A 115,343-nucleotide genomic window follows, 5' to 3' on the forward strand; every position below is an offset into this window, starting at 1 on the left:
AACGTATAGAGGATTAAATTAGCATGACGTATAACAAACCGATCAAGCTCGCTCACTCTGTTCGCTGGGACAGTTACTCGCCCGCGCTGTCGCTATTTTCGCGGGCAAGTAACTGCCCCTTATTGGGGTGTTAGCTGCTAATTTTTGGAAATTAATTAAAAAAGGAAGTTTTATGAAATTACTTACCCTAATTCTTTTGAGTATCTCTAGTATTGGAATGGCTAATGCTGATTATAAGGTCAATACTATTCTCAAACATGACTCAGTAGTTATTGGCACCCCAATTCTTGTTGTCGCTTCAAATGATACCGCTTCAATGAGTGTTGAAGGATTATATTCATTGGAGTTAAGCGTTGCTCCTAAAGATGCAGGCTTTGTTGAAGTAAACACAAAGATTACTCTTAACAATCAAATTGCAGCACCGTCTTTTTCTACCAAAATCGGCGAAGAAGTTAGCATTGCTATTGGTGAGCAAGAATTTATATTTGTTGTTGACGATGCACGCAGCTAACAATCGCATTAAAACTCGCTGCGCTCGCGCGGACATCTACCTGTGGGCTCGCGCTGCGCGCGAATTTAGCCCACAGCTAGCTGCCCTTTATGCGGGGCGTTATGTGCCAGGAGCAACATGCTTAAAGAAAGCCTCGTAGTTTATATTCTGTGGTTACTTTCCCTTTGCATGTTAAGTATCGCAGCCTTCCTATTTCAAATTCCGTGGCTTTTGATTTTGGCAGGTATTGCTTGTTTAATTGTACCTGCAGACAGAACTCGACATTATATAGTTAAAAAGCACCCAGAATTACTTCCATCAAAACATGCATGGATAGTTGTTTTTTCGATGCTGGTAGCACCTACTAGTTTTGGCTTGTGGTATGCATTCCAAGTTACGCCATCGCCTGAAGTACATCGCGCAAATATCGTTGTCATTTGGCTACTGTTCTTTTTTATATTTCCCTTATGCATGTATTCCTATTGGTTCTTTAATAAGTCATCATGGCAAAAGCTACATACAAAGATATCGGCAAAGTAATGGCACATAACAAGGCGCTCAAGTCACTCCCATTCGGTCGCTGGGACAAATACGTGTACGGCCTTCTCAGATTATGCCGTACACGTATTTGCCCCTTAGATTAGTGTTATGTGCCTGTGAAGATTTCAAATTAATGCATACTGAAAAGAATATTATTATCGCTGGTCCGACATTTTTCTCTGCTGAAGATGAAGAGGTGTTTTTCAAGTGCCTATACTCTTTGCCGGAATTTGATAGTGTTTCAGGTAAAGGATTAGAGTTAAATATCAAATTTAAAAAAGCGATTCCTCTAGATGCTATGCAGCAGCTTTCCGCAATATGTCGTCGTTGGGAAATTGATATTTCCCTACCGAAGTAAAAAAGACCTGTGTCAAAGCGAGTTACGCATTTTCCAGATATGTCAGCTAAATTCAAAACTATGGGCTTACCTGCGGTTGTATCTGTAAAGGCACATAACAAAGCGCTAAACACGCAGTTCGCTGCGCGAACCGCTGGGACAAAAACGCAATGCAGCTTCGCCATTATTGCATTGCGTTTTTGCCCGTTAGCTTAAAGTTATATGGCAGGTAAAAAATGAATTTAGATGATTTCTTTGAAATTGTAGATACATCTTTGAAAAGGATGGCAGCGCCTATAGCTGTTATTGGTGCAGGTTTTCTTCTAGCGATGGAAGCCATGGAAGGAGATGCTTTTTTAGGTATCAGCGCTAAGCAATTTATCTATAGCTCTATTGCATTGAGCTCTTTATATGTTGGCGCAATTATTTTTGCTGGGTGTAAAAAAATGAATGGGAAATCAGATAATAAGAAACTCTTATTTTTCTTAAAGCTCGTATATAGTTCCATATTCATCTTTGCAACACTCGGCGCAGCTTCTCTTGCAATTGACAAAGCCATATAACAAGACGCTCAAGCCGTGTGCCAAGAACGGGCACACTGGGACACAAACATGGCGCGCCGTCGGCTATTATGCGCCCCATGTTTGTGCCCCTTAGCTCAAAGTTAGGTGACAAAAGCTTTGGGATTCAATCAGTACTATGTAATCAGGGTGCTAGAAATCACCAATCCCGAAAAACAGAAGGTTTGTAGCTCTGGTCTTGGCAACAGTGTTCCCAAAGTAGGGGATATTGGAACAATCGTAGAAATTTATACTACCCCGTGCTTAGGGTATGATATTGAGTGCAGTGATGAAAAAGGCGTTACAAAATGGCTTGTTACCTTTGAACCGTCCGAAATAAAAATGGAGGTCGTTTCTGCAAATGACACCTAACAAACCAATCAAGCTCGCTCCCTGCAGTCGCTGGGACAGTTACTCGCCCGCGCTGCCGCTATTTTCGCGGGCAAGCAACTGCCCCTTATTGGGGCGTTAGCAGTCAAAAGGAATTTTATGCTTTATTTGTTTTTAGGAAATGCAATTGTTGGCTTGTTCATTCTTCTTGGCATACCAATGGAAGATAAGCTTTCTACTGGCCAATACATATTTATCATCGCCTTTTCTATATTCTTAGATTTTCTACCAACCTTGGGCTATTTACTTGGAAGGCGTTTATCTAGAACTACGAAAATTCATTGGGAATCTTTGCTTTTTCTAGGGGTTGTTGTGGGTTTGTTTACGCAAGTTGTATTACCTGAATTAGGCTTTGGCGTATCCGAAGATAGTTCACTTTGGTACGTTTCTGCCCTTTTGTTTTTTGCAGTCGCTTTCATACCTCCAAAGATTGAAAAATGGCGGTTTAAATCGGCATGACTGCTAACAAGTCAATTAAGCACACTCCCTGCGGTCGTTGGGAAAAATACGTGTACGGCCTCCTCAAATTATGCCGTACACGTATTTGCCCCTTATTGGGGCGTTAGAACTTTCAAGGAATGATATGAAATTTGCTATTTTTTTAATTTGTTTAACTCTACTCTTGTTTGGCTGCACAACTTCCCATAAACCGAAATCAGATTTAGTCACTCCCATCGACTTAACCTTTAGTAGAGAAGAGGCTAAAAAGTATTGGAGCCTGGCTAAACCAGTTGCCCCCGTTTATCCTCAGTCAGAGGTCGAAAGAAAGATTACCGGTTGTTCGAGATTCAAGATTACCATTAGCTCTTCTGGCGATACCGTTGATATTCAGCTTATTGAGAGTTTCCCAACTGATTCATTCTCTATGCCTGCTTTAAGAGCTTTAGAAAAATGGAAGTGGGAAGCAACACGTAAAAATGCTTCCAAACAAGCGATTATCCGAATTGTTCAGGTCGATTTTTACATGGAAGATGCCTTAAACTACGAAAAAGCACTAGCATATTGCTCCGATGAACCACAGTTCTAACAAGCCAATCAAGCTCACTCGCTCTGCTCGCTGGGACAATTACTCGCACGCGGACCCGATATTCTCGCGTGCAAGCAATTGCCCCTTATCGGGGTGTTAGGTGTCAGGAGGTTTCATGCCCAATTCGGTCGAGCATTTTTTGTTTATTTATCAAAGACGGCAATCAATGCAAGATAAAGGAACTACAAACCCGCCTGAATCTGTAAAAAAATTTACTGCAAGTTTTGTAGAAGCTTTGAAAAAGCAAAATCCAACCGATATGGTTGAGATTACCAAACACAAAAATAAAGTGACTCGTTTTGTCCTTGTAAAAAATGGGCAAATTTTAGGAGAGTTACAGGGATAGGTGAGGATATTTTGAAATGCCACCTAACAAGCCAAGTAAGCGGGACAATTACACGTGGGCTCCCTCCGCTTCGCTCCGTATTTTAGCCTACAGGTAATTGCCCCTTATGGGGGTGTTAGGCATCATGAAAACGTTACTCTATTACCTCGGCATTTCAGCTCTTTTTACGCATGAAATGGACGCAGTTTTAAATTTTGAGTGGAGGCTTTTGTTTCATATTTTTGAATTGCCAGAAGCAACTGCTAGCGCTTTATTTATTGCCGCTCACTTTCCACTTTTCTTTATGTTTTTCTACCTAGGTCACCACCGCTCATTAAAAGTTAGGGATACTTTTAGAACAATCGTCTGTTGTTTCTTGGTTATTCATAGTGTCTTGCATTTCGGCTTATCAAATCACGAACTATATTTCTTCGACGGAATGTTATCTAACTTGTATATTTTTGGGGCTGCGGCTTTCGGTTTAGCTTTTCTTTTTGTTTCGTGGAGGCAAAGGCGGTAATGATGCCTAACAAACCGATCAACACACTCGCTTCGCTCGCTGGGACGCCTACTTGCTGCGGCTTCGCCATTTTCGCAGCAAGCATTGGGGCGTTATGCTTTTAAACCCCCGCCACCAGATGGAACTGACTCTCTACAGCCTGATTACGCAACTCAATTAGCGCCTGATACTCCTCACTTTGATACCAATCTTGCGCGTGCTGTTCGGAGGGAAATTCAATCACTGCTTTATTGGTAAATGTTTGATCTCCGTGTAATGACTTAACAGCACCTTTGGCAATAAATTTTCCACTGAATTTAGCAACCGTTGGCGCAGCCAACTGACTGTACAGGGCAAGCTTATCGGCATCTAATACGTTTAATTCAACAACAATATAACTACTCATGGTGACTCCTGATTTATCGACTGACTGTGTAAAAGTTGACAAATCTTACGAGCTTTCATATTTTTGCACAATAACCATTTATTTAACTCATTATTTATATATATGAACGCAATAAAACTTGCTCCATTACTTCTGATCTTTGCCGAAGTAGCCAAACAACGATCCTTTACTGGCGCTGCAAAAAAGTTGGGCTTAAGTAAATCCGCCATCAGCCAACAAGTCAAACGGCTAGAAAGCGAAGTCGATATGCAGTTATTGGTTCGAAATACCCGAGGCGTTGTATTAACACAGCTAGGTGAAACCCTATTGTTACGCAGTGAATTATTGAGCGAGCAGTTGGCCAATGCCGTGAGTGACGTAAAAAAGATTAAAAGCCAACCTAGTGGCCAGTTTAAAATGTCCGTGCCGCCATTTTTTGAGCGCAATATCATCGTACCCGCCATACGCCAGCTATGCATAGAATATCCACTGATCGAACCCGAATTGATCATCACCAGCAAATGGCAAGACTTGATAGAACATGAATTAGACGTGGCAATATTTGGTGGCAGACTTAAAGACAGCAATTATAGAGCCCAACACATCTGCAAAGTTAAAGACATCTTTTGCGCAACGGCCAACTACATACAACGTCACGGTACACCACAAACATTTAGAGAATTGCAGCAACATAAATACATTGCCAGCAATTGGCAAAAAGAGGAAATCACCTTGATCAACACACAACAAAAAACCGAGCAACATCTCTTGCTGGAATATTGCGCCCAAACCAATAACCTCCCCACATTATTAGAAATGACACTCGCGGATATGGGGATCGCCTTAATTCCTGAATTTGTTTGCAAACAAGCGATCAGCAGAGGCAATTTGGTACACCTACTTCCCAACTACCACTGCCGTCCTTGGGATTTTTACTTTTTACATCGATATCAAAGTAGCAAACCTGCTTACGTTGAGCGATTTTATCAATTGGTTAAGTATTATTTTGTGATGGCGAATAGCTAAAATATACCGCAATCATCATCGAGGGCAAACAAGGGTTCGTTAAAGACTTTTCATCAGTAGCGTATATCTGGTCCTAATTATTGAACTCTATACATTATTGCGTGGTCGGTGGCTTGAAAAAACATGTTTTGCTATTGGTCAAAAAATCACTGTGCAAGTTAGTTACCGGCAACTTATCATCATACCTTCTAAAACTTAAAAACTTGAGTTGTGGGCGGCGTATCAAGCTACTGTGCTACATAGTAAGTGCAGTAGCATAACAAGGCTGTTAATCGGACGACTTTTCCGTTGCTCGTTTTTGTGCTTGAACAGCACAAAATCAATCAACTACAAAGCCGCCAATTACAGCGGCGTTAATGCGCAAAAAGGAATTTCAAAATTATGAGTTATTTTAAAAAATTGGGGAAAGGCCTAAAAGGCGCCTTAAATGCTATACATGCGGATGAGTATGAAATCAACAACCACAAAATTAAATGTATTCACTGTGGCCATCAGCGGTTTGAGCTTGGCGAAGCTCAACTGAACACTGCTGGGCTAACATTTTTAAACTTAGATTGGGCAAATCGCAGTGCTTACATTTTAATGTGTAAAGAGTGCTCTCACATTATCTGGTTTGGCAAAGAAGCAAAAAAGGTTGTTTAAGGTATATGCATAACATGTCGCTTCTTTCTATTATCATCGCAGCACTTGTGATTACCTCAAACGCTTTTGCACATACAATAGACGGTGTTTGGAAACACGCAACTAAACCAGCGCTGATTGAATTTAATTTAACAGCCGGTACAGCCAGCGTAAAAGAACACCAAATACACAAACAGAATGCAGGGCTCACGGTTATAAAAAATATCCTCCCGTCAACAGAGCATGAGTGGACGGGGCAAATGTTCAATGGTTATAAAAACGAGTATGAGTCCGTTACTATACAGTTAAATGGCAATTCGCTTTCTGTCTTCGATGCTGAAAACAGTGAAGTGCTTAAACTTTACAGAGATTAACCTTAAGAGGTTTTAACTATGTCATATGTTGATGGTTATGTACTTGCGGTTCCCAAAAAGAATAAGGCAGACTATATCCGCCTAGCTGAACTGTCTGCGGCAGTGTTTATCGACCATGGTGCATTATCGGTGGTAGAGAATTGGGCAGATGATGTTCCTGAGGGTAAATTGACCTCTCTTCCCATGGCGGTGAAATGTGAAGAAGACGAGGTTGTCGTTTTCTCATGGATTGTTTGGCCATCGAAAGAGGTTCGCGACGCCGGAAATAAGGCAGCAATGGAAGATTCACGCTTTCAGGGATGGGATCCAAAGGATATGCCGTTTGATGGTAAACGAATGATCTTTGGCGGTTTTTCGACTATTGTTAGTCAATAAGCTACTGTTTATACCATTTAGCTTGCAGCGCATGATTAGGTTATAAACTAGCATGTAGCCCGACTGGCCTTTAGTGAATAATGGAGATCTTAGATGGAAACAATCATAAACCTATTACTCATGGCTGGCCTGATCATACTATTTATCTTTGTGGTTGGAATTCTGGCGCATAAGAAATTGCACAATAACAAAGACTGATTAGCTTACAAGCAATATCAAGAGTGTATTCACATAAAGCCTATGCACAACTTTGAAGACACATTTACAGCACTAAAAAACATACTGCTCTCGCATGCAAATGCGCTGGATATTGTCACTGACAGTAACGAGCACTTCTATCTGAATACCCATCATATTATGCCGAATAAGAAACCCTTGTATTTTGGCTCAGTTAAAGTGAATAAACGAGCTGTGAGCTTTCATTTAATGCCCGTGTATGTGTTCCCGGAGTTACTAGAGAAGATTAGCCCAGAGCTTAAAAAACGCATGCAAGGGAAATCCTGTTTTAATTTCAATGAGGTTGACCCTACCCTCTTTAACGAACTTAAAGGCTTAACTCTGCGGGGATTCAAACGTTATCAGCAGGCAGGTTATATCTAATTAGCATCAATATATTCTTGCAGTTTCCTTTCTGCCTTGTCTCCAAACAATATGGCACAGGCTTCTTGTAATCCCTTGGCAGAGATAATTTCGTCTTTGGTTAACACCATCTCTATTTTTGAGCGTCGCCGCAAAAAGTCATCCAAGCGCGTAATCATCTCCCGTCGAGCCGCGTAATGCAGTTCAGCGCGTATGTATTCGGCGTTTTCAATTAGTTGTTCGGCTTGCGACGGATCACGCTGAATTTCATCTAAAATCTGGATAGCATTAGCATCGTAGCGCCGCCATAGGCGCGTGGTTAATGACTCAGAGCAGTAGGCCGGCGTTAAGGCGTCAAGACCCATGAGTTTAGCGCGGCGTAAAAAAGCTTGTTTGAATGCCTCAGGAGACTCGCCATACCATTTGGCTTTAGGGTCGGGTAACGCAATGCCTAGTTCTGAAACATATTCGCTGACCTCTTCGCCCACATTGATGCAGTCGGTCAGCTTGCCGCCAAAGACGCTAATAAACTGCTGCTGTGTATCCACATCAATGGCATGCTTGCGCGAGAGTTGGACCCAATCCGCTTTACCACCACCGCCTTTTACCGCGAGCGGTCGCACCCCACAGCGCTCGGCGATTACATCAGACATGGTGAGCGGCTCTGGCAGCGCCAGTAGCTTGTTTACATTATCTAAAATAAATTGCCGATCGGCTTCAGACGCAGCGGTCTCAGGCTTTTCAACTTGCGTATCGGTGGTGCCAATACAGGTGCGCTTCCCCATCGGGATCACAAAAAACAAACGACCATCAGAGGCGAAAAACGCCAACACTTTATCCACTTGAGTGAGTTTTCTGACCAGTAAGTGCACGCCTTTTGAGAACACGTGAGAATGCTCGGTGGTAACCCGATTGAGCTGATTAAAGCTATCAACGTACGGTCCACAGGCGTTAATAATGGTTTTAGCCGTTACAGTAAAACGCTTCTGACTTTCCTGACATTCCATTTCGACCTGCCACAACCCATCCACACGCGTGGCTTGAGTCGCTTGCACATAATTGGCCACACATGCATCGTTATCCATGGCCGAGCGAATAAAATTAAACACAAAGCGGGCATCGTTATCAAACAAGAAAGCGTCGGAATACTCTAAGCCGCCCGAGGCGTTGGCCACATTGATGACCGGTTCACGCTGTTTGATCTGTGCAGCACTTAACATCTTGGGCGCTTGGGTAAAAAATCGCCCCATTAACCAGTACAAACAAGCCCCAAGGTAAATAAACCAATGCGGAAAACGAAAGCCTTTTTGGAGTGTTGTAAGAAAGCGGATTTCCTTGACGGTTGAGGGATAACTGCGCATCAAATGATTACGGCTTTTACAGAGTTTATTAACCAAAAGATATTCATGGTTTTCTAAATACTTGATCCCACCCCAAGCCAAGTTTGATGAGTTCGATGAGGTAAAACCTGCAAAGTCGCCCTTATCCACAAGCGCGGCCTTTGCTCCTTTTTTTGCCAGGGCAGCAGCAGACACCGCACCATTGATGCCACCACCAATCACCAGCACATCGAACGTCGTTGCGGCTAGTTTTTTGATGTTAGTATCACGTAGCTGGGTATCACGCATTTGTTCACCTATTAAACCTGTCTCATGCATAGATTAGCACCCTAATCAGCGCACCTTAAACGTTTTTGTTAATTCCTGTTGAGAGAAAAGGTTCGATGGCCTACATTGAACGTAGTCAACCAATTTGAAACCTGACTGCGGTAAAGATACTATAACAATTAAATAATAATATAAATAAGATAATAAATATGTCAAAGACAGCTATTCTTGCTATCGATCAAGGGACGACCTCCAGCCGTGCCATTGTTTTCTCACCCAGTGCAGAGATTATTTGCACGGCACAACAAGAGTTCACCCAGCATTATCCTAACGACGGGTGGGTTGAACATGATCCAGAAGAAATCTGGTCGACGACCCTTGCGGTGTGCCAACAGGCCATCGCGAGCGCGCAGCAAAATGGCTTTACGATTGCGGGAATTGGGATCACGAATCAACGCGAAACCACCGTTGTGTGGGACCGCGCAACCGGCAAAGCGATCTACAACGCCATTGTGTGGCAAGACCGCCGCACCGCAGCGCAATGCAGCGCTTTAGCAGCACAAGGGCATGATGTAGCAACACACAGTGGGCTGCGCTTAGATCCGTACTTTTCAGCGAGTAAAATTGCCTGGATTTTAGATCACGTTGAAGGCGCTCGAGCACGCGCTGAGGCTGGCGAACTCGCATTTGGCACTATCGATACGTTTTTAATTTGGCGCCTGACCAACGGCAAAGTGCATGCCACCGACACCACCAACGCCAGTCGTACCAACTTAATGAATATTAATACCTTGGCGTGGGATGACACATTGCTGGAGCTGTTTAATGTGCCCCGCGCGCTATTACCGGCGATTAAACAAAGTGCTGACGACTTTGGCACGACCGCCCCCAACGTGTTAGCTGAAGAATTCACGATTGGTGGTGTGGCAGGTGATCAACAAGCTGCTTTGATCGGTCAATGTTGCTTTTCCCCGGGAAGTCTTAAAAGCACCTACGGCACGGGGTGTTTTGCCCTTGTTAATACGGGTGACACGCCGCGCTTTTCTCACAATCAATTACTCACAACCGTTGGTTACAGCATCGCTGGCAAAACCGCTTATGCGCTGGAAGGCTCAATCTTTATCGCCGGTGCTGCGGTGCAGTGGTTACGTGATGGGATAAAAGTCATAAGCGACGCAAAACAAACCAAGGCACTCGCGGAGACAGTCGAGCATAGTCATGGAGTAGTATTAGTTCCAGCCTTTGCCGGATTGGGCGCACCGCATTGGGACCCTCATGCGCGCGGTAGCGTGTTCGGTTTAACCCGTGGTACCACCGAAGCCCATTTAGCGCGCGCAGCACTCGAATCAGTGTGTTTCCAAACCCATGACCTGCTCTCAGCGATGCAACAAGACGGCATTGATGTACAAGCGGTTCGGGTTGATGGGGGAATGGTGAATAACGACTGGGTGTGCCAGTATTTAGCCGACATCATTAATGTCTCAGTGGTTCGCCCGCAAGTCATGGAGACCACGGCATTGGGCGCAGCCTATTTAGCTGGCCTGCAGTGCGGAGTTTATGCTGATATTGCGACATTGAGTCAACAGAATCCGGTCGACCGTTGTTTTGACAGTGAAATGGATAATGCGCAACGAACGCGGAGTTTAAAGCGTTGGCAAGCGGCGGTTAATGCTACCCAGCTGTTTGCCCGAGAAACCCAATAACCACGGCAAAATAGCTCAAAATTTTGGTTTAATGTACGATAACCTTATTACAGCCAAGCCGTTTAACTGAGTATGAATTTAAAACTAGCCCGACAATCCAAAGTCCTCATCATTGATGATCAGGTTTTAGCCAAGGGCTACATGAAGTACTCGTTGGAAGAGCTGGGTTTTCAAAATATTGAGTATAACGACAAGGTTAATCAAGCCCTCGCGACCATTCGGCGCGAATATTTTGATTTGATCATATGCTCTTATGACCTCAAAAATGAACAAGACGGTTACTATCTGTACGATCAGCTCAAACAAGATGGTGACATAGCTCCGAGCACCGCATTTGTGTTTATAAGTGCTGATACAACCCCCGATATTGTGCACAGTATTGTTGAATTGCAGCCCGATGACTTTCTCGCCAAGCCCTTTACTGTGCGCGAGTTAGATAAACGCCTGACCCGCGTGCTGAATCGCAAACAAGCACTTAAACCCATATATCATTTAATGGAGCGCCAGCAACCAGAAAAGGCTCTAGCCTTGTTGGAAAACTTTTTAGGCGAACCCAAAAATGCGGAATTTTTCCCTTTGGCGCTTAAGACTAAGGGTGAGCTGTTGGAGCAATGCGGTTTCTTTGAGCAAGCCATCGATTTTTATCAGGCAATTTTGAACGTGCAATCCTTTGCCTGGGCACAGTTGGGTTTGGTGCGTGCATTGATCAAAACCGACCATGACGACGACGCAGAAAAGCGCATACTCGAGCTCGCCTTCAAGCCTGACTGTAAACTTGCGGCCTATGATTTATTAACCGCACTGCAAATTAAACAGCAAGAATTTGACGATGCGCTAGAGAGTGTGGAAGTTGCCACGGAGTTATCGCCGCGGAATATTCGCCGTCATAAGACCGCCATGGAACTATCCCGTATTACCCATGATTACGCCGCCCAGTTCGAAGCAGCCAAACGAATCGTTAAGTTTGCCAAACATTCAATTCACGATAAGCCAGAGAACTACCTTGCAGTCGCCCGCGCTGGAATTGATTTCGCAATGACGGCCGATGAATCACAAACACATAAGTTGATTAAGCAAACCACTGAATACTTAAAGCAGCTTAAGTCGCATTTCCCCAAAGCTGATGTAGATGATCAGGTAAAGGTGATCGACGCTCGTTTGCTATATCTGCAGGATGAAACTGATAATGCCAAAGCCCTACTTGGGCAATTAAGCAATGAAGCGTGGGAAGCCGAGCCGATGGAAGGTCTACTCGATAAAGCCAAAGCCTTTCATGAAGTGGGTTTGGTTGAACACGCGCTGAACATGTTGGATGTTATCGAGCGACGCTGTAAGCATGATCCTGAACAAGGCGAATTGTTTTTACATTACATCGAGCAAGAGAAGCACGAAAAAACCGCTATTCAGTCAAGTCCGAAAGCGCTTAACAATGCCGCAGTCACCCATTACCAAAAAGGTGATTTAGACGAAGCCCTGCACATTTTCCGTCAGGCTTTTACCATCATGCCAAAGAATCCGTCGATTGCGCTGAATCTGCTCCAAGCCACGGCAGTAGAGATCCGCGAAAAAGGTATGGCCGACAACACTCCCACGCTAGTGCGCAACTGCATTAAAGCGATTGAGAATGGCTCACTGACGCCTGAGCAAGAGCAGCGCTACCATAACGTGAAAAGCTTTTTGAAGGATGTCGTGTAGGCTCTAATTTACTAGTCCCTCCAGTGTTTTATCCACTCACTACAACGATGAAAAATTTCAACCATGCCATTGTGCTCATAATAACCCTTGCACACTAATCGGTAACCTAACTGAGGAATTGTTTCGATTTCGACAACGTCTTCACCAAATGTGGTATGCAGCTCCTTACGCAAACGACAAACCAAATGATTTATGACGTCGTCACTTACATATGTATGGCCCCATATGTCTGCTTTCATACGTTGCCGTTCGACGATCTCAGGTGCTGCAGAAAGCAACAGTTGCATTAGCTTTCCACATTGCGGTGAGAGCATAGAACTCCCTCCATGCGCGTCGCTAATGGTTCTAGTTTTAGGATCATATTTCAGGGTTCCGCTGGTCATAACATAAACACCGGCCGACTGAATATATTCACAAAGCTTAGCAGATAAATACCATTTTCTCTGGCCAAATGAACTGCATATGACAGCGTCATGATTAACTTATTGATAACTATTAAGTAAAAATTTCATCTGATTTTCAGGTTATTTTCAGCTCGATTTCATCTACCTCTAAATGCCATTTGCATATACTCAGTAACATCTGACAAGCAGTTGTGTCAGAGGGAACCATGTCCACTTTGATATCCATAGGAAAATATTATGAAAAAGTTACATTTTGCATCAATTGGAGCCGTGGTTTTGTCGCTATCAGCCGTTTGCAACAACACCTTGGCCTCAGACTATCCACTAAGACTAGAAACTGACCTTGTTTCAGTGTGCCGCTTAGCTGCAGAAAACGACCGCGTTGGATTGCACCAAGCTGTACAAAAAATCACACCTGGACACCGTGCCATGGGTCCTACATACAAAATGCTTGGCGAGGGTTTATTGTGCAATGGTAAGCAAGTGACGACCTTTGCTCGACAATTTGGAGCAACTGATACGGTCAAAGCATTTCAACGCTACAATCCAGCCACACCGGTTATTGAAATCCGCGACTTGGAAGTTAGCCAACACATCCCGAGTGACATTTATGTAAGTTTTGCTCTTGGTAAGTAACACTGCTCGAAATGAGAACGCAAGTTTAAGTAAATTTAAACTAGAAACTTGCTTCAACTACTGTATTGCCTAATCACAATACAGTAGTTTTACTGCGCTTAGTAACTGACTTTACTCTGCGGTTGCAGACGCTCAGCGCCGCGAATAATGACTTTATCACCTGCATTAACACCTTCGCTTAGTACAACCCAAGGACCATCAGCAAAACGCACGTTGGCCGTGATTTGCTGCGCGGTGTCGTTGCTGTCAACCACGTAGATAAACCGCTGACTGCCACGGATGACCAAGGCATCACGAGGTACAGCTACGACCGACTCTGGCATCTGCACTGGAATGTCAGCCGTTACCGAATCGCCTATGATCATATGACTGTCACTCACGTTAAGACGGATCTCGGCCATACGTGAAGCGGGATCGCCGATGGGCACGATTTTGCGAATCGGAAAATCATGCCGGTGATCACCATGCTCGACGCTGATCGACAGGCCTTCACTCAGCAGCCCTAGCAACCGAATAGGTACGGGAATCGATAGATCCTTCAGTGACTCATTCACATATCGTACGATAGGATCGCCAATGCGAATATACTCGCCGGTGTGCGCAAATTGCTGGGCAATCACGCCTGCAAATGGCGCTTTCACCCGTGTATCATCAAGCGCTCGTTGGGCGCTCTGAAGCCATGCATCGGCACTGGCAATTTCTTGTTCTATCCGCAACATTGCCGCGCGTTCACGTTGCAACTGGTTCTTTGAAGCGTTGTCTTGGCTAGCCAGCCGTTCAAAGCGTTCAACCTCACTTTGACGAAATTCCAGATCCACTTTAAGTGCGGCTAACTCGGCAGAACGACTGCTCAGCGCCCAACGGGCACGAGCATCATCCAGTTGCGCTAACGTTGCACCTGCAGCAAGTTTGCTGCCAACGTATTCAACATTAACCAGGCGTCCTTCGACTTCAGCCGATATCACCGCATCTTGCAGCGCAACTACGTTGCCTTTGAGCTGCATACTGGGGGCTAAGTCCAAACGCTCAGCCGTAACCACCTCGACTTGCGCCGGTGGCATGTCTTGTGCCACAAGGCCAAAACTGGTACTTGCTAGGCCAAAAGCTAACAACGATAGGTTAAGTTTAGACAGTAGTCGCATTGCGGTTTCTCTGGGTAAAAGTCAGTTGTAACAAACACGGTAAAAGGATGAGGGTAAATATCGTCGAAACGCTCATACCACCGACTATTGCTGCTGCCATGCCACGGTAGATATCACTGCCGTCACCGGGGATCAAAAGCAGCGGTAGCATGCCAAATAAACTGGTTAACGTGCTCATAAATATCGGTCGCAAGCGGATGGTGAGCGCCTGCTCTACCGCGTCCTCAACGCGCAGACCGGCTTTTAAACCGTCGCGTGTCTGAGCCACCAGTAAAATAGCATTATTCACCACCAATCCAAGCAAAATAATGAAGCCAATCATGCCAAGTAAATCAAGTGGCTGCGACTTGAACAAATTGAGCACCTGTATCGCCAACACACCACCAACGCCAGCCAATGGCAGGGCAATGCATACCTGCAATGCTGCCTTCAATGACTTAAACAAGCCAGTCATGATCAACAGTAGCAGCAAAAATGCGAGGACAAAATTCAGACTCAAGGTCGACATTGCACGGGCTAAATCCTCTGCACTGCCCGTATATTGCACCGAAGCATCGGCGGGTAGCTGCGCCAGTAATTGCGGCTCAACCCGTTCCTCCAAGGCATCGATGAGAGCTTCCAATGACATATCTTTCGGTGGATTAACGACCAAACTGTAACCGCGTTTGCGCTCCATTCGCACAATCGCGCTCGGCGCCAGAACAGTGTCGATTTCTACCAATTCGGATAACGGTAAAACACCACCCAACGGCGTCGTTACAGGCAATTCAGCGAGGGCTTCAGGGGTCGCAAAACGCTCGGTCTTTAAATAAATATCCAGTCGTTCCTGACCATCGAAGTATTCACCTAACCACAGACCCTGCCCCAACTGAGCAATCACCGCTGCGAGGTTATCTCGTGTCCAGCCAACTTCTTTAAGGCGGCTATCATTAGGCATAAACCGCAGCTCGGTGGTTTCTGAAAACGGATCGGGCTCTGGGTTCGCGGTGGCACCTGGGATTGCTTGCATAACTAAGCCCATGCCCATCATAGCCGCGCCTTTTGCGGCCGCTAAGTCGGTACTGGTGATCTCAATGCGCACACTGTTGCTGTCGCTAAAACCACCAAATAAACTGCGTCGCATGGAAAAGCCAAACATATCCGGGATGCCGCTTATGATGTCTTGTTGGATGGTTTGCTGGAGCACATCAAGGTCGGTGCCCTCGGCGCCGTTTAACGCCAACCAACCACCTGAACCACCGGGGAACGACCAGAAAAAATAGTCGCGCACATGCGGCATTTTCTCACCACGTAAATGCGGCTCTAAACGCTTGGCGATCAACTGGGCTATTTCCTTATCGGCAGTGGCAACATTGGTCCCGGGTGGAAAAAACAAGAAACTATCGACTGTGTCGCGTTTAACCGGTGGTAAATAGTTACTGGTAGGCCACAGCAAGATCATACATGCCAACGGTATAGCGATTAACCCAATGACCCAAGACCAGCGTTTAGCCGTGGAATTGGTTAATGCCATCAACGTTCGTACCATCCCCTGCCAGTGGTTATGCGCCTTACCCTCGGCCAAGTCGTCACTGCGCAAGAAGTACTTTGCTCCAGTGGGCAACAAGGTAATGGCGACAATCAAAGAAACGGAAATTCCAATAGCGATGGTTAATGCCAAATCGGCAAACATCTGGCCTTCGGCATCTTCCAAAAACATAATCGGAATGAAAATCGCAACGGTGGTAGCCGTAGAGGCTAACAGTGCCCCCCACACTTGCGTTGGGCCTTCTGAAGCCGCAACATCCACGCTCGCGCCTTTTTCACGCAATCGGACAATATTCTCAAGCACTACGATGGCAGCGTCGAGCACCATACCTGTGGCGAAAGCCAGCCCAGCCAAGGAAATGACATTTAACGAACGCCCAGCAAAGTTTAAGACCACAAAGGTGGCTAATAAGGAAACAGGAATTGCTGTAGCAATTAGCAGCGTGGCGCGCCACTGGCGCAAAAACAGCCACAAGACAAAGACCGCAAACAGCATGCCGACGATCAAGTTACTGGTCAGCAAACCCATGGAGCGTTTGATGTATAAGCCAGGGTCGAAGGAAAACTGTGCATACATATTACGCTCGGCGAACACAGTGTTATTGAGTTCCTCCATCTTGCTTTTAACGCCATCTAAGGCCTCAAGCACGTTAGCATCATTGGTTTTCGACACTGCTAGGCGAAATGCCGGGTTTGCGTTTTGATAAATAAAGCCACCCGCGCGACCTGGCCCGACTTCAACCCGTGCAATATCTCCAAGTTTTATCTCAACCCCATCACGCTCTTCAAGGATCAAATTGGCTAATTCATCGATGTCGTAACGCCCTTCAAAACGTACGGTATATTGCTTGCGACCTATATCTACAAAGCCGCTGGACATATCTTGTGAACGCCCTACCAATGCCGGGATTTGCGAAATATCAATGCCCAGATCAGCGGCTCGATAAATATCAAAAACGATTTGTAATTGCTCACCATCGCCCCAGCTGCCATCATCAAACTCGATACGCGAAACCCCATACAAGGCTTGGAGTTCGGGTAAGACAAAGTCACGAATAAAGTTACTATTGGCCTGCTTTTGTTCGCGTGAAATACCTTCTTCGTTCTGAATAAAGTAATCAATCAAGGTGTCATTGGCATCGCCCCATTCCCCCATCATGATCTGTGGCTTTTGTGCATTGGCCGGCAATGGGCGTAAGCGATTGAGCCGACTGATCACATCAATAAGAGCGCGAGTCATATCGGTTTCGAGAGCAAACTCTAACTGCATAAAGCCGAAGTCAGACATACTCCAAGCGACCATGTCGGTCATGCCAGGGGTGCCCACCAGCACCTCTTCAATGGGAACGGTAAGTTCAGACTCGATCTCGGCCGGCGATGCGCCAGGCCAGGAACTGATTACAGTAACTATTGGCTTTTCAATATTCGGCAATAACTGCGCAGGAATTTTGAATAACGAGATTACGCCCAAAGCAATTACCATGAACGTGATTATTACCACCGCAACGGGGTTATGTAGGCTACTGTTAGTGAGTTTCACGTTGACCCTTAAGGAATCAAATTATTCCGTTTCAAAGCCACCCATGTGCGCAGCGTGAGCCACATGAAATGCGCCTTCTTGAAATTGCTTCAAGCCGGTTTCTTTAAAGCTTACTGCGACTGGGTGACGCTTTAATGAAGCCTTTAATTGCTGTCCGCCAAGAGTCTCTACGTCAAGCGAATCAATCAATTGAATTGCAGCTTCCATTTTGAAGCCTAAAGCACCGCCAGAAAACTTACCGGTTAGCGGGCGTTCACGGATCACCACGCGAGTAACTTTATAGTCACCCATTAGCTGTTTAAAACTGGACTGAAAATAACGAATATCAGTGGTGCGATTACGCTTGCTTAACGCTAACTTACGGACCCGACAATCGGGCATAAAAAACACCCCGTCCCGGTATTCAAGTAAACAAATTACGGCTTCAGTGCCTTGGATATCAACGCCACAAATGAGCATAAACAAATCTCTCAGATTAATTCCGACCATTGTCGCTGATTTACTCGATGATTTATACCCGCCGGTAGATATTTCACTCGTCAAAATTAGCCAATAGGTCACAAAGCAGCAAGAGTAAATGTGTAACAAAGATTGATTAATAGCGCTCTAGCATCAGCTTCGACGGTAATCGTTGAATTGTGGACTATGCGATTAGATTAAAACCTGCTTAGAGATTGAGCAGCCGCAGCGTCAAAGCTGCTATCTGTTAAAACAGGTGTTTCAGTAGGTTTGATTGATAAAACCAACCTCAAGAACGGGAGATGCATCGATATCTTCAGCATTCATCATCGATGCTATTCGCTGCATGTTAGCGATCATCATGCTTTGCTCCCACGGCTCTAACTGATCAAATCGTTGAATAAAGTGGGCTTGCAAGGGTCTGGGAGAATCTTGCATGGCTTGCTTGCCCCGCTCAGATAAATGCAACAGCACTTTACGTTTATCCTGTTCGGAGCGCTCCCGCACAACGTATTGATTAGCTTCCAAGCGGTCGAGAATACTAGTGACAGTGGCAGAGCTTAAATTTATCGCGTTAGCAATATCTTTAGCCAGCACCCCGTCTTGGTTATCGATCTCATGCAACACCAATAATTGCGGGCTGGTTAGACCGGTCTCTTTTTTGAGCTTCTTAGAATACAAATCGATTGCGCGTGTAACTTTGCGCAGCGCGATCAGTAATTCGTCGTAACGTTGTTCTCTCATTGCGTTTGTTCTAATCATTCCTTGTAACAAGGTTTAGCCAATATTTTGCCTATTCAAACCGATGCGTCGATGAAGACAAAAACATACAAAACTAGGTTAAAAAGGTAACACAAACCTACCTTTAACTTCTACACTAAGCAATAAATAAAATACAAATAGCACAGAAAACCTTTATTTTTGCAGTTATAAAGCTATCTAGGTTGATTTTCGCTTAATAATAAAGCATCATATTAATTAGCACACTAATTATTATTATTGAAACTATTTAGAGAGGTCTTTAAATGGAGTTTTCGCAATGGATTTCCATTAGCATTTACTTCCTCGCCATGCTTGGCATCGGGGTATTCGCATACCGCACGTCAACCGATGATGTTTCGGGATACCTGCTTGGCGGTCGTAAGGTAAGTCCACATGTAACTGCATTGTCTGCAGGTGCATCAGATATGAGTGGATGGATGCTGATGGGATTACCCGGCGCGATGTTTTTAGTCGGCTTTGAAACAGTCTACATTGCGCTGGGTCTATTGCTAGGAGCATTAGCCAACTACTTTCTGGTAGCGCCGAAGTTGCGCGTGTATACGGAAGTGGCCGGTGACTCGCTAACCTTACCTGAATTTTTTGCCAATCGTTTTGGTGGCGACAAGCAAGCCGTCCGGATCGTGTCTGCAATTATTATTGTAATGTTCTTCACTTTGTACACCAGCGCTGGTCTGGTCGCAGGCGGAAAGCTGTTTGAGTCGGCCTTCGACGTTGATTACCACATAGGTCTGTTTGTAACTCTGGGCGTAGTTGTCGGATACACCCTGCTGGGTGGTTTTCTGGCGGTTAGCATGACGGACTTTGTGCAAGGTTGCATTATGTTCATCGCTTTGGTTTTGGTGCCTGTGGTGGCTTTCCAATCGTTTGACAGTGTTACTGAAATGAACAGCTTTGCTACTCAGTCGATTCCGCCGCTGAGCGAAGGACTCACTCAGTTGTCATTGCTCGGTCTACTTAGCGCCCTCGCTTGGGGCCTGGGTTACTTTGGGCAACCGCACATTATCGTGCGCTTCATGGCAATCCGCTCAATCAAAGATATTGCCACAGCACGTAATATCGGTATGAGCTGGATGCTGGTTACGATTATTGGCGCGCTAGGCACTGGTCTGGTCGGGATCGCATATGCAAACAAGTTCGATTTGACGGTCGCTGATGCAGAAACAATCTTTATCATTTTTTCAGAGATTTTGTTTCACCCATTGATCAGTGGCTTTTTGTTAGCTGCGATTTTAGCGGCGATTATGAGCACGATTTCATCCCAGCTGTTGGTGTCTGCCAGTTCGTTGACTGAGGATTTGTATCGCGTATTTAGTCAAAAAGAAGAGATCAAGCAAGATGATAATCGCGCGGTGATGATCGGTCGGTTTGGTGTCGTCGGAGTAGCGCTTGTTGCTGCCCTGTTGGCTTTTGACCGTTCCAATACGATCCTGGGCATCGTAAGTAACGCTTGGGCTGGCTTTGGTGCTGCTTTTGGCCCACTCGTGCTGTGTTGCTTATACAAAGCAAATTTAACGCACAAAGCCGCGATTGCAGGCATTGTCTCAGGTGCAGCTACGGTACTGTTTTGGATCTATGTGCCGGTCCTGGCAGACGGGGCAACACTGAGTTCGGTGGTGTATGAAATTATACCCGGCTTTATCATCAGCTTTATCACCATTATTGGCGTCGCTGCGCTTGACTCGTCACCGTCGCAGCAAGTTCAAGATGAATTTGAAAAGACGCAACAACTTGTGACCCAACATTCATAAATAGAGGTTCGTGTGGATAACACTAATTGGAAACGCATTGTCATTAAGTGCGGGAGTGCATTAATTGCACCGAAACAAAATGGCTGTAGTAGTCATTATTTACTCAGCATCGCACATTTCATATTGCGCTGTCGTGAGCGCGGGATCGATGTGGTGTTGGTATCTTCAGGCTCAGTCGCGGCGGGTCGTCATTTGTTTGATGATCAAGAGAAGTCGATTTCGACAAAAAAGGCCATGGCTGCAGCCGGTCAAACCGAAATGATGGCAACGTGGGACAAGCTGTTCGATTTTGCCACTGCACAAATCTTACTGACTCATGCGGATCTGCGTGACAGAGAGCGCTATGTCAGTATTCGCAATACCATCGATCGGTTGGTTGAAAATGGCATTTTGCCGATTGTGAACGAAAACGACACCATCACCACTGACAAATTAAAAGTGGGTGATAACGATAATTTATCAGCGATGGTTGCGGCAGCGTTTGATGCTGACGCTCTTATCATTTGCTCAGATGTGGACGGTTTGTATGACAAAAATCCGCATAAATACGATGACGCGAAGCTGTTGTCGTGGGTGAATAAAATTGATGAGAGTACCTACGAAATGGCTGGTGACGCGGTCAGTGCAGTAGGTACTGGTGGCATGAAAACTAAAATTCAGGCCGCAGAAAAAGCCACGTCACATGGGATTGATACGTTTATCGTGAATGGTTTTACCGAAATGTCGTTTAACCAGTTATTAGCTGGCAAAAATCCAGGAACGCATTTTCAGCCACTGGCTAAACCATTGAGTGACCACCAGCATTGGATGACACATACCTCCAATGCCCAAGGTGAACTGGTTGTCGATAAATCCTTTGATGCACCGCCAGAAGAAACCAGTGAGCACCTCACTGGGGCAACACTGAAAGAGGTGAAAGGCCAATTTAACGTGGGTGATACGGTACTCGTGCGTAAAGAAGATGGCACCAAGATTGCCAAAGCACGTTCGAACTACAGTAGCTGCTTACTCAATTTTATCGCTGAACAGGATAACCCTGAGTACGCCGATGAGTTTCAGAAAAACACCGGCCCTATTTTATCTGAGAAAAATATCGCAATTTTGGAGAAGTAATGAGTTTAATTAATACTATCGCAACGGCCGCAGCCACTGCTGCACGTCAATTAGCTGTACTATCAGAGGACAAAAAGAATCAAGTACTTAGCGACATGGCAGCTGCGTTGCGCGAAAATCAAGTGGCTATTTTAACGGCCAATGAGAAAGACTTAACTGAAGCGCGCAAAAACAACTTGGCATTAGCAATGATTGACCGTTTAACCTTGAACCCACAGCGGATTGAGGATATGGCGGAAGGGATTGAAACCATTATTAGCCTTGATGATCCTGTGGGTGAAGTTCGCGACTTAGGTGAACGTCCAAATGGCATCCAAATCAGTAAGATGCGAGTACCGCTTGGCGTGGTTTGTATGATCTACGAAGCACGTCCTAACGTGACCGCTGATGCAGGCGCCTTGTGCTTTAAATCAGGTAACGCCGTTATCTTACGGGGCGGTAAAGAAGCGCTTAACAGCAGCTTGGCCATCGCCGAAATTCTGCAGTCAGTGCTAAACCAGCATGACCTTCCAGAAGCCTTGGTCTCTGTAGTTCCTGATCCTGATCGAGCGCACATGATGGAATTGATGGAGCAACGCGACTTGATCGACGTGATCATTCCGCGCGGTGGTGAGGGCCTGATCAACTTTGTGACAGACAATAGTAAGGTCCCAGTTATTCAGCACTTTAAAGGCGTGTGTCATCTGTATATCGATAAAGATGCTGATGTGGAAAAAGCACTGAATATTTTAGAAAATGGTAAAACTCAGCGCACCGGTGTGTGTAATGCGCTGGAAGGCTTATTAGTCCACAAAGACATTGCGGATAAAGTGATGCCGAAAGTCGCCGAGCTGTTCGCTGATCATGGCGTGCGGGCTAATGGCTGTCAGCAAACTGCCAGCTACATACCGCAGGCCAATGTGATCGGCGAAAGCGAATTTGGCGAAGAATATTTAGATCTCGAAATCGCTATTCGGATTGTGGACACGACCGATATGGCATTGGATCACATTGCACGTTTCGGTAGTAATCACACCGAAGTCATATGCACCGAGAATGAACTTACTGCCAAGCGTTTCCAACGCACCGTAGATGCGTCGGTTGTTATGGTCAATGCATCGTCGCGCTTTTCTGACGGCAGTCAGCTTGGCCTCGGCGCAGAAATTGGTATTGCTACAACAAAACTGCATGCCTATGGTCCCATGGGGCTGGAGTCACTGACCACTGAGAAATACTTGGTAAACGGTGATGGTCAAATTCGCGCCTAGCCTCCGAGTCCGCTATCATGGGGTAAACACTCAATGATAGCGGCCAATGCATTTATTTAACGTCGATCATGCCCAGCTGTTGCTGGTAGATGTACAAGCCAAATTATTTCCGCATATCGACGCGAATGCCCAGATAGCGCTGCGCGCCAAGCAATTACTGACTGGCGCGCAAGCACTCAATATTCCTATTACGATTGTAGAACAGTACCCTCAAGGTCTGGGCCCTACCCTACCTGAACTGCTACAAATATGCCCAACAGCGCCAACATTCATTAAACAAACATTTTCTGCGCTTAAAACACCCGACATTTCGCAGCATCTCGATAAACAAAATCGCCAGCAGTTAATTATTCTCGGTACAGAGTCGCATGTTTGCGTATTACAGACGGCCCTTGATGCAAAACGCTCAGGTTATGACGTCATACTGGCGTGGGATGCATGCGGTTCACGCTACGATGAGGATAAAAGACTGGCTGAAGCACGATTGCGTGATGCTGAATGCCAGCTGGTGAGTGCTGAAATGCTATTGTTTGAATGGTTGGAGAGTCGAGAACATGCACAATTCTCTGCAATCATCGCACAGTTGCGCCAAGCTCAGTAAACAAAATGCCAACTGCAAGAGAAAATAATCACATTGAAGCGATCATGGACGCACTAGACAGCTTGCGCCCTGAATTACGTCTTGGGATAAGTGAGTTTGACTTATTACAGCGGCTGATGGAGGCGCCGTATGCACTATTTAAACCTGACGCGCTGCAAGGCTCGTTAGCCTTATTTCAAAGCCATTTTATTCTATTTCACTGCCTGTATCGGATGCGCCAGGAGTGGCGCGCTTTGCACGTGGGTGAACTGCAGATTCATACCACTAATATACAATTACAACCGTATCAGCCCCCCAAAGCAGCACTTACGCAGAGCGATAAGTTACAAGAGTACTATTTAGATTGGGCGCATTTTGCCAGCACCAGTGGCGCAGATGTGGATGAGCTATTGGAGCAGTTTTGGCTACAATTTGGCACCACGACCAATGCCACTATAGAGCCACAGGCGTTAACCGAGAGTTTGACAGTAATGGGGTTGGAAGAGAGTGCAGCAAGTGACTTGGTAACGGTAAAACAATGCTATAAACGCTTACTGCACCAGCATCACCCGGATAAAGGGGGCGATGCTGCCCACGCCCAACGCATAGTTGCTGCATACCGAACGTTAAGGCGTTATGCGCAACAGAACAACGGGTAAATAGGTATGCAGTCAGTTATTTACTGAGGGCAAATTCGCCTTCTATCATCACCTCCACATCATCGCCTATATTCGGTACAAACTTATCCATACCCCAAAGACTCCGCTTGACGGTAGTGGTTGCAGAGAATCCCATCGTGGGTAAACCGCTAAAAGGTTGCTTTAACATTGCACCGTTGAGTGTAACATCCATGCTTACCGATTTGGTTTGACCGAGAAAGGTTAAATCGCCGGTCATTGTGGCCTGTTTATCATTGAGCATGGTTATACTGGTTGACGAGAACGTAATCGCTGGATATTCCCCCGCATTAAACCAACCACTGTCTTGCGCTAACGTTTTATCAAAATCTTCCTGCTCTGGATCAGGATAAGCGGTTTGTATCGAGGTTGGATCAATCGTCACATTGACTTTACTGGCCGCAATATCGCTAGGATCAAAATCGATGGATGCATCAAAACGGGTAAAGCGCGCGGTATAGTCAGACAAACCAAAGTGTGAGACTTTCCATACGATACTGGCGTGGGTTAAATCGAGCTTGTATTCACCCGCCGGTAATTCAGAAAACGGACTCTTTGCAAACACCCAACTAATGCAGCCGGTGAGTGTCAGTAAAACGACGAGGAATAACTTCTTGCTCATAGGTGTCTCCAGATAATCTGCTCAACCATTGTTACGCCAATGCAGCTACTTCAGATTAGTTGCAGAAAAATTAGTGCTGCACAGCCTTGAGTTGGTAAGTCTCTACCTGCATATCACCAAGCGGATCGCGGTGTAATCCAGAGCTTAGGTATTGCATCCCAAGCTTCTTCATGATCGCAATTGAAGCGGTATTTTCAGCAACTGCTATAGCAGAGAACACCTGTACATCAGTGTTTTTTTGTAATTGTGCCATTACCTGTGCAGCGGCCTCAGTCGCATACCCCCTGCCCCAATAGGGTTGCATAAACCGCCAGCCCAACTCCAGATTTTGCCACTGTGGTTCAGCGCTAAAAAAATGCATGGGGCGGACTAAAATCCAACCGATAAAAGCCTTGCTCGCGCGCTCAAATACCCCCCACATACCCCAGCCTTTGTCTGGGTTAGTATAGGACGCCAAACGCGGCAACATAACCTCTTGCAATTGTTGTCGGGACGTTGCAATTCCACCGTTGATAAAATGCATGACTTGCGGGTCCTGGTCGAGAGCATATAAGCACTCGATGTCGTCAGCCGAGGCAGGATCTAAAAGACGAAACGAAAGCCGAGCACTGGGAGGGATGGTCATTAGCACTGCTCAAGAAACTGATAGATAGAATCAACAACAATTACATTGGCTCCCGCAGCATTAGCCGTTTCGGCATAGAACTGCGCACCTTTTCGATGACTTGGATCTTTAGCGATGACGCCAATCCGGAGCTGTGGCGTAATACCACTTTCAATGATCGCGAGTTTAGCAAACGCCATTGCATTGTCTTCGCTAATTGCAATTGATTCTGCCTGCGAATAATCATAAACCACGCGCAAATATTCGCGGCAAAGGCGCAAAAACTCAGGGTCTTTGTGTACCGACATGACATCATGCGCGTACACGTCTCCGGTCAACGTTACGACGATCAGTGATTCTTTTAGTTTATACTGACTTGCCAATACTCATTACCTTTACGTTTTGTAACTTCACTATTAACACAAGCCACGGCCTTTGAATATGCCTAAAATAACCTTTACACCTGTTGCAGCTGTTGGTGAATATTGCTCACCAATGCATTAGGAATACATAGCTGCCGAGCTAGAGCATCGAGATATTCGGCCGATGCAGGCTGCCCTAAGTCAATGGCACTGGCGCTAGCTGCATAGACTTCGATACCGGTTTGTGCGTCGGGAACCGCTGCCACTAATGCAGGTAATGTCATGGGCTTACGCAGTTCATCAAACAACGTAGCTTTCTCTTCTACACTGAGATCCAGAGTTTCGACTTGTTCAAAAATATGGTTTCGTTCAGCATCGTCAATATGCCCGTCGGCATAAGCAGCTGCAATCATAGCGCGCATTAATAGTAATTGGCCCGATTCATTTTGCTCATCAACAACCTCATTGAACTGCTCCTCGTGAAGACGCGCTGGCGCGTAGTTAAAACTGTTGGCTTGCGGCAATGTTTGCTGTTGTGGCTTTGAGTAGGTATGTGCTGTAGTGCTGGGTTGCCCGGCTGTAGCCTGTTTTGGATTGGACGAATATTGCTGATAGGCTTTCCAAGCGAGACCGCCCACAGCAGCAAGGGCGCCTACCTTCAACGCGGTTTTACCGGCTTTACGCCCTTTTTTGCTGGTGACCATACTGGTTAAACCGCCACCAGCAACCCCGCCTAAAAACCCGCTGATTGCGCCCGACTTGGATAAACCACCGACTAACTTTTGTAGATCGCGCATGTTGTTCTCCTTGATGTTTAACCCAGCTTACGCTCGCTAAGCCACAATGAATACCTGATGTTTATTGATCGTTTATTCGTTTTAAGTGAGCTTTTAGACCACTTTTTTTCAAGTCTTAATCAATTGCTTGAATGACGTATCAACGCTCACTGTGGCACACTAGGGAAATGATAACCTTGCCCGACACGCTATGCGCCGCTCTCGTAACATTACAGATCATGACAAACCGATAAACTGGCAGATATTCAGAAAGTTGTGGCCTTACCTGTTGGAATTTAAACAACGCGTATGGCTAGCCATTGGCTGCTTAGTGGCGGCTAAAATAGCCAGTGTTGGATTACCCTTTGTATTAAAACATACCGTCGATGCGCTGAATGTCAGCACCACTCAAGCCCAGCTGTTAGTTGTGCCAATCGCCCTTATTGTCGCCTATGGCGTGCTGCGCTTGGCCAATGTTTTGCTCGGAGAAATCCGCGATACGCTATTTGGGCGTGTCACCGAGCGCGCGATGCGGCGGCTTGGCTTAACCGTTTTTAAACACCTGCATGCGCTTGATTTAGATTTTCACTTGAGCCGCCAGACCGGTGGGCTATCACGAGATATTGAACGTGGCACCAGTGGGATCAGCTTCTTAATGCGCTTTATGGTATTCAATATCGGGCCGACCTTGCTTGAGATCGGTTTGGTTGTTGGCATTTTAATGTTCAATTACGGCATTGCCTTTGCGGGGATCATTTTGATTTCGGTAGTAACCTATGTGGCTTTTTCCGTCAAAGCCACAGACTGGCGCACCCGTTACGTACGAGCAATGAATCAGGCCGATAACACCACCTCGACCCGCGCGATTGATAGTCTGATCAATTTTGAAACCGTGAAGTATTTTGGCAACGAACGTTATGAGGCCAAGCGCTATGACCATGATCTGGCTGACTGGGAAACGGCTCGTCGCCGGAATCGATTGTCACTGTTTGCACTCAATGGTGGGCAGGCATTGATTATTGCTGCCGCCATGACGTCAATGATGGCGCTAGCAGCTGTGCGCGTGGCTGACGGCGAGATGACTATTGGTGATTTTGTTCTGATCAACGCTTTTACTATGCAGATCTTTATGCCACTGAACTTTTTGGGATTTGTTTACCGTGAGATCCGTGGCTCATTGGCGAATATTGATAACTTGTTTGACTTGCTTGCTCAGCAACCCAAAGTCAATGATTTGCCCGATGCAAGCGTATTGCCGCAAGCCAGTGGACAGATCCGGTTTGAGCAAGTCTCCTTTGGTTATTCAACAGAACGCCAAATCTTGCATAACCTTAGCTTTACCATCTACCCCGGCCAAAAAGTCGCCATTGTGGGCGAGAGTGGCTCAGGTAAATCAACCATTGTTAAACTACTCTTTCGCTTTTACGACCCTACTAATGGTCAAATCACAATTGACGATATACCAATCCAATCGGTGACGCAGACGTCGCTTCGTCAGCAAATTGGAATGGTACCGCAAGACACCGTTTTGTTTAACGATACCCTATTGGAAAACATTCGCTATGGCCGCCCTACTGCGAGTGATGAAGAAGTTAACGAAGCGATCCGTTTAGCGCATTTGGATAGCTTTATCGCCAGTTTGCCTAAAGGCGGTGATACACAAGTTGGTGAGCGCGGTTTGAAGCTCTCTGGCGGCGAAAAGCAGCGCGTAGCGATCGCGCGGACTATCTTGAAACGCCCGCCAATTTTAGTCTTTGATGAAGCCACATCATCACTGGATTCTGAGTCTGAAAAAGCCATTTTACGCGCCTTGCGGGACATTGCGCGCGGGCACACCAGCATCATGATTGCCCATCGACTCTCGACCATTGTGGATGCCGATAACATTCTAGTGTTGGATAAAGGGCGTTTGCTCGAGCAAGGCTCGCACAATGAGTTAATAGCGCGGAACGGCCGCTATGCGGCGTTGTGGCACGCCCAACAAAAGCAGGACGATTAGGACCTATTTGACGAGTGCTGCTTCATATTGTGCTAACAATTGCTGCCCGCGTGGCGTGTTTTGAAAGACCACCCAAAGCGTTTCCTTCGGTAAAACGATGATTGACTCAACCCTGTCACGCAGTGACTCTGGCAAGTTGTGCGCGTAGTCTAAGATTACCTCTATTTTACCGGATTCTAACAACGCAAACGCGCGCCCAACATCGTCGTAACGAAGATGCGAAGTGTAATTGTCTAATAACCCTTCAAACTGATAACCATTGCGCCACGCCACTAGCTTACCATCAATATCAGAGACGCTTGCTAACCTAACTTTTTCGGGTAAGTAAAACGCTCGAAGTTCGTTTTCAATATCAATGGGCGCTTTGGGGTAGAGTTTATCAGGGTATGTGGTGCGGTAGACGCCCACCAGAATATCCGCCCGTTGCGCCAGAAATAATCGGCGTGCGCGCTCAAACTCGCTGATATCCCAACGAATCGTGTGAGTATCTTGAAAAGCAGTTCGCAGAGGGTCGAGATAGGTGCCACTGCCATCGGGTTCGACAAACCCTGGCCAGTGCGCACCGGCCACCGTTACGCTTTTCGTTTGCGCGCTGGTGATAGAGGGTGCTAAAGAAATTACTGAGGCAAAAAACCAAACTACCGCTTGCCAATAAAGTCGCATACTACACATCAAGTCAGGATAACTTAACCTAACCATAGTGGGTAGTTACCATTGCGTCAATCCGACATTATCATCGGATTGACGGTATGTTTTAGCGGTGCGTACGCAGGCGGTCTGCGACTAAGAATGCCATTTCCAAAACCTGATCGGCATTTAAGCGTGGGTCACATTGGGTTTGGTAGGCTTGGGCAAGATCATCATCACTGATCTTATATGCGCCGCCTGTGCACTCAGTCACATGTTGACCAGTCATTTCCAGGTGGATCCCTCCGGCATGCGTACCTTCTAGGGCATGAGCAGCAAAAAATTGCTGGATTTCACGCAGGATAGAGTCAAAATCGCGGGTCTTGTAACCACTGCTCGCTTTAAACGTATTGCCATGCATGGGATCTGAACTCCATACCACATGACGCCCTTCTTGTTTTACCCGGCGCAACAATGGCGGAAGCTTCTCTGCTAAGGTGTCAGCCCCCATACGGGTAATCAAGGTTAAGCGGCCTGGATCATTCAGCGGGTTGAGTGCGTCAATCAGTTCGATCAACTCATCGCCCTGCATACTCGGCCCAATCTTCACACCAATCGGGTTATGAATGCCTTTGAAAAATTCAATGTGTGCGTGATCGAGTTGGCGCGTGCGCTCGCCAATCCATACCATGTGCGCACTACAGTCATAGGGCTTTCCGGTTAAAGTATCGATTCGAGTCAACGCCTGTTCATAATTCAGCAGTAACGCTTCATGCGAAGTAAACAATGACGTTTCGTGTAGCGTGCCAGTATTGGAAGAATTAATGCCAATTACATTCATAAAGTCCAAGGTGTCTTGGATCCGTGTAGCCATATCATGATAGCGCTCTTTGAGTGGATTATTTTCCACAAACGCCATATTCCAACGATTAACCTGATGTAAGTCAGCCAAACCGCCTTGAGCAAATGCACGTAATAAGTTTAATGTCGAGGCGCTGCGATGATAAGCATCCAACAGACGCGACGGATCTGGCTCGCGAGCTTCAGCGGTAAACTCAAAACTGTTAATGATGTCACCACGATAGCTGGGCAAGGTTACCCCGTTTATGGTTTCGGTATCTGCCGAGCGCGGCTTTGCATATTGCCCTGCCATGCGTGCAACCTTGGTCACCGGGCAACGCCCAGCGAAGGTTAAAACTATCGCCATCTGCAGCAGTACTTTAAAGGTATCGCGTATTTTCGGCGCATTAAACTCGTCAAAGGACTCTGCACAATCGCCGCCTTGCAGTAAAAAGCCATTGCCTAAGCACACGTCACTGAGTTGCTTGCGTAACTGCCGGGTTTCCTCCGCAAACACCAAAGGCGGATAGGTGGCTAATTTTTGCTCAACTTCATTTAACTTCGCCTGATCATTATAGGTCGGTTGCTGCAGTATGGGTTTTTCTCGCCAGCTGTCCGGTCGCCAGTTGTTCATGTGCACTCACATCCTGATTAATTGTTATCTGCGCTGAAGAATATCACAGCCTTGCGTGACTATTTAGCGCAGAAGTAAAGAATTCGTATGCATTTTCAGAATAATTAAGATAAAAATGACACTCATAACACTGGGCTAAATTGGCAGTGGTGACCACCTTATCGACCTGTCCTTCAGCCACAATCTCCCCCTTTCTTAGCAACATTGCGTGAGTTGCGTAACGATAGGCCAGGTTAATGTCATGGCAAGTCATGATGATACAGTTACCAGTACGCTGTAATTCAGCTAACAACTCCATAACGTGCAATTGAAAGACAATGTCCAGTCCTTGCAACGGCTCATCTAACAGCAATACACCATCGCCGTGCAGCAGCAATGACCAGTGTTGCAGCAAAATTCGCGCTATTTGCACGCGTTGTAATTCACCGCCGGATAACTGAGATAGAGGGGTATCAAGGAAATTGCTGATCTGTAACGCCGCGTCGACTGCCTCAGGTATAACTACCGTGGTTGCATAGAAGCGGAGCAGTTCGGCCACAGTTAGAGCGAACTGAGAAGTGATTTCCTGCGCCAGATAACTGCGCCGACTAGCAAGTTCAGACACGCCCCAGTGTTGAATGGGACTTCCAACAAATTGCACTGAACCTTGAAATTCAGTGGGCATGCCCGCTAGCGTGGCTAGCAGCGTAGATTTACCCGCTCCGTTACTGCCTAAAATAACGTACAGGCTTCCAGCTCTAATAGTCAATTGCGCGACTGATAAACGCTGACCCACACACAAATCATTGATTTGCAGCAACGGCAGCGTGGTACTGGATTGATCACTGCGCACGTAATTGTCCTTTGAGTAAAGCGTAAACAAACAGCGGACCACCAATGGTCGCAGTTAGCATTGACACTGGTAACGTGGTTACAGCCCACACCTCGGTCGCATAGCCAATGGCCAGCAGGAGTGCACTGCCTAAGAGCGCTGACGCTGGGATGACATAAATATTATCATGCCCCAACAACAGCCGGACACTGTGCGGGATCAGTAAGCCAATAAAGGCGATTGAGCCGGCCAGTGACACTGCCACTCCCACCGCAACAGCGCATGCCAGCAGTAATTGCCGGTTCACCCGCCGCACATCAACGCCCGCAGCCAGCGCGGCATCTTGGCCTAAGAATAAGCGGTTTAATTGACGCCTCTGCATGAAGATAAAGCCCAATGCGAATAAAACCAAAGGAGATGCAATGGCAAGGATCACAACATCAGCTTGATACAAGCTTCCCATTAACCAAAAAGTTAAATTGCGCATCGCTTGGGCATCGGCAAAATAGTACAACCAGGCCACAATTGCGCCACTAACCGTTGAAATAGCGATGCCTGCCAAAATGACCGCCACCGGCGCACCGCGCAAACGCTTAGCCATCTGATATATTAGTGCCGTCGATAACATGGCCCCCATAAAACAAGTGAGCGGCAACATATAATGCGCGTAGGTATTTGCATCGAACAGCCCAGTCAATAACACAATCGCGGCAACCAAACTGGCACCGCTGGATATACCAATAATGCCAGGATCAGCAAGTGGATTCGCCAATAGCACTTGCAGAGTTGCCGCACTGGCAGAAAGTGCTGCACCGACCAAGATAGCAGTTGCGATCATGGGCAAGGTAAAGTGCAGAAGTAGATACAGCTGTGTTGGACCTGCGTCGACCCGACGAAAATGCAATTCAAGGATTGCTGCAATCAATGCCAGCGTGATACTGGCTAAAACGATGATTATCCAATTTTTTCGTGTACGCTGTGGATCCGCGACAGTGGTAATAGCAGACACAGCAGATCCAATCCGTTAACGTAATTGCTGGATCAAGGCGTCGGACGCCTCTTCGATTAGATCCAGTACTAACTCAAAGCCGCGCTGACCACCATAGTAGGGATCTGGAACCTCATCAAACTCACCATCAATTAAGCTTAAAAACAACTTTACTTTGTGTTGATGTTCTTGTGGACAACGCTCCAGCAGATTTTTGAGGTTCTCCTCATCCATGGCAAAAATATGGTCAAAATCAATAAAATCGTTGTCATCCACCCGTCGACAGGCTATCCCTTTAAAGTCATAACCGCGTGCTTTACCCACTTTTTGCGAGCGTTGATCGGGCGCTTTTCCAATGTGATACCCGTGCGTACCGGCAGAATCGATTTTGACGCGCACTTCAGCATTTTTGCATTTTTGTCTGAATACCGCTTCTGCTGTTGGAGAACGACAAATATTGCCTAAACAGACAAATAATACCGATGACTCTGAAGATGACATTTGCAGTTCCTTTTGGGTGCGAGATACGCTATCGATTGCAATTAAGGGGAGTTATTGTAATGAGATGATCCGCTAGCGCAACTGTAAATCGAAGGTTGCCCACAATAACCGTCTGGCAATTACCCACAGGGGTAATTATACGGGTAGCTGAAAAGCCATTCTTGCCCGCCATAAGTGTCCACGAACACGACTTTAAAGGCAGACTAGGCTTAAGGCATAACATGATTTCAGATATACTGCTAAGCAAAATCATGAATTGGAAATTCTATGCACCATGTATTGATGCTAAGTAGTTCTCGTGCCGGCAACGAAGATTATTTAGCCCATGCAAAACCACTCATTGGCTCCCATTTAGCAGCGCGTCAACGTTCGCTTAAAAACGTATGTTTTATTCCTTACGCTGGCGTTAGCATTGATTATGATGCCTATACCGCAAAAGTCGCCCAGGCACTCCCAGAGCTCAGCATTACCGGACTCCATCAGAGTGATGATCCGGTAGCCACTGTGCAACAGGCCGATGCCGTTTTAGTGGGGGGTGGCAATACCTTTCATTTGTTGCATCAATTGTACGCGCACAATTTACTTGAACCACTGCGCCAGCGGGTCGCTGCTGGAATGCCTTACATTGGTTGGAGCGCAGGTTCGAATATATGCGGCCTGAGTATTCGTACTACCAATGATATGCCGATCATTGAGCCGCAAAGTTTTACTGCACTGGGGTTAGTGAACGCGCAAATTAATCCGCACTATACCGACTATCAACCGCCAAATCATAATGGCGAAACCCGGGATGAACGTTTATTTGAGTTTACTCAGCTCAACCAGTCTACCCCGGTTTTGGCGATCCGTGAGGGTACGGCGTTGCAACGCATCGGCAATCGCATGACGTTGTTGGGTGAGTTGGGCGGGTTTGTGTTTAGTGGCCAAACCAAAAGCCCGCTTTCTGCAGGCGACGATCTAAGCTCTTATCTGTAAGCTTTCTATTCACACTAGAAGCAGAGGCGAGACAGAACTGTCTCGCCTAGTTCAACTGTTGTTTCGCGTCTGATAACTCACGTTCGAGGCGCTGCGCTTCATTGGCGCGTGGTCGGGTAAAGCGTGCTAGCAAGTGATACAGCACTGGGGTTAAATACAGGGTGAAAACCACTGCGATCCCCAAGCCACCAAAGACTACCCAACCAATGGCATTGCGTGATTCTGCACCCGCACCGGTGGAAAGAATAAGCGGTAAGCCTCCCAATAACGTTGACATTAACGTCATCATAATGGGACGCAAGCGTACCTCTCCAGCCTGCATGATAGCCTCATAAACTGATTGCCCCTGATCCCGCAGTTGGTCGGCGAATTCAACCAGCAATATCGAATTTTTCGCCAATAGTCCTATTAACATTACCAAACCAATCTGCGAATACACATTCACCGAGGTACCAGTAATAAAGAGCGCAAAGATTGCGGCCGCGATGCCGAAAGGCACCGTCAACATTACCACTACAGCACTGTTAACACTCTCAAACTGAGCCGCTAAGACTAAAAACACAATGACAAAGGCCAAAATATAGGTCAGTGCAACTTGCTGTGATGTTTCTTCAAAGGTTTGTGCTTCACCTAAAAAGACCAAACCGATACCGTCGGGAAGTGAGCGCTGCGCTAACTCGCGCAACGATTCTACTGCACTTTGTAGCGGTACACTTTCGGGTAATTCAACGTCAATCTCGATGGCACGACGCTGCGCATGCCGTTCAAGCTCTGCGGCTACACCCTCTTCACTAATGTACGCCACACTCGACAGTGGCACTAAGTTTCCAGTACTCGACGCCACGTAGAGATTGGTGAGATCTGACGGGGCGCTGGTCGCTCGATTGCTGGATTGTAAGATGATCGGGATAGCCTGATCACCGACATTCAGATCGGCAAGGTCATCGCCATTAATAGCCGCCCGCAAGGTGCGATTGATATCTGCAAAGGGTACGCCGAGTTCCTCTGCCCGACGGCGGTCGATATTCACACGCAATTGCGGCTGCGTCGGTTGATAAGAAATACGCGGGCTCCCCAAATCCGGCAATTCCGCTTCAATTTTGGCGGTAAAATCAAGCGCCGCTTGATAAATTTCGGTGTAATTTGAGCCGGTTAATGCTAATTCGAGCCCACCGCCCTGGCCTCGCAAATTTAAGCTATTTGCGCCGAAAGCGCGGCCTGGCGCACCGGGTATATCCCCTAACTCAGGACGCAATAGTTCAATGATTTCTTGTTGTGATTGGGTGCGATCATCCCAATGCGCGAGCGGAACCGTGATGAATACGATATTCGGGTCCCATTGCCCCACAACGGTGTAAATACTGTCAATTGAGCCGTCTTCAACAAAAGGCAGGAGTTTATCTTCCATAGCGTATGCCTGACGATCCATAAAGTTGATCCCTACCCCGTCTGGACCGCGTGCAAAAATCCTAACGGTGCCACGGTCTTCCGGTGGCAATAGCTCATTTTCTAACTGCAGGTAAGTAAAGTACGCGCCGCCTGCCGCGACACAACTTAACATAATCACTAGCCACGCATAGCGTAACGACCATGCCAATGAGCGTTGATAGGCGCGTAAACAAGCATTCCCCACGGCAGCAATGCCGCGACCAAGCGCCCCCTTAGCCTCTCCTTTGATAGGTAAACGGGCAGTTAACGCCGGAACCAACGATAGCGCTACGAAGGAAGAAATGATTACAGCTCCGGCCAATACGCCCCCGAACTCGCGGAATAAACGGCCCGCTGTAGACGGTAAGAAGGCAATGGGAATAAATACCGCAGCAAGTACCGCAGTGGTCGCTACTACCGCGAAAAATACTTCTCGCGTACCAATTACCGCAGCTGCCCGTGCACCCATACCCATCGCACGGCGACGTTGAATGTTTTCAGACACAACAATGGCGTCATCCACAATCAAGCCAGTAGCTAGTACCAGTGCCAAAAGGGTGAGGATATTGATGGAAAATCCCAGCATCCATACAATGGCTAACGCGCCCGCGAGGGACACGGGTATAGAAAACGCAGGAATGAGAGTCGGTCTGAAGTTTCCGATAAATAGCCATAGGGTTAGGATAACGAGTACTACCGTAAACGACAGCGAGATCATAACCTCTTGTACCGAATCTCGAATAAATTCAGCATCGTCAGATGTCACCACCAAATCCATGTCAGGAAAGCGTTTATCTAACTGCTCAACCATCGCCAGCACCTCATCGGAGATTTCGATGGTATTGGATTTAGCCTGGCGAATGACGCCCACGCCAATAACAGGAGTACCGTTGAGGCGCACAAAGCTGCGCGGATCGGCTGGACCAAAATAGACACTGGCAACATCACCGACGCGAGTCGAGCCTCGGATCACGATATCTTCAACGTCAGCGGCGGTAATCGAGGTCGCATCTGCGCGCACAATAAGTTGCTGGTCGCTGGAGCGTAAACTCCCCGCTGGCACATCAAAAGGTGCCGAACGCAACGCATCCGCCACTTGCGTCATTGACAACCCAAAGCTGGTCAGGCGCAGTGGATCGACTGACACTCGTAAAACGCGCTCACGCGCGCCATTAAGGCGCACATCTGCGACGCCGGGGATACTTAAGAATAATGGCGCTAGATCAGTTTCCACCCGCTCCGTTAGCGTTTCGAGGTTGAGAGTTTCACTGGAAACCGCCAAGCTCACTACCGATTCTGCGTCGTTATCCGCTTTGATAATAGACAACTGCTCGACATCATCGGGCAATTCACGTTGTACCCGTGACACCGATTCTCGGGTTTCATTGGCAGCATCTTCAAGATTAATCCCTGGGCGAAACTCTACGCGAATACGTGAATTCCCCTCTTCACTTTGCGCGCGTATTGATTTAACCCCGCTAACCCGCGCAACGGCGCCTTCGAGTCTACTGGTAACCTCTGCATCAATGGTTTCTGGTGAGCCACCGGGATAATTTGCCGTTACCGTTACGATGGGACGGTCCACGTCAGGTAGTTCGCGTACTTCAAGGCCAAATATTGCAGCAAACCCCGCAAGTACCACCAGCAGGTTTAGCACCACCACCAAAACGGGGCGGCGAATGGCTAGCGACGGTAAATCGTTACGCGTGGTCGGATCCAGTTCGCTCATCCTTTGGTCTCCTGCGCCTGGACGCTAGGCGCATTTTTACCCGCCATCTCAGTGTTCTGCGCACGTACTGATTGACCTTCGCGCAGGCGCTGGACACCCTCAGCCACTAGTGTTTGCCCTTCTTCGAGGTCGCCATCAACCAAAATACGCCCGCGAAGGCGTTGTTTTACCTCAACTGGCACCTTCACCGCTTTGCCATCCACGGCTTTCCAGACATAAGCACCCGCCGCCCCCCACAATAAAGCAGCTTCAGGGATTGCGGCATAACGCTCGCCACGCAGGGTTAAACTGACTCTGAAACTCATGCCAGGGCGATAGCGATCGTTTTGGTTATTCAACAGGGCTCGGACGCGGATAGTGCGGTCATTGTTATTGATACGCGAGTCGACTTGGGCAATATCTGCCGCCAGTTGAACGCCACGATTGCTCCAGGGTTGCAGTTGCACCGACGGATTGTTTGACAGGACTTGCAGAGCAGATTCTGGCGCACTGAAGTTAACAAAAAGTTGGTCGCGCTGGTCGATGGTAGTAACCACGGTTTGTTCACTGATCCGGTCACCCACTTCAATATCAGTCAACCCAACGATTCCGCTGAAAGGTGCTAGGACAGTGCGATCATCGAGGTTTGTTTGGGCATCTTTAACATTCACTTCGGCAAGTGCTAATGCGGTTTGCGCCAAATCACGCTCATTTTGTGTGGCGGCACCTTCTCGGACACTGTTTTTTATCCGCTCAAAAGTGCGTCGCGCATCGCTCAATTCGATCTGTGCCCGCTCTAGTGCCGCGCGTTGACGCCTGTCATCGAGGCGCACCAATACCTGACCGGCCTCAACATAATCCCCCGGCGTGAACGCTACCGCAGTAACAATGTCACCAACGGCTGGAAAAAGCGTAACCGAACGAAAAGCCTCAGCCGTACCTACAGCTTCGACTTTGCTTTCTTCATATTCAAAGGTGATCGGCTCAACCAAGACCAAGGTTGCTCGATTGTTACCTCCCCACTGCCCAACAGCAGGCATACCCATCAACCCGATAAAAAAACCGAGCAAGACTAACCACGTTCTTGTCATGCGCAACTGACTGTACTCTTGTGTTTAAACTCAACTGCTTATTACGCAGTGGCCCACTATCTTGATCAGATAGTTATCGCGCTGGCCATGCTATTTATCGCAGTTCGTCGCGCTCTAGGGTAGGTTTTCGGGGATAAATAAATCCGCGACTTCCGCTACGCATGACTCACCTTCAGTCAGCCGAGGTAAAAAAGGAACTTCACCAAGTAGTGGGGCGTTTAACATCTTTAACAGCGTGGCGATATTTTCAGCCCGGAACGGCATCTCGGCAGTGACGTGATTAGCCACCCAGCCCACCAACTCAAAACCACCTTGTCGAATTGCCGCAGCAGTTAATAGCGCATGATTGAGACAGCCAAGGCGCATCCCTACCACCAGCACGACTTTGGGTTTGAGCTCACTAAGTACCTCAGGCAGGGTCAGGGTTAAACTCAGTGGCAGTGACCAACCGCCCGCCCCTTCGGTCAGAATGACGTCTGGCTGCAACGCCGCTAGCGCATGCCAGCCATTCACAATATCTTGCGGGTTAATCATTGTGCCAACCTGCTCGGCAGCAATGTGCGGCGCTATGGGCGGCGCAAAGGCAATTGGATTGACTTGTGCAAGTGTCACCGGCAAATTGCTGGCGGCAAGCAGTTGTTTAGCGTCAGCATTTTCCAGCCCTGCTAAGCCCTGCTCACAACCCGCTGAAATCGGTTTATAGCCAACAACGCAGCGCCCTAACTTAGCGTAAGCCTGCAATAACGCCGCGCTGACAACAGTTTTTCCTACGTCGGTATCAGTACCGGTGACAAACAAATTAAGCATAATAACGATTCACAATTTAACTAACTGATAGAAATCTACGAGGTAACTTAAACGCAAGCCACAGCTATCACTGTGCGACTGTTGCCACCACCTTTGCAACTGGTGCAAATCACTTTTGCGCAGCGCTCGTTTGCCAGCCTCCGCGGTAGTGCCAGCACCGATGCCATTGATGGAATGCAATAACGCTAACAGGGTCGGATGATGGGTCACAAAACCCTGCTGGGTGACCGACTGCACAGTTAAACTACTTTGCTGCATGGCGCTTAACCACTGCGCGCGCGGAGCAAATTGATTGACGCGGAAAGACTGACCGAGTCGCTGCCAGCCTTGATGTAACTCGGCTAAACTGTCGTGGCGTAAAATGGCAAGGTGGGCTCGCCCGCCTACACGCAGGACACGCGCGATTTCCGCCATACACCTACGCGGTTCAGCAACCCATTGCAACGCCATACTAGACACCACTAGATCAAATTCTGCGGCGGCGAATGGCAGCGCTTCAGCGTCTGCCTGTACAAACACTTGGGGGTGTTTATCGCCACCCAATTCACGCTGCTGTTTTGCTTCGCTTAACATGTTAAAGGCGATATCAGCAGAGGCCCACACGTCTTTGTCTCGCGCAAGTTTTCGGCCTAGATACCCGGTACCACAGCCGAGATCCAGCGCATATTCTGCTACTTGCCTATTGATCACGCAGCGGCTTAATTCATCGGCAATGGTGCGTTGTACCTGAGCCTGCTGCTGATAGACCGAGGCTCTACGGGAAAATGCAGCGGCCAGTCTTTGCTTGTTTACCTGCACACAATCCGGATTGCGGTCGATGGGCTGAAGTAAAGCACTCATTGCGCGTCCCTGACGATACACAGTGCATCGATAAGTGCATCGATATCGCGCATCTGATGCAAACTATTTAAGGTGATACGTAAGCGGTCAGTGCCTTTGGGCACAGTGGGATAACGCATAGCACCGACCCAAATTCCCAGTGCTTTCAATTTTGCCGCCGCCGTCATCGTTTGCTCAGGTGAACCTAAAATAATCGGCTGGATTGCTGATTGTGAGTCACTCAGAGTAAAGCCAGCAGCCTCTAACTTACCGCGAAAATAACTGATGTGTTGCTGCAGCGTCTCACGCTGTGCTCCCGCTTGCATAAGCTCTAGCGCTTTCAGCGAGGCATGGGCTTGCGCCGGTGGCATCGCGGTAGAATAAATGTAATGACGGGAAAAATTAGTGAGGTAGTCGATCAGTGTTTGGCTACCCGCGACAAATGCTCCGCCCGTGCCCAACGCTTTGCCCAAAGTAGCCATAATAATCTGGCAATCTTCGGGCGTAGTTGCCGCAGCTGCGACGCCTTCACCACGCTCTCCCATAACCCCAAAGCCATGTGCATCATCGAGCATCAACCAGGCGTTATGTTGCTTAGCCATCGCCTTAAGCCCGTCAACATCAGCACTGTCACCATCCATGCTGAAAACCCCCTCGGATGCAATTAGCGTATGGGTGCGCGACAGCTCTTGTGCATTGATTTCTAAAAGGTTTTGCAGATGCGCCATGTCGTTATGGCGAAAACGCTTAAATTCACCATTAATACAACGCCCGGCTTCGATTAATGAGGCGTGAGACAATTTATCGGCTAGCAGTACCCCACCGTCTTTGTCTTTAAACAATGCCTGACAGAGTGCCTGATTGGCCGTATATCCTGACGTAAATAGTAATGTAGCCGCGCGTCCAGTCGCGGCCGCAAGAGCTTCACTTAACGCTTGGTGCGCGCGGCTGTAGCCTGTCACTAATGGCGATGCACCACTACCTCCCCCATATAATTCAAGTCCCTCAACCCAGGCTTGCAAAACACGCGGATCTTGACGCAAACCCAGATAGTCGTTGCTGGCAAAATTGATATAGGCAGCACCATCAACGTTGATCAGTGCTTGATGCTCTTGCTCGACGATGTAATGTTGACGCCGCAAGGTTTCACGTTCGCGCCGCTCAACCTCGCTTAGCATAAATTCAAAAGGCATTAGAGTTATTTCGCGCCAACAACCTCAGCGGATTGATTTTGCGCTTTGGGCTGACTCGCATCATAAAACAGATCGGCGGTTTGATTACGTGCGATTTCTTCCTGCAATGCGGCAGAATGCGCCTCATCAGAATACTCGCGCGTTTTCTTGGCATTGATGCCAAGCTTATTAAACAGCATCACGTCTTCATGGGTTTCGGGATTTGAGGTTGTCAGTAGCTTGCAGCCATAGAAAATTGAATTCGCCCCCGCCATAAAACACAATGCCTGCATTTGCTCGTTCATTTGCTCGCGGCCCGCCGACAGACGCACAAATGATTTCGGCATCATAATGCGCGCTACGGCAATGGTACGCACAAATTCAAAGGGCTCTAGATCTTCAACGTTGTCCAGTGGCGTCCCTTTTACTTTTACCAACATATTAATCGGTACACTTTCTGGCTGCTGCGGTAAGTTTGCCAATTGGATCAACAAACCGGCACGGTCATCAGCACTTTCGCCCATCCCCACAATGCCGCCTGAGCATACATTCATACCCGCCTCGCGCACATGCTCCAGGGTATCTAAACGGTCTTGATAAGTCCGCGTGGTAATAATGTCGCCATAATACTCGGGTGAGGTATCTAAGTTGTGATTGTAATAATCCAGTCCGGCTTGCTTTAATGCGATGGCTTGATCACGGGTTAACATGCCTAAGGTCATACAGGTTTCTAAGCCAAGCTTTTTCACCTCGCGGATCATATCCACTACATAGGGAATATCACGGTCCTTTGGATTACGCCAGGCCGCCCCCATGCAAAACCGTGTCGAACCGGTGGCTTTGGCTTCACGCGCGCGCTGGATCACTTTCTCGATTTCCAATAACCGCTCTTTTTCCAGGCCAGTGTCATAGCGCGCACTTTGCGGACAGTATTTACAATCTTCCGGACACGCACCGGTTTTAATTGATAATAAGGTGCTAACTTGCACATGATTAGGGTCAAAGTGTTGGCGATGAATACTTTGCGCATAAAACACTAAGTCGTTAAATGGTAGAGCAAACAGCTGATTGACTTGTGCAGTGGTCCAGTCATGACGTACGTCACCTGAAATTAGCGAATTGATGGCATGCGCGCCCATGGGTAACCCTTTACTATTAAAAAAGACTGGCTTAGTCTAAGCGCGCTTTACAACTTGTCAACTCTGACCAATGGTTGAAATTTACTAGTGATTATATTTTGAACAACATAGACTTTGATCGACAACATATTTGGCACCCTTACACCTCGGCGATTGATCCTTTGCCGTGTTATGAAGTGAGTGAAGCCCATGGAGCAGAGCTGGTATTGGCGGATGGCCGCAAATTAGTGGATGGTATGTCATCCTGGTGGGCCACTATTCATGGCTATAACCATCCGCTGCTTAACCAAGCTGCGCACGCGCAAATTGATAAAATGGCGCATGTCATGTTTGGCGGGATCACCCATCAACCTGCGGTTAACCTGTGTCGCAGTTTGTTAGCGATGGCGCCACAAGGCTTGGATCGAGTGTTTCTCGCTGACTCAGGCTCGGTCTCAGTAGAAGTAGCCATTAAAATGGCAATTCAGTATTGGGCAGCACAGGGGCAAGCGTCTAAGCATCGTATTTTGAGTCCCCGCAACGGATACCATGGTGATACTTTTGCTGCAATGTCGGTGTGTGATCCGGTCAACGGTATGCACAGTTTGTTTCAAAACACGCTAAAACAACAAGTCTTTGCCCCAGCGCCACAAACCCGCTTTGGCGCAACCTGGAATGCTGATGAAATGCTCGCCGTCGAGGAGTTATTTGTGCAGCACCACCAGGAACTGGCAGCGGTGATCCTTGAGCCCATCGTTCAGGGTGCAGGTGGTATGCGCATGTATCACCCACACTATTTGAAACGGATGCGCCAACTCTGTGATGAGTATCAAGTCCTGCTTATTTGTGATGAAATTGCTACCGGCTTTGGTCGCACGGGGCGTTTATTTGCCTGTAATCATGCTGGCATATCACCGGATATCCTGTGTCTGGGTAAAGCACTAACCGGTGGGTATATGACGCTGGCCGCTACGCTGTGCAGCAATGAAGTTGCATTGGGGATCTGTGAAGGCGAGCCTGGCGTGTTTATGCATGGCCCCACTTATATGGGAAATCCATTAGCGTGTGCAGTAGCTAATGCCAGTTTACAATTAATCAATACCAACGCGTGGCAAGCACAAGTAAGCACCATTGAAAAGACCTTACAGGAATTGTTGCCGCGCTGTGCGAGTCTTACTATCGTTGAGGATGTGCGCGTACTTGGTGCCATCGGCGTGGTAGAAACCACTCAACCCTTGCCTGTTGCAGAGCTGCAAAAGCATTTTGTTGCGGCCGGCGTTTGGATCCGGCCGTTTGGCAAGCTAGTATATATTATGCCGCCGTATATCTGTAGCAATGAGCAAATAGAGCAGCTGTGCGATGCTATTTATCGCACATTGCAGCACTACTCATAGTCTGTGTGTTACGCTCGCAGCATGATCAGTTATCGATAATTGGGCTATGCTGATGCGAAGTTTGTGCTTGAGCGTTATTCTAGTGATCCTGTTGGCAAGCTGCGGCGGTGGTAGCGATGGTCAAACAAGTGCGCCACCACCGACGAACACACAACCGCCAGCCCCCCAACTTAGCGCTAGCGAAATTTTGCAACAAGCAGCACAAAACCCTGATGTGGCTGGCATCATGGTGTATTTGCAGCAAGCTGACGCTGCACCCCAGCAGTATGCCGCCGGGGTCAGCAATCGTATGACTGCCAACCCCATGCAAACGGATCAACTATTTAAAGTAGCCAGTATTAGTAAGCTTTTTATTGCGATTGCTGCCACCCGACTGATCGCTGATGAGCGCTTGGGTATGGACGATACACTCGCCACATGGCTACCTGAATATACTGCGCAAATCGAAAACGCCGAGGGTATTACTCTACGCCAATTAATTATGCATCGCAGCGGTGTTCCTGACTTTGATAGTCAAACTGGCTTTAGCTGGCAAAATGCGCATACCAGCCTAACCGACACTCTCGCATATGCACTCAATAAACCCGCGGACTTTGCTCCCGATAGCCGTTATGAATACTCCAATACCAACTATCTGTTGCTTGGGCTAATTCTCGATCGGGTATTAACGTTTTCGCACCATCAATATATTCAAGATGAGCTGCTCACGCCCTTAGGCATGTACAATACCTATGGACTGCAAGCTGACGCTCCACAAGAGCAATTAGTCCATGGGTATTGGCAAGGTGTGGATCGCAAAACCCAAACCTATGCTATTCCTGGCGGCTCAATGGTGTCGAGTGTAGACGACATTGGTCGCTTTATTCGAGCGCTCAACGATGGCAGTCTATTCAGCGCCCAAGAAGCTGCACTCTACCCTTATTTTTATAACCATTCTGGTTGGCTGCCAGGTTACCAAAGTATTGCTACTTACCTGCCTAATAGCGATACTGTATTAGTCATTTTTGTTAACTCAACGGGCGGCAATAGCGAAGCGGTGTTGCAAGACACCTTTGATGAACTACTTAAAACCTTGATGTAAATCACAGCAAAACACGTGGAACCCAGCTAAATTTATTTCCATGAGAGGTACTGGCATTAAGCAGGATCCCATTTGGAATATTTGCATTTAGTTATCGCTGGCCTTACCGGAATTATTCTTTTTGTGTTTGGCCTGGAAAACTTCTCCCGCGAGATTGAGCATATCTCCGGTGAACGGTTTCGTCATGCGTTGAGTAATGCCACCCGCTATCCAGTAGTTGGGGTGTTAATTGGCGCTGTAGTTACCATGTTTATACAGTCCAGCTCCGCCACATCAGTAATCAGTATTGGCTTGGTCAATGCCGGTGTGTTGTCGTTTAAAAACAGTGTTGGGATCATCTTTGGCAGTAACATTGGTACCACGGTGACTGCTCAGCTGGTTGCTTTTAAGCTCACGCATTTTGCGCCGTTTTTCATTGTATTAGGATTTCTGCTGAGTATTCTGCGCAATCGCGCATCGCTGTTTGGCAAAGCCGTGTTTTATTTTGGCTTTGTGTTTTTTAGCCTCAACTTGATCTCAACGACGCTAGAGCCGCTGCAGCACAACCCAACACTAATAGCATTTTTAACCGAGCCACAAAATCCAATTTATGCGATCTTAATCGGTTGCGTGTTTACCGCCTTAGTGCAGTCCAGTTCGGTGACCACCGGATTGGCCATTATCTTTACTCAACAGGGTATGATCGGGTTAGAAAACGCAGTCCCACTGATCTTGGGAGCTAATATTGGGACTACAGCAACCGCGTTAATTGCTGTTTTCAATATGGATATATCGGCTAAAAAGGCCGCGCTCAGTCACTTTCTATTTAATGTGGGTGGCGTCATCTTATTCTTGCCACTGCTATTTATCTACGGGCACAAACTCGCCCAGTTTGATGAAAACCCGGCGTTGGCGTTAGCCAACATTCATTTAGTATTCAATTTAACTGCCAGCATTATCTTCACTCTGTTTATTGGTCCGTTCACACGTTTCGTTGACTATGTATTAGGCGAAGGTGATATGGACTTTGAACGCATTAACTTGCCCAAGGTGACGGCTGAAGACACGTTTGAAACAGTTAAACAAAAGCTCGATACCAGTACCGAGTATTTATTCAATTTTCTGCAAGAGAATTACAACGCGGTAACGTTAAGTATAGAGACCAACTATCGCGGCTTATTTGATGCGGCTGAAAAACGTATTTCGTATGTCGACTTCCTCAAAACTCAATATCAGTATTTTTTTGCCAGTGCGATAACCTTAATTAACCAAAAGACTGAATCTCGTGCTCTACTAAAATTGATCAATCAATTTGATTATCTGTTTCAGATCCATGATTCGATCAAAGACCTTTTTGAAACGAAGCGGTTTATAAATGACAGTTATATTGAATTGAAAAGCGATTTGCTTATTCTCACCCGCGGGCTTTCGATCCAAACGCTGGAATACTTCGCTGAAATAGAGACAGAGATGCATGACAAAGCCATCGGCAGTGACCAACTTGTATTAAAAGAAAAAGCCAAAGCCATGCAGCAAGAGATTAACGACGCTAACCGCGCACTGTTACTATTAATGCTTGATCCAGATAGAAAAGATGCCGGAGCACTAATCAACTTTGTTACCTATTCGCAGCGTTTAAAAGATAAGTTGACGAATTTCGCTCATCTGAATATTAAATTACCGCCAGAAAGCGAAGAATCCCATGTCACGCAGCAGTGAAAAAGAAAAACGGGAACTGGAGCTTGAGGCTGCTGAGGTATTTCTCCGTTGGTACCAACAGCAAACTCAATTGAAGTGTCAACTTATCAAATCTAATTTACCTGCCAAGCCCGATGTCTCATGCCAAATCGGGAATACTAGAGTGGATTTTGAAATCGCCCATCTGTACGGCAGTGAAACCGAAGCCATGCAGATTTTAGGGCGCGAGCTTACACCACAAACACGCGCGGAGCTTCTGGCGTTAACGACGACAGGCAATACGCAACGACGTTTACACAAGGCCCTCGCGCGAATATTGCAACAAAAAGCCGGCAAACATTACCAAAGTCAGAACGTTTGGTTGATCATCCGCAATATGCATCCCCAGTGGCGCCCGCTAGCGACCGTTTACAATTTACGTGAATGTCTATTGCCCTATGAGCATCCGTTTGCACAGATTTGGCTAATTGCCGACCGTGCTGGCGAGGATGGTGCACTGCAGCTGATTTGACGCGATGTAAACCAATTACAGTGCTGGTAAGACGGTGATTTGCAATGTGATAAAACTGATCACCACAATCAAGATTAATACAATAAAGCTAATACCGATACTATCGGTAGCGCGGCGCGAGCGGCGTTGCCCGAGCCAAACGCTTAGTAGGCTCAACAGCAAACACAGCTGCAGCAGCCAATTAAGCCAACTAACCAGTTCCGCTGACCAATCTTCTCGAACGGTGAGCCCTAAGTATTCCTGTACACCTGTGACGAGCTCAGGACGCGCATAATGAAATAGCACCAGAGCGCCCACCAGCCCAAGCCAGCATAGGAGATTCAAGCCGAGGGCAAGCCGATAGATCCGATCCTCAGTGCGCGGGCGTTCGCGGCGGTCACGTCCTGACATTTTTCGATACTCCGCCGTACTGATTTTACCTTGTTCGTCAGGTGACTCATCGTGCATGTTCCTCTCCCTCAAAACATAACGGACGAACGTATTTCAACCATTGCTATTATAATCTAAATAGTAATACGCCTTAGTGACTAAAAAGAACAATTCTTTTCCAGCAACACGGACTGTCTAGCAATGACAACCGCCGGACAAAAAAAAGTATATTTATCCCAGTTATGGGGACTCTCTACACTAGTATACGGCGCTGGGATCGGTATACTACGGGGTTTGATTTTTGCCTTTGTTAAATGGAGAAGTTGTATATGTCGCACGCCCCTGTTGTTGACGTGCTAAAGGGTCAATTTGCAATCGGTGACACAGTTACCGTAAAAGGTTGGGTACGAACCCGCCGTGACTCAAAAGCGGGTTTGTCGTTTATTGCGCTGCATGATGGTAGTTGTTTTGATCCAATCCAAGTGATTGCTCTTAACAATTTGCCCAATTATGCCGATGTTCAGCGCTTAACGACTGGCTGTGCGTTAACCGTGAAAGGCACTGTGAAAGAGTCTGAAGGGCAAGGTCAAGCCATCGAGTTAGATGCGCAAAGTATTGAAATTAATGGCTGGGTAGAGAATCCGGATACTTATCCAATGGCGGCGAAGCGCCACAGCATTGAATTTTTGCGCGAACATGCGCACTTGCGTGCGCGTACCAACGTGATTGGCGCTGTAACGCGAGTACGTAACTGCCTATCACAAGCCGTTCACCGCTTCTTCCATGAACGCGGGTATTTTTGGATCAGTACGCCAATCCTAACGGCCAGTGATACCGAAGGTGCCGGTGAAATGTTTCGCGTTAGCACCTTGGATATGCTCAATATTCCCAAAGATGACAAAGGCAATGTTGATTATTCAGAAGACTTTTTCGGCAAAGAAACCTATCTCACGGTATCTGGCCAGCTAAACGTTGAAACCTACGCCTGTGCAATGTCAAAAGTCTATACGTTTGGCCCGACTTTCCGAGCTGAAAACAGTAACACCAGTCGTCACCTCGCAGAGTTTTGGATGATCGAGCCAGAAGTTGCCTTTGCTGATCTGAGTGATGTTGCGCAGCTAGCTGAAGACCTGCTCAAATACGTGTTTAAGGCCGTATTAGAGGAACGCCCGGATGATATGGCGTTTTTTGCCCAGCGCATCAATAAAGAAGCGATTAGCCGCCTACAAAAGGTCATTGACTCTGAGTTTGTGCGCATGGATTACACCGACGCTATTGAAATTTTACAAGCCAGTGGCAAGAACTTTGAATTCCCAGTGGAATGGGGTGTGGATCTATCGTCAGAGCACGAGCGCTACTTGGCGGAAGAGCATGTGGGTGCGCCAATCATCATGCAAAATTATCCTAAAGACATTAAAGCCTTTTACATGCGCATCAATGATGACAACAAAACCGTCGCGGCGATGGATGTGCTAGCGCCTGGGATTGGCGAAATCATCGGCGGTTCGCAACGTGAAGAACGCTTAGATGTGTTTGATCGCCGCCTCGCTGAAATGGGTCTCGACCAGGAAGATTATGCCTGGTATCGCGATTTGCGTCGTTACGGGACGGTGCCGCATAGTGGTTTTGGGTTGGGCTTTGAGCGCTTAGTCGCCTACGTCACCGGCATGCAAAATGTACGTGACGTGATCCCGTTCCCGCGTACCCCTGGAAACGCCAACTACTAAATGCATTGCTAAACGCTTTTGGGCAGGCCTGCGTTGTTAACCTAGCCCCTAGCATACTGAATTGAGCCTGATGACTGCACCAAACCGGTCATCAGGCTTTTTTATAGCCACTGCAGCACATGATACAAACTATTTTCATCACCTCAAGCACACCTTTTGATAACTGAATGACTGGTTTAGCCGTCGGCTTTGTTCTATGCTGACGAATAAAAGATTCATTGGAATTACAGACGTCAGGTATGACCCACGTTCGCTGTGAACACTGTTTTTTGTCGGTAGATGTTCCGCCACTTACCCATCGTGAGCGTGCGATGTGCCCGCGCTGCGGTAATCAACTATTGGCGCACCGGCGGCACAACGCCGGTCTGGCTTTCGCGTTTGCCGTAGCAGGGTTAATTTTTCTTAGTCTGTCTTTGCCCTTTGAGTTTTTACAATTTCGCGCTAGTGGGCAAACCCACGCGATGGATTTGTTTTCCGGTTTATTGACCCTTAGTGATAACGATTATGCCTCATTAGCCATTATTACCGCATTGGGCACGCTGGTTTTACCTGGCGCTTCACTCGCCGGTATTGCCTATCTGTACTTTCAGTATCAGTATTCACAACCCAGCTTTGTTGCCTATCGCGTGCATGTTTGGGTACAACGATTGCTTCCCTGGAGCATGGCTGAAATCTTTCTGGTCGGAACCTTAGTCAGCCTAATAAAAATCACTTCATTGGCGGAGGTCTATTTTGGCCTTTCGTTTTACGCGTATATTGCCTTTACCATCTGCTCTGCCTGCACCTTGCTGTATTATGAAAAAAACGAAATGCACGGGTGGCTTAGTGACTTCTATGCGGGGCACGAATTCCCGCTGAATGATGAACAGGCCCAGTTTAGTATTCAACGCACCTGGGCATTACTACTCACTGCAACCTTACTTTATATTCCTGCCAATTTACTGCCGATCATGCAGACGAATGTGTTAGGTAATCAACAACCCAGTACCATCATTGGGGGCGTGCGTACGTTATGGGAAGATGGCTCCTATCCTGTTGCGAGCATTATCTTCATCGCCAGCGTATTGGTCCCCATTACTAAATTGGTGGTACTGGCATGGCTTAATTATTCTGTGCAGCGACAACAGGAAAATCTGACGCACTTGCGAGCCCTAAGCTATCGCATGACCGAACTGATCGGGCGTTGGTCGATGATCGACGTCTTTGTTGTGGCTATATTAGTTGCATTGATCCAACTGGGTAATACATTATCCATATATCCTGGTCCAGCAGTATTGGCCTTTTGCGCTGTGGTTTTTATCACAATGCTAGCTGCTATGACCTTTGACAGTCGTTTAATATGGTACCGTTACACTAATGACAGATAACAAAGCTAGCCAAAGTGCCGCGGTAAAACCGGCGGCTAAATTCTCAAAAGTGTGGTTCATCCCACTCATTGCCTTGTTAATTGGCGTTTGGATGGTATTTCATCAATGGGCGAATCAAGGCCCCTTGATCACCATAGCGTTAGATTCTGCCGCTGGTATTGAAGTTAATAAAACTCCCATCAAGGCGCGCGATTTGGACGTGGGTATGGTCAAAAAAATCGACCTAAAACCCGATCTAGATGGGGTAATTATTACCGCACGAATGGACAAATCGGTGGCTGATTTATTGACCACGGATACCGAATTCTGGGTAGTTTCACCGCGCGTTTCTTTTAGTGGTGTTTCGGGGCTGAACACCTTGCTTTCAGGCAGTTATATCGCCATGGAGCCGGCAGAAAATGGTCAGTCGCGCACCGACTTTATTGGCCTCAGTCGCCCGCCTGTAACCCCACCTGGCACTCCCGGTCTGCACGTAACCCTCAACAGTGCAGATGAATTTGCCTTCAAAGAAGGCGACCCCATCATTTATAAGGGGTTTAAGGTTGGTGAGTTTGAAGACACCTTCTTTAACGTGGAAGAACGCGTGGTGTACTATAACGCCTTTATTGAAGCCCCCTATCATAAGCTGATCACCGAAAACACCCGCTTTTGGAATGTCAGTGGTGTGCGATTTAACTTGAGCTCCACCGGCGTTAGTGTTGAAACTGGCAGTTTAGAAACATTATTGACCAACGGTGTCACCTTCGGTATCCCTCCTGGTGTCGCCGCCGGTGAGCAAATCACCAGCCGAGCGTATTTTGACATTTACCCGTCCTACGAGTCAGCAGCCAGTGAACGCTATAAACTCTCAGCCGAATTTTTACTTTTAATCGATGAAACCGTGCGTGGGCTCAGCGTGGGAGCCCCGGTAGAATATCGCGGTATTGAGATTGGCGAGGTTTTGGCAATTAATATGGCCAATGCATTGCCGGGAACAATCCTTGAGGAGGACTATGATATTCCGGTATTGATCAACATCTATCCCGGCAAAGTCCGCCAACCCGACAATCAACAAGGCTTAGAATTTGTGCGTCGACAAATTAACCATTGGGTCCAGCAAGACTTACGGGCAACGCTACGGATGGGAAATGTGTTGACCGGCGCGTTATATGTTGATTTACAACATGTAGAGAATGCAGCACCGGTTGAGACGGTTAAACTGCTTGGCTACGACGTGATCCCGAGCGCGTCAGACGAATTTACTCAGATCACGCAAAAAGTTGATGCACTGCTGAATAAAATGAATGCTTTACCACTAGAAACCCTAACCAGCGACATCCGCCGCGTGATCGATGATATGTCAGCGACCGCAGCCTCGGTGGCGCAAACCAGTGATAACTTCAATACCCGGATTGAGGAATTGGATGTGGCTGCAATTAATCGTTCGATTGACCAGATCAGCCAGCAGTTACAGGCGTTAATGGCCGATTACTCCGATGGTTCACGTTCCTATTCGAATATTAATCAAAGTTTAAGAACCTTACAGCAAACCCTCAAGGATATGCAGCCAGTGTTGCATCAACTCAATGAAAAACCCAACGGATTGGTGTTTGGTGATAATCTGAGCACAGATCCACAGCCGCAGAGGAAGAATAATGAATAAAACTATCATGCTAAGCCTTCTGTGCGCCTTTTTATTGTTGCCAGGATGTTCGTCAGCGCCGATTACCTTAAATTATTACAAGCTGGATACCGCTGATGGCTCGGAAATAAAGGAGCGGCACAATAATGCCCCGGTCATTGCCATCCACTCGGTCAGGTTGGCTGAGCATTTACGCGGGCGTAATTTAGTAATGCAACAAACTGATTTAACCCTCTCGATTGCCACCAAACACCTTTGGGCTGAGCCGCTAGAAGATGATATCGGCACGCTACTGGCACGAGAAATTCGTAGCTCAGGAAAATTCGATGCGTTTTATTCACCCGCACCACAGTTGGGTTTCCATGGTGCACAACAGCAAATCTCTTTGGTGATTGAACATTTTATTCCGCTCGCGAGCGGTGATGTTGTGTTAAGTGGCTACTGGTTTGATCAACATAACAAACAACTCCCGCCACAACGCTTTCATTATCGCCAAGAACTAAGCCAAGATGGCTATCCACACGCTGTAGCCAAAATGCGGCAACTACTGGCCCGATTAGGCAGCGATATCACTCAAACGCTAGCAACATCATCGGCAGAAAAGCTATAGGGTTTTATGTTTGATTTTATCCGCCGCCATTTAGACGATTATGTGCATGCTGGATGCTCCGATGCCTTCGAAGAAGACATTAATCGCCGTGTCGTCATAGTTAACCTATTTGCGTTAGTCGGCAGCAGTATTACGTTTTTGCTATTTGTGCGAGCCGCCTTCGCCAGTGATTGGAGGCTTGCCATTTCGCTAGCAGCCGCGAGCTTTTTGTTTTACGCCACGCGATTACTTCAAGTCGTAAGACCCAATCGCTTTTATCAAATCGTTTCCGCTACCGTCCTGCAGTGCTGTCTTATGGTCCTAACGCTGTATTTAATCATCAGTGGTGGTAACAATAATACCGGTCCATTGTGGGTCTATCTGGTGCCACCGGTTTGTATGTTTTTAGGGGGCTTCCGGCGCGGGCTAATCGCGACTATCGGATTTACCGGCTGTGTTGCTTTTGTGTTGTTTTTTCCTAACGACGCACTACTGGCAACTCAATACACGTATGAATTTAAAACTCGTTTATTGTATTCCTTTATGACCATCATATTTCTCTCTGCCCTGTATGAGTACAGCCGAGAACAAAGCTTTACAATAGTGCGTAGACTGCGTGATGAGTTTGAAGAGCAAGCCCTGCACGATCAGTTAACGAAACTGCCGAATCGACGTAATTTAAATGAACATTTAAAGCACGAATATCAACGTACGATTAGAGATGGACATGCTTTCACCGTTTTGTTGGTGGATGTGGATCACTTTAAACAAATCAACGATAACCTAGGGCATGATGCCGGCGATGAAGTGTTATGCAGTCTGGCCAAACGCTTCCAACAAGTCTTGCGTTCACAGGATCTGATTGCGCGCTGGGGTGGCGAGGAATTTCTGTTTTTGTTGCCCTCAACGCCACTCACTAGTGCCGCAGAAGTCGCAGAAAAAATACGCGCATTTATTGCCAGCCAGCCGGTTTGGCAACGTCAGCGCCCGGTTACAGTAACGGTGAGTATCGGTGCCGCTGAAGTGAACCAACAAACGGGCATTGATGAAGCAATAAATCTTGCAGATAAACGGCTTTACCTAGCCAAACAACAAGGCCGTAATAAGGTAATTTGGCAATAAGGCTACTTGGTTTTATGCGCAATACTTTAGGCTGGCACAGCTAATATAGCATCAACTTTTCCGAGTTTTTAAAAACCCGTGAATGATCAGTGCCCCGAATTTCTTTGGCCGGTAATAGCGGCCTGTTACAAGCCCTAACAATGCATTAATTGTGTAACGATAGCCGAATATTCTCCTATACTTTATGGGGTGACCGTCCAACCTAGCCGTACAGGTTTTGTATGATTCTCACTAATGACAAAAATTTAATAACAGTTCGTTACATTTGATTGATCGTTTTTTTTCATCAGGCAGTTAGTATATGAGCTGGAAATCACTCACTTTAAATGCACTGCTATGAAAAAAACATTAATAAAAGTTGCCGTTCCGATTTTGATATTAGTTATCGGACTTGGCGTTAAATTCAGCATCGAAGCCAGCGCGCCCGAAGAGCCTGAAGAGGCGCAAAAAGATACACGGCCAACAGTGCGTATCCAAATGCTCAATGCCATTGACTATACCGTCACCATAGAAAGTTTTGGTGAAGTCGCGCCACTGGAGTCTACCCGCTTATCAGCACAAGTTTCTGGTGAAGTGGTGGCGTGGAATCCAAATTTTGTTCCCGGTGGTATCGTCAAACGCGGTGAGGTGTTGTTTTCCATTGAACAAGACGCTTATGAGTCGGCACTGTTGCAAGCAGAAGCCGAATTATCCCAAGCCCAAGCGCAGTTAATTGAAGAGCAAGCGCGCGCCGATGTTGCCGCACGCGAAGCACGCGCGCTGTCGTCGCAACAAGTGAGTGATTTATACTTGCGCAAGCCGCAAGTAATGAGTGCTGAGGCCCGGGTTAAATCTGCCGAAGCTCGTCTACGTATCGCCAAACGTGATCTTGAAAATACCCGCGTAACGGCTCCTTACGATGCGTTGATCGTCACCCGTGATGTTGGTGTTGGTCAGTTTGTACAAACGGGTGCTAGTGTAGCTACCTTGCACAATATTGAGATAGCTGAAGTGGTCTTCCCGATTGCGGGGTTTGATAACGACTACTTACCAGCAAGCCTAGCAGGCCAGCCAGCACAGGTGATCACTCGCGGTCGCAACACAATTTCTCGTAGCGGCACCATCGAGCGCGATTTGGGCGTGGTCGATGAAGCCACCCGTATGACTAATTTAGTCGTGCGGGTAAACGATCCTTATGGTCTTAATTCAGACGTTCCAGCACTTAAATTTGGTAACTATGTAGAAGTAAGCTTTGACGGCACAGTATTAGAAAACGTGTTCAAGATTAAACAAGATTTGATCAACAACCGCACTGTTTGGACCTTGGATGAAGACAACAAAATGCGGAAACGCAACGTTGAGGTTATCCGCGAACAAGGTGATTTCTTTCTGGTCAGTAGCGGCCTGAACAGCGGTGAGAGAATTGTTTTAACGCTTCCGGAATATCCGCAAAACGGTATGGAAGTCATCGTGATTGACGAAAAAGATCAAGCCATCAGTGGCAATGCAGAATAAAAGGCACAACATATGAGCGCTCATAACGATACGCAAAGCGGGATTATTGCATTTTTCGCGCGAAACTCAGTCGCTGCCAACCTGCTAATGGTGTTTATCATCATTATGGGAGTGGTCAGCTACTTTACAATCCAACGGCAGATGTTTCCTAACATTGAGATCAATTACATCAATGTTAGCGCCCAATATCGCGGTGCCTCGCCACAAGAAATAGAAGAATCCATTCTGATTAAAATCGAGGAGTCGCTGAAGGATGTAACCGAGATCAAACGCATCGTTTCTCGCGCATTTCGTAACAGTGGGCGTGTGACGTTGGAAATCTATCCTGAAGAAGACCTCACCGATGTATTAGATAAAGTGAAATTGCGGGTTGATAGCATTGCTACCTTTCCGGCAGACATGGAGCCAGTAACCGTTTCACAAGTTGAATTTCGTCAAGATGTACTTGAGATGCCACTGGTCGGTGACCTGCCACTATCTGAATTGAAAGTATTAGCCAAACAAATTGAAACCGAGTTGCTGCAGTTAAGCAATGTGTCGTTGGTGCAAATGGGCGCGCCAGATGACGAAATTGCGGTTGAAATTCAACCGGATATGCTACGCAAATACAATGTGACAATTAATGATATTACCCAGGCGATTCGCCGCTATTCGGCTAACATTTCAGCCGGTCAGTTGCGTACTGACTCTGGCATTATTTCTGTACGGGTTGAAAATCAATTTTATAGCGGTGAAGAATTCCGCCAGATCCCAATAAAAGTCGGTGATAATGGTGCTCGCGTGCTGTTAGGTGATGTAGCGACGGTCACTGATGGTTTCACTGAAGGTGAGCGATACTTTAAGTACTCTGGACAGAACGCCATGTGGATGGCCGTTAAAGCCACTAAAAATCAAAATATGATCCCAGTGGCCGAAAGCGTGAAGCAATATATTGAGCAGCGTAACAAAACTCTACCCGACGGTGTTCAACTGAAAATTCTCGTCGACATGACTTACTACCTCAATGCGCGTTTGGACATGATGCTCAGCAACCTGTTTCAGGGCGCAATCTTGGTGGCCTTGCTACTCACTATTTTCTTACGCTTCCGCCTAGCCTTCTGGGTGATGGTAGGTTTACCAGTGTGTTTCCTCGGCGCAGTTATGATGATGCCGGTATTTGGCGTGAGCATTAATATTCTTTCGCTATTTGCGTTTATCATGGTGCTAGGGATTGTGGTAGACGATGCAATCGTCATAGGAGAAAGCGCCTATACCGAGATAGAAAGTAAAGGTGGTGGCGTCGAAAACGTGGTGCGTGGTGCGAAACGGGTCGCGACACCTGCGACCTTTGGCGTTTTGACCACAATCGCGGTATTTGCGCCTGCGACTATGAGCTCAGGACCTGAAGGGGCATTCTTTTATAACATCTCAGTGGTTGTGATCCTGTGTTTGGTGTTTAGTTTGATAGAGTCCAAACTGATATTGCCCGCACACATTGCGCATACCAAGTTTCCACCGGTGAAACCAGACAGCTGGCGAGCGCGTTTTAACAAACGTTTCTTTGGTTTCGTCAACGGTACCTATAAGAATTTCATCGCGCGTTGCTTGGAATGGCGCTGGGCAGTGTTAATGACTTTTATCGCGTTGTTGGCCGTGAGCATTGGTTTGATCAATGCCAATTACGTGCGTACGGTTCCAAACCCTAAAGTCCCGCATGACTTCCCCAGTGTGCGCATTGAAATGAATGAAACAGTGTCAGACACTGCGACCATCGAAGCACTACAAACCATTGAGAACGTGATTTGGCAAATCGAGGAAGACACCATTGCCGAACATGGTTCAGGCATGATCCGTGATTTGCTGGCGTTTAATCAGGGCCGCACCGAAGCGCGTATTGTGGTGCCGTTAGTGCATGAAGATGAACGCCCGTTCGATACCTTTGAACTGGCACGCCGTTGGCGTGAAGCCATTCCACCGATCCCAGGCATGAAGTCATTTGTGGTACAGGATGACGTTAATGGCGGCGGTGACAATGGCGAATTTGGATACTTGCTGTTCGGGCCGGATCTAAAAACCCTTAATGCTGCGGGGCGTCAATTTATCACTCTGTTACAGCAGCAAGAAGGCTTATTTGATATCAGCTCAACCATCGACCCAATGAGCAAAGAAATCCAAATGACACTTAAGCCAGTGGCCTATGACTTGGGCCTTGACCTTGCCAATATCGCTAATCAAGTGGGCACTAGCTTTTTTGGTGGTGAAGCCCAACGCGTGATCCGCAACGGCGAGGAAGTCCGCGTTATGGTGCGTTACCCACGTTTGACCCGAGAACAGTTTGCATCATTGAAATATGCCGTTATCCGCACTCCGGGTGGCCGCGAAGTAATGCTGGGTGATGTGGTTGAGCTGAGCGAAAGTCCGGGGATCAGTTACATCCGTCGTGAAGCTGGCTATCAAAGCGTTTACGTGTGGGGCTCTATTGATGAACGCTTAGTTGAACCTAATGAAGTGGTAGAAGAAATTAAAGAGAATCTACTCCCTGAGTTGTTTAAACAATTCCCAGGCGTTAAAACTGAGCTGGGTGGCGATATTAAAGAGCAACAAGCGCAACAAAACGAGCAATTGATGTTCTTTATCGCTGGTATGATCATGGTGTATATCCTCTTAGCAGTGCCACTGAAGAGTTATGGACAGCCGTTGATCATCATGTCGGTTATCCCCTTTAGTTTAACCGGGGCTATTTGGGGGCACTTCCTGTTTGGATTGGATCTAAGCATGATGTCCTTCTTTGGACTCATTGCCGCCGCAGGGGTTGTGATCAATGACAGTTTGGTCATGACAGACTTTGTGAATCAACGTCGCGCGCAAGGCTATTCTATTCGAGACGCAGTACTTGAAGCGGGCTGTGCCCGATTTAGAGCCATCACGTTAACATCAATTACTACATTTGCGGGCGTATTGCCCATCATGTTTGAAACTAGCTTGCAGGCCGCATTCGTTATACCAATGGCGGTTGCGCTCGGCTTTGCTGTGATGTTTGCAACGCTGGTAACCTTAATCTTGGTGCCGTGTTTATATCTGATTTTATTGGATTTCGCACGACCCGTTGCGGCAGTGAAAGCGCGCTTGAAAAAGAACAAGGGCTCACAAGATATGCCATTAGCACCGGCATCAAGCAGTTCTAGCGACTAGTCCAAACATTGTTTAAGCCTAGGGTGAAGCTGCACAGGCTTCACCCTTTTTTATTGCTTGTGGCCTGCTCTGTTTCCAGCTTTGTTTAACATCAATCCATGCTGGTATCCAAGCTTTAATAAATATCACAGCTAAAGCGTTGATCAACAATGCAGTTTAGGCTGTAATCAAGATGCGCATTCAAAAATAGGTCGGGAAGATGAAACAACGCTGGATGGACTTTGTCATCAATCACCCATGGTGGGTCGTTATTTTCAACCTTATTGCCATCGCTGCGCTGTCAATGGGCGCACAAAACCTCTACTTCAGAGGTGACTACAAAGTTTTCTTTCATGATGACAATCCGCAGCGCGTTGCCTTTGAAGACATGCAAAACATTTTTAGTAAAAATGAAAACGTGTCACTGTTAGTTACCGCGCCAGGCAATTCGGTGTTTACGCCCGAAACATTGGGTTTAATTCATCGACTCACCGAAGCCGCGTGGCAAACCCCTTTTTCCACCCGTGTCGATTCGATTAGCAATCACCAGCACACCTATGCCGAATATGATGACCTCATGGTAGAAGACTTAGTTACTGATCCTGAGCAACTAGGTGAGGCAACCATCCAAGAAATCCAGCGTGTGGCATTACATGAGCCCACGGTGGCTGGACGTCTGGTGGCAACAGATGGATCTGTTGCCAATATTAATATCACGGTGCAACTGCCCGATGGCGACCAGACCCAAGAAGTCACGACCATCGTAAATTTTGTCCGCGAGTTACGCGCAGAGTACGCGCGTGAGTATCCAGAGCATCAGTTTTACCTGACTGGCATGGTGATGTTGAATAATGCTTTTCAGGAATCGGCCAATAGTGATGCCCAGACCCTCATTCCCTTAATGTTTGGGGTTATTATTGTTGTGATGTGGCTACTATTACGCTCATTCGTTGCGACCCTCGCTACGCTGCTCGTGGTAGGGTTTTCGATTGCTGCGACCATGGGTTTTGCTGGCTGGAGCGGCTATTTCTTGAGTATCTCAACGGTGAACGTGCCTACCATGGTAATGACACTAGCGGTAGCCGATAGCATCCATGTTATTGCATCGATGTTTTATGCCCTGCAACAGGGTAGGAGTAAAGCAGATGCCATTCGCTATAGCCTGGATATTAATTTAATGCCCGTGGTAATAACCAGCGTAACGACTGCCGTTGGCTTCTTAACCTTAAATTTTTCCGCAGTGCCGATTTTAAATGATCTCGGCAATTTAAACGCATTTGGGATGCTCCTGGCGTGTTGGCTATCGCTCACGTTTTTGCCAGCAATGCTAATGTTAGTCAAAATTAGGCCACCAGCCGTCGCGCAACACACTACCTCGTGGACAGACGGCCTCGCTAACTGGGTCATTTCCCACTATAAGCGGATTTTACCCTACAGTGCCTTTGTGTTTATCGCAGCCATTGCTTTGGCCTTTACTAATGTGCTTAACGATATCGCCATTGAATACTTCGATACAGACAATGAGTTTCGGCAAGCGTCCGACTTTCAAACCGAAAAGATGGGCGGCATGTCGACGGCTGACTTTGCCATTTATACCGATGAAACCACCAATATTAATCGTCCGGAAAACCTTATTGCTATTGACGCATTCACCCATTGGTTACGTGCACAACCCGAGGTTGTGCACGTGGTTTCAATGACTGATACGCTCAAGCGGCTAAATAAAAACATGCACAATGACGATCAGGAGAAATACCGTTTACCCGATAATAAAGAACTGGCTGCACAGTACCTGTTATTATTTGAAATGTCCCTACCCTATGGGCTTGATCTGAATAATCAAATCGATATTGATAAATCAGCGACACGCGTGATGGCGACACTCAAAAACCTCGGTAGTAACGAATTTATCGCCTTTGAACAGCGTGCATTAGAGTGGTTTACTCAACTTGCCCCTGAACTACGAATTACCGCGGCCAGCCCGCCACTGATGTTTGCCCATGTGGGTGAGGCCAACATGCGCAGCATGATTAACGGTACTCTAATTGCTCTCGTACTGATATCAGGATTACTGATCGTAGCATTGCGTTCTTTGCGCATGGGCATTATTAGTCTCTTGCCCAATATGCTGCCCGCCGGCATTGGTTTTGGTATTTGGGCGCTTATATCAGGGCAGATTAATATGGCACTGGCGGTAGTGCTAAGTATGACCTTGGGCATAATCGTCGACGATACCGTGCATTTTTTGAGCAAGTATAATTATGCTCGCCAACGTGGTGATAGCGCCGAGGACAGTGTACGATACGCGTTTAACAGTGTCGGTCGCGCTTTATTAATTACTACGGTAGTTTTGGCGCTTGGTTTTGCAACCTTGACCTTATCGACCTTTGCGCTGAATGAAGACATGGGTTTATTAACCAGTATCATCATTGTCGTGGCGCTTGTGGTCGATTTGATATTCTTACCCGCTGCGTTACTTTTATTCGACGGCCGTCGCACAATACAAGCAGAACACTCAATTAAGGGATCGCGTGGATAAAAAAGAGTTTGTCCAGATACGAAAATTTATCGTACGACTGGGTAAAATGTTACATAAGTATGGTACCCCAGCGTTTCGTCTGGAAGCACACTTGATGGAAGTTTCCGCCTATTTGGGTGTACACGCTGGTTTCGTATCAACGCCCACCTCACTAAGTGTCAGTATATGGAGCGACAAGCATGAAGAAGAGTATAACCACGTCGCCCGGGTGCAACCGGGTGATCTTGATTTAGGCTCATTGTCACGTACTGATGAACTGGTCAATAAGTTGTTGAGCGGCGAAATGACATTAAAGGAAGCCGATGAGCGCTTAAGCGAAATCGACGTACTCCCTGAATTTTATCACCCTATCGTTTCGTGTATCGCTTTTGGCCTTTCCACAGGTGCCTTTGCCGTAGTCATGGGCTCATCCTTGGATGACTCCCTCGCGGCTGGTGCGATCGGTCTGATCATGTATTTATACACGCTGTGGGCGACGCGCAGTAAACGCGTAAACCTTATGCTTGAGCCAGCGGTTGCCATGATTGCTGGACTGTGTGCCTGTGCGATCAGTAGTTTTATCGATCCGGCGATAAACATTCGCTTGGTAGTGCTATCGTCGATTATCATTTTTGTTCCCGGGCTCGCCTTAACTATCGGCTTAGCCGAGCTATCTGCGCGGCATGTTGTATCAGGGACCGCGCGGGTTATGGACGCACTGATGCAGCTGTTTAAACTGTATTTTGGTGCCTTTCTGGGAATTGCACTAGGGTTTTGGCTCTTCAACGAAGTGGAAATGACGCCAACCCAACCCATGCCCAAATGGGCTGTATTCGTTGCCGTACTGATTTTATGTTCGGCCTTGGTGGTGATATTTAAACTTCGTCTTAAGCATGCGCCATGGGCTATTACCTGTGGCTTTATTGGGTACTTTGGTACGTTCTGGGCATCGAAGTATTTGGAGTTTGGCTTAGGAACTTTCGTCGGTGCATTCGCAGTTGGTGTTTTTGCCAACTTATTTACCCGGATCGCCAATGCCCCAGCTAGTATCGTTTTGATGCAAGGTTTGATTGTGTTGGTACCCGGTTCGAAAACCTACATTGGTCTAAATTCATTTGTGTCAGGCCAAGACTTTGTGCAAACCGAGCACATAGGCCAAGAAACCTTTGTTATTTTTATGTCATTGGTGGCAGGACTAATTTTCGCCAATGTTTTAATGCCAACGAAAAAAGCGTTGTAAGCTGCTGTTATTCAATCAGATGTAATATAGCCAGGGAGCACAATCAACTCACCATTAGGCACATTGATTGTCTAATTAGCCGCGCAAACATTACAATGTTCGCGCGGTGAAACGTCAAAATGTGTCCACTCACTAAACCGCGCATCAAAGTGCAGTAGCCGATTAACCAGTGGTGTTGCATAGTTCGTGAGGATTTTGATCGCTTCTAGCGCTTGCATGGAGCCAATAACCCCTACGATAGGCGACATTACGCCAGCTTCAGCGCAAGATAGTGGCGCGGCTTTTAATTCCGCACTGATACACTGATAACACGCGCTGCGCACAGCTGGCAGCACACAAAACACCTGCCCCTCCATTCGAATAGCCGCGCCTGATACCAGCGGTTTACCTGCTTTATGAGCGACTCGATTAAGCTGCTGCCGGGTTTCGAGGTTGTCACTACAATCTAAAATCAGATCATACTGATGCGCAAGTGCTTGCAACTGTGCCTCTGATTGGCGCTGGTCTAGACAGGTGATATAAAGTTCACTATTCAGCTTGCGTAGTCCGGTTGCGGCAGATTGAACCTTCGTGCAACCAATGGACTTTTCAGTATGCAATACTTGGCGCTGTAAATTACTGTTCTCGACCTGATCATCATCGATAAGCAACATTTCACCAAGCCCCGCGGCGGCCAAATATTGCGCTGCTGCACAGCCCAGTCCTCCTAAACCAATAACCATCACCCGACTCCTCAGCAATGCCTCTTGCCCGTCGAAATCAAAGTCAGGCAACATGATTTGACGGCTATAGCGCATGGCTTGAGCGGAAGTTATTTCAGGCATGATTGGGCAAGCGGTCTAAAGCAATAGGAGTAGTTCGAGTGTAACCGTTTATCAGTGCAGAGAAAATGAAAACTAAAAAACCCGCTAGTGTGGGTTATTTTGTCGAACCCTAACTCGGATTCTCAACCGTCTTAATCCAACAAGTACAAAAAATACCCGCTTTCGCGGGTTATTTTGTACTTGGCGGAGAGAGGGATTACTTCGGGCTTCCTGCCCTTCGCCCTACGGGCCGTGCTGCGCACGTTCAAAATCGCTCCCGGCGATTTTGTCGAACCCTAACTCGGATTCTCAACCGACTTAATCCAACAAGTACAAAAAAACCCGCTTTCGCGGGTTATTTTGTACTTGGCGGAGAGAGAGGGATTCGAACCCTCGATACGCTATTAACGTATACACACTTTCCAGGCGTGCGCCTTCAGCCACTCAGCCATCTCTCCGAATTAGGGAATTCGTTTTAAAGCGCGCGTATAGTAGGGAAAACTGCTTGGCTTATCAAGCATTACCTTTGACTTTTAGCTTCAACGCTGCAGCAAAATCCAGCATCCGATTAAGCGGCTTCATGGCGTCGATACGCAGACTTTCATCAACATGAATCTCGTGCTCAGCGTGATTACCGGTTAAAGCACTATAAATTGCTTCCAGGCCATTCATGGCCATCCAAGGACAGTGCGCACAGCTCTTACACGTAGCGCCGTTACCACTGGTGGGTGCCTCAATAAAAGTTTTATGGGGTGCTAATTGCTGCATTTTGTAAAAGATACCGCGGTCTGTCGCCACGATGAATTTGTTGTGCGGTAGCGATTGAGCCGCATTGATCAACTGCGTGGTGGAACCAACAGCATCGGCTATCTCAACCACACTGGCAGGTGATTCTGGATGCACTAAAATTGCGGCATCCGGATGGACATGACGCATATCACGTAGCGCTTGCGCAGAAAATTCATCATGCACAATGCATTCACCATCCCACATCAACATTTCGGCGCCGGTTTGCTTTTGAATGTAGCTGCCCAAGTGGCGGTCGGGTGCCCATATGATTTTCTCACCGTTGGCATCTAAATGCTCAACGATTTCTAGCGCAATGCTCGAAGTAACCACCCAATCCGCGCGCGCTTTCACCGCTGCTGACGTATTCGCATAAACCACTACAGTGTGGTCAGGATGGGCATCACAAAACTCTGCAAACTTATCCGCGGGACAACCCAGATCCAATGAGCATGTAGCTTCTAAGGTTGGCATTAAAACAGTTTTTTCTGGGCTTAGTATTTTTGCAGTCTCACCCATAAACTTCACCCCAGCAACGATCAGCGTTTGCTGCTCAGCATCGCGTCCAAAGCGTGCCATCTCTAACGAGTCTGAAATACACCCGTTGGTTTCTTCTGCCAGCGCTTGGATTTCTGGATCAGTATAATAGTGCGCAACGAGAACGGCATTTTGCTGCTGGAGCAATCGCTTTATCTCAGCTTTGAGAAATGCTTCCCGCTCAAGCGTCAATGGCTTAGGTTTAGCCGGAAAAGGATACGAGGTTTCATCTATACGAAGCGTTACAGCCATAATATCGTTCTATGTGTGAGTCCAGAATCAAAACTGGGGGATTATACAAGAGTGTCATAATAATTTCACATGTGAGTTGTATTACTAACGGTTACGGTGACCGGATCAGATGGGCATATCATTAATAGTGGGCGTGCTGGATTACAACTAGCTTCCTGATTGTTGCCCTGCGGGCTATGCCTGCGAACATTCAAAATCGCTCCCGGCGATGTTGTCGAACCGCTACGCTGATTCAAACCCTGATTTAAAGTTCGGGTGTCTGCTTGGTGTCTGATGAAAGTCAGGATTATCGTTAATGGTGGGTCGTGCTGGATTCGAACCAGCGACCAATTGATTAAAAGTCAACTGCTCTACCAACTGAGCTAACGACCCTTAACGATATTGTCTTGCTGTGGGGCCTTGAATGGTGGGTCGTGCTGGATTCGAACCAGCGACCAATTGATTAAAAGTCAACTGCTCTACCAACTGAGCTAACGACCCATTCAAGTGTCTGCCAAGCTGAGATGTTCTCGGTACTCGGCAACGGCGGCATATAATACTTATTTCCTTGCGTGGTGCAAGATAAAATTCAGGAAAAATGCAACAAATCGCCCCTTTCCTGAATTACTGTTCAATAAGCATACAAAAGGTGTTGGCGAATTAATCGCCTAACCACCTAATTGAGTTAGCCGGCTATCTGCAAGTTTACGTGCCGAAGAATCAGGGTACTCAGCAACCACTTGATTAAACTTTTGCCGGGCCAACGCAGCATTACCTAAACGCTCAGCGATAATACCCATTTTTAACAATGAGTCTGCTCGCTTGCTGCTATCGGTGAAGCGGTCTACAACCACAGCGAACTGCTGTTGTGCGTCAGCCCATTGCTGTTGGTTAAACAATAACTGACCCAGCCAATAATGCGCATTCGCTGCATATTGACTATCTGGATAAACTTGAATGAATGCCTGAAATGCTGGAATTGCGCGCTCGTAATCTCGATCTTTAAGGATCAGGTTCACGGCAGCCTCATAGGCATCTGTCTCGTTCTCCGCACTCATTGCAGGCGAGCTTACCGAGCTACCTGTATTGGTATTTGCAACCGCAGTTGAAGCCGCATTATTACCAACAGGAGTAGTGGATTTTAATGCTTCTACTCGCTTATCAATTTCAAGATACAATTCACGCTGACGCTCGAGGATCTTTTCCAGCTGGTGCGTATGTAACTCAACTGCACCGCGTAATTCATCGACTTCTTGTTGCATTATATCCAGCTGCGATTGCAAACGCTGCTGACTTTCTGTGCGTGAGTCAACGATCCGCTCTAGTGCGACTAAGCGGGCTTCAATATCGCTAGAATTAACGTCAACAACCGGTGCCTGCGCAGCCACAGCTGCACTGGCAACGGTTATTAAACTAGCAAAAATAAGTCGTTTGCTGGTCATTATTGATATACAACAACACCACGACGATTTTGTGCGAATGCATATTCAGTTGCACCCATAACGGCAGGCTTTTCTTCACCGTATGAAACAACACTGATTTGCGAGCTGCTTACACCCGCATTTAACAAATAAGTTTCCACAGCTTTCGCACGACGCTCTCCCAACGCGATATTGTATTCTGGAGTACCGCGGTTATCTGTGTGGCCTTCAACAACCACTGATTGGCCGCGATTAGCAATTAAGAATTCAGCATGTTTTTTCAACACGGGTAAGAATTCAGCTTTAACAGTTGCACGGTCAAAATCAAAATAAACGGTGCTGTCGTTGCGTAATGCTTCAAGTTGTTGCTCAGCCATTTCTTCTGCTTTTGCAGCACGCTGAGCCGCTTCCAAGCGAACACGCTCTTCTTCAGCTGCACGCGCTTGCGCTTCGGCAGCAGCTTGCTCTTGGGCGACGCGGTTACGCTCTGCAGCTAGCTGTTCTTCACTAGGGCCTGATTGACAACCCATAAGCGTGACCACAGGCAATGCGAGGACTAGTGTTCTCATAAACTTGTTCATTTGCATTTTCTTTTCCTTATTGTGTGTAAACGTTAAAACAGAAAGGGTGACCAGCTCGGCGATTTAACCTGACCATCGGCAGCAGGTAAGCGCGCTTTAAAGCGTCCATCAAGAGAGACCAGTGACAACACTTGCTTACCTTGATGTAACGTACTGTATATGATCATACTTCCATTAGGCGCGATACTCGCGGACTCATCTAAGTACGTACGAGTCAACACTTGGATCGCACCATCGCTAATCCGTTGACGAGCAATATGGTAGTCTCCGTTCGTCCGGTTTACTAACACAATATCCTCGCCATTGGGTGTCATTGAGGCGCCTAAGTTCATTTCACCTTCGTAGGTTAAACGATGGACTTTCCCCGATGACAAATTTACGCGATAAATCTGAGGTTTACCACCCCGCTCTGAACTAAATATCAAGCTTTTTCCATCTGGCGCCCAAGATGGCTCGGTATCAACGCTGCGATGTCGCGTAATTCGACGCAAATTACGGGTTGCAATATCCATGACATAAATTTCTGGATTACCATCTTTAGATAAAACCATCGCCATTTGCTTACCATCAGGAGAGAAGGTAGGTGCGCCATTAATGCCCGGAAAGTCGGTCAATCGAGTGCGGCTGGTGGTATAAATATCCTGAATATAAATTTGCGGACGACGATTTTCAAAACTGACATAGGCCAATTTGTCGCCTTCTGGCGACCATGCCGGTGACATTAGCGGCTCTGGTGATGATAATAAGCGTGTTTCATTAGCCCCATCATAATCCGAAATGACTAACTGATAGGGTAACTCAGTGGTTTCACGGTCGCGCACGATGACATAAGCCAAACGGGTTAGAAAGGCACCACGCTCACCGGTGAGTTTCTCATAGACCGCATCACTGATCTGATGGGCATGGCGGCGAAAACCATTGCCATCGATGATGGATGTTCCGCGCGCGACGATATGATCGTTGCTATATTGCAACGCTCCATCTACCAGCATTTGTGCATTACCACCGGTTATCTGACCGCGCAGCACGTCAATCAATTCATACGAAACCCGATATCGATCCACTGACTCTATTTCGATACGCCCTACCAGAATAGTGTCCACCCCAGTGGCTGCCCACGAGGCATAATTTACCTCATCATCGGTGGCCGGAAACTGTGGCATAGTGCTCATGGAAATAGGATTAAACTTTCCGCTGCGGCGTAAGTTATTGGTGATCACTTGGTCGAGGTTTTCCGGTAACAAACCCTCGCCTTGCCATTTAAACGGCACCACCGCGATAGGCCGAGCAGCATCCACGCCCTCGGTAATAATCAGTTCTAACTTAGCGAAGGCTGCTGTGGCGACTAACCACAAACCTAAACCCAATCCCAACGTCTGTTTCTTCACAATTTCACCCGTAAGTTAAAATCTTTAAGTTGTTGATAAACTTCAATATCTTCTGACATAGGCAGTTTATCTGGTCGCAACGCAGCTTGTCTTGACGCTCGACATAACGCCGCATCGCCTTCCAGAATACTGACCTGAGTTACTAAGCCGCTACTGGCCATGCGAATGTTTAACAAACACGATTTTCCGCGGAAACTATCGTCCTTGTATACGTATTGCTGAATAGCGCTAGTAATCAACGCCTGGTAACGCTCTACTTCCGATAACACTTGTTGAGAGCGTCGCTGTGTTTGTGCTGCTTGCTCTTGTGCTAATTGCTCTTGCATGAGACGTTCCAACGCTTGCTGCTCTTTGCGTTGCTGCTCCTGTCTGGCCTTTTCTTCAGCCTCACGTTTTTTACGCGCTTCTTCTTGCCGTTTGCGCTCTGCAGCCTCTTGCGCTTTGCGCTCTAGTTCACGCTGCTCAGCACGGGCTTTTTCTTCACGTTGCTTGCGCGCTTTCTCTTCAGCTGCGCGGCGTTTCGCTTGCTCTTGCGCTTGACGCTTGCGCTCAGCTTCACGCTGCTTTTGTTGTTCTGCGGCGGCAGCTGCAGCCGCGGCTTGCTGTCGGTCATAAATTTCCTGCGCATCAATAAAAGTCGCTTGGATCACCGGTGCTGGTTGTGACATTGGGACGATTGACTCGTGACCAAATGCCACACTCAACAGCAGCACTAGGGCAATGCCAAGGTGCAAGCCGAGGGATTTAAGCAATGACTGGCGGTCTTCACTGAGTTTCATGCGTACAGCGCTACTATTAACCTTCAACCGGGTCGGTCATAAGCCCGACGGATGGCACGCCTGCGCGCTGCAATAGTACCATGAGCTGAATTACGTCGTTGTAGGGCACAGCGCCGTCAGCTTTCACCACGACCGGCGTTTGCGGTTGCTTTTGTAGCTGTGCTGCCACCAATGTCGCTAAATCGGCAGCGGTCATCGCCGCCTCTTCATCTTCACCAATATTTAAATAATAAGCCCCTTCTGCATCGATCGAAGCGATGATGGGTGGATTATCTTCCTGCTCTATTACATCTGCGTTGGCGTCAGGTAAATCGACCTTAACCCCTTGCGAGACGAGTGGCGCCGTTACCATAAAAATGATCAACAACACGAGCATAACGTCAATGTATGGCACCACGTTGATTTCAGAAACCGGGCGACGACGCTTGCGTACATACATAATGGTGGCCCCGTTTAGTTAGTTGAGCTAGACGCCAGTGCTTGACGGTGCAGAATGGCGGAGAATTCCTCCATAAAGATACCGTAATTATTTTCTAACTTTTCTACCTGATTACTGAAGCGGTTATAGGCGATTACCGCAGGGATTGCAGCAAACAAACCAATCGCCGTTGCAATCAACGCTTCGGCGATACCTGGAGCAACCATGGTCAACGTAGCTTGTTGCACTTGCCCGAGCGCAATAAACGCATTCATGATCCCCCAAACGGTACCGAACAAACCAATATAGGGGCTAATCGAACCGGCGGTAGCCAAGAACGGCAGGCGACTTTCCAAGCTATCAATCTCGCGAGACATTGCTACGCGCATGGCACGATAGGTCCCATCGACAATGGATTGGGTAGCTACATTTGCGCTCTTACGCAAACGCACAAACTCTTTGAAACCGGCGCAAAAAATACTGCCCATACCATCAACCGATTGGCGAGCCGATAACTCTTGATAAAGTTTATTGAGATCCGCGCCCGACCAAAATTTATCTTCGAAATTGACCATCTCTGCGTTGGCACGTTTAAGTGCCGCATTGCGCTGAAAAATAAAAGCCCATGAGACAATTGAAATGGTCATTAGTAGCAACATGACCAGTTGTACAACCAGACTTGCTTGCAAAAACAAGCCGATAAACGTCATATCAGTCGACACGCGTTAATTCCCCTAAGATAGCACTTGGGATCCGAATCGGTTTCATTGCCGAAAGATCCACACAAGCGACTTTTATTGTTGCTTCAGCCAATCGTTGTTGCGTTGGCCCTATTATTATTTGCTTGAAAACCAAGCTAGCGCCTTTGCAGTTTACTAGTTCAGTACAAATACTCAATAGCTGGTTAAACCGAGCGGGCGCATGATTATGCATTTCAACGTGTTTGACGACAAATCCAACGGATTGTTCCAACAAATCATCTTGTTCAAAACCTAGTTCTCGTAGCCACTCCGTTCTGGCGCGCTCAAAAAACTTCAAATAATTTGCATAATAAACTATACCACCCGCGTCAGTATCTTCGTAATACACTCTAAGTGGCCATTCATGCACCGTCGGAGAATTCTTATTCATAATTAGATTTTCGCATATGAGGAGTTGATGAATTCGAAAAAACTAATGGCCAGACCACCTTCAAAGGCCAATAAAAGCAATACTTAACCATTATTTAAAAAAACAAACAAAATATTAACACATTAGTTTTTCTAATTCTAAATCGCATTATTTCTCAATTGTGCAATTCCACACTGACTATATAATGCGCGCATCTGTCACCAAGACATCCGATTTTTTTGTTGACATGAGTTCCCTGGATTTTATTTCCTTCCTTAAACACTTGTTGTTTATTTGCCCGCTCATTGAGCGGGCTTTTTTTTTAACTACTCGTCGCTACGGTTGAAACCAAAGTGCTGATAAGCACGCTGAGAGGCAATGCGTCCACGCGGGGTACGCTGCAAAAATCCTTGCTGGATCAAAAAAGGCTCTAACACATCTTCAATGGTATCTTTCTCTTCACCGATGGCCGCTGCAAGGTTATCGAGACCAACCGGTCCACCGTCAAACTTATCTATAATCGCCATGAGCAGCTTACGATCCATGTAATCAAATCCTTGTTGATCAACATCGAGCATGTCTAAAGCAGCCGCGGCTACTGCAGTGGTTATTTCACCGCTGGATTTCACTTCAGCATAATCCCGTACACGGCGTAGTAAGCGGTTTGCAATCCGCGGGGTACCGCGTGATCGCGCAGCAATTTCACGCGCACCTTCAGCCACTAATGGCATGTTGAGGTATTCGGCGCTGCGCTGAATAATGGCTGTTAGATCGGGAATGTTGTAGTACTCTAAGCGTTGTACAATGCCAAAACGGTCACGCAAAGGAGAAGTTAAACTTCCTGCGCGGGTCGTCGCTCCGACTAAAGTAAAGGGTGGTAATTCAAGTTTTATTGAGCGTGCTGCTGGCCCTTCACCAATCATAATATCTAATTGATAATCTTCCATGGCCGGGTACAACACCTCTTCGACCACCGGACTCAAACGATGAATTTCGTCAATAAACAGAACATCGTTTTCTTCTAAGTTAGTCAACAACGCAGCCAAATCACCGGCTTTTTCCAACACTGGTCCCGAGGTGGTTTTAATACTCACGCCCATTTCATTAGCAACTATGTTGGCCAAGGTTGTTTTACCTAAACCGGGCGGACCAAAAATTAACAAATGATCGAGCGCGTCATTGCGCTTGCGTGCAGCTTCAATAAAAATTTCCATTTGCTCGCGCACATGCGGTTGACCCGCATAGTCGGCAAGCAACTTTGGCCGAATGGCGCGGTCAATAACTTCGTCATCAGCGCTGCTATTGGCGTTGATTATCCTGTCTGCTTCTATCATGCGCTCTCCTTACACCATACTACGCAACGATTCACGGATCAGTGATTCACTGCTCATGTCGTCTTGGTAAACGGCGTTAATTGCCTTGCTCGCTTGGACCGGTTTATAACCGAGCGCTATCAATGCACTGATGGCCTCTTCTTTAACATCAGAAACCGGCAATATCGTACTCTTACCAGTATCTTGAACATTGATTGACGGCGGTATTGCAGCACTCCCACCAAGTTCCAATTTAGCTAATTTATCACGCAACTCAACCACCAGGCGTTCAGCCGTCTTTCTACCAACGCCGGGCAATTTAACCAGCGTCGAGACGTCTTCAAATTGCACACATTGCATAAACTGCTGCGCACTCATGCCAGATAAAATGGTTAATGCTAATTTAGGACCAACGCCATTGGCTTTAATCAATTCACGAAACACGGTACGTTCGCTAACATCAATAAAACCATACAGTAATTGTGCATCTTCGCGGACCACAAAATGGGTATAGATGGTTGCCGCTTCACCGACACTAGGAAGTTCATAAAAACACGTCATAGGTAATTGGACTTCGTACCCGACGCCATTGACATCCAACAGTATGTCTGGTGGTTGTTTAACTAACAATATTCCGTGTAATCGACCTATCATGTATCGCTCACCTAATTAATTAACGTAGCCGGCCACGCACGGTTTTAGTCGCATGTCCTGACAATCTTACTAAGCTTTGTGTGGTATGAGCATGACACATTGCAACCGCTAAGGCATCGGCCGCATCACTTTGTGGCGTTGCATTGAGCTTTAGCATGTGCGTTACCATATGCTGAACCTGTGCTTTATCGGCACTTCCGCGCCCGACCACCGCTTGCTTAATCTGGCGCGCTGAGTATTCAGCAAATGGTAATTTTTGTTGTGTCGCGGCTACAATGGCAGCGCCTCTTGCTTGCCCAAGTTTAAGTGCTGAATCAGGGTTTTTCGCCATGAAAACTTGCTCAATCGCAAATTGCGTCGGCGAAAACTCAGCAATAATCGCACTGACTCCACAGAAAATTTGGTCGAGTCGATTATCCAGCTCACCACTGACGCGAATGCAACCACTACCAATGTATTGCAACTGGTTATTTTGATAGCGCAGCACGCCATAACCAGTAACCCGCGACCCGGGATCGATACCGAGTATGATCACATCGGCTCCGGCACAAATTGAGCAATGGCGAGACGATTAGTTTCTGACCACACACGCTTGATAGCTGCTTCTTTAGACAACCACTCGTAGGCCGAATGCTCGCTTAATAGGATCGGTGTTGAGCTATCGACAAGTACTGCAAACACATATTCAGTATTAGTCGTCACCCCTGGCGGATAGCGATATAACCAACGTTCTCGGATCTTAAACTGATTGACGGTATGGCAGTCTTGGATGCGCATATCTGCAGGGTCAAGCACGATACCTACTTCTTCGCCAAGTTCGCGATAAGCGGTTTGCAAAGGCACTTCGTTTTCTTCCACCGTACCGGTTACCGATTGCCAAAAACTAGCATCGTCATTGCGTTGCAGAAGCAATACCCGGCTTTGGTGGTCATAAATAACCACCAATGCCGATTCTGGTCGCTTCAGCTCAGCCAAGTGCAGATTAATCCTGCGACTCTTTAGTTTGTACCGTGGTAATTCCCAACTCCTTTAACTGCGCTGGATTTGCTGCCCCAGGCGCATCTGTCAAAGGACAAGCAGCCGTGGTGGTTTTGGGAAATGCCATAACATCACGAATAGACGATGCACCGGTCATTAACATCACCATACGGTCAAGACCAAAGGCTAAACCTGCGTGTGGTGGTGTACCGTACTTCAGAGCCTCTAATAAGAAGCCGAACTTAGTTTGCGCCTCTTGCTCATCAATACCCAACAATTCAAATACGGCAGATTGCATTTTGGCATCAAAGATCCGCACTGAGCCACCACCTAATTCAACGCCGTTCAGCACCATGTCGTAAGCGTTAGATAATGCGGTTGCTGGATTTGCCTTCAACTCCTCTGGTGTCATGTCACGCGGCGCTGTAAACGGATGGTGTAAGGCATGGAATTGACCATCCACTGCTTCGAACATCGGGAAGTCAACCACCCAGAGCGGTCTCCAGTCGCCTTTAAGTAAGGCTAAATCTTCACCCAATTTCAAGCGTAGTGCGCCAAGTGCTTCAGTCACTACCGTTGCGTTGTCAGCACCAAATAACAGGATGTCACCATCCTGAGCATGCGTGCGCTCGATCAAGGCATTGGCAACCTCAAGACCTAAGAATTTAAAGACTGGCGATTGGATCCCTGACTCGCCTGCGGCGAGGTCATTGATCTTCATCCATGCCAGACCCTTCGCACCGTAAATGCCGACAAACTTTGCGTAGTCATCTAATTGTTTGCGTGATAATTGCGCCCCACCGGGTACACGGATCACACTAACACGGCCAGCAGCATCATTCGCGGGGCCACTGAACACTTTGAATTCAACATCTTTAACCAAGTCTGCCACATCGACTAATTCTAGCGGATTACGCAGGTCTGGCTTATCGCTTCCAAAACGCTGCATCGCTTCGGCATAACTCATGCGAGGAAAATCGCCGAGGTCCACGTCCAATAAAGATTTGAATAACTGGCGGATCATGTCTTCGGTAATGGCCATAACGCCGTCGGCATCGAGAAACGTCGTTTCAATATCGATCTGGGTAAATTCAGGTTGACGATCAGCGCGTAAATCTTCATCACGGAAACATTTTACAATTTGATAATAGCGATCCATTCCCGACATCATGAGCAATTGCTTAAACAATTGCGGTGACTGCGGTAGCGCAAAAAACTCACCTTTGTGAGTGCGGCTGGGAACTAAGTAATCACGTGCACCTTCTGGTGTTGCTTTGGTTAAAATAGGCGTTTCAATATCTAAAAAACCGTTATCTTCTAGGTAACGACGGACAAAACCCGTCACCTTGGAACGAAACAACAAGCGCTGAGTCATCAGAGGGCGACGTAGATCTAAGTAGCGATAGCGCAGGCGCTGCTCTTCGCTGTTTTCTTGATTACTATCCAGTGGCAATGGCGCAGATGCATTGAAGACCTTGATAGACTTACCAAGGATTTCGATTTCACCAGTGCGCATCGTTTTATTAACTTGCCCCTCTGGTCGAGCTCGCACGCGACCTGTGACTTCAACACAAAACTCATTACGCACAGTGTTGGCAGTGGCAAAAACATCGGCCACATCCGGATCAAAGACAACTTGGACAATACCTTCTCGGTCGCGCAGGTCCAAGAAGATGACACCGCCTAAATCGCGACGTTTGTTTACCCAACCACACAATGTGACGGTTTGATCCATATAGTCTGCAGTGATATTACCGCAATAATCAGTGCGCATTTACATTCCTCAAAAAACAAAAATCGGCGGCTTTAAAAGTTAGGATTAATTGGGCCACCTGAGAATTAACATCGATGAAAATTTTGACGCGACAGTATAAACCAATGCCTTGGGGTAATCACGCCTTGTTTGTGGCTAACTGAATTTCTAATCTGTCTCGTCCATTGGACTTGGCTTGGTAAACCAATTTGTCAGCCTGCGTGATCATGGCTTCGACCGATTGGAAATTGTCCAGCGAACTCACGGCGCCCATGGAAAAGGTCAAGGTATCAACGCTTAATCTGGCTTGCCTGGCCAGTGTTTGGAATGCCTCACGTAGACGCGTAAAGATACCGTCAACATGCAGCAAGTCGCTGTGCGGAAAAATCAATAACCATTCCTCCCCTCCCATACGCCCATAAAGGTCTGCGTCGCGCAAAACCGATTGCACTGCTGCAGCGAACACTTTTAATACTTCATCGCCAGTATCATGGCCAAATTTGTCGTTGATTGCTTTAAAATGGTCCAAATCAATCATCGCCAAGACCATCGAGTAGTGCCCAGCATTAGCTTGATTAAAGGCAAGTTTTGCGGCACTCAAACAGGCGCGCCGATTGGGTGCTTGAGTCAGCTCATCGGTCAGGGCAAGATCGCGCATTAATCCACTTTTACGCCATTGCCAAAACAATAACAATACAATGGTTATTACGACCAAGGTAGACAAGGCGATGGCGATGGTTAAAAAGGTTTGCTGACGTTTACGTTCTTTTAACTGGATCTGATTGAGCACATTTTGTTGCGCCAGAAAGCGATTTTCACTTTCTTGTGCCTCACTGGTGAACTCCGCCATCATCCGCTCAATCGCTTCACCACGCCCTTTTAACTCAAGATCAACATATTGGTGGTGAAAATGTCGAAAGTATTCTAATGCCTTTACATAATCTCCTTGCTTGGAGTAATACAGCGCAAGCATTTCAGATATTTCCGCATTGGATTTTGCCAACTGCACCTGCTGTTGTAGGTCGCTTATTAGGGCTAAGGTTGTTTCTACCTCGACCATTTGCTCTAACATCAACTGTGCTTTTGCTTTACTGATCAATGCATCCAATTGTTTTTCTGCGTCATTGGCATTGGCAAACATAGCTGCGGCACTATCAGCCAACGCAATTGCTGCGGCATACCGCTGTTGCTCCAAATTAATTCGGGCGATGAGTTCATTAGCATAAGCAACTCCAACGGAATCATTAAGTTCTTGCGCAATGTCACGTGATCGTTGCACATAAAACAACGATTTTTCATAGTTTTCCAAATCAAAATAGGACCTAGCAATATTAAAATCCACAATCGACCAATTCAGTGTTTTGGCACCTTGGCGCATCCGCTGCGCAATGCTTAGTTGGATTTCAATGGCGCGTTGTTCGTTACCTAATTTAGAATTTACTACCGCCAAAATACCCAGCACCCGATCTTCATCAACCCGCAAGCCTTGTTTAACAAAAATATCCTGCGCCCTACGCAAATATTGAATAGCTGAAAAATACTCGCGAGCGAAATAGTCAGCCGTGCCTATCGATAGATATACCAACCCTTCTTGTCGGGGAGGTAGGCCTTGTGTCAACAGCTGGCCCAACTGTCTCTTTATTGCGACAGCCTTATCTTTATCGCCGGTAATAACCGTTGCTCTAAGAGCTGCACGATACAACCTCGACAATGCGGTTAACGACCCAATATTAACCGTGCGAGGTAGATGCAAATCAACCAAGCGTTCAACTTCAGGGGTATCATTGAGCGCAGAATGGATCAGCACCTCTGCAGAAATCGCTTCAATTTCTAGACTTTCAAGCCCAGACTCTTGCGCAAATTTAATGATGACTCGAATGTCCTCGAGCAGTTGTAACGGCTCATTTTGATCCGATTCCTGCAAAGCCTCGAGGTGGCGTATGATGGTAGCAGTGGGGACGCCGCGTAAATGTCCAGCGGTTAAGGGAGAAGGTAATACTAATGTCGCGTATTGGCTAGGTGCACTCTGTTGCTGCGCTGTTGCTGGCAAACAACAGAGAATTAAACACGTAACCAACGAAATAGCACGAAGCAGTGTTATCTGACTCTCGAACGCAGAAAATCGCAGCAATAGGGTGCTCCGGTAGTAGGCGTATGAACACAATAGCACAGGAATGCAAGAAGGCGAAAACAATGAACCAGCCGTCTAATGACGATAAGCTGCGGCTTCCAGTGCGTGTTTCTTCATTAGCTTGTGCATGTCGGTACGGTTTCTCCCGGCCATCTCAGCGGCACGAGTCACATTACCATCAGTAATTTTCAATAACTTCGCTAAATAGCGTTGCTCAAACGCATCGCGAGCTTCGGTTAAAGTTGGCCAACTTTGTGATGATGAGGATAATGCCTGTTCGACCAAATGCGCAGCAATTACGGGAGTTTGAGTTAACGCTACACATTGCTCAACTACGTTGACTAGTTGGCGCACATTACCGGGCCAGTTTGAGGTTGCTAACAGCTGCATTGCATCGTCAGAAAAGCGACTGACGTTGACCTTGTGACGACTGGCGCTTTTTTGCAACAGGCTGCGTGCAAGCAGTGGAATATCTTCCGCCCGCTGTTTTAACGTTGGTAGTTTTAAGTTAACCACATTCAAACGGTAATACAGATCTTCACGAAAGCCACCTTCGCGCATTTCCTTTTCTAAATCTTTATGTGTAGCAGAGATGATCCGAACATCAATGTCGATGACCTTACTACTGCCAACGGGACGAATTTGCTGCTCCTGTAAGGCGCGCAGTAACTTCACTTGCAGCGTTGTAGGCATATCGCCGATTTCATCTAAAAATAAAGTCCCACCATCGGCTTCTTTGAATAACCCCGGATTGGCCTGAATGGCGCCAGTAAAGGCACCTTTGGTGTGACCAAATAATTCCGACTCGAGCAGGTTCTCTGGCAATGCGCCGCAGTTGATTGCTACAAATGCACGATCTTTGCGGTGGCTGGCTTTATGAATTGCCTTGGCAAGTAACTCCTTGCCCGTTCCGCTGGCGCCAGTTATCAGTACACTAACATCACGCTGAGCAATTCGATGGGCTTGATCCAGCACTTGCAACATATCTGCTGAACGGGTAACGATTTCGTCACTCCAGTTGCTTTGCTGAGCAGCCGTTTTTTGGCTAAGCGCTCTGTCGAGCAGTTTACGTAACTCACGATGGTCTACAGGTTTGGTTAGAAATCCAAATACACCCCGCTCCGTGGCTGCTACCGCATCTTGAATAGTGCCGTGGGCGGTCATAATTATCACGGGTAAATCTTTGCGACTGGCAACAATTTCTTCAAATAAAGCCAAACCGTCCTGACCTGGCATCCGCAAATCGCTCAATACTACATCAATCGCCGCCACATTGATTTGCTGCAACGCTTCTTTGGCACTTGCTGCACTGATCACGTCAAAGCCCTCACCCTGCAGACGAATAGTCATCAAGCGTAATAAACTGTGATCATCATCGACCAACAAAATCGTTGGTGTAACTTGCGAAGAGGTATTTTGCATAGGCTAGCGCTCCGAAGATTTTTCTAGAATAGCGGCTTCAATGTTTAACAATTGATCCAACTTTTCTGCTTGCTCCTGCAATAACTGCGCCTGTTCTTTGATCTGTTGATTTTGCCGCGTATTTACCTGGCTTAAAACCGTGATTGCAGACTCATACTCCAATAGCTTTTGGCTAGGAATATAAGCTAATTCATGCAATAACCCCTGAAAATAAGGTGCAAGTTCAGGACTCAATGCAGTGAATATCGATTGTGCTCGTAAACGCGTCTGGTACGGCGTATCGAGGGGTTGAGAAAGTATAAATAATTGCAATTGTCCCACCGGAGATTTGTCGGTTTGGGCAACTAACTGTTTGCGTTCAGGCCAAGGGATCTTTGCATTACTAGACCAATAATCAAGCCAAAACAATGGGTTACATTGTTCCTCTGAAATGCTCTGCTGGGGAATGTCTCGCGCTTCAACAACAAATATACAGTCGTTCTTGGCTTCTAATTGTGAGGTCGTGGACGGGAATAAAGGTGTCGTTAATGTGCGACAGCCTACCATTATCAATGCCACCGTGAAGACAACTAGAACTCGAATCATCACTTATTTTTCACTCCCACTGAGCATAGGAATAGCGACCCGGAAACATACATCGGCATAATCTACATTAACAATGCTCACATAGCCATGCATTAAGCGCGCGCAGTCAGCCACTATGGATAACCCTAAGCCGGCACCAATGACCTTATCATTACGCGTTCCCGGGCCGCGAATGAAAGGCTCAAACAAAGAGACTCGTTGGTCGACAGGGATAGTTTGCCCGCTATTGGCCACATCAAGCACAGCGTAATTTTCAGCACTATAAACATGTAGCTTTATAGTTGTTTGTGGCGTTCCATGAGCAATCGCATTGGACAATAAGTTATCCAAAATCCGCCGGTAAAGAGCTTCATCTACATCAATGGTTGCCACTTCTAATTGCACGTCAACCTGGTGCCCATTTTGTTGCAAAGCGAGCGCATTATCCGTTAAACACCCGGTAACTATCGTGTCGATATTAACTCGCTTGATCACTGGCTGTGCTTGCTGCAATAACAAGTTATAGTTAAGTAACCCTTCAACCAAAGAATTTAGCCTATCGGTACTCGACAATAACAAATCGATAACCTCGCGTTGTGAGGAATTAAGCTTTCCCACCACCTCTTCACTCAGTAGCGAACACCCTTCTTTAATGCTGGCTAATGGAGTTTTCAGCTCATGTGATGCGTGCCGTAATAATGCTGTTCGCAGATGCTCCAATTGTTCGAGGCGCTCAGCTAGCCAGTGCAAATCGTGTTCAATGGCAATCAATTCGCGCGGACTGTTTTGACTAATCGGCGGAAGCTCAGGGGCTTGCTGTGCAATAGCTTTAATCACTGCCTTCAGTTTTTTAAATGGATGCACGATAAGTTGACTGCCGACTATGACCAGCGATAATGAAAGAGCCGCTAATAGCGCTGTAGACCAGGCCTGCTTTTGCTTTATAGCTTTTAGGGTATCTTGCTGCTGAGCGATTCTGCGGTTGATTGCACTGCGCACCGCTTGCTCTAACGCCGCTATATCAAGATTAAACTGGGTAAGTTGCCGCTCAAGCTTAGGCGTCGGTTCATCACCAAGATTTTGCGATAGCGCTTTGATATGCGCATACATGCTTTGACAATCAATCCCCACTACGGCATTACAAATCGTATCAAGATCGCGATTAAATGTGTCATAGCGGTTGTTGAGTAATGTTATCAACGTATCGTTTTGAACCACCTGGTATTGACGAGTGAGCCGCTCAATGTCGACTGCGTCATTTTCTAGATTACGCATCGCACTGACCATTTCTACAACAAAACGGTTATCCTCTGCGGTCATTAGTGCTACATCAGCCAAATCTTTCTGACTTTGCCAAAGTAAAGCCACCAGCGGGATCAAGGCAACGACGAAACTGATCAGTGTTAGCTGGCGTAACGAGCCCAGTTGCATGGCAATACCTTTAAAGTAAATCGAGTTTAGGATCGCACAGTCATTGTCATGCAGCAATAAAAAAGCGCCCAGTGTTTTACCTGAGCGCCAGCATTGTAGTTAGTGTTAGTCGATCTTAACCGCTGCAGTTAAGTCTGCGGCAGATAATTCATCTTTACTGATCTTACCGTCTTCATCAGTATCAATGATGCCGAAATTTTTCAGCAAATTCGCATCCCCCACAGCCTCTTTTAGACTGATAAAACCATCTTGATCAGCGTCTAATAATGCCATTAGTTCTGGACTTTCTTGCGCATTCACATTAGCGGTTGCTAGCGCTTGCAAGGCCATTGCTGAAAATATAATTGTCGAAAATTTTTGTATCTTGTTCATTGGATTTTCCTCATGTTGTTATGTGGCATGAATACTTCCGTCGCGCAGGTATCAAACGCGGGCTCATGCCGTGCCAATGAAGCTATTGCAGAACTGATGCCAAAATATTAACTCATTGTTTTTTATAGGTTTAGTAGAAAGTCTTAGAAAAAAAATCGTGATTTCGTCGCCATCAGAAGACAGCCGATAAGATATTGGTATTACGCCAGAGTGACAGGCGCAGAAACTATTCAGTTTGAATATAATTGTTGCTAAGGAATATTGCTAGATCTATGTTTTTTAAGAGTTTATTTTTTCTAATTACAAAATAAAGAGCAATCCAAGCTGTTGCTAATTTGCTCCAGAGACAAAACCTAAGGAGTTATGTGCGGCGACGAATACTCACTCGTTAGTCATGTCATATGGAATTTTTAATTGTGGTGACTGTTGAATATCTGGCATCGGGAATTTCACGGGCAATTCGGCAAGTTCCTCCAACGAGATAGGCTTGCTAAAGTAGAATCCTTGCAAATGATCACACCCTTGGCTAACCAAATAATCAATTTGACTGGTCTCCTCAATACCTTCGGCACAAATAGTTAGATTCAGTCGTTTAGCTAAATCAATGATCGTACCGGTAACCATGCGACTGCGCTCTGAAGTTTTCAATTCACGAACGAACTGGCGATCGATCTTGAGTGTGTCGATACTGATCTGAGTTAAGTAACCCAGAGACGAATAACCGGTGCCAAAATCATCCAGTGAAATCGCACATCCCATGTTGCTGACCCGACGGAAAAATTTATCGCTGGCAGCGAAACTCTCGAGATAAGCTGATTCTGTTACCTCTAGTTCAAAGAATCGTGGATCAACTGAATAGCGCTCAAACAGATTGGTAATGAAGTCAAACAACGAAGGATTCTTTAGGTCAAACGCGGAGAGATTAACAGACACGCGAAAACGCTGCGGAAACATACTCTTGATGCGAGCAAGATCTTTACATGCTCGCTCCAATACCCATGAAGTGATACCCGGTATTTTACCACCCTGCTCCGCAATCGGAATAAATTCAGCCGGTGGGATCATACCTAGCACTGGATGCGCCCAACGTAGTAGAGTTTCAAACCCAACGATACTGCCGTCCCGCCCTACTTTGGGTTGATAATGCACACGCAATTCATCATTGGTGATCGCTGAATTTATACTGTTGGCAATCATTAACTTACGTTTATGATCTTCGATCATAGACGTATCAAATAAAGTGTAGGTGCCCTTACCCGCCGCTTTAGAACGATACATGGCAATGTCAGCATTACCAACCAACTCATTAATGTCAAAGTTCGCATCGGTGGCTTTTGATACACCGATACTGACACCAACATAGAGGTCTAAACCGTTGTAGCAAAAGGGTTCTTGAAAGGCGTCAATTAAACGTGTTGCCATGCGATGAATATTGGCTTGAGTAGTATCTCGCGATGGAATAACCAGAAATTCATCGCCCCCAAGTCGAGCAACCAAATCACCATCGCGCATCAAAGAGCTTACCCGCCCCGCCACATCGACCAATACTTTGTCACCCGTCTCGTGGCCTAACGAATCGTTAATGCTTTTAAAGCCATCAAGATCAAAAAACATCAGTACGAGATCCTGCTCTGAACGCAGCGCGCGGGCTAACTCCAGTTTCAAAGTGTCCATTACAAACTGACGATTTGGCAATCCTGTTAAGCTGTCGTAGTTTGCCAATCGAGTCATGGTTCGTTGTTGCTCAATCAGTTTGGCTGTTTGTTCACGATTGATTTTAAGTTCATTCTCAATCGTAACCACTAAACCATTGATATTACGCGCCAGCCCCGACACTTCATCTTTACCACCAACCGCAAAGCGCTGACTATAGTCTTTAGTAAATTGTAATCGCTGAGTAAAATCTGATAGCGCGATCAGCGGGCGCATACGCTTGCGCAGGGCCCAAGAATACACCACTGACAAGACCAAAAAGATAATAAATAGAAACGGTAGACTAGCCATAACTAATTGCTGCTGGCTGCGCTCTAACGTAGTTTTAATATCATTAACAACAACTAGATAGCCCTTGGGAAAATCCCGTTCACCAATGCGTTTAACACTGTAAAGGTAATCGTTGTATAAATACGTGCCTAAACTCGGCTCTGATATAGAGTTGGTCAGCGATTGCACTAACGTAGTTTGGTTTCTTCCGGCCCGTCCTACATATTGTTGCACAAGGGTTAGATTACGGTCATATAAATTAGCAGTGATAACGTCTGGGTAGGCGTCAAGGCGGAGTAACGCTGACGTAACTGCTACGATATCCAAGTCCGGTCCGATTAAAGGCAATAAATCGTTGCCAATATTGTCAGCGAGCGCGGTTAGGTTCGCGGTTGCTCCATCTAAATAAAGTTTTTGATGTTCCTTGACAACCAACCACATGACCGCACAAGTGAGCAATAAAGTAAAACCAAGAGCGGAAAGCAATAAAGATGTCCGGATGCTGGAAAAAAATCGTTGCAACATAATCCTGCTTAAACCACTTTTAACTTAGCCTGCACAAACAATGAATGCGGTACATGCAATAAATCATTGATACGCCTGATAGCATGTTCTTCATGCATATCGATATGACCATCACTATATGCAATGGACCAGAGTTGCTGGATAAAATTTGCTCGCTGTTCAAGACCATAATGTTGATTCAACACCCGCGTAAACTGGACCAAATCCACAGCCTCTTCGGCATGTTCCTGTCCTTGGGCAAACAGAATATTCAACTCCTCTTCTGTCAGCTTAAATTGCTCACTGAGTAGGGTTTTGACTTGCGTCTCTTCGGCTGGTTCCAAGGTCCGATCGGCTCGCACAACTTCAAACATTAATGCTGCTGAAGCTAACTCTAAAGTATGCTGTTCATCCGCATGCTGACTTAAGCGCTCTTCGAACAGGGCCAAAAAAGATTTGATCATACAACTTGCCTCTGTGTGGTCTATGCAGTTTATACCAGCCACTGGCAAGCGTCCATTAGCGCTTACTGTGGAAATACTAATAGATGCTCTAGTGCTAACCGTATACCAAAATTTTCGCCAATTGCATGGTCGTGATGGCTGGGCGCTAAACAAAGTACCTCAGCGTCTTTGCTTTGTGTAACCGACTGTAACCGCAATCGGTACAAGATATTCGCCCCCCGAAATTTCTTATGCATAACCTTAGCTTTGAAAGGACTTACATCATCATGCACAATATCGTCGGGCCGAACGAGTAAGTTCAATTGGGAGTTAGCCACTAATCGAGCATTCTCCCGTGCGATAAGTGTTGCGGCATCAAATTCTCCAAGTGGTGTTTGGAGCTTGTGATTTTCATCGAGCACGACAGGTACGAACACACTTTCGCCAATAAAACCAGCAACAAAAGCCGAGGCGGGCTCGTGGTAGAGTTCATACGCCGTTCCATACTGATGCAGTTTATTACCGTGGAGCACGGCGATTTTATCAGCCATGGCAAAAGCTTCATGCTGGTCATGGGTTACCATTAATGCAGTTATGCCAAGCTTTTTTAATAAACTTCTTACGTCAAAGGCGAGTTGTTCGCGCAATTGGCTATCTAAACTGGAAAAAGGCTCATCGAGCAATAACAATTTCGGCTGTGGTGCAAGCGCTCGGGCAAGCGCCACTCTTTGCTGCTGTCCACCAGACAGTTGATGCGGATAACTGTCTTGATGCGTTTGCAAATCAACCATTGCTAACATCTCAGAGACTCTATCTGTGGTCTCTTCAACGCTATACCCAGACAAACCAAAGGCAATGTTTTGGCGTACCGTTAGGTGTGGAAATAAGGCAAAGTCTTGAAATACCATGCCGACTGAACGCTTTGCAACTGGTACCATGTGCGTTGCAGTAGAGACCGGTTGATTGTCAATATATATCTGTCCTGCACGCGGCGGTAAAAAGCCAGCTATACTGCGTAATAGCGACGTTTTGCCACAGCCTGACGGCCCCAATAAACAACCAATCTCGCCCTCTTCCAGCTGCAATGTGACATCACGCAGCACATCCATTTGCGTGTTTTTAGAGTATCCAATAGCCAGAGATTCTAGCAATAACATGGTTTTCATCATCCTTTATCTAGCATCCGCGTGAGTACAAAAATAGGCAGTAAACTTACTCCAACAATCGTCAATGCTGGCAACGCAGCATCATATAAGCGTTCGTCGGACGCCATTTCGTAGGCGCGAACCGCTAAGGTATTAAAATTAAATGGCCTGAGTACTAGAGTAGCCGGCAACTCTTTCAATACATCAACAAAAACCAGTAGACTTGCACTCAAAATACTCGCCCGCATTAACGGTAAGTGAATTTTGCTAAACGTGCGCAATCTTCCCTGCCCCAGAGTTAATGCAGCATCATCTATTGAGGGTGCAATGCGCGCCGCACCGGCCTCAGAGTTTTGCAACGCTACACTTAAGAAACGGATCGCGTAACAAAACACCAACGCAAATAATGAGCCTGAAAATACCAATCCAATGAATTGTCCATTAGCCGCATGCCAAATATCGTTTAGCCAATGATCAAGCTGTCCCAGCACAATCAGAGCCCCTATCGCAATAACCATGCCGGGTAAAGCATACCCTAAACTAAGCAATCGCACCTGCCAGACACTTAATTGCGAAGCAACCCAACGCGCCTGATAAGTAAACAGCAATGCCAATAGAACCACCAAAACAGCGCTCAACAAGGCAACACTAAAGGTCGCCACAATTAACTCCCAATACCCTTGCCAGTCAACGCCGCGCCAGCTTTCAAACACCCATAGGAGTAATTGCATCGTTGGTAAAATGAAACCAAGGACAACTGGGGTCAAGATCCAAATAGTCGCAGCACCCGCACGCCAACCTTTTAATTTTGAGCGAGTACTAGGTGCACTGCTTGATTGCCCTGACTGGAAAAATTTAAGCTTACGCCGACTGTATTGCTCAAGCACTAACACAAGTAAAACAAACAGACATAATAATCCTGCAAGCTGGGCCGCAGCAGAGCGATTCCCCATCGCGTACCACGCTCTGAAGATACCTGTAGTGAAGGTATTGATGCCGAAGTAGTGCACGGTGCCATAATCGGCGAGCACTTCCATCATCGCCAATGCTGCACCGGTTAAAAGTGCCGGGCGAGCCAAGGGTAAGCTCACCAGCCAAAAAAAACGCCAACGTGAATAACCATGCGTTTGCGCTATTTCAAACATGCGAGCACTCTGTTCAGCAAATGCAGTGCGTGCCAGAATGTAAACGTAAGGATAAAGAACCAATGACATTAAGAGGATGGCAAAAGGAATTGAACGTACCTCAGGAAACCAGTAGTCGCCGTATTGCCAATTGAACACTTGCCGTATCCAAGTCTGCACCGGCCCGGCGACGTCAAGCATACCGGTGTAGCTGTAGGCGCTAATATAAGCGGGCATCGCAAGTGGCAATAATAATAATACTCGCGAAATGCTGCGCAAAGGAAACTCAAAGGTTGCCATTAGCCAGGCGCAAGAGCCCCCGATCAGCAAGGTTCCCAGCGCCACACCAAAAGCCAATCCGAGACTGTTGCTGACGTAATCAGCAAGAACGGTATTTACCAGGTGCTGCCATACCTGCCAGTCTGGAAAAAATAAGTGACCGAGAATAATCAACAATGGCGCTAACAGCGCCAGTGCTATCAACCCAATAGAAACGGTATATCGATTCAAAGGTCTAGACTACAACGATAATTATTTCCACCCGATACGGTCCATCAAACGTAATGCATCGTCATTGAGCTCGCCAACTTGCTGCAAATCTACCGCTTGCGCGTTAAATTCTCCAAAAGACATTAACAGTTCGCTCCATGGTACGTCTTTAACCACTGGGTATTCGTTATTTTCTTGGGCATACCAACGCTGACTTTCCGCCGATAACATAAATTCAATTAGCGCCTGTGCATGAGCAACATTGGGTGCATGTTTAGCGATGGCAATACCCGAAATATTGATATGAGTAGCGGCTTCACTGTCGGCCCAGTGCACTCGCACTTGACGGGCTTGTTCTCGCTCGTTCTCATCTGCTGAAGTTAACATGCCGGCAAGGTAATAGGTGTTTGCGATGGCGATACTGCATTGACCTGCCGCCACGGCTTTAATTTGATCACGGTCACCGCCCTTTGGCGCACGTGCCATGTTATCAACAATGCCTTTTGCCCACGCTTCTACGGTCTCAGTATCATGTTCAATTAATAAGGCTGCGACCATGGATTGATTGTAGATATTGCTCGACGAGCGCACACAAATTTGCCCGCGGTAGCGTGCATCGGCCAAATCAAAAATACTCTTGATGGCACTGGTGTCTACTTTCTTTGGGTCAAACATCATTGGGCGCGCGCGTTTGGTCAGTGCGATCCAATGCATATCAGCATCACGCAGATTATCAGCAATTAAGCTTTGTGCCAGGCTACTGGCGAGAGGTTGAGTAATTTCCGCTTGTTTGGCGCGAACTAAACGTCCAGCATCGGTGGTGATCAACACATCGGCAGGACTAAATTGCCCTTCCGTTTGCATCCGCGTAATCAACGCGTCAGCGTTGCCGGTAATCAAATTAACTTCCACACCTGTTTTTTCACTGAACTGGTCCAGCAACGGTTTTATAAGCGCCTCTTTACGCGCTGAATAGACATTAAGCTCGGCAGAAAAACTTGGACTTGAAAAAACCAATAAGGCAATTACGGCGGATAAAGAAAATTTGAACGACACAAAGCACTCCTGTTGTTTATTCGTAACTGATAATAATTCTCAATTACATTAAACTCAACTGCTTTTATTTTTTTGTCCAAATTTTACCTTTGGTTGTTCGCTGATTCAGATACCGATTGTGACTTCAGTGGTTTTCCCACCATCTTTGAATTGCACTCCGGCTGAAAGCTCGCGCAGTAATGTATGACCGCGACCGTAGTTAAACTCATCGGTAACCGTATCAACCGCAACAGGATCAAAACCGTTTCCACTGTCGGTAACCGCAACAATTAACTCCCGAGTTTGCGGATCAAAGCGTGCGTGTAAATTAACGAAACCTTCAGTTAACGTTTCAAGGCGTTCAGAGCGTAACGTGTAGTACTCAATGAACCCTTCACTAGTTGATTTCAACGCCGAACTTAACTGCAACACGCCATGTTCTAGCGCATTACTGTACAGCTCAGTCATGATAGTGAATAGATCCGAGCGCACCCACGACAACCCCAATTGACTGCAAATCATATCGATAAAATGTGGTAATGACTCGCCTTGACGCAATAAATCTGGGGTTAAGCAAGTTGATATCTGAAATGGTAGCGGAGATAACTCGTGCGCTTGTTTTAACTGCGATAGATCCTGACATTCAAAGATCGTTAGGCTGACGTCGTCATGAGGAAGGTTTTCTGCTGCGAATTTACGTATTTCGGCTAATAATTGATCGACAGTAATTGTGGAATTGCCAATGAACAGTCGCTCCAAGCCCTCTTCGCCAAACATCTCACCTTCATTGTTGTGTAATTCTATCAGTCCGTCGGTATAGGCAATTATGCGAGAGCCGAGCTCAGCTTCGAAGGTTTCATCGATATCATCAAATTCATCATTCTCGAGAATGCCTAAAGCCATATGCTGCGAGGTAAAACGTTTTAATAACGCACCATCAGGCCCTTGCAGTAACAAATCGGGCATACCACCATTCCAAACATTTAGCCGGCGTCCACTTTCACTAACCTCAACGATAGCCGCAGCAAAAAACATATGAATAGGTAGCAGCTTTTCTAAGGTTTTATTAAGTGTTGTGGCAATTTCTGACACCGACAACCCTTTACTGGCCATCGCCTGAAACGCCCGAGTCACTGGTAAAGCGCCAATTGCCGAGGCCAAACCGTGACCGGTGAAATCCCCCATCAAAAAGTATAGCCCACCGTTGGGACTGGCCTCACACAAGAAAACATCACCGCTAAATTCGTCAGCAGGAAAATTGCGATAATCAAAATACGGCGTTACCGTCGGACTATTCACAATGGCCTTACTGAATATGTGTTCGATGATTTCGCGCTCACGTTCTACGGAGTTGCGAAAGTAGGTCAATTGCTGATTTTGCGCGTCAAGACTTTTACTCAACTCTCGCGTTCTAAGGTGGGCTTTAACTTTTGCGATAAGGACAGTTTTATCGAAGGGTTTGGAGACAAAATCATCTCCACCAACATCTAGACAACGCACAACGGTCTCGCGCTCATCCAATGAGGTGATAAAAATTATCGGTAGATACAAGGCATCATTGGCCGACTTCACACGACTGGCCACTTCCAAACCATCCATATCGGGCATAACAACATCAAGCAGAATTAGGTCAGGATTGACTTTCTCACATAACACCAGAGCTTCATGCCCTGAACGCGCTTCATATACGTCTAAATAGCCCTGCTCTTCCAACATGTGTACTAGCAGAAAGCGATTAATGGACTCATCGTCAACGATTAATACGCGCATCGACAGTCACTACTTAATGTCGAATTTTTTATCAAATCTAGAAATAGTTAAGATTTTAAGCACTTGCGGACGGCTGTGCGAAATTACATAACGTGAAATAGCGGTACCAAGCACTTTTTGCATATTCAGCAACATGCCCAATGCTGAGCTATCCATATACTCAGTATCAGCCAGATCCACCTCTATCGTTTTTACTGATTCGGGTAAATTTGAGTAAGAGTTACGAAAATCCTGCACTTTGCCAAAATCGAACTTATCATCCATCTTGATGATCATGGTTTTTTCGTCGGCAGATAACATTGCTTCTAGAGCCATAAGTTAATTACTCGCTTGCTAGATGAAAAGGTTATTTATTCAAAGTTCAGTGTAGCACTGAACTTTGCGTTTTGTTTTAATTAAACAATGATAAAAAATCAAGTAATGACTCAGGTGTGATAATCAAATGTCAAGCAACCCCCTAGTTTACTCCACCGAAACCGGAAAAATTAAGCCCAAAACCCCTAGCAAAGCCGTTGATAAAGGCGATGGCATTGTGCGCATCCACCGCGAAACCAAAGGCCGCAAAGGCAAAGGTATGTCTATCATTAAAGGGCTTGGTCTTGCCGAACCTGAGCTAAAAGCCTTATGCAAAACGTTAAAACAGCAGTGTGGCTGTGGTGGGTCAGTGAAAAATGGCAGTATTGAGATCCAAGGCGACGTGCGCGAGAAGCTGAAAGATCTATTGCAAAAGCAAGGCTTTACAGTAAAACTAGCCGGTGGTTAATACACCTAGCGTGTTGCTTGTAAAGACTTTCGTCTACACTTTAAGTATTGCCGTTAGTGCAACCCCGTGCGCTATATAACTTGGACACATTATGGACAAACTTTCGATTTCAGATTTAAGCCTTTTGTTGGTTGAGCCGTCAGATACTCAGCGTAAAATAATCACATCACTGCTTCTGAAAGAAAAAGTGAAAGAAATTGATGCTGTGTCAACGGTTGCTGAAGCCGTTGCGGCGTTGAAAAACCACGCAGCCGATTTGGTCGTTAGTGCCATGTACTTTGAAGATGGCACAGGACTGGATTTACTCAAAATCATCAAAGAAACCGAGAGCATTGCGGCAACACCTTTTATGTTGGTATCGAGCGAAAATCGCTTGTCGAAGCTAGAACAATTTAAACAAGCCGGGGTCGCCGCTATCTTGCCCAAGCCCTTCGAGCCCTTGCATCTCTCGCGCGCGCTCAATGCCAGTTTAGATCTCATTAACACCGATGAATTAGAGCTCGATTTATTTGATATTCATGATGTTAGGGTTCTGTTGGTGGATGATAGTAAACTTGCGCGTAATCATATACGCCGCGTTCTTGAAGGCATGGGGTTACGCAAGATCCGCGAGGCTGAAAATGGTGCGTTAGCGCTAACCTATTTGAAAGACGAATCATTTGATTTAGTGGTTACCGACTACAACATGCCAGAAATGGATGGTCGCGAGTTGTCCGAGTTCATCCGCTTTAATCCAGAAACTACCCATATCCCAATCATCATGGTCACCTCCGAATCACAGGATAGCGCTCATATGGCGAACATTCAGCAAACTGGGGTAAACGCGCTGTGTGATAAACCGTTCGAGGCGAATGAAGTACGGGCAATGCTAGTCGCCCTGCTGAGTGAATAATTAAGCATTGACAAGGCTCGGGCATCCACATAAAGTCAAAGCATGCAAAGAATAACTATCACCACTCGCTTTTTTACTTTTATGTCTGTAAGAGATTAGGCAGGGTGGTGCCGTATTTTTAACTAAAACCTCCCACTAGGGAGGTTTTTTTTTGACAATAAAGGATTGTCTATGCCAACTGACGCTCTTGAGCCTTTGCGCTTATCCATCACCGAATTGGATACTAAACTACTTGAACTGCTGGCCGAGCGCCGTCAATTTACTAATCAGGTAGCAGAAACAAAAATCAAGCACCACATTCCGGTGCGCGATCAAAAGCGTGAAGAGCAGTTACTGGTGCGCTTGATCCAGCAAGGTAAAGCTGTCGGACTAGACCCTCACTACGTTACGCAAATTTTTCATGTGATCATTGAAGACTCGGTATTAAACCAGCAGGCAATGTTAGCTGCCCGAGCTAATCCGGGTAGTTCGCTGCCGCTAAACCGCGTAGCTTTTTTGGGCGATAAGGGTTCGTACAGCTATTTGGCCACACAAAAATACTTTAGTCGACGCGCAGGTGAGTTACTCGAAATTGGTTGTCAAAGCTTTGCCGAGATCATTCATAAGGTAGAGAATAATGAAGCTGACTACGCCGTCTTACCCATTGAGAATACGTCTTCAGGCAGTATTAACGAAGTTTATGATCAACTGCAACATACCTCGTTAAGCATCGTTGGCGAACTTACCCACCCGATCCGCCATAGCCTATTGGTGAGCAGCGATACTTCAGTAGCAGCGATCAAAGTCTTGTATGCCCACCCGCAGGTATTTGCCCAGTGTAGTCACTTTTTGGCTGAACTCGGCAGTGTCGAAGTAAAACCCTGTGACAGTACCTCTGCGGCGATGATCAAAGTCAATGAATTGCAAGATCCCAGTGTGGCGGCCATTGGCAGTGAAGCTGGCGGCTCACTGTATGGATTGCACGCAATTAAATCCAACCTAGCCAACCAAAAAGAAAACCATTCACGTTTTATCGTTGTTTCGCGTAAAGCGGTGAGTGTGCCGTTGCAGGTGCCCGCGAAGACCACAGTAGTTATGTCTACGGTACAAAAACCCGGGGCATTGGTGGAGGCCCTACTGGTATTAAAAGACAACGCGATCAACATGACCAAGCTGGAATCGCGTCCAATCCCTGGCAATCCATGGGAAGAAATGTTTTATTTGGATGTGGATGGCAATATCGAAGACGGCCCTATGCAAAACGCACTGGAGCAATTAAGTAAGATTACGCGCTATTTTAAAGTACTCGGTTGTTATCCTAGCGAAGAAATCAGTCCAACACGGGTCGCTGCTGTCAATGCACTGGCGGATTAATCCGCCAGTAGCAGTTCGGTAAATTCAGTTAAACTTTGAAACGATCGACCAGCGCATTAGCCTGAGCTGCAATGCGCGCCAAATCTCCTGCAGCAGCACTAGTTTGTGTTGCACCCTGCTCCACATCAGCGGCCATATCAGAAATCTGGGTAATGCTCTCCGTCACTGAATCAGACGTGGTATCTTGCTCAGTGGTCGCGGATGCTACCGTGTCAGTCATTTCTTGCACTTTATTGATCGTATCAGCAAGCTCATTCATTGCTACCGTCACCAAGTCTACCAAATGAATACCACCATCGGCTGCTGCTGCAGCTCGCTCCATGGCGTTGACCGACTTATCCGACGACATATTCATTTTTTCTACGATTTTAGAGATTTCCACCGTATTTTCCTGTGACCGCGTAGCAAGTGCTCGAACTTCATCGGCTACCACAGAGAAACCACGCCCTGCCTCGCCAGCACGCGCCGCTTCGATTGCAGCATTAAGTGCCAACAAGTTGGTTTGGTCAGCAATACTGGTGATGACATTGAGTACAGTAGTGATTTGATTCACTTCAGCTTTCAATGAAGTAATAACTTCACTGGAGTCGCGGATCAAATCAACCAAGAGTTTAATGTTATCAGCCGCCATATCCGCCCGTTCCATATTTTCGTCCAGACTGGATTTCGCTTTCACGCTGAAATCGCGAGTTGTCACGGTGGAGTCTGCCACTTCTGCTATCGAGGCTGAAAGTTCCTGCATGGCAGATGCAACCATATGGGTTTGGTCACGCTGCTCTTTTGACGTTTTCTCGCTTTGTTCGGTAATGGCACTGAGCTCCTCAGACGCCGAGGCAAGTGAATGAGCATCTTCTTTTACTTGGGAAACTAAATCACGAATTTGCCCAATGAATGTATTAAACGCACGGACCACGCGATCAATTTCAGGAATATTACTTTCGTTGAGGCGAATGGTTAAATCACCCTCACCCGTGGTTAGGCCCTCGCAGGTATCACCGAGCTTGTTAATAGGTGCCGCAAGGGTCCGTGCCATAAAGATGGCCACACCAGCGCCAATCAATAGGATAATAAAGCCCACTATGGAAACCGACGTAGTTAACGAAGCAGACAACTCAGCCGCCGGGCGCAAGGCTTCTTCTTCATCAATTTCTGCTAGCAGAGCATAGGTAGAATCACCAATTGTGATTGGCGCATACGCCGAATACACCGCCACATCGCGATAATCAGTGACGATATCAAAACCAGACTGCCCACGTAAAGCGGCTTGTGCGCTGGCGGTGCGCACCGGTTGAATGCCAACAGTCGTGCCGCTAGATCGCGCATTTTTAGCCACATTGGGGTACTTTTCGCCGACCGCGGCATAATACGCTTCTGGCGATTCCAAAAAAAAGCGACTTTCCGTGAGCAGCAGCCCGGCAGGATTAACAAGATAGGTTTCACCAGACTCACCAAAGCCGCGTTTTTGCCATTCCTGCCCATGAGTAAGGATTTCGTTGATCCGATCCAGGGGAGCTTGGAAAATTAATACGGCAATCGCCTGCCCGTTGTCGTAAATCGGCGACGCAATAAACCCTGCTAATGCGTTATAGGAAGGCAAGTAGGGTTTCAATTCAGTGAAAAATATTTGATCGCCTTCACTTGCCGCCGCGGCCAATTTAAAGGCTTCGCCAATACCCGTATTCGCATAAGGCCCAGAACGCAAACTGGTGGCGTAATCCAACTCTTTATATACGCTATACACGATATTACCTGTCGCAATATCGGCAATAAAGATATCGTAGTAACCAAATTCTTGTAAAAACTGACGGATCGTGGGGTGATATTGCGCGTGCAAACGTGCATATTCAGTACCATTGGACAAGCCAACTAAGCCGTCCTTTTCGCCAATCTCATAGCTCGACCCCGCAATAAAATCGTACTGTAGCGATTGTGCATTGGCGTTCAAACCAGTCACTAAAGCCGTTGGATCTCTTAATGCTTCGTTATTGCGCTCTTCATATAAGCGGGCAAAATCATTGGTGTAATAACTTTGCAATGCTGCGCGCTCACCGCTGCTAAGGGTCGAACGCTGTGATGAATACTGGTTAAACGCAGGGATAAAGGCTTTCGCTGCCTCTATGATGTAAGGTTCGCTGGATTTCACCCTGATCTGTGATTCAATGGTATGGAAATAGCCTTCGACCGCTTCGGCTACTTGGGTGTTCTCGATAGTAAGCTTTTCTCGGGCTGATTTTTCAAGCGCTGCGGTAGACTCTGACACCGCCGTATTTAATGACAGCACAGCGGTTAATAAAATTGCACCAAAAACCACTGACAATACGGTTATCAATAATCTTAACTTAAATGTCATACACGAGCCCTTATTTCTACTGAAAACTACTTCACTTAAAGGATTAACCTATAGTAAATACCAATACCACAAGGTCTGACCAGTTTATTTACTTCTGCCAACGCAGCATCTGGTCATCATCGGCTTTAAGCAGCAGTTTCTTGCTGTCTACCAGGCATTGCTTGGCATACTCACCAAACCAACCGCCTATTTGCATAAACTGCTTGATAAAGGCTGCTTTATCACCATTTTCTAACACCGCAAGGGCCTCAGTAAAACGCTCGGAAAAGCGTTTTAGTAAAGCGATATTGCGCCGATCATTGAAGATAATATCGGCATACAATTCAGGGTCTTGAGCGAAAAGTCGACCCACCATAGCTAATTCTAGACGATAAATAGGAGAACTAAAGTTTGTTAGTAATTGTAGGTTGGGATTTTCATGTTGCAAGTGCGAGCCGTACACGAAAGTATTAAAGTGGCGCATTACTTGGATAAAGGCCATTGATGAATCATGCGCTTCAGCCGTTGCCTCCTGTACCTTTGCGCCCCAAATGATCATCTGCTCGATGAGCCATTGATACTGCTTTGCACCGCGGCCATCACATACCACTACGACTTGCTTCACCATGCCGACCGAATCAGGGCCAAACATGGGATGTAGCCCCACCACAGGGCCGCTGTGTTGAGCCAACATGGCATTTAATGGCGCTTGTTTAATACTGGTAATATCAGCCAAAACACAATGCGGGGGTAATTGAGGAAGCTGTTGTATCACCTTTTCGGTTAGCGTAATCGGTACACAAATCAACACCAAGTCAGCTTTACTGAAGTGTTGTTCGGCATTGTCCCAATCATCTTTTTCAACGACGCTAACCGTATAATGACTGCGTCGAAACAACTCAGTAAAGATGCGCCCAAGAGCACCAGCTCCGCCTACCACAACCACGTGGCTAATGGCTGGATTTGCTTTTAGAAATTCGCCATCTTGCGTAGCGTATGATTCGCGCATGATGCGGCGTAAAAGATCCTCAACCATATTGGCTGAAACACCTTCATCTTCTGCCTGCTGACGGCGTTTTGCAATTAGCTCCGCTTCACGCTCTGGCACATAAATAGGCATCCCCGTTTGGCTTTTGACTTTGCCGACTTGGGCTGTCACCTGAGCACGGCGACGCAACAAATCAACCAGTTGGGTATCCAACTCGTCGATTTGTTCCCGTAATGCCGCTAATGTAGCCGCTGGTGTTTTTTCCATATCAAAGTTGACTGGTGAATTTACTTTGCCGCATCGGGAGCACCGTAATTAAACGCTCCCGTGCCTGTGAAATCACTGCCTCTGTGGTCACCCAATCGATACAGCCATCAGTTATCGACACACCGTGCTGTAATGCATCACGGGCAATGCCATCACTTTTCTGATTGCCTGCGTTGATGTGGCTTTCCAGCATAATACCAATAATTGATTGATTTCCCTCAAGGATTTGATTAACCACATTTTGCGCCACCAAGGGTTGCCGGCGATAATCCTTCGACGAATTAGCGTGACTACAATCAACCACTAAACTGGCTGGCAGGTTAGCTTCTCTAAGTTCGCGTTCACATTCGGCCACACAAACACTGTCGTAGTTAGGCTGCTTGCCACCGCGTAAAATGATATGTCCGTCTGGGTTACCTTGGGTTTTGATGATACTCACCTGCCCTTGTTTATTAATCCCCATAAAGCTATGCCCTGATGCCGCCGATTTAAGCGCATTGATTGCAATCTCTAAACTGCCATCAGTACCATTTTTAAAGCCCACCGGCATTGACAATCCACTGGCCATTTCACGGTGTGTTTGTGACTCACTCGTGCGCGCGCCAATTGCAGCCCAGCTGAACAACTCTGCCAAATATTGCGGACTAATAGGGTCTAAGGCCTCTGTCGCCAATGGCAACTCCAGTTCAGCCAACCAAATCAACAGTTCACGGGCTTTGCGTAAGCCGGCTTCAATATCAAAAGTACCGTCTAAATGCGGATCATTAATCAGCCCTTTCCACCCTGTGGTTGTGCGCGGCTTCTCAAAATATACCCGCATGACTATATATAGACTGTCTTTGCAGGTTTCGTGTAATTCTTTTAACTTTAACGCATACTCCTTCGCGGCCTCGGTGTCGTGGATCGAACAGGGTCCACAGACCACCAGCATGCGATGATCGCGACGATGAATAATGTCGGAAATAACCTGTCTTGACTGCGCAATCGCTTGCAACGCCTTGTCGCTTACGGGCAACTCGTTCGCCAATTCCTCGGGAGTCAGCAAGACTTCTTCAGAGCTAACATGAATATTATTTATGGTGTCCTTGAACATTGAAATCTCAGTAAAAATTAGAAAATAAAAGCATTAATTCCATTGCAGCGAATGTGCGAGGGTGAGGCGTTCTGTCTTTGTATTATTATGTTTACAACCAGCCAGTAAACATTTGCCAGCAATCCTTGACTTTTTATCAATTCGAGCAGCGATTAGCAAGTGAAAATCCGGTAAAAGGCAAAGTTTATTTGTGCCATGGCATTAAAGCTGATTATTACTTTAAACACTGGAATTGTAATGCCTTATATGTAAACACCGTTCGTAGCGATTCGAAAACTTGAGGAAGTGGTTTTACAGTGCAGAGTGTGCGCAGTGCGACTAGCATAGGTTAGTCGCACTGCTTTGGAGGTCGCTTTTTAACCTGCGGCCGGATAGACGTAACTTGCTTGGATGCCAAGTGGAATATCTAAGCCCCAATAGGCTAGCAAGAATATAGTCCATAACAGCAAGATGGAAATGCTAAACGGCAACATCAGAGACAATAATGTACCAATCCCCGTGGACTTAACGTAGCGTTGACAATACACCACCACCAACGGGAAATACGGCATCAATGGTGTAATGATATTTGACGAAGAATCACCTAAACGATAGGCGGCTTGGGTTAAATCCGGTGAAATATTCAATTGCATCAACATGGGAACAAAAATCGGCCCCAGCAGAGCCCATTTCGCAGATGATGAACCAATAAACAGATTAACAAATGCTGTCAGGAAAATGATCCCGACAATCGTTACCATACTCGGCAGCGCCATGGCTTTAAGCACTTGAGCACCCTCAATGGCTAGTAAGGCGCCTAAATTTGACTTCCCAAAGGCATCGATAAATAACGCACAGAAAAAGGCCATAACAATGTAGTAGCTCATGCCCTGCATCGCCTTGGTCATACTGTCGATCATGTCTTTAGTTTTGGTGTACGTGCCCGACATATAGCCATAGACAATACCGGGGAGTAAGAAGAGCAGGAATATCAACGGTACAATTGATTGCATTACCGGCGCAGCAAAACTGGTTAACTCACCATTTGCGTCGCGCATGGGTGAATCCGCAGGATACAAGATCAGTACTAAAGCAATAATGCCCAATACCATAGTCGCGGAGGCAAAACGTAATGCGCGGGTCTGGCGTGGGTCAAGATCGTCAAATTTAGGAATATCTGCCGGATCACCATCCACCTCGACATCTTTCAGTCGTGGTTCAATGACCTTGTCGGTTAAGTACCACGCGATACTCACAATTAATAGCGTCGAAGCACTATTAAAGAACCAGTTGTTGAGCGGATTAATTTGGATAGCCGGATCAATAATCTGCGCTGCACTTTGGGTAAAGCTTTGTAGTAGAGGGTCAATCGCGGACGGAATAAAGTTGGCACAAAATCCACCACTTACACCCGCAAAGGCCGCAGCAATACCGGCTAACGGATGACGCCCCATGGCGTAAAAGATAACCCCTGCCAGTGGAATAACTAAAACGTACCCAGCATCAGTGGCAGTGTGGCTAATGATCGCTACCAGTACTACCATCGGCGTGAGCAAACTCTTTGGCGTCGCATCCAGCATTCGTTTTAAACCGGCACTGATAAAGCCCGAGTGCTCTGCGACCCCGACACCCAGCATTGCAACCAACACAACGCCCAAAGGAGCAAATCCGGTAAAGATCTTGACCATACGACTTAAAAAGTCAGCCATAGCATCACCGGTCAAGAGATTGTTAACCACGACGGCTTGGCCAGTGCGCGGGTCAATGGTATCGAAACTAACACCAGATAGCGCAGCCGAGAGGGCCCATACAATTACTAAACAGATAAAAAAGATAATTGCCGGATCCGGCAGTTTGTTACCAACGACTTCGACTTTGTCGAGAGCGCGGGTTACCCAAGTAGAATTTGTTGTTGTCATAGGTTGCCTTACGTCTATTATTCTAGTTCTAATAAGCCGTTCTATTTAACCACAGCTCTTGGCAACTGGCTATTTTATAAAGATGGTTTTTGCCGGGACATCTTTTACAACAACCGCACCGGCCGCAATGATTGCCTCATCACCGATTCTTACGCCAGGCAAAATAGTGGCGTGTGCACCAATCCACACATTATTGCCAATATGGATCGGCGCCACATACTGCAAACCTGATAATCGGAGTTCTGGCTCCTTTGGATGCGTAGTTGCGGTTATCACACAATGCGGACCAACCATGACATTGCAACCAAAATGAATGTCCGTGCCATCCAAAATCGTAACACCATGATTGATAAACAAATGTTCCCCAGCATAGATATTGCCGCCATAGTCGCAGTGAAATCCCGCCTCAACTATCGCTCCCTTGGCATTCGGTAATAATTTTGTGAGCACGTTTCGACGTTCTGCTTTGGCATCAGGGCTGAGCTGATTGAGTTGAAAACACAATTGCTTAGCACGATGACGGTACACTTTCTGTTCCGGATCATCTGGCGCTAACGTTTGATATTCAGGCACGAAATTACCGCATAAAAATTAACATTCGCTATTATTTGCTTGCGATCTACTCATTGTCTAGGGCAAATGTTTGAAGCGATCATGATAATTGCGTTGCGTTCGTATTAAAACCTAGCCCTAGAGTCCAGATATAATCCCCTTTTGTTGCTAAATGCACAGTTTGTAATTGCTGGCTGCAGACGTATTTTGCAGAATTTGCTTTTGCTAGCTGATGATTGTTAGAGGTGCTGAACAAACGGGCGGGAGAATTAAAGCTAGCTTATCGATGAACACAAAAAAGCCCGCGATATGCGGGCTTTCGAATTAGTTAACGTTAACGCAAAAATTGTTAATTTAGCTAAGTTTTTCTTTGATACGTGCAGATTTACCTGAACGCTCACGAAGATAGTAAAGCTTAGCACGACGCACGTCACCACGACGCTTGACTTCAATTGCTGAAATTGCCGGGCTGTGAGTTTGGAACACACGCTCAACACCTTCACCACTTGAGATTTTACGTACTGTGAAAGACGAGTGCAGGCCACGGTTACGCTTCGCGATAACAACACCTTCATACGCCTGAAGACGCTCTTTATCGCCCTCTTTTACACGCACTTTTACGATAACTGTGTCACCTGGGCCAAATGCCGGGACGTCAGTTTTGAGCTGTGCTTGCTCAATTTTCTTGATGATATCTTGACTAACTTTACTCATCATATCCTCTCGTTCGAGTTAACTGTCATCTTGCTGCTTCCACGCATGTTGAAATTCATCTAACAAACGTTTCTGCTCCTCAGTCAGAGCTCGATGATTAATTAATTCAGGACGTCGCAACCAAGTTCTGCCGAGCGATTGCTGTAAACGCCACTGCCTGATTTTTTCGTGATCGCCGCTCAGCAAGACACTGGGTACGGCTTCATCACCTAACACTTCGGGCCGCGTATAATGCGGGCAATCCAGTAGATTCTGGCTAAACGAATCTTGCTCTGCCGACTGTTGATGCCCTAGAACGCCCGGTTTTAAGCGAGCGACGGTATCCATCAACACCATTGCAGCAAGTTCACCACCACTGAGAACGTAATCCCCAATTGACCATTCTTCGTCAATATGAGCTTCAATTACGCGCTCATCAATACCTTCATAACGCCCACACACCAAAATCAACTTTTCGTTTGCAGCTAACTGCTGCGCACCTTGCTGATCCAGTTTGCGCCCTTGCGGTGACATATAAATCACCTTCGCGTTATCTCCAGCAGCTTGTTTCGCTGCCAGAATTGCGTCTGTTAAAGGCTGAACCATCATCAACATCCCTGGTCCGCCACCATAGGGGCGATCATCGACCGTACGATGCCTGTCGTGGGTATAGTCCCGTGGATTAAAATGCGCTAGTTCAATTCGCCCAGACTTAACCGCCCGCCCGAATACGCCTTCCTGAGTCATGTTATTAAACATGTCAGGAAATAAGCTAACTAACCCAAACCAACTCGTGGTTGGCATTAAAACCCTGGATCCCAATCAACAGTGATTGTTCGCGCCTGCATGTCTACCGTTTTAACCACACTCTCGCGGATAAACGGCAGCATACGTTCTTTTTGACCAAAAGCGTCGTTGCTCCGGGCTTTGACCAACATTACGTCGTTCGCCCCCGTTTCAAACATCTCTTTTACTGTACCTAATCCATAGCCTTGCGTGGTTTCCACCTGCATGCCGATTAGATCACGCCAGTAATAGTCATCAGCTGATAACTCAGGTAACTGATCTACGGTTATCTGAATGTCCAGGTTTTTAATGCTTTCAGCATCATCTCTGGATTCAATTCCCGCAATTTTCGCTACTAGGGTTTTCCCACTGAAACGCCATTGTTCAATCGTGTATTCTTTTTCACTTCCCAAAAACCATGGGGTGTAATCAAAAATACCCGTTGATTCATCGGTATAGCTGTTGATTTTGACCCAACCTTTAACGCCGTACGGCGCGCCGATTTTGCCTACCACCAGTGTGTCAGACGCGTGACTCATCTATACCTCTTAAGCAATTGCTTAATAGCTGCTTACGCAGCCGCTTTCTTTGCATCTTTTACCAAGCGTGCAACGCGGTCAGAAAGACCAGCGCCTTGACCAACCCAGTGCTCAACACGGTCTAGATCTAAGCGTAAACGCTCAGCTTGACCTTGCGCAGTCGGGTTGAAAAAGCCGACGTTTTCAATAAAACGACCGTTACGTGCACGGCGGCTGTCTGCCACCACGACTTGATAAAATGGGCGCTTTTTCGCACCACCACGCTGTAAACGAATAATAACCATAAATGCCTCAACTCGTTGTAGCGTTACCGTTAACTAATTACCTTATTTTCAGAGCAAACATAGCCACCCCAAAATTAAGGTCGCGAGATTATACGGGATTGAGCGTTGATAGCAAGCTTTACGGACGTAAAAATTTAAAGTTTTCAGCGCTTAACACTGCACAAGCGCTAAACCTGAGGAGGAATTATTTTGGCTAACAGAGAGCGCCTGATTGAAGGTCTCTACCCACTGCTCTTTTACCGCCCGCTTGTTGAAGATAAAGTGGACGTCATTTTCGTACAAAATTTCAGCGGCCACGCGCCAAGGCTCACCGGTTTGATCAAGCGCTTTCAAGCACAATGCATGGCGATCATCGATTACTACGTCAACACGCTCACTTTGCAACCATTGCAAGCGTTCATTCAACGCAAAAGCATGAACAAATTGAGCGGGATATTGCTGTTGTAGTTTAGCAACTTTTGGCCCAAAGTAACCATTCATGTTCATTGCCACTTTTGCCCCAGCAGCCATGACTTGTGCAAACGGCATTGATTGCTCACTCGACAGATTATTACGCACAGCAAAGCCTATGATTTCACTTCGGTAGGGTAACGAATAATAATAATCCGCCGCGCGTTGTTCAGTATAACTGGCCCCCAAAGAGAGATCGAAGGTGCCTTTATGAAGTTCCCGGTGAGTGCGCTGCTCATTCATTCTAACCACCGAGAAACCGCACTGAATAGAGGTTAAAACATCATTCAATAAACGATAATCCTCGCCATCGTAACGGTGAGAGGAGAGTTGATAAAAATACGGCGGCCAATTTCCCGCGAAAGAAACAACTAAAGGTTGCTCACATGCGAAGTTGGGATTGGTCGCGGAGGCAAATTTGCTAAAAACCAGTAACAGCAACACTACGATACTGAGTTTCACACTACCTCCATGAACGTTAAATCACCTTAGCGCGGCGGAAACATGCCACCCGGGCCACCAAAGCCACCGCCAGGTGGCATCATACCTTTCATATTACGCATCATCTTTTTCATGCCGCCGCCAGACATTTTTTTCATCATTTTTTGCATCTGCGTAAATTGCTTCAACAAACGATTGACGTCCTGAATCTGGGTTCCTGAACCTGCTGCAATGCGTTTTTTACGCGAGCCTTTGATTATATCAGGGCGCTGCCGTTCAGCCGCGGTCATAGAGTTAATGATAGCTTCCATTTGATTAAATTGCTTATCATTGGCTTTGTCTTTTATTTGCGCAGACATATTGCCCATTCCCGGCAACTTGTCCATTAGGGACATCATGCCACCCATATTCCGCATTTGCTCTAATTGCTCTTTGAAATCTTGTAAATCAAAGCCTTTGCCTTTCTGAACCTTTTTGGCTAACTGCTCGGCCTTCTTCTTATCGACCTTACGTTCCACTTCTTCGATCAAAGAGAGAACATCGCCCATCCCCAAAATGCGGGACGCCAGGCGCTCTGGATGAAACGGTTCAAGCGCATCCAGCTTTTCGCCCATTCCGAGAAACTTTATCGGTTTACCAGTAATATGACGAACAGACAATGCCGCACCACCCCGTGCATCACCATCTGCTTTAGTTAAGATTACCCCAGTTAACGGCAAAGCATCATTGAAAGCTTTGGCTGTGTTTGCCGCATCTTGCCCGGTCATAGCATCAACCACAAACAGCGTTTCAACGGGCTTAATCGCGCTATGTAAGGCTTGGATTTCGGACATCATCTCGCCGTCAACATGCAAGCGACCGGCAGTATCCACCAACACAACATCAAAAAATTTTACTTTGGCGTGTTCAATGGCAGCTTCAGCGATATCAACTGGACGCTGCAGGACCGTTGAAGGGAAGAATCCAACATCCACCTCGCTGGCGAGTGTTTCCAGCTGTTTGATCGCAGCAGGTCGGTAAATATCCGCACTTACTACAAGGACCTTTTTGTTTTCACGCTCTTTAAGATGCTTAGCCAACTTACCGACGCTAGTGGTTTTACCCGCACCTTGAAGACCAGCCATCAAGACTACCGCGGGCGGCTTAGTCGCTAGGTTAAGCTTTTCATTGGCAGCGCCCATAACCGACTCAAGTTCGGACTGAACAACCTTGATAAACATTTGCCCAGGTTGCAGACTTTTAGACACTTCTGTGCCCAAGGCCCGTTCTTTAACCTGATTAACGAAGGCCTTGACCACCGGTAAAGCAACATCGGCTTCTAGCAAAGCCATGCGAACTTCACGCAATGTATCTTTTATATTGTCTTCTGTTAGCCTGCCTTTGCCGCTAACATTTTTCAGCGTCTTGGAAAGACGTTCCGTTAAATTTTCAAACATGACAACCGCTTGTTTCACTCTATTTGCTGGCAGTATACCGAAAATTCCTCGCCCACTAAATAAAAGCGTAGAAATTGCTTGATGCGTTGATTACTATTTAGCTCATAACTGATGAAATATGTGGAACCCATTATTAGCATTACGGTTTACAGTCTCGCGTTCATAGCCATCCTGTCGTATGCAGTGGCTGCGTTGTTGTTAACGCAACAATTTTTTCAAAAGTCGGCTACGTCTCCAACCGTAGGGCGTTGGCTAGCAAGTGGTGCGGCACTGGCGCATGTCATCTTAATTTATCTTTTGATTGCCGCAGGCGATGGACAAAACATGAGTCTCACCAACGTACTTACGTTGGTAGCGTGGATTGTCACCGTTTCTATCCTAGTCAGCAGTTGGTATTTTCGCAGTAATTTACTGCTCCCGGTGGTCTTCGGTTTCGCTTTCTTATCAATTATTTTATCCCTGATCGTCCCCGGCAGTTACGCCGTTAGTATTGGTCTTAAGCCAGGATTGATCGTGCATATTACGCTGTCGCTATTGGCGTATGGAGCATTAATTATGGTGATGTTGTATGCACTCCAAGTGGAATACATCAATACCCGCTTAAAACGTAAAGACAGTGATTTATTACATTCGTCGTTGCCGCCTTTGATGATGCTTGACCAAATTCTGATTAAGCTTTTATATACAGGAACATTATTACTCTTGATAGCCGTTATCAGCGGCGCAGTATTTTTAGATAACATGTTTGACCGCCAACATGTGCACAAAACCACCCTAACCTTGATTGCGTTCTGTCTGTATGTGTTTACAGCCTTTGCCAATCACCGCTGGGGTTGGCGTGGTCGTCCCATTTTCATTCTGGTGGCCATTGGCAGCGGATTATTGACTCTGGCTTACTTTGGCAGCCGCTTCGTGCGTGAAATCCTGTTGTAATTCACTGAGCATACGCCACAATGTACTTGAACCGAAAAACATCAAGCTTTAAATTAATCCCTGTTTTATTACCCAAGGATCCATAGTTGGACGCAATCACAACCAGTACGCTTTTTACTATTCTTACCGTCTTGATCCTCTGTTCGGCGTATTTCTCCAGCTCTGAAACAGGAATGATGTCGATTAATCGATATCGCTTAAAACACCTTATCAACGAAAAGCATAGCGCCGCCTTACGTGTTGAAAAACTGTTGGCCCGTCCAGACCGTCTGATTGGCTTGATCCTGATTGGCAACAATCTAGTGAATATAGCAGCGACCGTGGTTGCTACTGAAATATGTATGCGCTTGTTTGGACCTATTTGGGGCCCAGTTATTGTTACTATCGGCCTGACCCTGGTCATTTTGATATTTGCGGAAGTGACGCCTAAAACGTTGGCCGCACTGTATCCTGAAAAAATTGCCTTCCCTAGTTCAATGTTATTGTTGCCATTGATGACCTTGATGTATCCCTTTGTATGGGCGATCAATGGAGTAACCAACGGTCTCTTAGCACTGCTTAGGATACGTCCAACGGATGGCAGTGATGACTCTCTGAGTCGCGAGGAACTGCGAACCATTGTGTTTGAAGCCGGTAGCATGATCCCAAAACGCCACCAAGATATGTTAGTGGGTATTCTAGACCTTGAGAATGTCACCGCTGAAGACATCATGGTACCTCGCAACGAAATCTTCGCTATCGATGTCAACGATGATTGGAAAGACATTCAACGCCAATTGGTAAATTCGCAACATACTCGGGTGCTGCTGTATCGTGATACCATCGATGATGCCGTTGGCTTTGTGCATGTGCGCGACGCATTGAGACTGTTATCCAAAGACCAGTTTTCAAAAGCGACTTTGATCCGCGCAGTACGTGAAATCTACTACACACCAGAGTCGACCAAGCTGCATACCTTAATGTATAAATTTCAAGCCGAAAAAGAGCGCATTGGATTGGTCGTAGACGAATATGGCGACATACAAGGCTTAGTCACCCTAGAGGATATTTTAGAAGAAATCATTGGTGAATTTACCACCAGCATGATCCCAACGCACAGTAAAGAAGTGACTATCCAGCAAGATGGCAGTGTGTTAGTTGATGGCAGTGCTAACGTGCGCGAGCTGAATAAAGAAATGAACTGGGAGTTGCCTACTGAAGGTCCGAAAACGTTGAGTGGATTGGTGATCGAATACCTAGAAGAAATCCCAGAATACAATGTTAGCTTTCGGTTAGCCGGTTACCCTATGGAAATTGTAGACTTGTCTGAAAATAAGGTGAAAACGTTACGTGTCATGCCAGAGTTGTATCGGCCGAACGTTAATTCTATTGACGTTAGTAGCTAACTAGTTGCTCTTCGCGCTTTGATCTTGTCCTTGTAAAAGCGCACGCGTTGATTAAGCAGATCCAGCTTACTCAGAAGCGTCTTCAGATCATCGTCATCTGCTATATCTGCTTGATTGCGGTGTTGCTCGAGCGCTTTTTTTAACTGCTCAGGCAATGCCAACGAGGCTTTGCTTGTCATTAGAAGAGTTCTTTTCAACGTCAATGTTTGCGATTACTTATTATCGGAAATTGCGTCATTTTCTGAATGATTAATTGTGCAGTTGTTCCAATTCAAGCAGACGACCACGCGCAGTGGCATTATCGATATCAATAACCGCAAATGCGCTGGTGGAGAAAATCGGTGGTGTCTCTAACTGTGCCAGTTCGGCAGTTAAAAAGCTGACCAAGGGCATGTGACTAACCAGCAACAGGGTTTGTTGCTCCGCAGTCGCAGTTTCGGTATAGCCTAGCACGATGTTACGTGCCGTGAACGGTGAACTCATAGGTGTTATGTCAGCGCATTCAACACGCTGTTTTACCGCAATGCGTATCGACAATACATCAAAGGTTTGCTGCGCACGACGGTATGGACTCACCAACGCAACATCAACTTTTTGGTTAGGCAAAAATTTAGCCATCTCAACACTCGCTAATTGCGTTTGATTGCGCCCACGATCGGTCAACTGCCGCGACTTATCATCAATCAGCGCCGCCTCAGCTTCGCCATGTCGAACAATAATGACCCGTGTTTTTGCATCTGTGTGAGCAGACATAAAGCAAATCTTTTACCGCCGTTCTATATGCGCAAGTGTAGGCATAATCATGCGGCTTTAGCAAAACCTTTTATGCGATTTATCCGCTTTATTTTTCACTCTAGATTGTAACTCAATTTAACTACGCTATGCTGTTGAGATGACAGCAGCATGCAGGTACGCAGTGACAACACAAGCAATTGTTTCATCTAGCCGGGTTCTGGCGAATGGTACTGAGGTCATCTGGATCCAAGGTGCTGACGCTGAAAAGTCAGCTATTGCGGTTAGTTTCCGGTGTGGCCATTTTTATGACGATAAGGATTGCCCTGGTCTCGCTCACCTGTTAGAACACATGTTGTTTATGGGCTCACAAAATTTCCCCGACGCAAATACAGTGTTGCAATCAATTGAATTGCTAGGGGGTCAGTTAAACGCCCACACGGGCACCGAATTTATGACTCTGCACAGCCGCTTTTCAGCGTCGGAGATAACACAAGTCGTCCACTTGTTAAGTGCAATGCTAAGCGCCCCTCTATTCCGTATACCCGACATTGAGCAAGAAATCGCGACCATTGATGCAGAGTACCAATATAAACGTAAAGATGATCTGCGCAGGCTATATCAAGTACACAAAGAAACCTGCAATCCTGATCATCCGTTTAGTCAGTTTTCCGTCGGCAACGCCGATATATTCCGGCAGTTTAGCAGCACTGAGTTACAACAACGACTACACCGATTGCACCAACGTCAATTTCGACCATCGCAATGTAAAATAGCCGTGATAAGTGCTGCCTCGCCATTTACTGCCCTTGAGCAGCTCAATATTGGGCCACCCGAAAATGTTGACGTATCGTCTTTAGTATTGAATTTACCTACGCTTTATCGCCCCGCGCAGAAACAAGTGCTAATCGCGGTGCAGTCCTTGTCAGAAGCACATCGTTTGATCATCACCTATACCCTCGGCGAGCTATCTGCAAATGATATTGAAGCGCTGGGCCTAATAAGTCATTTGCTTGGCGATGAAGGCCCGGGGAGTTTGTTGGCGCTGTTAAAGTTTCATGACTGGGTCATTTCACTTAGCGCAGGAGGAGGCATTGAAGGCGCTAACTTTAAGGACTTCAATATTAGTTTGCAGCTCACTAGCCAAGGTGCTGAGCATATTGACGATATCGTGCATAGCGTAGTGCACTACCTAGAACTACTCCGTCAAACCGATACATTGGAGTGGCGTATCCAAGAGAAACGCCAGTTGTCATTATTAATGGCAGCAACCCAGTCGGTCACGGCAGATACTGAACTTTGCAGCCTGCTAGCGGAAGGGTTGTTCCGCTTCTCGTCCGCGACATTAATGCAACTACAATTCAGTAGTGCCGATTATAGTGTGACTCATGTTGTCTCCTTACTCGACCAGTTTAGTCTGAATAATTTGCGGATCAAACTCATCAGTCACACGGTAGCGGGTGATCAAATTGCTCGCTGGTATAAAACCCCCTATCGGGTTACCCCTCTGTTACCACAGCAACTTGAGCAATGGTCAAAAACAGACAATCCAATTATAGACTTATCCAGCCTGCGCCTACCGGATCCTAACCCATTCATCGCAACAACCACTGAACGCCGCAAAAAATCGGGGCTTCCAACGCTGCCAGAAGAAGTATTTAGCGCACAAAATTGTGAGTTGTGGGCTGCGACGGATCCAAATGACGATGGCGCTAAAGCAGACGCGTACATATCCTTAGAAAGCCCGGCGAATGCACAAGGTGTGGAGATGTTGGCTGCCAAACGTTTGTGGCTTGGGTGTCTAAATGATCGCTTACAACAACGCTATTACGCAGCTGAAGTGGCTGGGCTTAGCTATCGCCTGTATGGACATCAAGGCGGCTTAAGTGTCCACACTACGGGGTTTGCTTTCAAACAAAAAAACCTTATCTTGACTCTGTTCGAAGAACTCTATGAGCATCATGATTTCCATGCGAGTTTTGCGCGCATAAAATCGCAGCAGCAGCAAAGTTTGCGCAATAACCTATTGAACAAACCCATTAACCGGTTGTTCACTCGGTTAGGTGTGCTTATGCAGCGCCATAGCCATGCTCCTAACGACGTTCTAAGTGCGATGCAAAATCTATCATTAGAGCAAGTGGAAAGTGCGTGGCAGGCATTATTGAAACAATGTTATTTGCAAGGTTTCATGCATGGCGGTTGGCGGGTGGAAGACATTCACACAGTGGGTGAAACCCTCGCTCGGTACAGTGCGTCCGACGACAACATCTCCATACTTAGCCGCGATGTCGCCAAACTGACTCCGGCTAAGACTTACTATCAAGAACTTGATGACTGTCATGACGATGCCGCAGCACTGCTTTTTTTACAAGCGCCCAGTGATAGCATCCATGACACCGCTTTAACCATGTTGTTAGAACAGCTGCTGGCAACCCCCTTTTTCGACTCTTTACGCACCCAAAAACAACTGGGCTACTTGGTAGGTAGTGGTTTTGTCACCCATAATAGTCACCCAGGCATGGTCTTTTACGTGCAATCACCAACGCACGATGCGAATACATTAGTCAATGAAATCACTCACTTTTTAATTCAGCAAATTAACAATATTGACTACTATCAGCGCTATTTTCCGCAAATCCGCAGTAACCTTATCCGCCAACTATTAAGCCCTGATCTAAGCAGCAGTGCCAGAGCTCAGCGGCTTTGGGTTGCCTTAGGAACAGGTACACCCAACTTTAATCGAAATGCCGCGATTGCCAATTCCATTCAGCAATTATCCTTTGACCAATTAGTGACTCATGCAAAGGCTCTTCAACAACGCGAATTATTTGGTGAAATGGTACTTTATAGCACCGGCAAATGGTCAATCGAGGCTCAGTTTGCTAAACGGAGTAATACCGTAGCAATAAACGACATCGAAGCATTTAAAGCCCAGATCAATTACTGAACAAATTCATCTGTTTATGGATTAAGCAAAGTCTGCGTTTATACAAGAAATTACTTGTAGATTTTGGCCTCTCTTGGCATATTTAACCTTGAGTACGTATTTCCCAGTTTTTTTACAATAATTATAAGGCAGCTTCAGTTGTCAAAGGCGTTTAGTGCAAAAACATAGCACCTCAACATTATGGCTCGTACAAACCATCCTTACTGTCTTCTTCTGGACCGTGAGCACTGCGTCTTTTGCACAAAATTTTAAGCCTGCTTTTGTCGGCACTGATATGCAAAGTGCTTCAGTTGAGAGCATTACCGAAGACGCTCACGGCTTTATTTGGTCTCTCAGCTCAAAAGGGCTGACGCGCTTTGACGGATACAAACTCACGCTGTTTGAACATGTTCCGGACAATCCAAATTCGTTACAAAATGGTGTTATCGAAGCCTTAGTAGCAGACCAATTGGGACGCATTTGGATCGCCGGTAGTCAAGGTCTGGCGCGCTATGATGAGCGAACCGAGCGGTTTGTTCGCTACACCGCGCAAAACTCTGCACTGCTAAGCGCTGATATCAGTGCCCTAGCACTTGGCCTAAATGGCACAATATTAATTGCTGATAGTGACGGGCTTTACCGCTACAACGTTAGCGACGACTCTCTGCAACGGTTAGACGTTAAAAACATCCCTCCTGCGCAAATCAACTTTATTCATGAAGACAGTGAAAAAATTTGGCTAAGCACCAAAGAACAAGGCAGCTACGCATTAGATAAAACGACCATGACGGTGTTTGATTTAAATGACGTTAACCCATGGAATATAAAGTTTTATCAATCCTCTATCTACGCTGTGCAACACTATGATGGTAGTGATTGGGTTGGCACATTTGAGGGGCTATTTGAGATTCTGTCCGATGGTAGTGTTAGAAATGTTCTCTCACAAGACTTAGGTACCATCGAAGTTAGAGATATCCATATTGTTGAAAATGCAATGTGGTTAACTACCAGCAGCGGTATTCTAACTATGGGAGCCGATCGGGTTATTAAGCAGCGCCTCATAAACCCAGTTGATATCAACAGTCGCAGCAACTACTTAATGTCAATGCATGTAGATAACAACGGGGTCAAATGGGTCGGTACGTTTAACGGCGTCTTCCGCGAGTTACCCTATAACCGAGAAGCTCCGACACTAATTTCTAGCGTACATGTTGACACGCGTGAAACTAAAGTTGGCGAAATTTGGTCTGTCAAACAAAGCAGTAATGCTGATATTTGGTTTATCAGCTCGCCGGACAAAGTTATCCGCATGACTGGCACAGATGGTCCTAGCGTAGTGTTCGATAACCTTGCCAAGAGCCCAATTTGGGATTTAGTGTTGGGACGAAACAATCAACTCTGGCTTGCATCGTCGAACGGTGTATTTCAGTTTTCGATTACCGCAGACGGACAATTAGAACAGCTCAATCACTTATACCCTGGCAGTCTCATCGATAAACTTTACGCTAGTGAGCAAGCATTATGGTTTTGGCATGACAATTACGACTTGGTACGCGTCGATTTATTTACCGGTGAATTAAAAACCATCGATGCACCGAGTATGATAACCACAGCGATGCCAGTGGGTGAGGACGCGCTGGGAAGGATTTGGCTCAACTCCAACATGGGAACGGTAATTTACGAAACCAATACTTCATTGTTTGAAGCCCCGTTCCATGCCAATGCCAATCATCCGCTTCATTCCGAAGAGTTGCGCTACTTCTACGCATATGCTGGGCATTATTACGTCGTTTCCGCGACGCAAGGGATATTTAAACTAGCGAAAGCCGATTTGTCTGTGGTTGATCACTTGCCAGGCAATGTTAGTGAGGTCATGTCAGCAATCGGGCTCGATGATGCACTCTGGTATTCAGGTATTAAGGCGATCCACGAGGTCAATTTACCTCAACTTGAGCACGGACTGTCACTTACCTCTCAGCTGTTTGGCAACAATGAACATTATGACGGTTCAATCAGCAAGGGGATTGATGGAGCGATTTATTTTGGTGGCGAAAAAGGGATCACGCGCATTTATCCCTCTTATTTGCTGCAGCCCACTATCAACCTAGGTATTGCTGAAATTCCGCAGTTGCTCAGCCTAAAAGTATTTAATACTGCCATTGAAGCCAACGATAAGACCGATGCAATCTTGCAAAAGCCTATCTACCTGTCTGATCAGATTAAACTAGAGCACAATGAAAAATTCAGTATTGAGTACGGGGTTATTAATCCAATCGATATCGAACAAACGCATTATCGCCATCGTTTAGTTGGCTTTGACGATGGCTGGATCTACAACGAAACAAACCGAGTTGAAGGTTATAGTCGAGTCCCCTTTGGCAACTATCGTTTTGAAGTTCAAGCTAAAGTGTATGACTCTGAATGGTCACAAAGTCGTACCTTAGATATCACTATTGCCCCGCCAATATGGTTGCACCGACACGCCATTGTATTTTATGCATTCTTTATAGTCCTGATTACCATTTATCTGGTACGCCAATATCAGTCGAGAAAAGCTTCTCAGTTAGCCATTCGCGAGAGTGAAGAGCGCTTGAAGTTAACTTTATGGAGCAGTGGCGATGAGTTGTGGGATTGGGACATCTATGGTGGTCAAGTCCACCGCTCCAATACATGGGGTACACTCGATTTCCCACAAGACGATATGCGTACATCCAGCGCCTATGAAGCTAACATCCATAGCAACGATATTGAGCGAGTTAAGGACGCATTACAGCAACATCTCGACGGTAAAACTGACTTTTTTGAAGTAGCCTATCGCGCAAAAACCTTTAAGGGCGAGTGGATTTGGTTACTTGATCGCGGCAAGGTGGTCAAGCGAGACCAGCACAACAACGCCCTGCGCATGACGGGTACGTTGAAAAACATTCAACATCTCAAGCAAGCAGAAGAACAGCTTTATTTGTTTAAACGCTCCATTGAAAATATCTCTGAAGGTGTATTTATCACTAACACTGAGTTTCGTTTCGTGTCGGTAAATAATGCCTACTGCAAATATACCGGCGAAACGCGGGAAAAAGCACTCGCGAGTTATTTGTTTTTCCATCAGTATCCTGATGCATTCACCGATGAGATCAAAAAGGCCCTGCGCCAAAAAGGCAACTGGTCGGGTGAAGTTGAATCCATTCGTGCTAATGGCGAACGTTTTGAAATGGAACTGAATATTGACGCGGTCGTGGGTGATGACGACAAAACCAGTCATTATGTTGGCGTATTCTCGGACATTACCTCACGGAAAAATACGGAAAAAGAACTACTTAAACTAGCCAACGTTGACCCACTTACAGACCTACCCAACCGCTCTTTCTTCCAGGCCAGCCACCATAACCTGGTACGCAAGAACGTACCTCACACGCTGATTTGCTTGGATATGGATAATTTTAAGAAAATCAATGATTCGCTTGGTCATCAAACTGGCGATATCCTGATTAAGCAAATCGCCCGTCGGGTGCAACGGATCACCGGGTCATCGGCAACCTGTTACCGCTTGGGCGGCGATGAATTTAGCCTACTCATAGAAAACAAAGAAGATGTGCATACTGTTACACACTTTGCGCAAAGCATTCTTGACTCGTTGTCGCGCCCTTTTGTGATCAACAAGCAAGAGTTTGTACTCAGTGCCAGTTTGGGCATCGCGTTTTTCCCTGAAGATGGTCGCTCGCCCCAGGAATTGCTCAAGAATGCAGATACCGCGATGTATTTCGCTAAAAATGGGGGTGGGAACAGTTATCAGTTTTTCAGTGGTGAGATGAATCAAAACGCCGTGCGTCAGCTACAAATTGAAAACCTTATCAGACAGGGGCTGCGTGACAACTTATTCACTGTTTTTTATCAGCCTAAAGTAGATATCGCGTCAGGTAAACTGGTGAGCATGGAAGCGCTGGTGCGCTTTGAGCATCCGCAAAAAGGCATTGTCTCGCCCAATCAGTTTATCCCCCTAGCTGAGCAAACCGGTCAAATTGTAGAAATTGGCGAGCAGGTTTTACGTAAAGCCTGTGAAGATACCAAGCGCTGGGTAAACGAAGGGCTCTTTACAGGGCGAGTTGCGGTCAATATCTCGGCCAAGCAGTTTGAATTGCCTGACCTTGATGACCGGATAGAGCATATTCTCCGTCAAGTAGGATTGTCACCCTTGCATTTGGAATGTGAACTAACTGAAGGCACCTTGATGGAAAACCCTGAGCAGGGCCTTAAACTAATGCAACGGCTACGTGAGAAAGGTATTCACCTCGCGTTGGATGATTTTGGTACTGGGTACTCCTCATTGGCATACCTGAAGCGCTTCCCGCTTAACACGCTTAAAATTGATAAAGCCTTTATTGACGATATCGCGGAAAGCAGTGTCGATAGACATATGGCGGCGGCGATTATCAATATTGCCCACAATCTTGGACTGAAGGTAGTTGCTGAAGGTGTCGAACAAGAGAAACAACTGTCAATTTTACGTCGCTATGATTGTGAGATGCTGCAGGGCTACTTATACAGCAAACCATTAAGCGCAGAGAAGTTTGAAAAATTACTCCGAGAAAACCAAAAACTTCACCAGCTCATTGGCCAGAGTAAGGTTTAGGTAACTGTTTTTTAAAGCTTTATTAGTCAATGAGGCTAACTCATTTCCCTTCGTAGATATAACTATTCCCCTCGCCCATATCAACTTGGCACACTTTTAGCTCTTATTCGGTAGCGCGCCATATAAATGGCGTGATAACCAACAATTACGTAAGACTAAAAGGAGTCAAACCATGTTGAAAGCGTTTGCAATAGCACTAGCGATGACCACTGCACAACCTGCTGTAGCTGCAGACAACGACGGTGCCAAAGCGCCAACGGTGAGTAAGTCTATTGTTGTAGTAGAAAAGCCAATGGGCAAAAAGCGCCCACGAAACACACGTTTCGATTAATCTTGGCTATGAAGGAAGAATTATTTCTAGGAAAGAACTTTGGAGAGAGGCTTTGCCTCTCTTTTTTCAATTTGGCAGAAACATGCCGGTTTAAGCCAACAGTCTTGCGTTACCAAATCCGACTGCGCGCCTCCAAGCAACATGCTTTGAAATACTAAACATTGGTAAGGCAAATGGACCTAACACCAAACCTACAAAGGCCCAAGCTTTGGCATTAAGGCCAGACTTAAAGGCGTTAACATAGTAAAACAGTGAACTTAGCGCTGACAACAACAACAATACAACTACCATTACGACCTCATTTTAATCACGCTGCGTGAGCTAACATTCACCTCACAAAAATCGGTCG

Annotated in this window: 108 protein-coding genes, 3 tRNA genes and 2 pseudogenes; 46 read left to right on the forward strand and 67 right to left on the reverse strand. The window is 46.6% G+C overall.

Annotation, left to right across the window (positions count from 1 at the left end; translation table 11 throughout):
- Positions 1-172: 172 nt before the first annotated feature.
- The 9 genes from CSH92_RS00005 to CSH92_RS17040 all read left to right on the forward strand — a co-directional run bounded on the left by CSH92_RS00005 (position 173) and on the right by CSH92_RS17040 (position 4,189).
- Entirely contained in the window at positions 173-511 is a 339-nt protein-coding gene (locus tag CSH92_RS00005) for a hypothetical protein (protein ID WP_100655571.1), read from the forward strand.
- Between the two features lie 117 nt (positions 512-628).
- Positions 629-1,030, forward strand: coding sequence for a hypothetical protein (locus tag CSH92_RS00010; protein ID WP_100655572.1), 402 nt, complete (start codon positions 629-631; stop codon positions 1,028-1,030).
- Positions 1,031-1,163: 133 nt separating this feature from the next.
- Complete coding sequence (locus CSH92_RS00015) at positions 1,164-1,388, forward strand: hypothetical protein (protein WP_124916884.1); 225 nt, start codon at positions 1,164-1,166, stop codon at positions 1,386-1,388.
- Positions 1,389-1,603: 215 nt separating this feature from the next.
- Positions 1,604-1,930 (forward strand): hypothetical protein, encoded by a 327-nt coding sequence (locus CSH92_RS00020; protein ID WP_100655574.1) that lies wholly within the window; start codon positions 1,604-1,606, stop codon positions 1,928-1,930.
- 147 nt (positions 1,931-2,077) lie between these two features.
- The gene (locus tag CSH92_RS00025) at positions 2,078-2,299 is read left to right on the forward strand and encodes a DUF4926 domain-containing protein (RefSeq protein ID WP_240612688.1); all 222 of its coding nucleotides are present in this window, start codon (positions 2,078-2,080) and stop codon (positions 2,297-2,299) included.
- Positions 2,300-2,416: 117 nt separating this feature from the next.
- The gene (locus CSH92_RS00030) at positions 2,417-2,776 is read left to right on the forward strand and encodes a hypothetical protein (RefSeq protein ID WP_100655576.1); all 360 of its coding nucleotides are present in this window, start codon (positions 2,417-2,419) and stop codon (positions 2,774-2,776) included.
- Between the two features lie 124 nt (positions 2,777-2,900).
- The gene (locus CSH92_RS00035) at positions 2,901-3,344 is read left to right on the forward strand and encodes an energy transducer TonB (RefSeq protein WP_164084611.1); all 444 of its coding nucleotides are present in this window, start codon (positions 2,901-2,903) and stop codon (positions 3,342-3,344) included.
- 166 nt (positions 3,345-3,510) lie between these two features.
- Positions 3,511-3,690 (forward strand): hypothetical protein, encoded by a 180-nt coding sequence (locus CSH92_RS00040; RefSeq protein ID WP_124916885.1) that lies wholly within the window; start codon positions 3,511-3,513, stop codon positions 3,688-3,690.
- Between the two features lie 124 nt (positions 3,691-3,814).
- Entirely contained in the window at positions 3,815-4,189 is a 375-nt protein-coding gene (locus CSH92_RS17040; RefSeq protein WP_124916886.1) for a DUF6713 family protein, read from the forward strand.
- A 100-nt stretch (positions 4,190-4,289) separates the two neighbouring features.
- Here the strand turns inward: CSH92_RS17040 and CSH92_RS00045 are convergent, their stop codons facing one another.
- Entirely contained in the window at positions 4,290-4,574 is a 285-nt protein-coding gene (locus CSH92_RS00045; RefSeq protein ID WP_100655579.1) for a DUF1330 domain-containing protein, read from the reverse strand.
- 102 nt (positions 4,575-4,676) lie between these two features.
- Here CSH92_RS00045 and CSH92_RS00050 point away from each other — a divergent pair, with 102 nt between their 5' ends.
- The 6 genes from CSH92_RS00050 (at position 4,677) to CSH92_RS00075 (ending at position 7,549) form a co-directional block, all read left to right on the forward strand.
- Positions 4,677-5,579 carry a LysR family transcriptional regulator gene (locus tag CSH92_RS00050; RefSeq protein WP_100655580.1) on the forward strand — a complete coding sequence of 301 codons (903 nt, stop codon included), beginning with the start codon at positions 4,677-4,679 and terminating at the stop codon, positions 5,577-5,579.
- A gap of 97 nt (positions 5,580-5,676) precedes the next feature.
- Positions 5,677-5,778: a SymE family type I addiction module toxin gene (locus tag CSH92_RS17385; RefSeq protein ID WP_164084612.1), complete on the forward strand. Its 102-nt coding sequence runs from the start codon at positions 5,677-5,679 to the stop codon at positions 5,776-5,778.
- 182 nt (positions 5,779-5,960) lie between these two features.
- On the forward strand, positions 5,961-6,221 hold the full coding sequence (locus CSH92_RS00060) for a hypothetical protein (RefSeq protein WP_100655582.1): 261 nt from the start codon (positions 5,961-5,963) through the stop codon (positions 6,219-6,221).
- 14 nt (positions 6,222-6,235) lie between these two features.
- The gene (locus tag CSH92_RS00065; RefSeq protein WP_100655583.1) at positions 6,236-6,574 is read left to right on the forward strand and encodes a hypothetical protein; all 339 of its coding nucleotides are present in this window, start codon (positions 6,236-6,238) and stop codon (positions 6,572-6,574) included.
- An 18-nt stretch (positions 6,575-6,592) separates the two neighbouring features.
- The gene (locus CSH92_RS00070; protein WP_100655584.1) at positions 6,593-6,949 is read left to right on the forward strand and encodes a DUF1428 domain-containing protein; all 357 of its coding nucleotides are present in this window, start codon (positions 6,593-6,595) and stop codon (positions 6,947-6,949) included.
- A 240-nt stretch (positions 6,950-7,189) separates the two neighbouring features.
- Entirely contained in the window at positions 7,190-7,549 is a 360-nt protein-coding gene (locus CSH92_RS00075; protein WP_100655585.1) for a hypothetical protein, read from the forward strand.
- On the opposite strand, the gene CSH92_RS00080 is transcribed toward CSH92_RS00075, so the two are convergent.
- Positions 7,546-9,186 (reverse strand): glycerol-3-phosphate dehydrogenase/oxidase, encoded by a 1,641-nt coding sequence (locus tag CSH92_RS00080; protein WP_240612689.1) that lies wholly within the window; start codon positions 9,184-9,186, stop codon positions 7,546-7,548. The two genes, CSH92_RS00075 and CSH92_RS00080, sit on opposite strands and share 4 nt — an antisense overlap.
- 158 nt (positions 9,187-9,344) lie before the next feature.
- On the opposite strand from CSH92_RS00080, the gene glpK reads away from it, so the two are divergent.
- Both glpK and CSH92_RS00090 read left to right on the forward strand, forming a co-directional pair.
- The gene (gene glpK / locus CSH92_RS00085) at positions 9,345-10,838 is read left to right on the forward strand and encodes a glycerol kinase GlpK (RefSeq protein WP_100655586.1); all 1,494 of its coding nucleotides are present in this window, start codon (positions 9,345-9,347) and stop codon (positions 10,836-10,838) included.
- Positions 10,839-10,910: 72 nt separating this feature from the next.
- On the forward strand, positions 10,911-12,533 hold the full coding sequence (locus CSH92_RS00090) for a response regulator (protein WP_100655587.1): 1,623 nt from the start codon (positions 10,911-10,913) through the stop codon (positions 12,531-12,533).
- An 11-nt stretch (positions 12,534-12,544) separates the two neighbouring features.
- Here CSH92_RS00090 and CSH92_RS00095 read toward each other — a convergent pair whose 3' ends face one another.
- Positions 12,545-12,916, reverse strand: coding sequence for a winged helix-turn-helix domain-containing protein (locus CSH92_RS00095; RefSeq protein WP_100655588.1), 372 nt, complete (start codon positions 12,914-12,916; stop codon positions 12,545-12,547).
- A 258-nt stretch (positions 12,917-13,174) separates the two neighbouring features.
- Here CSH92_RS00095 and CSH92_RS00100 point away from each other — a divergent pair, with 258 nt between their 5' ends.
- Positions 13,175-13,573: a hypothetical protein gene (locus tag CSH92_RS00100; RefSeq protein WP_100655589.1), complete on the forward strand. Its 399-nt coding sequence runs from the start codon at positions 13,175-13,177 to the stop codon at positions 13,571-13,573.
- Between the two features lie 98 nt (positions 13,574-13,671).
- Here CSH92_RS00100 and CSH92_RS00105 read toward each other — a convergent pair whose 3' ends face one another.
- The 4 genes from CSH92_RS00105 to CSH92_RS00120 all read right to left on the reverse strand — a co-directional run bounded on the left by CSH92_RS00105 (position 13,672) and on the right by CSH92_RS00120 (position 18,985).
- Entirely contained in the window at positions 13,672-14,715 is a 1,044-nt protein-coding gene (locus CSH92_RS00105) for an efflux RND transporter periplasmic adaptor subunit (protein ID WP_100655590.1), read from the reverse strand.
- Positions 14,699-17,782: an efflux RND transporter permease subunit gene (locus CSH92_RS00110; RefSeq protein ID WP_100655591.1), complete on the reverse strand. Its 3,084-nt coding sequence runs from the start codon at positions 17,780-17,782 to the stop codon at positions 14,699-14,701. The genes CSH92_RS00105 and CSH92_RS00110 overlap by 17 nt, the downstream gene beginning before the upstream one ends.
- 21 nt (positions 17,783-17,803) lie before the next feature.
- Entirely contained in the window at positions 17,804-18,241 is a 438-nt protein-coding gene (locus tag CSH92_RS00115; protein ID WP_100655592.1) for a DUF3010 family protein, read from the reverse strand.
- Between the two features lie 261 nt (positions 18,242-18,502).
- Entirely contained in the window at positions 18,503-18,985 is a 483-nt protein-coding gene (locus CSH92_RS00120) for a MarR family winged helix-turn-helix transcriptional regulator (RefSeq protein ID WP_100655593.1), read from the reverse strand.
- Between the two features lie 281 nt (positions 18,986-19,266).
- On the opposite strand from CSH92_RS00120, the gene putP reads away from it, so the two are divergent.
- Genes putP through CSH92_RS00145 form a run of 5 tightly spaced genes read left to right on the forward strand, consistent with a single transcriptional unit; the run spans position 19,267 to position 24,371 of the window.
- Positions 19,267-20,772 (forward strand): sodium/proline symporter PutP, encoded by a 1,506-nt coding sequence (putP, locus tag CSH92_RS00125; protein WP_100655594.1) that lies wholly within the window; start codon positions 19,267-19,269, stop codon positions 20,770-20,772.
- Between the two features lie 12 nt (positions 20,773-20,784).
- Positions 20,785-21,885, forward strand: coding sequence for a glutamate 5-kinase (gene proB, locus CSH92_RS00130; RefSeq protein WP_100655595.1), 1,101 nt, complete (start codon positions 20,785-20,787; stop codon positions 21,883-21,885).
- Complete coding sequence (locus tag CSH92_RS00135) at positions 21,885-23,132, forward strand: glutamate-5-semialdehyde dehydrogenase (RefSeq protein ID WP_100655596.1); 1,248 nt, start codon at positions 21,885-21,887, stop codon at positions 23,130-23,132. Before proB ends, CSH92_RS00135 begins: the two co-directional genes overlap by 1 nt.
- 46 nt (positions 23,133-23,178) lie before the next feature.
- Positions 23,179-23,733, forward strand: coding sequence for an isochorismatase family protein (locus CSH92_RS00140; RefSeq protein ID WP_100655597.1), 555 nt, complete (start codon positions 23,179-23,181; stop codon positions 23,731-23,733).
- 5 nt (positions 23,734-23,738) lie between these two features.
- Positions 23,739-24,371, forward strand: a complete 633-nt coding sequence (locus CSH92_RS00145; RefSeq protein WP_164084614.1) for a DNA-J related domain-containing protein — start codon at positions 23,739-23,741, stop codon at positions 24,369-24,371.
- Between the two features lie 16 nt (positions 24,372-24,387).
- Here CSH92_RS00145 and CSH92_RS00150 read toward each other — a convergent pair whose 3' ends face one another.
- The 4 genes from CSH92_RS00150 to CSH92_RS00165 all read right to left on the reverse strand — a co-directional run bounded on the left by CSH92_RS00150 (position 24,388) and on the right by CSH92_RS00165 (position 26,774).
- A complete protein-coding gene (locus tag CSH92_RS00150) occupies positions 24,388-25,011 on the reverse strand; it encodes a YceI family protein (RefSeq protein WP_100655599.1) in 624 nt (207 codons plus the stop codon).
- Positions 25,012-25,081: 70 nt separating this feature from the next.
- Entirely contained in the window at positions 25,082-25,636 is a 555-nt protein-coding gene (locus tag CSH92_RS00155; protein ID WP_100655600.1) for a GNAT family N-acetyltransferase, read from the reverse strand.
- Positions 25,636-25,998, reverse strand: coding sequence for a hypothetical protein (locus tag CSH92_RS00160; RefSeq protein ID WP_100655601.1), 363 nt, complete (start codon positions 25,996-25,998; stop codon positions 25,636-25,638). Before CSH92_RS00160 ends, CSH92_RS00155 begins: the two co-directional genes overlap by 1 nt.
- 74 nt (positions 25,999-26,072) lie before the next feature.
- On the reverse strand, positions 26,073-26,774 hold the full coding sequence (locus CSH92_RS00165) for a tellurite resistance TerB family protein (protein WP_100655602.1): 702 nt from the start codon (positions 26,772-26,774) through the stop codon (positions 26,073-26,075).
- Between the two features lie 190 nt (positions 26,775-26,964).
- Between CSH92_RS00165 and CSH92_RS00170 the strand changes: the two genes are divergently transcribed.
- On the forward strand, positions 26,965-28,752 hold the full coding sequence (locus tag CSH92_RS00170; protein ID WP_100655603.1) for an ABCB family ABC transporter ATP-binding protein/permease: 1,788 nt from the start codon (positions 26,965-26,967) through the stop codon (positions 28,750-28,752).
- 3 nt (positions 28,753-28,755) lie between these two features.
- Here the strand turns inward: CSH92_RS00170 and CSH92_RS00175 are convergent, their stop codons facing one another.
- The 5 genes from CSH92_RS00175 to CSH92_RS00195 are packed head-to-tail and all read right to left on the reverse strand — an operon-like array spanning position 28,756 to position 33,153.
- A complete protein-coding gene (locus tag CSH92_RS00175; RefSeq protein WP_124916887.1) occupies positions 28,756-29,451 on the reverse strand; it encodes a hypothetical protein in 696 nt (231 codons plus the stop codon).
- Positions 29,452-29,506: 55 nt separating this feature from the next.
- Complete coding sequence (locus CSH92_RS00180) at positions 29,507-30,853, reverse strand: class II 3-deoxy-7-phosphoheptulonate synthase (protein ID WP_100655605.1); 1,347 nt, start codon at positions 30,851-30,853, stop codon at positions 29,507-29,509.
- 43 nt (positions 30,854-30,896) lie between these two features.
- On the reverse strand, positions 30,897-31,685 hold the full coding sequence (locus CSH92_RS00185) for an ABC transporter ATP-binding protein (protein WP_164084615.1): 789 nt from the start codon (positions 31,683-31,685) through the stop codon (positions 30,897-30,899).
- Positions 31,675-32,673 (reverse strand): FecCD family ABC transporter permease, encoded by a 999-nt coding sequence (locus tag CSH92_RS00190; protein WP_164084616.1) that lies wholly within the window; start codon positions 32,671-32,673, stop codon positions 31,675-31,677. Before CSH92_RS00190 ends, CSH92_RS00185 begins: the two co-directional genes overlap by 11 nt.
- A gap of 15 nt (positions 32,674-32,688) precedes the next feature.
- A complete protein-coding gene (locus tag CSH92_RS00195) occupies positions 32,689-33,153 on the reverse strand; it encodes a low molecular weight protein-tyrosine-phosphatase (protein ID WP_100655608.1) in 465 nt (154 codons plus the stop codon).
- Between the two features lie 267 nt (positions 33,154-33,420).
- Here CSH92_RS00195 and pepE point away from each other — a divergent pair, with 267 nt between their 5' ends.
- On the forward strand, positions 33,421-34,128 hold the full coding sequence (gene pepE, locus CSH92_RS00200) for a dipeptidase PepE (protein WP_240612690.1): 708 nt from the start codon (positions 33,421-33,423) through the stop codon (positions 34,126-34,128).
- A 46-nt stretch (positions 34,129-34,174) separates the two neighbouring features.
- On the opposite strand, the gene CSH92_RS00205 is transcribed toward pepE, so the two are convergent.
- The 6 genes from CSH92_RS00205 to bioB form a co-directional block, all read right to left on the reverse strand.
- Complete coding sequence (locus CSH92_RS00205; protein ID WP_205662111.1) at positions 34,175-37,285, reverse strand: efflux RND transporter permease subunit; 3,111 nt, start codon at positions 37,283-37,285, stop codon at positions 34,175-34,177.
- Positions 37,282-38,355 carry an efflux RND transporter periplasmic adaptor subunit gene (locus tag CSH92_RS00210; RefSeq protein ID WP_100655609.1) on the reverse strand — a complete coding sequence of 358 codons (1,074 nt, stop codon included), beginning with the start codon at positions 38,353-38,355 and terminating at the stop codon, positions 37,282-37,284. The genes CSH92_RS00205 and CSH92_RS00210 overlap by 4 nt, the downstream gene beginning before the upstream one ends.
- A 114-nt stretch (positions 38,356-38,469) precedes the next feature.
- On the reverse strand, positions 38,470-39,162 hold the full coding sequence (bioD, locus tag CSH92_RS00215) for a dethiobiotin synthase (protein ID WP_100655610.1): 693 nt from the start codon (positions 39,160-39,162) through the stop codon (positions 38,470-38,472).
- A 9-nt stretch (positions 39,163-39,171) separates the two neighbouring features.
- On the reverse strand, positions 39,172-40,002 hold the full coding sequence (locus CSH92_RS00220; protein ID WP_100655611.1) for a methyltransferase domain-containing protein: 831 nt from the start codon (positions 40,000-40,002) through the stop codon (positions 39,172-39,174).
- Complete coding sequence (gene bioF, locus CSH92_RS00225; RefSeq protein WP_100655612.1) at positions 39,999-41,174, reverse strand: 8-amino-7-oxononanoate synthase; 1,176 nt, start codon at positions 41,172-41,174, stop codon at positions 39,999-40,001. Before bioF ends, CSH92_RS00220 begins: the two co-directional genes overlap by 4 nt.
- 5 nt (positions 41,175-41,179) lie before the next feature.
- Positions 41,180-42,292, reverse strand: coding sequence for a biotin synthase BioB (gene bioB / locus CSH92_RS00230; RefSeq protein ID WP_100655613.1), 1,113 nt, complete (start codon positions 42,290-42,292; stop codon positions 41,180-41,182).
- A 98-nt stretch (positions 42,293-42,390) separates the two neighbouring features.
- Between bioB and bioA the strand changes: the two genes are divergently transcribed.
- The 4 genes from bioA (at position 42,391) to CSH92_RS00250 (ending at position 46,934) form a co-directional block, all read left to right on the forward strand.
- Positions 42,391-43,665 (forward strand): adenosylmethionine--8-amino-7-oxononanoate transaminase, encoded by a 1,275-nt coding sequence (bioA, locus tag CSH92_RS00235; protein WP_100656260.1) that lies wholly within the window; start codon positions 42,391-42,393, stop codon positions 43,663-43,665.
- 67 nt (positions 43,666-43,732) lie between these two features.
- Positions 43,733-44,746, forward strand: a complete 1,014-nt coding sequence (locus tag CSH92_RS00240; protein ID WP_164084617.1) for a serine hydrolase domain-containing protein — start codon at positions 43,733-43,735, stop codon at positions 44,744-44,746.
- 72 nt (positions 44,747-44,818) lie between these two features.
- Positions 44,819-46,444 carry a Na/Pi cotransporter family protein gene (locus tag CSH92_RS00245; RefSeq protein WP_100655615.1) on the forward strand — a complete coding sequence of 542 codons (1,626 nt, stop codon included), beginning with the start codon at positions 44,819-44,821 and terminating at the stop codon, positions 46,442-46,444.
- Positions 46,428-46,934, forward strand: a complete 507-nt coding sequence (locus tag CSH92_RS00250) for a hypothetical protein (protein ID WP_100655616.1) — start codon at positions 46,428-46,430, stop codon at positions 46,932-46,934. Before CSH92_RS00245 ends, CSH92_RS00250 begins: the two co-directional genes overlap by 17 nt.
- A 15-nt stretch (positions 46,935-46,949) precedes the next feature.
- On the opposite strand, the gene CSH92_RS00255 is transcribed toward CSH92_RS00250, so the two are convergent.
- Positions 46,950-47,381 carry a hypothetical protein gene (locus CSH92_RS00255; RefSeq protein WP_240612691.1) on the reverse strand — a complete coding sequence of 144 codons (432 nt, stop codon included), beginning with the start codon at positions 47,379-47,381 and terminating at the stop codon, positions 46,950-46,952.
- A 251-nt stretch (positions 47,382-47,632) separates the two neighbouring features.
- Here CSH92_RS00255 and asnS point away from each other — a divergent pair, with 251 nt between their 5' ends.
- From asnS to CSH92_RS00300, 9 genes are all read left to right on the forward strand, one after another.
- The gene (gene asnS, locus CSH92_RS00260) at positions 47,633-49,030 is read left to right on the forward strand and encodes an asparagine--tRNA ligase (protein ID WP_100655617.1); all 1,398 of its coding nucleotides are present in this window, start codon (positions 47,633-47,635) and stop codon (positions 49,028-49,030) included.
- 239 nt (positions 49,031-49,269) lie between these two features.
- Positions 49,270-50,397: a paraquat-inducible protein A gene (locus CSH92_RS00265; RefSeq protein WP_124916888.1), complete on the forward strand. Its 1,128-nt coding sequence runs from the start codon at positions 49,270-49,272 to the stop codon at positions 50,395-50,397.
- Positions 50,387-52,039: an intermembrane transport protein PqiB gene (gene pqiB / locus CSH92_RS00270; RefSeq protein ID WP_100655618.1), complete on the forward strand. Its 1,653-nt coding sequence runs from the start codon at positions 50,387-50,389 to the stop codon at positions 52,037-52,039. The genes CSH92_RS00265 and pqiB overlap by 11 nt, the downstream gene beginning before the upstream one ends.
- A complete protein-coding gene (locus CSH92_RS00275; RefSeq protein ID WP_100655619.1) occupies positions 52,032-52,628 on the forward strand; it encodes a PqiC family protein in 597 nt (198 codons plus the stop codon). Before pqiB ends, CSH92_RS00275 begins: the two co-directional genes overlap by 8 nt.
- A 6-nt stretch (positions 52,629-52,634) precedes the next feature.
- The gene (locus CSH92_RS00280) at positions 52,635-53,729 is read left to right on the forward strand and encodes a GGDEF domain-containing protein (RefSeq protein ID WP_100655620.1); all 1,095 of its coding nucleotides are present in this window, start codon (positions 52,635-52,637) and stop codon (positions 53,727-53,729) included.
- A gap of 336 nt (positions 53,730-54,065) precedes the next feature.
- Positions 54,066-55,223, forward strand: a complete 1,158-nt coding sequence (locus CSH92_RS00285; RefSeq protein WP_100655621.1) for an efflux RND transporter periplasmic adaptor subunit — start codon at positions 54,066-54,068, stop codon at positions 55,221-55,223.
- A gap of 12 nt (positions 55,224-55,235) precedes the next feature.
- Positions 55,236-58,394 (forward strand): efflux RND transporter permease subunit, encoded by a 3,159-nt coding sequence (locus CSH92_RS00290; protein ID WP_100655622.1) that lies wholly within the window; start codon positions 55,236-55,238, stop codon positions 58,392-58,394.
- A gap of 199 nt (positions 58,395-58,593) precedes the next feature.
- Positions 58,594-60,912, forward strand: a complete 2,319-nt coding sequence (locus CSH92_RS00295; RefSeq protein WP_100655623.1) for an efflux RND transporter permease subunit — start codon at positions 58,594-58,596, stop codon at positions 60,910-60,912.
- A complete protein-coding gene (locus tag CSH92_RS00300; protein WP_100655624.1) occupies positions 60,905-62,131 on the forward strand; it encodes a threonine/serine exporter family protein in 1,227 nt (408 codons plus the stop codon). Before CSH92_RS00295 ends, CSH92_RS00300 begins: the two co-directional genes overlap by 8 nt.
- Positions 62,132-62,202: 71 nt before the next feature.
- Here CSH92_RS00300 and CSH92_RS00305 read toward each other — a convergent pair whose 3' ends face one another.
- The 29 genes from CSH92_RS00305 to CSH92_RS00445 form a co-directional block, all read right to left on the reverse strand.
- Positions 62,203-62,955: a HesA/MoeB/ThiF family protein gene (locus CSH92_RS00305; protein ID WP_100655625.1), complete on the reverse strand. Its 753-nt coding sequence runs from the start codon at positions 62,953-62,955 to the stop codon at positions 62,203-62,205.
- Positions 62,956-63,301: 346 nt separating this feature from the next.
- A tRNA-Ser gene (locus CSH92_RS00310) sits at positions 63,302-63,392 on the reverse strand.
- A 55-nt stretch (positions 63,393-63,447) separates the two neighbouring features.
- Positions 63,448-64,509: a quinolinate synthase NadA gene (gene nadA / locus CSH92_RS00315; RefSeq protein WP_100655626.1), complete on the reverse strand. Its 1,062-nt coding sequence runs from the start codon at positions 64,507-64,509 to the stop codon at positions 63,448-63,450.
- Between the two features lie 296 nt (positions 64,510-64,805).
- Positions 64,806-64,881: transfer RNA gene (locus tag CSH92_RS00320), tRNA-Lys, on the reverse strand.
- Positions 64,882-64,913: 32 nt separating this feature from the next.
- A tRNA-Lys gene (locus tag CSH92_RS00325) sits at positions 64,914-64,989 on the reverse strand.
- Between the two features lie 167 nt (positions 64,990-65,156).
- Entirely contained in the window at positions 65,157-65,930 is a 774-nt protein-coding gene (ybgF, locus tag CSH92_RS00330; protein ID WP_100655627.1) for a tol-pal system protein YbgF, read from the reverse strand.
- Positions 65,930-66,496, reverse strand: coding sequence for a peptidoglycan-associated lipoprotein Pal (pal, locus tag CSH92_RS00335; RefSeq protein WP_100655628.1), 567 nt, complete (start codon positions 66,494-66,496; stop codon positions 65,930-65,932). The genes ybgF and pal overlap by 1 nt, the downstream gene beginning before the upstream one ends.
- Positions 66,497-66,522: 26 nt before the next feature.
- Positions 66,523-67,878: a Tol-Pal system beta propeller repeat protein TolB gene (tolB, locus tag CSH92_RS00340; RefSeq protein WP_100655629.1), complete on the reverse strand. Its 1,356-nt coding sequence runs from the start codon at positions 67,876-67,878 to the stop codon at positions 66,523-66,525.
- Positions 67,875-68,657: a cell envelope integrity protein TolA gene (tolA, locus tag CSH92_RS00345; protein ID WP_100655630.1), complete on the reverse strand. Its 783-nt coding sequence runs from the start codon at positions 68,655-68,657 to the stop codon at positions 67,875-67,877. Before tolA ends, tolB begins: the two co-directional genes overlap by 4 nt.
- Before the next feature lie 16 nt (positions 68,658-68,673).
- A complete protein-coding gene (tolR, locus tag CSH92_RS00350) occupies positions 68,674-69,096 on the reverse strand; it encodes a protein TolR (RefSeq protein ID WP_100655631.1) in 423 nt (140 codons plus the stop codon).
- 14 nt (positions 69,097-69,110) lie between these two features.
- Complete coding sequence (gene tolQ / locus CSH92_RS00355) at positions 69,111-69,797, reverse strand: protein TolQ (RefSeq protein WP_100655632.1); 687 nt, start codon at positions 69,795-69,797, stop codon at positions 69,111-69,113.
- Positions 69,787-70,206 carry a tol-pal system-associated acyl-CoA thioesterase gene (gene ybgC, locus CSH92_RS00360; RefSeq protein ID WP_100655633.1) on the reverse strand — a complete coding sequence of 140 codons (420 nt, stop codon included), beginning with the start codon at positions 70,204-70,206 and terminating at the stop codon, positions 69,787-69,789. Before ybgC ends, tolQ begins: the two co-directional genes overlap by 11 nt.
- 305 nt (positions 70,207-70,511) lie before the next feature.
- Positions 70,512-71,519 carry a Holliday junction branch migration DNA helicase RuvB gene (gene ruvB / locus CSH92_RS00365; protein WP_100655634.1) on the reverse strand — a complete coding sequence of 336 codons (1,008 nt, stop codon included), beginning with the start codon at positions 71,517-71,519 and terminating at the stop codon, positions 70,512-70,514.
- Between the two features lie 9 nt (positions 71,520-71,528).
- Positions 71,529-72,152 carry a Holliday junction branch migration protein RuvA gene (gene ruvA / locus CSH92_RS00370; RefSeq protein WP_100655635.1) on the reverse strand — a complete coding sequence of 208 codons (624 nt, stop codon included), beginning with the start codon at positions 72,150-72,152 and terminating at the stop codon, positions 71,529-71,531.
- Between the two features lie 19 nt (positions 72,153-72,171).
- Positions 72,172-72,687, reverse strand: a complete 516-nt coding sequence (ruvC, locus tag CSH92_RS00375) for a crossover junction endodeoxyribonuclease RuvC (protein ID WP_100655636.1) — start codon at positions 72,685-72,687, stop codon at positions 72,172-72,174.
- Positions 72,684-73,127 (reverse strand): dihydroneopterin triphosphate diphosphatase, encoded by a 444-nt coding sequence (gene nudB / locus CSH92_RS00380; RefSeq protein WP_100655637.1) that lies wholly within the window; start codon positions 73,125-73,127, stop codon positions 72,684-72,686. Before nudB ends, ruvC begins: the two co-directional genes overlap by 4 nt.
- 7 nt (positions 73,128-73,134) lie before the next feature.
- Entirely contained in the window at positions 73,135-74,904 is a 1,770-nt protein-coding gene (gene aspS, locus CSH92_RS00385) for an aspartate--tRNA ligase (protein WP_100655638.1), read from the reverse strand.
- A 118-nt stretch (positions 74,905-75,022) separates the two neighbouring features.
- Positions 75,023-77,014 carry a GGDEF domain-containing protein gene (locus CSH92_RS00390; RefSeq protein WP_124916889.1) on the reverse strand — a complete coding sequence of 664 codons (1,992 nt, stop codon included), beginning with the start codon at positions 77,012-77,014 and terminating at the stop codon, positions 75,023-75,025.
- Positions 77,015-77,089: 75 nt separating this feature from the next.
- Positions 77,090-78,436 (reverse strand): sigma 54-interacting transcriptional regulator, encoded by a 1,347-nt coding sequence (locus CSH92_RS00395; protein ID WP_100655640.1) that lies wholly within the window; start codon positions 78,434-78,436, stop codon positions 77,090-77,092.
- A 3-nt stretch (positions 78,437-78,439) separates the two neighbouring features.
- Positions 78,440-79,024 carry a hypothetical protein gene (locus CSH92_RS00400; protein WP_124916890.1) on the reverse strand — a complete coding sequence of 195 codons (585 nt, stop codon included), beginning with the start codon at positions 79,022-79,024 and terminating at the stop codon, positions 78,440-78,442.
- Positions 79,025-80,431, reverse strand: coding sequence for a sensor histidine kinase (locus CSH92_RS00405; RefSeq protein WP_100655642.1), 1,407 nt, complete (start codon positions 80,429-80,431; stop codon positions 79,025-79,027).
- Positions 80,432-80,536: 105 nt separating this feature from the next.
- Positions 80,537-80,803, reverse strand: a complete 267-nt coding sequence (locus CSH92_RS00410; RefSeq protein ID WP_124916891.1) for an EF-hand domain-containing protein — start codon at positions 80,801-80,803, stop codon at positions 80,537-80,539.
- A 381-nt stretch (positions 80,804-81,184) separates the two neighbouring features.
- Positions 81,185-83,311 (reverse strand): EAL domain-containing protein, encoded by a 2,127-nt coding sequence (locus CSH92_RS00415; protein WP_240612692.1) that lies wholly within the window; start codon positions 83,309-83,311, stop codon positions 81,185-81,187.
- 8 nt (positions 83,312-83,319) lie between these two features.
- On the reverse strand, positions 83,320-83,754 hold the full coding sequence (locus tag CSH92_RS00420; protein ID WP_100655643.1) for a tellurite resistance TerB family protein: 435 nt from the start codon (positions 83,752-83,754) through the stop codon (positions 83,320-83,322).
- Between the two features lie 62 nt (positions 83,755-83,816).
- The gene (locus CSH92_RS00425; protein ID WP_100656265.1) at positions 83,817-84,890 is read right to left on the reverse strand and encodes an ABC transporter ATP-binding protein; all 1,074 of its coding nucleotides are present in this window, start codon (positions 84,888-84,890) and stop codon (positions 83,817-83,819) included.
- 8 nt (positions 84,891-84,898) lie between these two features.
- Positions 84,899-86,512 (reverse strand): ABC transporter permease, encoded by a 1,614-nt coding sequence (locus CSH92_RS00430; protein WP_240612693.1) that lies wholly within the window; start codon positions 86,510-86,512, stop codon positions 84,899-84,901.
- 21 nt (positions 86,513-86,533) lie between these two features.
- The gene (locus CSH92_RS00435) at positions 86,534-87,547 is read right to left on the reverse strand and encodes an extracellular solute-binding protein (protein ID WP_100655644.1); all 1,014 of its coding nucleotides are present in this window, start codon (positions 87,545-87,547) and stop codon (positions 86,534-86,536) included.
- Positions 87,548-87,652: 105 nt separating this feature from the next.
- Positions 87,653-89,296 (reverse strand): ATP-binding SpoIIE family protein phosphatase, encoded by a 1,644-nt coding sequence (locus tag CSH92_RS00440; protein WP_100655645.1) that lies wholly within the window; start codon positions 89,294-89,296, stop codon positions 87,653-87,655.
- Between the two features lie 9 nt (positions 89,297-89,305).
- Complete coding sequence (locus tag CSH92_RS00445; protein WP_100655646.1) at positions 89,306-89,611, reverse strand: STAS domain-containing protein; 306 nt, start codon at positions 89,609-89,611, stop codon at positions 89,306-89,308.
- A 127-nt stretch (positions 89,612-89,738) separates the two neighbouring features.
- On the opposite strand from CSH92_RS00445, the gene yciH reads away from it, so the two are divergent.
- The 3 genes from yciH to pheA all read left to right on the forward strand — a co-directional run bounded on the left by yciH (position 89,739) and on the right by pheA (position 92,304).
- Complete coding sequence (yciH, locus tag CSH92_RS00450; RefSeq protein ID WP_100655647.1) at positions 89,739-90,059, forward strand: stress response translation initiation inhibitor YciH; 321 nt, start codon at positions 89,739-89,741, stop codon at positions 90,057-90,059.
- A gap of 91 nt (positions 90,060-90,150) precedes the next feature.
- Positions 90,151-90,951 (forward strand): response regulator, encoded by an 801-nt coding sequence (locus CSH92_RS00455; RefSeq protein ID WP_100655648.1) that lies wholly within the window; start codon positions 90,151-90,153, stop codon positions 90,949-90,951.
- Between the two features lie 171 nt (positions 90,952-91,122).
- Positions 91,123-92,304, forward strand: coding sequence for a prephenate dehydratase (gene pheA / locus CSH92_RS00460; RefSeq protein WP_100655649.1), 1,182 nt, complete (start codon positions 91,123-91,125; stop codon positions 92,302-92,304).
- Positions 92,305-92,332: 28 nt separating this feature from the next.
- On the opposite strand, the gene CSH92_RS00465 is transcribed toward pheA, so the two are convergent.
- From CSH92_RS00465 to ffh, 12 genes and pseudogenes are all read right to left on the reverse strand, one after another.
- Entirely contained in the window at positions 92,333-94,654 is a 2,322-nt protein-coding gene (locus tag CSH92_RS00465) for a methyl-accepting chemotaxis protein (protein ID WP_100655650.1), read from the reverse strand.
- Positions 94,655-94,742: 88 nt separating this feature from the next.
- Positions 94,743-95,888 (reverse strand): bifunctional chorismate mutase/prephenate dehydrogenase, encoded by a 1,146-nt coding sequence (gene tyrA, locus CSH92_RS00470; protein ID WP_100655651.1) that lies wholly within the window; start codon positions 95,886-95,888, stop codon positions 94,743-94,745.
- Between the two features lies 1 nt (position 95,889).
- Positions 95,890-96,981: a 3-deoxy-7-phosphoheptulonate synthase gene (locus CSH92_RS00475; protein WP_100655652.1), complete on the reverse strand. Its 1,092-nt coding sequence runs from the start codon at positions 96,979-96,981 to the stop codon at positions 95,890-95,892.
- 356 nt (positions 96,982-97,337) lie between these two features.
- Positions 97,338-98,879 carry an AbgT family transporter gene (locus CSH92_RS00485; protein ID WP_100655654.1) on the reverse strand — a complete coding sequence of 514 codons (1,542 nt, stop codon included), beginning with the start codon at positions 98,877-98,879 and terminating at the stop codon, positions 97,338-97,340.
- 96 nt (positions 98,880-98,975) lie between these two features.
- A pseudogene (locus CSH92_RS17390) lies at positions 98,976-99,080 on the reverse strand (DapH/DapD/GlmU-related protein); the annotation flags it as partial.
- Between the two features lie 240 nt (positions 99,081-99,320).
- Positions 99,321-99,452: pseudogene (locus CSH92_RS17395) on the reverse strand (maltose acetyltransferase domain-containing protein); the annotation flags it as partial.
- A gap of 333 nt (positions 99,453-99,785) precedes the next feature.
- Complete coding sequence (gene rplS / locus CSH92_RS00495; protein ID WP_100642338.1) at positions 99,786-100,145, reverse strand: 50S ribosomal protein L19; 360 nt, start codon at positions 100,143-100,145, stop codon at positions 99,786-99,788.
- Positions 100,146-100,163: 18 nt separating this feature from the next.
- A complete protein-coding gene (gene trmD, locus CSH92_RS00500; RefSeq protein WP_100655656.1) occupies positions 100,164-100,928 on the reverse strand; it encodes a tRNA (guanosine(37)-N1)-methyltransferase TrmD in 765 nt (254 codons plus the stop codon).
- Positions 100,928-101,449, reverse strand: a complete 522-nt coding sequence (gene rimM, locus CSH92_RS00505; RefSeq protein ID WP_100655657.1) for a ribosome maturation factor RimM — start codon at positions 101,447-101,449, stop codon at positions 100,928-100,930. The genes trmD and rimM overlap by 1 nt, the downstream gene beginning before the upstream one ends.
- A 32-nt stretch (positions 101,450-101,481) precedes the next feature.
- Entirely contained in the window at positions 101,482-101,733 is a 252-nt protein-coding gene (rpsP, locus tag CSH92_RS00510) for a 30S ribosomal protein S16 (RefSeq protein ID WP_100655658.1), read from the reverse strand.
- A 150-nt stretch (positions 101,734-101,883) separates the two neighbouring features.
- Positions 101,884-102,645: a substrate-binding periplasmic protein gene (locus CSH92_RS00515; protein WP_100655659.1), complete on the reverse strand. Its 762-nt coding sequence runs from the start codon at positions 102,643-102,645 to the stop codon at positions 101,884-101,886.
- Between the two features lie 26 nt (positions 102,646-102,671).
- Positions 102,672-104,060, reverse strand: a complete 1,389-nt coding sequence (ffh, locus tag CSH92_RS00520) for a signal recognition particle protein (RefSeq protein ID WP_100656267.1) — start codon at positions 104,058-104,060, stop codon at positions 102,672-102,674.
- 120 nt (positions 104,061-104,180) lie between these two features.
- On the opposite strand from ffh, the gene CSH92_RS00525 reads away from it, so the two are divergent.
- Positions 104,181-104,993 (forward strand): cytochrome C assembly family protein, encoded by an 813-nt coding sequence (locus tag CSH92_RS00525; RefSeq protein ID WP_164084618.1) that lies wholly within the window; start codon positions 104,181-104,183, stop codon positions 104,991-104,993.
- Between the two features lie 86 nt (positions 104,994-105,079).
- Entirely contained in the window at positions 105,080-106,378 is a 1,299-nt protein-coding gene (locus CSH92_RS00530) for an HlyC/CorC family transporter (RefSeq protein WP_100655661.1), read from the forward strand.
- On the opposite strand, the gene CSH92_RS00535 is transcribed toward CSH92_RS00530, so the two are convergent.
- Complete coding sequence (locus tag CSH92_RS00535; RefSeq protein ID WP_100655662.1) at positions 106,375-106,557, reverse strand: hypothetical protein; 183 nt, start codon at positions 106,555-106,557, stop codon at positions 106,375-106,377. The two genes, CSH92_RS00530 and CSH92_RS00535, sit on opposite strands and share 4 nt — an antisense overlap.
- Before the next feature lie 70 nt (positions 106,558-106,627).
- Entirely contained in the window at positions 106,628-107,131 is a 504-nt protein-coding gene (gene sixA / locus CSH92_RS00540) for a phosphohistidine phosphatase SixA (protein WP_100655663.1), read from the reverse strand.
- 163 nt (positions 107,132-107,294) lie between these two features.
- On the opposite strand from sixA, the gene CSH92_RS00545 reads away from it, so the two are divergent.
- The 3 genes from CSH92_RS00545 (at position 107,295) to CSH92_RS17080 (ending at position 114,994) form a co-directional block, all read left to right on the forward strand.
- The gene (locus CSH92_RS00545; protein WP_164084619.1) at positions 107,295-110,057 is read left to right on the forward strand and encodes an insulinase family protein; all 2,763 of its coding nucleotides are present in this window, start codon (positions 107,295-107,297) and stop codon (positions 110,055-110,057) included.
- A 154-nt stretch (positions 110,058-110,211) separates the two neighbouring features.
- Positions 110,212-114,663 carry an EAL domain-containing protein gene (locus tag CSH92_RS00550; protein WP_100655665.1) on the forward strand — a complete coding sequence of 1,484 codons (4,452 nt, stop codon included), beginning with the start codon at positions 110,212-110,214 and terminating at the stop codon, positions 114,661-114,663.
- 172 nt (positions 114,664-114,835) lie between these two features.
- The gene (locus CSH92_RS17080) at positions 114,836-114,994 is read left to right on the forward strand and encodes a hypothetical protein (RefSeq protein WP_164084620.1); all 159 of its coding nucleotides are present in this window, start codon (positions 114,836-114,838) and stop codon (positions 114,992-114,994) included.
- 90 nt (positions 114,995-115,084) lie between these two features.
- On the opposite strand, the gene CSH92_RS00555 is transcribed toward CSH92_RS17080, so the two are convergent.
- Positions 115,085-115,285 (reverse strand): hypothetical protein, encoded by a 201-nt coding sequence (locus CSH92_RS00555; protein ID WP_100655666.1) that lies wholly within the window; start codon positions 115,283-115,285, stop codon positions 115,085-115,087.
- Positions 115,286-115,343: the final 58 nt, after the last annotated feature.

Source organism: Neoalteromonas flava (assembly GCF_002807685.1).
GTDB lineage: Bacteria > Pseudomonadota > Gammaproteobacteria > Enterobacterales > Alteromonadaceae > Alteromonas_E > Alteromonas_E flava.

Bases quoted from the DNA above. Each gene is read 5' to 3' on its own strand.
- CSH92_RS00005 (WP_100655571.1), top strand. From the start codon at position 173: ATGAAATTACTTACCCTAATTCTTTTGAGTATCTCTAGTATTGGAATG.
- CSH92_RS00010 (WP_100655572.1), top strand. From the start codon at position 629: ATGCTTAAAGAAAGCCTCGTAGTTTATATTCTGTGGTTACTTTCCCTT.
- CSH92_RS00015 (WP_124916884.1), top strand. From the start codon at position 1,164: ATGCATACTGAAAAGAATATTATTATCGCTGGTCCGACATTTTTCTCT.
- CSH92_RS00020 (WP_100655574.1), top strand. From the start codon at position 1,604: ATGAATTTAGATGATTTCTTTGAAATTGTAGATACATCTTTGAAAAGG.
- CSH92_RS00030 (WP_100655576.1), top strand. From the start codon at position 2,417: ATGCTTTATTTGTTTTTAGGAAATGCAATTGTTGGCTTGTTCATTCTT.
- CSH92_RS00035 (WP_164084611.1), top strand. From the start codon at position 2,901: ATGAAATTTGCTATTTTTTTAATTTGTTTAACTCTACTCTTGTTTGGC.
- CSH92_RS00040 (WP_124916885.1), top strand. From the start codon at position 3,511: ATGCAAGATAAAGGAACTACAAACCCGCCTGAATCTGTAAAAAAATTT.
- CSH92_RS17040 (WP_124916886.1), top strand. From the start codon at position 3,815: ATGAAAACGTTACTCTATTACCTCGGCATTTCAGCTCTTTTTACGCAT.
- CSH92_RS00045 (WP_100655579.1), bottom strand. From the start codon at position 4,574: ATGAGTAGTTATATTGTTGTTGAATTAAACGTATTAGATGCCGATAAG.
- CSH92_RS00050 (WP_100655580.1), top strand. From the start codon at position 4,677: ATGAACGCAATAAAACTTGCTCCATTACTTCTGATCTTTGCCGAAGTA.
- CSH92_RS00060 (WP_100655582.1), top strand. From the start codon at position 5,961: ATGAGTTATTTTAAAAAATTGGGGAAAGGCCTAAAAGGCGCCTTAAAT.
- CSH92_RS00065 (WP_100655583.1), top strand. From the start codon at position 6,236: ATGTCGCTTCTTTCTATTATCATCGCAGCACTTGTGATTACCTCAAAC.
- CSH92_RS00070 (WP_100655584.1), top strand. From the start codon at position 6,593: ATGTCATATGTTGATGGTTATGTACTTGCGGTTCCCAAAAAGAATAAG.
- CSH92_RS00075 (WP_100655585.1), top strand. From the start codon at position 7,190: ATGCACAACTTTGAAGACACATTTACAGCACTAAAAAACATACTGCTC.
- CSH92_RS00080 (WP_240612689.1), bottom strand. From the start codon at position 9,186: ATGCATGAGACAGGTTTAATAGGTGAACAAATGCGTGATACCCAGCTA.
- glpK (WP_100655586.1), top strand. From the start codon at position 9,345: ATGTCAAAGACAGCTATTCTTGCTATCGATCAAGGGACGACCTCCAGC.
- CSH92_RS00090 (WP_100655587.1), top strand. From the start codon at position 10,911: ATGAATTTAAAACTAGCCCGACAATCCAAAGTCCTCATCATTGATGAT.
- CSH92_RS00095 (WP_100655588.1), bottom strand. From the start codon at position 12,916: ATGACCAGCGGAACCCTGAAATATGATCCTAAAACTAGAACCATTAGC.
- CSH92_RS00100 (WP_100655589.1), top strand. From the start codon at position 13,175: ATGAAAAAGTTACATTTTGCATCAATTGGAGCCGTGGTTTTGTCGCTA.
- CSH92_RS00105 (WP_100655590.1), bottom strand. From the start codon at position 14,715: ATGCGACTACTGTCTAAACTTAACCTATCGTTGTTAGCTTTTGGCCTA.
- CSH92_RS00115 (WP_100655592.1), bottom strand. From the start codon at position 18,241: ATGCTCATTTGTGGCGTTGATATCCAAGGCACTGAAGCCGTAATTTGT.
- CSH92_RS00120 (WP_100655593.1), bottom strand. From the start codon at position 18,985: ATGAGAGAACAACGTTACGACGAATTACTGATCGCGCTGCGCAAAGTT.
- putP (WP_100655594.1), top strand. From the start codon at position 19,267: ATGGAGTTTTCGCAATGGATTTCCATTAGCATTTACTTCCTCGCCATG.
- CSH92_RS00135 (WP_100655596.1), top strand. From the start codon at position 21,885: ATGAGTTTAATTAATACTATCGCAACGGCCGCAGCCACTGCTGCACGT.
- CSH92_RS00140 (WP_100655597.1), top strand. From the start codon at position 23,179: ATGCATTTATTTAACGTCGATCATGCCCAGCTGTTGCTGGTAGATGTA.
- CSH92_RS00145 (WP_164084614.1), top strand. From the start codon at position 23,739: ATGCCAACTGCAAGAGAAAATAATCACATTGAAGCGATCATGGACGCA.
- CSH92_RS00150 (WP_100655599.1), bottom strand. From the start codon at position 25,011: ATGAGCAAGAAGTTATTCCTCGTCGTTTTACTGACACTCACCGGCTGC.
- CSH92_RS00155 (WP_100655600.1), bottom strand. From the start codon at position 25,636: ATGACCATCCCTCCCAGTGCTCGGCTTTCGTTTCGTCTTTTAGATCCT.
- CSH92_RS00165 (WP_100655602.1), bottom strand. From the start codon at position 26,774: ATGCGCGATCTACAAAAGTTAGTCGGTGGTTTATCCAAGTCGGGCGCA.
- CSH92_RS00170 (WP_100655603.1), top strand. From the start codon at position 26,965: ATGCGCCGCTCTCGTAACATTACAGATCATGACAAACCGATAAACTGG.
- CSH92_RS00175 (WP_124916887.1), bottom strand. From the start codon at position 29,451: ATGGTTAGGTTAAGTTATCCTGACTTGATGTGTAGTATGCGACTTTAT.
- CSH92_RS00180 (WP_100655605.1), bottom strand. From the start codon at position 30,853: ATGAACAACTGGCGACCGGACAGCTGGCGAGAAAAACCCATACTGCAG.
- CSH92_RS00195 (WP_100655608.1), bottom strand. From the start codon at position 33,153: ATGTCATCTTCAGAGTCATCGGTATTATTTGTCTGTTTAGGCAATATT.
- pepE (WP_240612690.1), top strand. From the start codon at position 33,421: ATGCACCATGTATTGATGCTAAGTAGTTCTCGTGCCGGCAACGAAGAT.
- CSH92_RS00205 (WP_205662111.1), bottom strand. From the start codon at position 37,285: ATGAGCGAACTGGATCCGACCACGCGTAACGATTTACCGTCGCTAGCC.
- CSH92_RS00210 (WP_100655609.1), bottom strand. From the start codon at position 38,355: ATGACAAGAACGTGGTTAGTCTTGCTCGGTTTTTTTATCGGGTTGATG.
- bioD (WP_100655610.1), bottom strand. From the start codon at position 39,162: ATGCTTAATTTGTTTGTCACCGGTACTGATACCGACGTAGGAAAAACT.
- CSH92_RS00220 (WP_100655611.1), bottom strand. From the start codon at position 40,002: ATGAGTGCTTTACTTCAGCCCATCGACCGCAATCCGGATTGTGTGCAG.
- bioF (WP_100655612.1), bottom strand. From the start codon at position 41,174: ATGCCTTTTGAATTTATGCTAAGCGAGGTTGAGCGGCGCGAACGTGAA.
- bioB (WP_100655613.1), bottom strand. From the start codon at position 42,292: ATGGGCGCGCATGCCATCAATTCGCTAATTTCAGGTGACGTACGTCAT.
- CSH92_RS00250 (WP_100655616.1), top strand. From the start codon at position 46,428: ATGTCACGCAGCAGTGAAAAAGAAAAACGGGAACTGGAGCTTGAGGCT.
- CSH92_RS00255 (WP_240612691.1), bottom strand. From the start codon at position 47,381: ATGCACGATGAGTCACCTGACGAACAAGGTAAAATCAGTACGGCGGAG.
- asnS (WP_100655617.1), top strand. From the start codon at position 47,633: ATGTCGCACGCCCCTGTTGTTGACGTGCTAAAGGGTCAATTTGCAATC.
- CSH92_RS00265 (WP_124916888.1), top strand. From the start codon at position 49,270: ATGACCCACGTTCGCTGTGAACACTGTTTTTTGTCGGTAGATGTTCCG.
- pqiB (WP_100655618.1), top strand. From the start codon at position 50,387: ATGACAGATAACAAAGCTAGCCAAAGTGCCGCGGTAAAACCGGCGGCT.
- CSH92_RS00275 (WP_100655619.1), top strand. From the start codon at position 52,032: ATGAATAAAACTATCATGCTAAGCCTTCTGTGCGCCTTTTTATTGTTG.
- CSH92_RS00280 (WP_100655620.1), top strand. From the start codon at position 52,635: ATGTTTGATTTTATCCGCCGCCATTTAGACGATTATGTGCATGCTGGA.
- CSH92_RS00285 (WP_100655621.1), top strand. From the start codon at position 54,066: ATGAAAAAAACATTAATAAAAGTTGCCGTTCCGATTTTGATATTAGTT.
- CSH92_RS00290 (WP_100655622.1), top strand. From the start codon at position 55,236: ATGAGCGCTCATAACGATACGCAAAGCGGGATTATTGCATTTTTCGCG.
- CSH92_RS00295 (WP_100655623.1), top strand. From the start codon at position 58,594: ATGAAACAACGCTGGATGGACTTTGTCATCAATCACCCATGGTGGGTC.
- CSH92_RS00305 (WP_100655625.1), bottom strand. From the start codon at position 62,955: ATGCCTGAAATAACTTCCGCTCAAGCCATGCGCTATAGCCGTCAAATC.
- nadA (WP_100655626.1), bottom strand. From the start codon at position 64,509: ATGGCTGTAACGCTTCGTATAGATGAAACCTCGTATCCTTTTCCGGCT.
- ybgF (WP_100655627.1), bottom strand. From the start codon at position 65,930: ATGACCAGCAAACGACTTATTTTTGCTAGTTTAATAACCGTTGCCAGT.
- pal (WP_100655628.1), bottom strand. From the start codon at position 66,496: ATGCAAATGAACAAGTTTATGAGAACACTAGTCCTCGCATTGCCTGTG.
- tolA (WP_100655630.1), bottom strand. From the start codon at position 68,657: ATGAAACTCAGTGAAGACCGCCAGTCATTGCTTAAATCCCTCGGCTTG.
- tolR (WP_100655631.1), bottom strand. From the start codon at position 69,096: ATGTATGTACGCAAGCGTCGTCGCCCGGTTTCTGAAATCAACGTGGTG.
- ybgC (WP_100655633.1), bottom strand. From the start codon at position 70,206: ATGAATAAGAATTCTCCGACGGTGCATGAATGGCCACTTAGAGTGTAT.
- ruvB (WP_100655634.1), bottom strand. From the start codon at position 71,519: ATGATAGAAGCAGACAGGATAATCAACGCCAATAGCAGCGCTGATGAC.
- ruvA (WP_100655635.1), bottom strand. From the start codon at position 72,152: ATGATAGGTCGATTACACGGAATATTGTTAGTTAAACAACCACCAGAC.
- aspS (WP_100655638.1), bottom strand. From the start codon at position 74,904: ATGCGCACTGATTATTGCGGTAATATCACTGCAGACTATATGGATCAA.
- CSH92_RS00395 (WP_100655640.1), bottom strand. From the start codon at position 78,436: ATGCAAAATACCTCTTCGCAAGTTACACCAACGATTTTGTTGGTCGAT.
- CSH92_RS00405 (WP_100655642.1), bottom strand. From the start codon at position 80,431: ATGCAACTGGGCTCGTTACGCCAGCTAACACTGATCAGTTTCGTCGTT.
- CSH92_RS00410 (WP_124916891.1), bottom strand. From the start codon at position 80,803: ATGAACAAGATACAAAAATTTTCGACAATTATATTTTCAGCAATGGCC.
- CSH92_RS00415 (WP_240612692.1), bottom strand. From the start codon at position 83,311: ATGTTGCAACGATTTTTTTCCAGCATCCGGACATCTTTATTGCTTTCC.
- CSH92_RS00420 (WP_100655643.1), bottom strand. From the start codon at position 83,754: ATGATCAAATCTTTTTTGGCCCTGTTCGAAGAGCGCTTAAGTCAGCAT.
- CSH92_RS00425 (WP_100656265.1), bottom strand. From the start codon at position 84,890: ATGTTATTGCTAGAATCTCTGGCTATTGGATACTCTAAAAACACGCAA.
- CSH92_RS00440 (WP_100655645.1), bottom strand. From the start codon at position 89,296: ATGCGCGTATTAATCGTTGACGATGAGTCCATTAATCGCTTTCTGCTA.
- CSH92_RS00445 (WP_100655646.1), bottom strand. From the start codon at position 89,611: ATGGCTCTAGAAGCAATGTTATCTGCCGACGAAAAAACCATGATCATC.
- yciH (WP_100655647.1), top strand. From the start codon at position 89,739: ATGTCAAGCAACCCCCTAGTTTACTCCACCGAAACCGGAAAAATTAAG.
- CSH92_RS00455 (WP_100655648.1), top strand. From the start codon at position 90,151: ATGGACAAACTTTCGATTTCAGATTTAAGCCTTTTGTTGGTTGAGCCG.
- pheA (WP_100655649.1), top strand. From the start codon at position 91,123: ATGCCAACTGACGCTCTTGAGCCTTTGCGCTTATCCATCACCGAATTG.
- CSH92_RS00465 (WP_100655650.1), bottom strand. From the start codon at position 94,654: ATGACATTTAAGTTAAGATTATTGATAACCGTATTGTCAGTGGTTTTT.
- tyrA (WP_100655651.1), bottom strand. From the start codon at position 95,888: ATGGAAAAAACACCAGCGGCTACATTAGCGGCATTACGGGAACAAATC.
- CSH92_RS00475 (WP_100655652.1), bottom strand. From the start codon at position 96,981: ATGTTCAAGGACACCATAAATAATATTCATGTTAGCTCTGAAGAAGTC.
- CSH92_RS00485 (WP_100655654.1), bottom strand. From the start codon at position 98,879: ATGACAACAACAAATTCTACTTGGGTAACCCGCGCTCTCGACAAAGTC.
- rplS (WP_100642338.1), bottom strand. From the start codon at position 100,145: ATGAGTAAAGTTAGTCAAGATATCATCAAGAAAATTGAGCAAGCACAG.
- trmD (WP_100655656.1), bottom strand. From the start codon at position 100,928: ATGCCAACCACGAGTTGGTTTGGGTTAGTTAGCTTATTTCCTGACATG.
- rimM (WP_100655657.1), bottom strand. From the start codon at position 101,449: ATGAGTCACGCGTCTGACACACTGGTGGTAGGCAAAATCGGCGCGCCG.
- rpsP (WP_100655658.1), bottom strand. From the start codon at position 101,733: ATGGTTATTATTCGTTTACAGCGTGGTGGTGCGAAAAAGCGCCCATTT.
- ffh (WP_100656267.1), bottom strand. From the start codon at position 104,060: ATGTTTGAAAATTTAACGGAACGTCTTTCCAAGACGCTGAAAAATGTT.
- CSH92_RS00535 (WP_100655662.1), bottom strand. From the start codon at position 106,557: ATGACAAGCAAAGCCTCGTTGGCATTGCCTGAGCAGTTAAAAAAAGCG.
- sixA (WP_100655663.1), bottom strand. From the start codon at position 107,131: ATGTCTGCTCACACAGATGCAAAAACACGGGTCATTATTGTTCGACAT.
- CSH92_RS17080 (WP_164084620.1), top strand. From the start codon at position 114,836: ATGTTGAAAGCGTTTGCAATAGCACTAGCGATGACCACTGCACAACCT.
- CSH92_RS00555 (WP_100655666.1), bottom strand. From the start codon at position 115,285: ATGGTAGTTGTATTGTTGTTGTTGTCAGCGCTAAGTTCACTGTTTTAC.